Source organism: Noviluteimonas lactosilytica, assembly GCF_020866925.1.
Lineage (GTDB): Bacteria > Pseudomonadota > Gammaproteobacteria > Xanthomonadales > Xanthomonadaceae > Noviluteimonas > Noviluteimonas lactosilytica.
Genome location: NZ_JAJGAK010000005.1, coordinates 53,399 through 165,590, shown reverse-complemented (window position 1 = coordinate 165,590; position 112,192 = coordinate 53,399). Strand labels below are relative to the sequence as shown.

Genomic DNA, 112,192 nt, shown 5'->3' with positions numbered 1-112,192 from the left:
GAGCGCTTCGCGTGGCTTTTTGGGGCGCGCTCGCGCTGGCACTCACCGCCGGCGTCGGCCGTCTGTTCGGAACGGCAATCTGAAGGCCCGGTAGCGCCGCGTGTTACCAGAGCATGCGGCGGAGGGCGTCATCGCGACGACCAAAGTGATGCCACAGCGCTGCGATGATGTGCGCGCCGATCACCCAGTAGAACGCCTCTCCGATGGTGCCGTGCAGGGACTCCAGTTGGTGCGCCAACGCTTCGTTCTCGGGCAGCAATGCCGGCAGCGCGACATTGGTAAATGGCACGATCACTTGTTTGCCGTCGCTCCAAGCTGTGGCGAGCCCGAGCAGCGGCATCAAAACGAAAAATGCGTAGAGCGCGGCGTGCAAAACCTTCGATGTCGAGGTCTGCCAAGTGGGAAGCGCTGGGGCAATGGGTGGGGCGGCGTTCCGCATGCGTTCGATCATCCGCCAGAAGGCAAGCAGGAGGATCGACAGGCCCACCCAGTAGTGACCTTGCATCATTCCAGCGCGACCGGAGCTACCGCGCGGGAACAGCCCGCGCTGCTCGACCAGGAGATACACGGCCAAGACAAGAAGGGCCATTAGCCAGTGCAGCACGCGGATGGACTGCGGAAAGCGGACACTCGTAGTGGACACGACGGCGGCTCCGAACGTTACTTGGCTAATCTATAGCGTTGTCAGACTCTGCGCTTGGCCTCGATCAAGAGCGATGGTTTGCGCGCCGATTGATTGCAAGGAGGATGGCGCCAGCTACCGTTGCGGAAGCGCCGACAACCGCTAGTAATGCATCGGTCCACACGTTGACCTCCACTCTCACTAGGACCATCGCAGTCGCAAGTGCCGCACCGATCAGGCACAACCCGCCGAAGATCACTAACATCCACCCGACGGCGGCCATGCTCCCACTCGACGTTTGATGTTGCATGTTGTTCCGGCCCACGACTATGCCAAGGCGAGTCTAGCGCTCGAAGAAGCGCGCTCTTTGAGTGACGAAGCGGATCAGACTTGTTCCTATTTCGCTTTGCCAGCAGCCGGCTTCTGTTCCTCGATCGTGCGTTCTCGCGCAGACACGAACACGATCGCGCTCAGGACGTTTCGGGCCTAATGCCCGCTTTCGGCCAGAAGCGGACATTCGCAACCGCGCATCCTCCCGTTGATGAACTACGGCGAGGTGCTCTGCCGGTTGACCACCTTCATCCAGGCGATTGCTGCCTGTTCCGTGGTAACGATGCAGGCGGTCAGACCGTGGATTGCCGCAATCTTCAAGCCGATCAAGTCCCGATCGATGTATTCCTCCGGAGCGACGATCGCAAGCCGCAAGCGTGCGTCCCGCGCAGCGCGTCCGATTTGTTCAAACGCGTCTCCATGTGCGCTTTCCGCCCACGCTATGACCATGTCTTTTCGCGCCATAACGTCCGGTGGGGGAAAGCCCTTCACTTCGGGGATCTCGACGATTAATCCCGCGAGCGCTAACCGACTCGCCCTGCGGATTTCCCACCGCACGACGCTGACGAAGAACTTGAGCGGCATGTAAGGATCGAGGCAGAGGAAGCCGATACTCAGCGCGTTATCAACGACCAAGCCAGGGCTTTCTTCGAAGCGCATAAAGACTGCTTCCGTACCCGCCAGGCACCAGGTGACCGAAAGTCACCTACTCTCGCAGATGTCAAGTCGCGGTGAGGCACAAGGAACAGCTCGACAGTAGCGTCTGCTATTGGCCAAAAGCCGACGGCTGAAAAGGCGAGGCCCCGCCAGCGGATGGGGCCTCCAAGGATCGGCGCGAGTGGAAGCTGGGGGAACTCGCGCGGGGCTGGCAGTCCCCGATGTCGCGGGGCGCGTAGCGCCCAATGCCAGAATGATCCTGCCGGAATTTTCGCCCAGTCTTTCGCACGTCACAAGGCGAAAAGTTGCAACGCCGTCACCACTGGCACTTCATGCGGCAAGATCTACCCTTGCTTTTGCCGAAAGCCGAGCGGTATCGCTCTTCGTCGCGTTGCTGCGGTAAGAGTTCTGGAATCTCTGCTTTGGGTCGGAAGCAATCACTTGGCCACTGCCCGCTACGGCCAAAATCGGACATTCAAGATCCCCTTTCTGATCTAGCGCTACGGTGACTACCCTCATCTGCCCGAACCAACCGGCTTCACTCGCGCAAGCTTGGCTGCATGCGAAAAGGCCGTCATGGCTACGAATGGCGGCCCGCTCATAGGCTACGTTGAGGTTGTGTTCGTGGGAGGGCCTTTCCATGCCGAACGCATTGGGATGGGCAATCCAGCGTTTCACATTGACCTCGAACTCGACGGCGAACGCACGACCTATTGCCGAAGATTGGTCGAGGCAGAAGGCCGCGATGGGGGCTACGTAAACGTTGCGACGTATGCCCCCGTCGGGATCTGCGACGAAGAGTTTACGAGGTTAGTCGTGGACGCGGTCAGCAGATTCGGGGGCTCGCCCAAACCTCGGCCTTCCCGCAGGTTACGACGCGTATAGCGTGACCTTCTGTGGGTGGACCTTTGGGCAGTTCACGTCAGCTCTCGGCGCGCCCAGACTGCTCGTATGGAAGCCTCAGAGTTCGCCTGGCACCGAGGGCGTGGAGGCACTGACCTCCACCTCAAGCGCAGCGGCCAGCGAGGCCGCACGTATGCGTCCGTCGGATGTCGAGCGGGCGAGTGGGCCGCCATTCTGGATATGCAAAAGGGTCCTTCTCTGTTCCGGACTGTTTACTGCACATGCGAACAAGAAGCGGTCCAAGTCGTCAATTTGTGGTTGGAAGACTTGGTCGCAGGTAGCGTCGACCGTGATTGATAGGCAGCGTCCTAGCGGAACCTCTAGTCATCTCCGGGAGATTTCTCGATGAGCGATCACGCACATGCGATTCTTGCGTGCCTTTCACACCCGTCCATCTGCGAAGATTTTCGACGTCAGATTCGTTCGCTCGCTTCGGCGAACGCTGCTGAAAATCCGTCCAAGGCCGCCGCCTTTGTCCTGATGCTCAAGCGAGTCGAAACCATCACAACATACTCTCCGCCAGCCACGTTCTGACGAAGTGGCGCAGCATTACCGCTTTGGGTCGAAAGCAGACATCGATACAGCAAGCCATCGAAGACGCAGCACACGCATGTCGCATCGAGCCGCGCGTGACTTACCCTTGCACGAAAGACAACTACTCGAGTGGGTGTAGCGCAGCGAATTATCAGAACCTACTCTGCCCCGTTTTTTTACGACTGCGTCGTCGAAACTTGCACCAAGTTCAGCGCAGCAGCCGACGTGATGAACGGCGTCGGCAGCAAGATCGATTGACCCTGCACGGCCCGCAAGAGCGGCGTAACTTTGGCGTCCGACCTTTCTCCCGAGGAGATCGCGATGGACAGAACCATGAAGGCCGCGGTAGTCCGTGCATTCGGCCAACCGCTGGTGATTGATGAGGTCCCCGTGCCGCGGCCCGGTCCCGGCGACGTGCTGGTGAAGATCGAAGCCTGCGGCGTGTGCCACACCGACCTGCACGCGGCCGAGGGCGACTGGCCGGTGAAGCCGCGGCCACCGTTCATCCCCGGCCACGAGGGCGTGGGCGCCGTGGTTGCGGTCGGCGCCGGCATCAGCCACGTCAAGGAAGGCGACCGCGTCGGCATTCCGTGGCTACATTCGGCGTGCGGCTACTGCGAACACTGCCTCGGTGGTTGGGAAACGCTGTGCGAGCGGCAGCAGAACACGGGCTATTCGGTCAACGGCAGCTTCGCCCAGTACGCGCTGGGAAACGCGGGGTACGTCGGACACCTGCCAAAGGGCATTGGTTTTGTCGAGATTGCGCCGGTGTTGTGCGCGGGCGTCACTGTCTACAAAGGCCTGAAGATGACCGATACCCGGCCCGGCGATTGGGTCGTGATCTCCGGCATCGGCGGCCTGGGTCACATGGCTGTGCAGTATGCGAAGGCGATGGGCCTGGACGTGGCCGCGGTGGACGTGGACGACGACAAGCTCGAACTCGCGCGGCGCTTGGGCGCCACCGTCACTGTCAACGCGAGCAGTACCGATCCGGCCGCGTTCTTGAAGAAGGAAATCGGCGGCGCGCATGGCGCGCTGGTCACCGCGGTGTCGCCGAAGGCGTTCGAGCAGGTACTGGGAATGATGCGGCGCCGCGGCACGGTGTCGCTGGTGGGCCTGCCGCCAGGCAGCTTCCCGCTGGACATCTTCGGCATGGTGCTCAACGGCATCACCGTGCGTGGTTCGATCGTCGGCACGCGACTGGATCTGCAGGAGTCCCTGGAGTTCGCCGCGCAGGGCAAGGTCACCGCGACCGTTGCTGCCGAAAAACTGGAGAACATCAACGACATCTTCGCCCGCATGCACAGGGGTGAGATCGAGGGTCGCATCGTCCTCGACATGGCGGCATAACCCCGGCGTTGTTCATCCCTCCAAGGCCGAGAGAGTGTGCCGCGCAATCATCCGCTCTTCGTCGGTGGGCACGGTCCACACCCGCGCGCGCGAACCGGCGGCCGAGATGCACGGGCCACCGGCGTCGTTGGCTTCGGGATCGAGATCCACGCCCAGCCATCCCGCGTTGCGGCAAACGCGTTCGCGAATCACGGCCGAGTTCTCGCCGATGCCTCCGGTGAAGACGATCGCGTCGAGCCCTCCAAGCGCGGCCGTGAGAGAGCCCAGCTCGCGACCAATGCGGTAGACATACAAGTCGACCGCGCGCTTCGCGCCCGGCTCGGCGGAGGCGAGCAACGTGCGCATGTCGCTCGACACGCCGGAAACACCGAGCAGCCCCGACTCGTTGTAGATCATTTTCTCGATGGCGCGCGCGTCCATGCCCCGCTCGTCCATGAGGTAGAGAATCACGCCCGGATCGATGGAGCCACAGCGCGTGCCCATCGGCAGGCCGTCGACCGCGGTGAACCCCATCGTGCTCGCCACGCTGCGCCCCGCGTGCATCGCGCACATGCTCGCGCCGTTGCCCAGGTGCAGCACAACGGTGCGGCCTGCCGCGGCGACCGGATCGAATAGCGGCAATCGCGAGGCGATGTACTCGTAAGACAGGCCGTGGAAGCCGAAACGGCGAACGCCCTCGACGTGCAGCGCGTGCGGCAGCGCGAACATCTGTGCGATCTCGGGAATGGAGCGATGGAAGGCCGTGTCGAAGCATGCGACCTGCGGAAGGTCGGGTCGCGCCGCAAGCAGCGAACGAATGGCCGCCAGGTTATGCGGCTGGTGCAGCGGAGCGAGGGGGATGAACGCTTCCAGGCGGGCAAGGACGTTGGCGTCGATGCGCACGGGCGCGGCGAACTCCATCCCGCCGTGCACCACGCGATGGCCCACCGCGAGCAGTGGTTCGTCGGGGAGCTGGGCGCGCACGAAATCGACGACGTGGTGCAGCGCCCCTTCGTGGCTTAGCGCCGTGCCTTCGGGCCATGTCTTGCCGTGCTCCGCGCCCGCCGCATCACGCGCCTTGAAACGGGGCTCGGTGTGGATCGACTCGATTTGTCCCCGCAGCGCGGGCTCAAGGCCCCGCGCACGATGGAAGTAGACGCAGAACTTGAGGCTCGAGGAGCCCGCGTTGATCACCGCGATCACGCCGACCATCAGCTCACGGCCCGCCCGGCGTCGAGGCGTCGTGCATGTGCGAGCCGTACCGCCACGGCGCATGAGGCAAGGCGCGCGGTGACCGTGTCCGCGCGGCTGGTGAGGATGATCGGCACGCGCGCGCCCAGCACGATGCCGGCGGCGTCGGCGCCGGCGAGGAAGGTTAGGCTCTTGGCGAGCATGTTGCCTGCTTCGAGATCCGGCACCACCAGCACATTCGCGCGGCCGGCCACGGGGGAATCGAGATTCTTAATCCTCGCCGCCTCGAGGTCGATCGCATTGTCGAGCGCGAGCGGCCCGTCGAGGATCGCGCCGGTGATCTGGCGGCGATCAGCCATCTTGCACAGCGCCGCTGCTTCCAATGTCGAAGGCACGTTGGGATTCACGGTCTCCATTGCCGAGAGGATCGCCACCCGCACCTCGACCACGCCGAGTGACTGGGCGAGGTCGATCGCGTTTTGCACGATGTCCACCTTCTCCGCTAGTGTCGGCGCGATGTTCACCGCCGCATCGGTCACGATGAGCGTGTCCTCGTGCCCCGGTACGTCCATAACGAAGCAGTGGCTGATGCGCCGGGCGGTGCGAAGACCGGTTTCGCGCTTGACCACCGCGCCCAGGAGCTCGTCGGAGTGGAGGCTCCCCTTCATCAGCGCCTCGGCGCGTCCCTCGCGCACCAATGCGACGGCGCGCGCTGCCGATTCCACGCTGTGCGGGCTGTCGACGATTTCGATGTTGCCCAGGTCGAGACCGGCCGTCTTCGCGGCGCCGTAGATGCGCGCCTGCGGACCTACGAGGATCGGCGTGATGAGGCCGAGGCGGGTCGCATCGATCGCGGCCGAGAGCGAGGACGCGTCGCAGGGATGCGCGACTGCCGTGCACATGGGAGGCAGCGCCCTGCAGCTCTCGATGAGTTGATCGTATTTCCTGAGCTTGGGGGTCTCGTTCATGGCGTTCTCCTTGTTCGGAGTTGACACATCCACTCACTGGAAATCGGCCAGAACTGAACGTCTCCCACCGCTGACAGGCCACTGCCGCGCAATGGCATCAACGCATGTCCGCTATCGGCCAGAAGCGGATACCTCCATCACCTGCCGTGATTTTTGTCGATTGCCGCTTGATCCAGCCTCAGGAAGGTCGCGGCGTTGTTGTAGAAGATGTCGCGCTTCTGCTCCGGCGACAGGAAATCCGCTCCATCAATCCCTTCGATCGCAAGCGCAATCGCGTCGGGCCATACCATTTGATCTGACCCGAACATGATTCGTTTGCCAAATCCCGCATCGACCAGTGCCTTGAGATAGGCGTGGAACTCCGCTCGTGGCAACGTCCAGTTGATACCGGCAACATCGACGTAGACTTGCGGATACGAAGAGAGAATGGCCTTTGTCTCGGCAAGATACGGATAGCCCGCATGCATCAGATAGATGCGGAGCTTCGGGTGCCGAGCCAGCATGTCCTCGATGGTCGCCGGGCTGCCTAGCGAGGCCCGGAACTTCGGGCAGCAGGTATAGGTAGTGCCTGAGCCACCAAGTCCGGAGTGCAGTGCGACCGGAATGTCCAGCTCCTCTGCCAAGGCGAAGTAGTCCGCTATTTTTGGATCTGACGCACTCAGGCCGTGATACTGCAACCCGAGTTCTCCAAGGACCGCGATCGGCTCGTCCTTTACCAGACGGCGTAAAGACTCAGCTTCGGGCAAGGAATCCATGGGGCCGAGACCCGCGCCGCCGATGATTGTTCCTTGCGCGACGGATGCCCACCTTAGGACGTCGGGAACTGGACCGCTTGTGACAGCCAGCACCACGTCGTGCTTCCGCATTGCATCCAAGGTTGCATGCATTGCCGCCTCGTCCGTCCGAGCAAACGGCACGACGCCTGTGACTTCATTGGGCGGAGGCGTGGCCCCGAACTCATCGAAGCCAAACGCATGCAGGTGCATGTCGATGATCGGGCCGCGATCTTGAGCAACTGCCGATCCGGAAAGTAGTCCTGCGAGTAGTAGTGCGCGGCATATCACTCCCCCGCAAGCAATCACCTGGGTGAACATTGCGACTGTCTCCAAACCGATGGTCGATATGTCGAGCGGGGCACGTCCCCCGCACCTTCGCGCGCACAACTCCGCGGGCAAACGGATTTGTTCGCGGCAGCAGGACAACGAACTGTTAGGTCCAGCCCCGCGCCGTTGCCGGGTTGGGCCTGACGTCCCGTTACGGCCAGAAGCGGACACTACTGATGCGACCTCACGCAACCCGGCGGCGTCGCATAGACGGCTGGTGCCACGAACGGGCGAAGGATTGAAGTTTTGTCGCGTCACGAATTTCGATGCGGCGATGATCGACCGAGATCACCCCCATTGTCTGCAATCGCTTGAAGCCTCGACTCACTGTCTCCGGCGCAAGGCTCAGGAAGCACGCAATATCCTCTCTCGTCATGGGTAACGTAATGCAAGCGCCCGCCTCGACGCGGTGCTGAGATCGCAGCATTAACTCATGCAGGAACAACGCGATTCGCGCAGCAGGTTGTCGCCGCCCGAGCATTTCCAGGTGTTCGATTTCGTTCCTTGTGCAATTGCCGATGATGCGACGAGTCCATTCCCGCATTCCTTTCTGCCCTAACACGGTCCACATGAACTGATCGATCGAAAGTTGACACACGCACGCATCGGCTAGCGCGATCGCCATGCATCGATGTCGAAGTTCGCTCCACCCATCTAATCCGATTATTTCCCCCGGCAGGTGGAACCCCACGATTCGTTCCACGCCGTCGAAGCCAGTCGACGCGGTTTTAAAGGCACCATCCAGAACCAAGTAAATCGCGCGAAGTGCGTCACCCGGGCGATACAAGAACTCTCCCTTTGCAAGGATACGGCTGCGACGCGCAAAGCCCCCACCTGCATCGCGAGGAAACCCATCCGAAGTAGCGCGGACCGCGATGACGTCGCTCATCAATTTCCGCTCCCTCTTGGGTTCCCCACTTTGGCTCTATCATTCGGGCGGCACATCGGAAAAAATTCGCCCGATGTCTCCGTAAAACTACCGAAACCGATTCCTGCGTGGCCGCGGTAGGGAGGGCCGCGTTGGGCCGCTAGCAGTCTTCCTGACGGCAGCTTTCGGCCAGAAGCGGACACTCAGCAGCCGGGATTCGCGCGGTCTAGCCAACCGCGATCCTTCGTAGAAACCTATCGGGATGAAGCGTCAGTGGCTTGGTTGTAAAGGGTCCACCAGTTCCGCAGATCCTGCTTTTCGGCTTCCGTGTATCGCTTGGAGTGCAGTCTTGGCGGGTATAGACGAGTGCGGAAGCCGTCGATAAGAAATGCGGCCTCGTCGCCAATTGTTGAGCGGCCTGGAACGTAGCCACTAGCTTCGTTCATGACTCCGGCGCACTCGTCTGTCGATTCGAGCCGGCCCAGAAGCGCAGGCACGTCGGCTTCGGTAATCCAATTTTTGACGCTTCCAGAAATGATGAACGAGTGGAGTCGATTGTCGAGGTGCTTCAATCTTTCAAGGAAGACGAGCGGCGTGTCGCTATAGAACGGAGTCTCGGCACCGGCGGAGGCGCATCCGACTGCCGATAGTGCCAAGAAGCAAACCAGAAGGCACCGACGCATGATCTTCCCCTTAGTTCGCGGATCGCGAACACGGCCTGAGCCCGAATAGAAGCCACAGAATAACTGGACCATGCCCAGCCGCGGTGCAGATTCTGAGTGTCCGCTTTGGGTCGGAAGCTGCCACTCGGCTCGCCTCCCACAGCTGAGGTGACAGTCGGTCACGGAGTGACCGCTCCCGACCCAAAGCGGACACTTTTGGCTTGCAGCGAACACGCTCCGCGTTCGTCGGTAAGAGTTGCTGAACTCAATCGAGTGCTAGTCACGCAGAGCGTTTGGGTGTTGGTCACACCAGCGTCATTCCTAAGTGTTGCAGCATCCTTCTGCACCGGAAATTCCGACGGCACTCATCGAATCTGCGACCTCGCCTTTGAGCCTCATTTCTGCCAAGCGCAGCTCGGCCTAAGGCCATACGAATCCCTGCTGCACGGGATTCCATCGCAAGGATTCACCATGAACAACAGCAACGACCAGAAGACGGCCTCCAACGACTCCGTCGACAAGACGGCATTTGACGAAAAGAAGGTCGCATCGCCGGAAACCGAAACTACGACAGCAAAGGAACCTGGCGAGAAACAGGAACCTGCGAAGAACGCTCAGCCACCGGCGCAATCGTCGCGCTAGTCCTAGCGACTCGCGGACGCGAGTGACCAATTGGCGGGGCGCAAGCTCCGCCAATTTGCTTTGAGGCCGTCGTTAGACGGCCATCCATCCCTGCGAGCACGCGGACTCGAGAGCACTGAGATTTGGGGACGCTCCCGCAAGCAACGAAGGCGCACGTCCGGACGGCGCAACAAGATCGCATCGGTGCGGCAATCAGGGGGCGCGATGATCCTTGCGCATCTGATCGGCAACCCATCTCAGCATGTCGCGACGACCACGTTGGGTCGGCACGGTCGTGCTGTGGAGTTCGTCCATGTCGGACGCCAGGTCTTCGCGTTCCCCCGCGTCGAGGCTGCTAAGCACTCGGAGAAAGTCGTTCCATTCATGTTCGCCGTGAGTCACTGCACTTCCACCCGCAGGAGGGTTTCCACAGTCTACTCAGGGCGTGTGGAGACTGCGGCATGGCCGACTGCAGGATCGCCCGAGAACATCGACATGAACGACCTCTTTCGACCCAAGAACACACACTTTGACTTGCAAAGAAAGCAGCAGGTCAATATCCCGTGTCAGGCTTCCCAATAAACGGGTCGTGACCGTAGTGCTCCTGCATGTAACGTCGCGCACTCTCTTCGCAGTCATACCCATCAAAGATTTCGTGCCATCGCTTCTGTTCGCCCAGCTTATTGGTGTGGACCGGACCTTCCGCATCAACACGGAATCGCTTCCATATCCCGTTGACCACGCGCAGGTGACCTTCCAAGCGCCAACCCGGCTTGGCGCCAGGTAACGCAATACGCTTGTTTTCCATGTCAACTCCGTCAGTTAGGTGTCGAGCGCGCCTTGCTGCGCATGCGAACCTGAGTCGGATGTGTAGTCTCCGCATGAGGAATGCGCTTAAACGTATACGTCGTGCCCAGCTTTTCGACGACGCCGCCCGCTCGCTCAAAAGCCAGCATGTCAGCGGCAAGAAGGTCCCGGGCAGGACCGCGATTCAGACTTGCGGTTGCCCCTTTCCGCGCGAAGAGTTGGTCAGTCGAACCTTGTTTCTTTGCTGTCATGTGGCCTCCGTTATTCGCGAATCACTAAGGAATAGCGCGTCGGCAGCCACCGAGTCAGGCGGCGCCTGACTTGTCGAATTGGCGTGCGGGCGATGAGCCGCAGAGCCGTGGCTTCCGGCACGAGGGCGAAGGACCGCGCGCCAATCTCAAGCAAGATGAGCCGACGCTCGGTGGCCGTGAGGCGATCGATCTGGAAGCTTCCTTCCAGCCGAAGTGTGCCGTGGCGATCAAGTGCTGCGCGCGAGGGTTGGCCCTCGACGATGAGCCATGGAGTGCGGACGGGCGCGTAAACATGTAGGAGCACGAGGTGCTTTCCGTGTCAGGAGCTGCACGGAGGCCCAGGGCACGACCACGCAACCGCGCAATCGAGTGCAGGACTAATATACACGCCTATCGTGAACGGCGACGTCGATTCCCGGTCGCCGCTAACCCACCGAGGAGAAGGACATGAGCAAAGGACTAGATAAGAAGAAGGAGCAAAAGAAGAAGCCTGCCAAGACGATGAAGGAAAAGCGGGCCGCGAAGAACGAAAAGAAGGTCACAGGGAAAGGTTTTGCCCCTACCTGATAAGTGTTCGATGTCGGCGACTGCGCGCGCCGGGTGTACTGAGTCCGTCACTAGATGGCACTAATTTTCGTCACTCGACCAATGTCCGCTTTTGGCCGAGAGCGGACATGCGGTTGCATCTCCAGATTTCGGTTCACGGGTGGCGGCGCGGCGGACCAACTGCTGATGCGGCGACGATCCCCATGAGTGCGCCCACGATCTGCGCTAGCCAGAAAGCGGGTACGTCAACCAAACGGATCCCCGCGAACGTCTGCGTCAGCGCCCTCGCCAACGTCACGGCGGGATTCGCGAACGACGTGCTCGCCGTGAACCAATAGGCGGCGAAAATCCACGCGGCGATGAGCGCGGGCAGTGCGGCTGGCCTATGACGCGCGCCGAGCAGGATGGTGAGCAGTAACCCGAAGGTGGCGACGCCTTCGCTCAACCACTGCGACCCGCCGGTCCGAGCGTGCGTGCCGGGTTGCAGCAGCGCTTGTCCGAACATCGCGTGCGCGATGGTCACGCCGGCGATGGCGGCGAGCACCTGCACCGCCACGTAGGCAGCCGCCGTGCGCGTGTCGATCTCGCCGCGGATTCGCATCGCCAACGTCACCGCGGGGTTGAAATGCGCCCCCGAGACGGGACCGAATATCACGATCAGCACGTACAGCACGCCGGCGGTAGCGGCGGCGTTCGCGAGCAACGCGATGCCGTCGTTCCCCTGCGAAAGCGCGACACCCATGATGCCGGAGCCGACCACCGTCGCGAGCAGCAGCATCGTGCCGAGGAACTCGGCCAGCAGGCGGCCCAAATTCATGCCAGTTCCGCCAGCAGGCGCTTGACGCGCATCTCGATGTTGTCGCGAAGGGCGCGGTATTCGTCATCGCCCATGTGCTTCGGATCAGGAAGTGCCCAGTCTTCGCGCCGCTTCGCCGGCACCCACGGGCAGTTGTCACCGCATCCCATGGTTACGACCGCATCGAACTCGCCGTCGATCTCGTCGAGGGACTTGGAGGTATGGCGCCTCAGGTCATAGCCCAGCTCGGACATGAAGCGAATCGCCTTGGGGTTGATGACCCCGGACGGCGCAGAACCCGCGCTCAATGCTTCGACGTCATCGCCACCTTGGATGTGGGCGAATGCCTCCGCCATCTGGCTCCGGTTCGAGTTCTCTACGCAGACGAACAGGATGCGCTTCATCAGCAGCACGCCGCCGACGTCGAGCAGCAAGGCGTGCCCTTGTTGACCTTCGGCTTCATCGCGGCCACGTTCGGCGTGCACGCCGCGCCGTCGGTCGCGCAGGCCGCGTCCGCTGCGTAGTACGTCGTCGCGTCGCCAAAGGTATGGAACGTCTCCCAGCGCGTGCCCTGCGGGTCTTCGGTCCAGTTCTTGTCGGACTGCGCGTAGCAGCAGATCGTCGCTTCCTCGGGAACGACGGTGCCGCCCGCGGCGTCGAGGCGCTTGCCGAGCGCGACGAGTTCTTCGCCACAGTCGACTTGCAGGCCCAGGTGATCGACACCCGGCGCGCGGCCGGTGTTGGAAATGGCGAAGTTCACGCGCGGATCGTCGAGCATCCACTTCGCGTAATCGTCCTTGACGACGGCGGGCGGCGCGGCGAAGAGCTGCGTGTAAAAGCGGATGCTCGCGGCGAGGTCGGCGACGTTGAGGTGTACGTGGAAGCGGTTCACTTGGAAGCTCCTTTCTTGCGTGGCTTGCAGGCGGTGGGGGTGGGGCCGCAGTCCGCGGTCCCGACGCAGCAGTTCTCGGTGAGGTACGCGAGCAGCGCGTTCATCTGCTCGTAGTTCGCGCGCACGCGGATTACGCGGCCCTCGCGTTGGTCGACGACGAGGCCGGACCCACGCAGCACGTTGAGGTGCGCGGTCAATGTCGCTGCGGGTAGGTCTAGGAAGTCGCGCAGCTCACCGACTGGCATGCCGTCGGGGCCGGCTTCGACCAGGCGGCGGAAAGCGCGCAGGCGGGACTCATGGCCGAGCGCGGAGAGGCTGGCTAGGGCAGATGGCATTTCCATATTTCCAATAATATCGAAGTGACGCAGATGGTCAACTCTCGATGCTTGCCCCGCTGACAGCCGCTCACAGAACATGGCGGCCATGAACATCCGACCCGCCGAGCAGCGCGACGCCGCCGCGATCGCTGCGATCTACAACCACTACGTCGCCACCACCTGCATCACGTTCGAGACCGAGTCGGTGTCGAACGAAGAGATGCGCGCGCGCATCGACGAAACGCATTCGTCCAACCTGCCCTGGCTGATCGCCGAAGAGGATGGCGCGGTGGTGGGCTACGCCTATGCCTCGAAATGGAAGGGCCGCTGCGCGTACCGCTATTCGGTCGAGTCGACCGTGTACCTCGACCCGGCCAGCAAGGGAAAGGGCTTAGGTAGGGCGCTGTATGTCGCCCTGATCGAAGCGTTGCGTACGCGCTCGATGCAGACCGTCATCGGCGGGATCGCGCTTCCGAACGATGCCAGCATCGCGCTGCACGAGCGCATGGGCTTCGAGAAGGTGGCGCATTTCAAGCGTGTTGGGTTCAAACTAGACCGATGGATCGACGTGGGGTATTGGCAGTTGTTGCTCGACGCCATGCGGTAGAGCTGATGCGCGAATGTCCGCTTCTGGCCGAAAGCGGGATTCGGTCCGATCTGCTCGGCCAGTACACGCCATCCTGAAAACCTCTCGGGCTCCCCAGCTTGACTGACGTAGCTCCGCGTTCTTGCGGTCGAGTCCGTCGTCTCAGAACTAGGCATCCACTAGGCAAGAAATCGGACAGCCCCTGAGGCCAAGATGGCGTGCGTGCCCCAGGGACTGCCTTAAAGCCCTGAAGTGGTTCCCACTTGGTATATCTAAGAAGGAGTACACCATTGGACTAGCGAACTTCGCTTCAATTGTCGGACCAATACATCAGTGGACCAAGATTGGGCCTGCTTTGTGCCTTGTACTGCCTACTAGGTACGCTCAGGAACTACGTCCGTACACATCTGGACTACTGATTTCGTTTTCTTCCATTTGTTTGATGGAACATGGCCAGGTCGCTCGTCGTGCTTGCCACCGCATTCGTCAATGGCCCACCACGTAATCGCATAGAGAGAGCACTTGTTGCGCCCGCCTTGCCGGCACATCAAGGCAAACCCGCTTACGATTAGCTCAGCTTTAGCTCGGGCAAGGGTGGCAGGACTTTTCCATCCGCGCCTTTTCAGTTGACTCCAAGCCGCAGAAAAATCCCCATTGTTGTTTCCGCGATAGTGTCTGGCGAGCTCGAGTAGCAGCTTCGTCGCCTGTGGGCTCAACGATCCAAATTCTTCGGAGTCAACGACCTCCCGGGGAATGCCAATAAAGGGCTTCGCGGCCCTGCCCTTTATCTTGCGTCGCTTCCTTTCAGGAATGGCCTTTCGCCATTCACCCGTCATGGCCCTCCCCCTCGGTGATCAGGCAATCCGCCAGGAAGCCCAACACCTTGCTCAACGACGCCACCGCGAGTTGCGCGCTGAGCATCCGCTCCACCGTCGGCCGCTTGCAGAGGTCGGCCAGCCGCCCCTCCAAGTGCGCGGCCCAGATCGACAATTCCTCGGTATAGGTCGTGACGCTTTCTCTTTCCTGGGCCATCCGCATCATTGCGCCCTCCGGTCAGCGTTGCGATCGGCAATGCGCTCTTCGATCCATTCCTCGACCTCGGCAAGGACATAGCCGGTGGCGTGTGCCCCGATCTTGATGCGGGAAGGGAACCGCCCCTGAGCCTCGAGCCGATACAGCGTGGCCCGAGAGAAGCCGGCCATCGCGCAGACTTCCTCGGGTCGGATGATTCGTTTGATGGTCATAGTTGGGTCTCGCTGGGTCGTCTGGGCGAGATGCCTTAGACGGCTGTGAGTCACAGCGATACGCAAACTATGCTCCAACCTTCACGTTGCACGGCTGAGCTAGAAGATGCAGGCATGAGCTAGCTCATGCCTTCTATTTTTTTGCTTCGGAATCCAGATAGCCAAAAATCCGGTATACCGCTGGAATACGCTGGTTGAGTATTTGCTGCGGTGAAGGGCTAGCAGGTGAGTCCAATCGGTATTCTCTTTCCCACTGTCGAAACCACTTCTTTACGGATTCCGCCTGGAATTTCCCGTATTTCTTCACCATTTTTAGAGCGAAGGCCCCCGCGATAAATCTTCTTTGACTCGTACGCGCGACCAGCCATTCCTCTTTGATTGCCTGTTTCGCTTGCTTCTGGTCTGCCCGCCGCAGTTGACCTCCCTTGGAACGCGCCTGCCTATGCTTGCTTACTTCAGAAGACAGTCTGCCGATGGTTGATTCCAGACCCTTAACTTTCCAGCATCCGGCGATAGCAATCTCGATTAGCTTTTCTCGAGACAACAGCTCAAGTTCGCGACGCCAAATTAGGGAGCGACTGGAATTGATTTTCTGCTCGAGAGATTCGGGCGCTTTAAGGACAAAGAGCGGCCTCGTTAGATCGAATTTCGGTGCATCAGCCATTCTTTAGCTCGTCCAAATAGTTGGCCCAGTGCTGCATGGCGTCTCTCCGAGCAGCATTAAAAGTCGTACGGTCATAAGCTTTTTGGACGTCGCCTCGCTTGGCGTGGGCCAACTGCGATTCGAGCACGTCCGCATCGATAGCTAGCCGTTCCCTTGCTACCGTACGGAGCATTCCGCGGAAGCCATGGGTGGCATGCTGGCCCTGAAATCCCATGCGCCGAAGTGCCGCGCTCATGGCGTCGCGATGAAGATGTGGCGTGGTCTGTCTGGCCAGCGGCGGAAAGACAAATTCGCGGCCTTCCGTGTAAGCCCGCATGGACTGCAGCGTCTCAACCGCCTGGGTCGGCAGGGGGACGATGTGGTCGTGTCGGGTCTTCATCCGGCGGCCAGGCACATGCCATTCGGCTGCGTCGAGATCGATCTCCTCCCATCGCGCGGAGGCAACCACGCCAGGTCGCATCGCCGTCAGCATCGCGAGCTTTAGCGCTGCCCGGGTGACCGGGGTCGGGTAACCCTCAATGGCCTGGACCAAGGCCGTCACTGACTTCAGGCTGGTTGCGGCGGGGATGTGGCCTTTCTCATGGGCGGGCAAGATGCCCCGGAGCGACAGCGGACGGCCGTCCTCTCGGAGTCCCTGCTGCTCGGCGAATTGGACGATGCCTTGGAGGTACTGACGCGCCTTCGCCGCCAGCGCAGGAGCGACCTTTGCGACTTCGGCTAGGGCGGCCGCCGCATCCTTGGTCGACAAGCTAGCCACCGAAGCCTTTCGCAGTTTGGGAGCCAAGTAGGTCTCAACGACATACTTCGCCTTTCGGTGGGTCTCGAGCGCCCAGCCCACCTGCTTGTGCTTCAGCCATTGGTTGGCGACAAGAGGAAAGCCGGCCAGCTCGACGCGCCGCGCAGCCGCTTTGACCTCAGCACGAATCGCTCCCGGATCTCGTCCATCCCGAAGCAACCGACGCGCTTGATCGCGACGATCCCGCGCTTCAGCCAATGTGACGTCGGGAAACACACCGAAGGCGAGCCGTTTCTCTTTGCCCCCGATGCGGTACTTCATCCGCCAATATCGACCGCCTGAAGCAGTCACTTCGAGGTAAAGACCAAGCCCGTCGGCGTGCTTGCCGGGCCGTGCGGCTTTGATCGCAGGAATCGTCAACTTGTTGGTTGCTGTGGCCATCGGGCGCTCCGGCCCGGGAGAGGGCCCAAGATGCCCCCACGCCCGGATGCCCCCAACTATGCCCCCGGGGAGGCTAAGACGCAATGAGACGCCATGCAGCGCCATGAAACAAAAAACCCGCCATTTCGGCGGGTTTTTGGCTGTTTCCGGAGATCCCTCGAGATGTCCTGAAACGATGTAGTGGTGCCCAGGAGAGGACTCGAACCTCCACGGTTTTACCCGCTAGTACCTGAAACTAGTGCGTCTACCAATTCCGCCACCTGGGCAGGTGGGCGCGTATGGTGCGGTGCGGCGTCGGGGATGTCAACGGATTTTGCTGAGTTCGGGCGGCGCTCGCGGCGGCGGTTAAACTTCGGCCGACGTCCCCAAGCCAAGCCGATGAACGACTCCGTCCGCCCCGTTTTCCACGGTTTCGAACAGATCCCCCTGCGCGAGTACGCTGAGCGCGCCTACCTCGATTACTCCATGTACGTGGTGCTGGATCGCGCCCTGCCGTTCCTCGGCGACGGGCTCAAGCCGGTGCAGCGCCGCATCATCTATTCGATGAGCGAGCTCGGGCTCAATGCCGGGGCGAAGCCGAAGAAATCCGCCCGCACCGTCGGCGACGTGATCGGCAAGTACCACCCGCACGGCGATTCGGCGTGCTACGAGGCGCTGGTGCTGATGGCGCAGCCGTTCTCGTACCGCTATCCGCTGATCGAGGGCCAGGGCAACTTCGGCTCGAGCGACGATCCGAAGTCGTTCGCGGCGATGCGCTACACCGAATCCAAGCTCACGCCCATCGCCGAAGTGCTGCTGGGCGAGCTGGGCCAGGGCACGGTCGACTGGGTGCCGAATTTCGACGGCACGCTCGACGAGCCGTCCTGGATGCCCGCCCGCCTGCCGCACCTGCTGCTCAACGGCACCACCGGCATCGCGGTCGGCATGGCCACCGACGTGCCGCCGCACAACCTCAACGAAGTCGTCGCCGCGTGCGTGCGCCTGCTCGACGATCCGGAAGCGACCACGCGCGATCTGTGCGAGCACCTGCGCGGCCCCGATTACCCGACCACCGCGGAAATCATCACGCCCGCCGCGGACCTGCTGCAGATGTACGAAACGGGCCTCGGCAGCGTGCGCGCGCGCGGCACGTACGCGAAGGAAGCGCAGAACATCGTCATCACGGCCCTGCCCTACCAGGTCTCGCCGTCGAAGGTGATCGAACAGATCGCCACGCAGATGCGCGCGAAGAAGCTGCCGTGGCTGGAAGACATCCGCGACGAATCCGATCACGAGAACCCGGTGCGCGTCGTGCTCGTGCCGCGCAGCAACCGCGTCGACGTCGACCAGTTGATGGGGCATCTGTTCGCGACGACCGATCTCGAACGCTCGTATCGCGTCAACATGAACGTGATCGGCCAGGATGGCCGCCCGCAGGTGAAGCCGCTCAAGCAGCTGCTCACCGAATGGCTGGCCTTCCGTACCGAAACGATCACGCGTCGCCTGAAGCATCGCCTCGAACGCGTCGAACGCCGCCTGCACCTGCTGGAAGGTTTGTTGATTGCCTTCCTGAACCTGGATGAGGTCATCCGCATCATCCGCACGGAAGACGAACCGCGCGATGCGTTGATCGCGCGCTTCCAGCTGAGCGAGGACCAGGCGGACTACATCCTCGAGACGAAGCTGAAGCAGCTCGCGCGCCTCGAGGAAATGAAGATCCGCGGCGAGCAGGACGAACTCGACGCCGAGCGCGATCGCCTGATCTCGATCCTCGGCGATCGCAAGAAGCTGAAGAAGCTGCTGAAGGACGAGCTGCTCGCCGATGCGAAGAAGTTCGGCGACGCACGTCGTTCGCCGCTCGTCTCGCGCGACGCCGCGCAGGCGCTCGACGAAACCGAGCTCGTGCCGAGCGAACCGATGACGGTCGTGCTCAGCGAGAAGGGCTGGATCCGCGCGGCGAAGGGGTTCGATGTCGATGCGGCGGCGCTGTCGTATCGCGAAGGCGACGGTCTGCTGGCGTCGGTGCGTGCGCGCAGCACGCAGCAGGTCGCGTTCCTCGATTCGACCGGCCGCAGTTATTCGACCGTCGTGCACACGCTGCCGAGTGCGCGCGGCAACGGCGAACCGTTGACCGGGCGCTTCGCGCCGGCGCCGGGTGCGTCGTTCCAGGCGATGGCGAGCGGCGACGATGAAACGCGATTCGTGCTCGCGTCGACGCACGGCTACGGTTTCGTCACCAAGTTCGTGAACCTCACCGGTCGCCAGAAGGCCGGCAAGGCGATGTTGTCGCTGACGCCGCAGGCGAAGGTCGTGCAGCCGGCGCAGGTCGGCGCGCTCGAATCCGATCGCGTCGTCGCGGTCACGAGCGTCGGCCACCTGCTCGCCTTCCCGGTGAGCGAGTTGCCGGAACTCGACAAGGGCAAGGGCAACAAGATCATCGAGATTCCGAAGAACAAGCTCGGCACCGAGCGCGTCGTCGCGGTCGCGGTCGTGCCGCAGGGCGGCAAGCTCGTCGTGAAGTCGGGTGCGCGCACGATGACGCTGTCGTTCAAGGAACTCGACGAGTACGTCGGCGCGCGCGCGACGCGCGGCGGCCTGCTGCCGCGCGGTTGGCAGAAGGTCGACGGGCTGGCGGTGGAATCATGAGTCGCGAACTCGAGGCGGATCGCGAGAACTGGCTGCAGCGCTGGCGCGCGGGCCAGATCGGCTTCCACCAGGCCACGCCGTCGCCGCTGCTGGTCGAATGCTGGGATCGCGTGGGCGCGCGGGACGGCACGACGGTGTTCGTGCCGCTTGCGGGCAAGAGCGTCGACATGCCCTGGCTCGCCGAACAAGGCTACGACGTGTTCGGCGTGGAGTTGGCGTCGCTCGCGGTCGAGCAGTTCTTCGCCGAGCAAGGCCTGGAACCGCGCGTGTCGCACACGCCGAAGGGCGTGCTGTCGGAATCGGGGCCGATCGCGTTGCTGTGCGGCGATGTGTTCGCGCTCGATGCGCCGGATCTCGCGAAGTGCGGAGCGTTCTTCGATCGCGCCGCGGTCATCGCGTTGCCGCCGGGCCTGCGCCAGCGTTACGCGCGCGAGGTGTATTCGAAGCTGCCGCGCGGCTGCGTCGGCCTGATGATCACGCTCGAGTATCCGCGGCACGAGAAGCAGGGCCCGCCCTTCAGCGTGCCCGAAGCGGAAGTGCGCGAACTGTTCGAAAGCGACTGGGACATCGAGTTGCTCGTGCGCCGCGACATCCTGGCGTACCAGCAGAGTTTCCGCGACGAAGGCGTGACTGCGCTGCACGCGGCCGCCTATCGGATGCAGAAGCGCTGATTCACTGACACGAAAGGGGGCGGGATGCGGCGCTGGATCTTGCGGATCGGAGCGGGCCTCTTGCTCCTCGTGGTGCTTGCGATCCTCGCCGCCTGGCTCGCGATGCGCGCGAGCCTGCCGCAACTCGACGGCACGCATGCCCTGCCCGGCCTGTCGGCGCCGGTGAAGATCGAACGCGACTCGCTCGGCGTCGTGACGATCGATGCGGCGAGCGAAGCCGATGCGATGCGTGCGCTGGGCTTCGTGCACGCGCAGGAACGCTTCTTCGAAATGGACCTGATGCGCCGGACCGCGGCGGGCGAGTTGTCGGGCCTGTTCGGCGCGGCGGCGGTGGACCTCGACAAGACGCGGCGCGTGCATCGCATGCGCGCGCGCGTCGTCGCCGACCTCGCCACCATCGCCGGCGAACATCGCGCGACGCTGCAGGCCTACACCGACGGCGTGAACGCAGGCCTGGCCGCGCTCTCTTCGCGCCCCTGGCCGTATCTGCTGCTGCGCCAGCAACCGCAACCGTGGCGACCGGAAGACACGCCGCTCGTTGGCTACGCGATGTACTTCGACCTGCAGGATGCGTCGAACGCGCGCGAGCTCGCGCTGTGGAAGTTGCAGCCGCACCTGCCGCCGGCGTTGTACGCGTTGCTCGCGCATCCGGGCAGCAGCTGGGATGCGCCGCTCGAAGGCGCGGCGTTAGGCGATGCGCTCCTTCCCGGCCCGCAGGATGTCGATCTGCAACAGCTGCCGATGCCGGCGCTCGCGTCGATTCCGGCAGTCCCCGATCCGCCCGCGATCGGCAGCAACAACTTCGCCGTCAGCGGCGATGCCACGCGCGATGGCCGCGCGATCGTGGCCAACGACATGCACCTGGCGTTGCGCGCGCCGAACATCTGGTTCCGTGCGCAGTTGCGCTGGTTCGATGCGCGCGCCGAAGGCGGCCGCGTCGACATCGGCGGCGTGACCCTGCCCGGCCTGCCGATGGTCGTCGTCGGCAGCAACACGCACGTCGCCTGGGGCTTCACCAACAGTTACATCGATTCGGCCGACTGGGGCCGCTACGTGAAGTGCGGCGAACACCGTTATCGCGTCGGTGCGCAATGCGTGCCGCTGCGCGTGCATCGCGAACGCATCGAGGTCGCGGGCGGCGCGGCGGTCGACTTCCACGTCGAGGAAGCGCCGTGGGGTCCGATCCTTGCGCACGACGATGACGGCAATGCGCTCGCGTTGCGCTGGGCCGCGCACCTGCCGGGCTCGATCCGCCTGGACTTCATCGACATGGCGTATGCGCGCAACCTCGACGACGCGCTGAAGCGCGCGAATCGCATCGCCATCCCCGCGCAGAACCTGCTGCTGGCCGACGGGCACGACATCGCGTGGCGCGTGCTCGGGCCGATCCTGCAGCGTGCGCCGGGGTGCCACGTGCTCGTGGCCGAAGCGGCCACCTGCGCGCCGCCGACGATGCGACTCGACGCCTCGCCCGTCGTCGCGCGCCCGCGGTCGGCGCGCCTGTGGACCGCGAACACGCGCGTGGTCGGCGGCGACGCGTACGCGTTGCTCGGCGACGGCGGCTACATCTCCGGTGCGCGAGGAAAGCAGATCCGCAACGACCTGTTCGGGCGGGCGCAATTCGACGAACGCGCATTGCTTGAGATCCAGCTCGACGATCGCGCGGTGTTCCTCGAACGCTGGTGGCGCCTGCTGCAGGAACGCGCGAAGGCGAACGACACGCCGGCGATGCACGCGCTCGCCGACGCCGCGAAGCAATGGGAAGGTCGCGCGTCCACCGATTCGGTGAGCTACCGCATCGTGCGCGAATGGCGCCGCGCGGTGAACGAACGCCTCATCGACGGATTCACCGCGCCCGCGCAGGCGCAACTCGGCGAAGCCTTCTCGACGCCCGCGTTGCCGCAGTTCGAAGGCGCCGCGTGGCCGATGGTGACGCAACGCCCGATGCACTTGTTGTCGCGCCGCTACAAAGATTGGCCGGCGTTGTTCGAAGACGCGGCGAAGCAAGTCCGCGACACGCTCGCCGAACAAGGCCCACTAGATCAGCGCACCTGGGGCGAAGCGAACACCGCCCACATCTGCCACCCGCTCGTGCGCGCGTTGCCGTTCGCGAAACCGATGCTGTGCATGCCGGCCGACCAGCTCCCGGGCGATGGCTCGATGCCGCGCGTGCAGGCGCCCGACAACGGCGCGTCGGAACGCATGGTCGTCGCGCCCGGCCATGAGCGCGATGGCTTCCTCCACATGCCCGGCGGACAGAGCGGACACCCGTTGTCGCCCTACTGGGGCGCGGGGCACGACGATTGGGTGCAGGGTCGTGCGACGCCGTTCCTCCCAGGGCCGGCGCGCCACACGATGACGTTGCAGCCCTGACCTTGATGCGCGAAGGGAGCATTCCTTCGCGCGCCACAGCCGATTCCACCGAAAGCGCGCACGCGGCGCTCCTACGATGCCGCCCGCGTTTTCCCCTCCTCCAATTGGAATCGAGCATGACCTTGATGCGTTACCTCCCGCTCGCGCTGGCCCTCGCCATCGCGCCCGCCACCGCGTTCGCCACCCAGGAAACGGGCGGCACGGGCCTGGCCGTCACCGCCGGGTACGGCGCCATCGACGGCGGCGCCTCGCCGATCTCGCAGGTCGCGATCGACGTGCCGACGCCGGCGTCGCACCTGGAGTCGGACAACGACGACAACGTGTGGGCCGCGTCGCTGTCGTTCTTCTTCAACGACCACTGGGCGATCGATGCGTGGATCGCGCAGGGCGCGCAGCACTCGACCGAGATCGATGTCGAAGCGGGCAACGACGTGCCCGTCGCGCACTTCACCACCGCGCCGCTCGCGTTCACCGCGCAGTACCACTTCGCGCCGCTCGGTCGCTTCAAGCCCTTCATCGGCGCGGGCTGGCACTGGACGCGCGTCAACGATCTCGGCACCAACGCGGCGGTCACCGAGATCGCGGGCGTCGACCTGCGCAGCGACAACGGCATGACGGCCGTTGCCGGGTTCGACGTCGCGATCTCCGAAGGCTGGTTCGCGCGCGGTGAAGCGCGCTGGATGGACTGGTCGACCGAAGCCACCGTCGACGGCGCGCAGGCCGCGTCCACCAACATGGACACGACGTACTACGGCGTGAGCCTCGGCTACCGCTTCTGATGTCGCTCGCCTGACGTCATGCCGCCGTCGCCGTGCCCTCCACGGGTGCGGCGGCGGCGTGCACTTCGCGCATCGCACGGCCGCTGGGATCGGCGCGCGAGGCGAAGCTCGCGTCCCACGCGATCGCCGCGGACGAGGAACACGCGATCGACTTGCCGCCCGGCACCGTCAGCGCCGCCGCATCGCCGGGGAAGCATTCCTCGAACAGGCGCCGATACAGGAAGGCTTCCTTCGTCTCCGGCGTGTTGATGGCGAAACGTTCCGTCGCCGTCGCGAACTCCGCGTCGCCGACCAAGCGCGACGCATGCGCCTTCAGCCCGTCGATCCACGCATAACCGACGCCGTCGCTGAACTGCTCCTTCTGCCGCCACAGGATCGCGTCGGGCAGCGCGCCCTCGAATGCTTCGCGCAGCACGGCCTTTTCGATGCGTCGACCGCCGCGTTCGCGCACCAACTTGCCTTCCGCATCCATGGCCATCGCGACGTCGAGGAACGCGAGATCGAGGAACGGCACGCGCGCTTCCACGCCCCAGGCCATCATCGCCTTGTTCGCGCGTGCGCAGTCGAACTGGTGCAGCGCATCGAGCTTGCGCACGGTTTCCGCGTGGAATTCGCGTGAGTCCGGCGCCTTGTGGAAGTAGAGATAGCCACCGAAGATCTCGTCCGCGCCTTCGCCGGACAGCACCATCTTCACGCCCATCGCCTTGATGCGGCGCGCGAGCAGGAACATCGGCGTCGACGCGCGGATCGTGGTGACGTCGTAGGTTTCGACATGGCGGATCACGTCGGGCAACACGTCGATGCCCTCTTCAAGCGTGTAGGTGAAGCCGTGTTGCACCGTGCCGATCGCGTCCGCCGCGATCTGCGCCGCCGCGAGATCCGGCGAGCCCGGCAAGCCGATCGCGAACGAATGCAGGCGCGGCCACCAGGCTTCGCTGCGATCGTCGTCCTCGACGCGGCGGCGCGCATGCAGCGCCGCGCACGCGGCGACGATCGACGAATCGAGGCCGCCGGACAGCAACACGCCGTACGGGACGTCGCTCATCAACTGGCGATGCACGGCCGATTCGAGCGCGTCGCGCAACGCCGCCGGCGTCACCGACACGCCGCGGGTGGCTTCGTAGTCGCGCCACTCGCGCTCGTGGAAACGCATCAGCGCTCCCGTCGCACTGTCGTACCAATGCCCCGGCGGAAACAGCGCGACATCCGGACACACGCGCACGATGGCTTTCATCTCGGAGGCGACCCACAACCGCCCATCCGCATCGTGCCCCCAATACAACGGACACACGCCGAGCGGATCGCGCGCGATCACGACGCGCTGCGCCTGCGCATCCCACAACGCGAACGCGAAGATGCCGTTGAGCTTCGCGAAGGCCGCAGGCCCGTCCTCGCGATACAGCGCGCTCACGATCTCGCAGTCGCTTCCGGTGGTGAACGCATACGGCGTCGCGAGCGCATCCTGCAACGCGCGATGGTTGTAGATCTCGCCGTTCACCGCGAGCACCAGCGTGCCGTCGGCCGACACGATCGGCTGCGCGCCGCCGGCCGGATCGACGATCGCCAGGCGCTCGTGCACCAGCAGCGCATGTTTCGATGCATGCACGCCGGACCAATCGGGGCCGCGATGCCGTTGCAGCGCGGAGAGCGAGAGTGCGAGGGGACGCAGCGGCCGCAGGTCGGCGTGCGGGCGCGGGTCGAAGACGCCGAGGATGGAACACATGGGACGGACTCCTGTTTGGCTTTCGGAGGCCGCAAACGCAAGAAGCCCGCGCTTGCGGCGCGGGCTTCGGGACGAATCGTGTGGATGACGTTGCTATCGCATGCACGAATCGCCGGCCCGCGGGAGGCTGGCGTTATTCGAATTGCGATTGTTCGTGGCGAACGTCATGGCACCGACCCTAACACGCGGGGGGCGGTGCCTTGCAAGACCGTTCGTCAGGCCATCATGCGGCGCATGAGGGCGAGGTACAGCGCCGGCAGCGCTTCCAGGTCGGCGACACGGACGTGTTCGTCGACCTTGTGGATGCTCGCGTTCACCGGCCCGATCTCCACGCATTGCGCGCCGAGCGGCGCGATGAAGCGCGCGTCGGACGTGCCGCCGCCGGTGCTTTCCTCCGGCGCTTCGCCGGCGATGCTCGCCAGCACGTCGCGTGCGGCTTCGCGCAGCGGGCCTTCTGGCGTGAAGAACGGTTCGCCGCCGCGATGCCAGTGGATCGTGTATTCGAGCTGGTGTGCGTCGAGCACCATCTCGCATTCGCGCTCGAGTTCCGCCGCGGTCCAGTGCGGGTTGAAGCGCAGGTTGAACAACACCTGCAACTCGCCGGGGATCACGTTGTTCGCGCCGGTGCCCGCATGCACGTTGCTGATCTGCAGGCTCGTCGGCGGGAACGTCTCGTACCCTTCGTCCCACTTGCGTGCGACGAGCTCGGCGAGCGCGGGCAACGCCTGGTGGATCGGATTGCGCGCCTTGTCCGGATACGCGACGTGGCCCTGGATGCCGCGCACGGTCATCGTCGCCGACAACGTGCCGCGACGACCGACGCGCAGCAGGTCGCCGAGTTTCGCCTTCGACGACGGCTCGCCGGTGACGCACCAGTCGATGCGCTGCCCGCGTTCGCGGAACACGTCGGCGACGCGGCGCACGCCATCGATCGCGTCGCCCTCTTCGTCCGACGTCACCAGCATCGCGACCGTGCCGCGATGATCGGGATGCGCGGCGACGAACTGTTCGAGTGCGACGACGAAGGCCGCGACGCTGCCCTTCATGTCCGCCGCGCCGCGCCCGTACAACATCCCGTCGCGTTCGATCGGCACGAACGGATGCGTGGTCCACGCTTCGACCGGGCCGGACGGCACGACGTCGGTGTGGCCCAGGAACACGAGCACCGGACCTTCGTCATTGCCGCCGTGCGTCGCCCACAGATTGTCGACCTCGCCGAAGCGCAGCGCTTCGCACGCGAAGCCCGCCTTCTCCAGGCGACTGGCGAGCAACGCCTGGCAGCCGGCGTCTTCGGGCGTGACCGACGTGCATTCGATCAGCGCCTTGGTCAGCGCGAGCACGTCGCTCACTTGCCCTGCTCCGACAGGGCGCGCGCGAAGCGCGCCTTGAATCCGTTGTCGCTGAACCCCTGCGTGACCACGCCATCGTCGGTGACGACGACCGGACGGCGGATCAACTGCGGATACTCCTTCAGCAGCAACTGCCATTCCGCATCGCTGCCGGGCGTCTTGCGCGTCGGCGGCAACTGCCGCCACGTGGTCGACGACTTGTTGATCAACGCATCCCAGCCGCCGGCCTGCTTCGCCCAATCGGCGAGCGTCGCGGCGGGCTGGCGGTTGTCGCGGTAGTCGACGAACGCGTGTTCGACGCCGAAACGCTGCAACCAGTTGCGCGCTTTCTTGCAGGTATCGCAGTTAGACAGGCCGAAGAGCGTCGTCATCGCTTACCCGCGCAGCAGATCGTTGATGGACGTCTTCGAACGCGTCTTCGCATCCACCTGCTTGACGATCACCGCGCAGTACAGCGAATGGGTGCCGTCGGCCGCGGGCAGCGAACCGGAGACGACGACCGAACCCGGCGGCACGTAGCCGTAGCTGATCTCCTTCGTCGCGCGGTTGTAGATGCGCGTGCTCTGGCCGAGGAACACGCCCATGCCGATCACGCTGTGGTGGCCGACGACGACGCCTTCCACGACTTCCGAGCGCGCACCGATGAAGCAATGGTCCTCGATGATCGTCGGCGATGCCTGCAGCGGTTCGAGCACGCCGCCGATGCCAGCGCCGCCGGAGATATGGCAATGCTTGCCGACCTGCGCGCACGACCCGACCGTCGCCCACGTATCGACCATCGTGCCCGCGCCGACGTGCGCGCCGATGTTCACGAAGCTCGGCATCAGCACGACGTCCTTGCCCAGGTACGTGCCGCGACGCACGACGGTGCCCGGCACCACGCGCACGCCGAGCTTGCGGAACTGCGCTTCGCCGAAGCCCTCGAAACGCAGCGGCACCTTGTCCCAGAACGGGCCCGGCTCACCTTCCATCAACTGCATGTCGCGAATGCGGAAGTACAGCAGCACCGCTTTCTTCAGCCACTCGTTGACCTGCCAGCCGCCCTTCCCGTCCGGTTCGGCGACGCGGAACTCGCCGCTCTCCATGCCTTCGATCACGCGGTCGACCGACGGGCGCGTCGCCCATTCGATCTCTTCCGGCGTGAGCATCGTGCGGCGTTCCCATGCGCTGTCGATATGGAACTTCAGCTCTTCCACGCTCAGGCCCGGTGCGGGCTGCGGCGTGGTCGCGGTGGTCTTCTTCCTTGCGGTCTTGCGGGCGGTCATCGTGCATCTCCATCGAATTGGGCGAGCAGCGCCGCGCGCAATGCATCGCGGCGTGCTTCGTCGAGCGCGTTGTCGCGCTCGTCGGTGAGTTGGAACACGTCCTCGGCGCGCGCGCCGAAGGTCGCGATGCGGGCGTCGTGCACGCGCAGGCGCTGCGCGCGGAACACCTGGGTGACGTCGGCGAGCAGGCCCGGGCGGTCGGTGCAGACCAGGCTCACGAGCGTGCGACGTCCATCGGCCGTGTCGGAGAATCCGATCTGCGGCGCGATGCGGAAATGGCGCAGGTGACGCGGCTGGTTGCGCTTCACCGGCTTGATCGTGTCGAGGTCGTGGGTGGCGAGCGCGGCGCTCAGGCGGCGTTCGACTTCTTCCGCCGCGATCATGCGCTGGCCTTCGGCCGGCAACACCTCGAACGTATCGAACACGCGACCATCCGGTCCGTCGAACAGGCGCGCCTGCATGATCGCAAGGCCTGCGCGATCGAGCGTGGCGACGATCGCGGCGAACAGGCCATCGCGATCGGGCGAGAGCACGAACACTTCCAGCGCACCGACGCGCGCCGCGCCCGGCGCGTTGAGCGTGCGCGCGCTGACGCGCATGCCGCCCGGCTGCGAACCGCGCACGACGGTCGCCTGCCACGCGATCTGGTCGGGGCGCGCGCGGAGGAAGGTTTCGTCGGGCATCTGCGCGAACAGGCGCGACGCTTCGTCCGCGTCGATGGCGAACGAATGCAGCATGTCCTGCACGGTCGCGCGCGATTCGGCGATGCGGTCGGCCGCGGCGACCGGATGTTCGAGGCCGCGACGCAACGCAAGGCGCGTGGCCGTGTGCAGGTCCGCCATCAGGCGGTCCTTCCACGCGTTCCACAACTTCGGCGACGTGCCCGCGATGTCGGCGCAGGTCAGGAGGAACAGCAGGTCGAGGCGCTCGCGATCGGCGACTTCGCGCGCGAACGCCTGGATCACGTCGGGATCGGAGATGTCCTGCTTCTGCGCGGTCACCGACATCAGCAGGTGCTTGCGCACGAGCCAGGCGACGAGTTCGGTGTCGGCCTCGCTCAACCCGTGCGCGACGCCGAATTCGTGCGCGTCGACCGCGCCGAGTTCGGCGTGGTCGCCGCCGCGGCCCTTCGCGATGTCGTGGAAGAGGCCGGCAAGCAGCAACAATTCCGGCTTGCGCAGGCGCGGATACACCTCGTGCGCGATCGAGAACCGCTCGTCCGGCGTGCCGCTCGCGAAACCCGCGATGTTGCGCAGCACCGCGAGCGTGTGCTGGTCGACGGTGAAGACATGGAACAAGTCGAACTGCATGCGCCCCGACACCTGCGCGAACGCCGGCAGCCAGCGCGCGAGCACGCCGAGTCGCGCCATGCGCGCGACCGTTTCGACGGCCTGCGGGCCGCGCAGCAACGCAATGAACTGTTTGCGCAACGCGGGCGACGCGTCGGTGTAGGCGCAGATCGTCGGCAACGCTTCGGCCAGCGCGCGCGCGGTCTGCGAATGCAGGCCACGGATGCGCGGGTTCGCGGCCCACGTGGCGAACAGCGCGAACACCGCGCCGGTGTCGCCGTCGGGCCACTCGTGCGCGCGCGCGGCGAGATAACCGCGGCGCAGTTCGAACGTGTCGTCGATCGACTCCGGTGCAACCTCGCCTTCCAGCTGTTCCTCGAAGCGCTGCAGCAGGCGATCGTTGATGCGCAGCACGATCGCGGCGCTGCGGTAGAAGCCCTGCATCATCTGTTCGACCGCGAGGTTGCCGTCGGCGTCGACATGACCCAGGCGCGCGGCGAGTGCTTTCTGGTGATCGAAGCGCAGGCGTTCTTCGCGGCGATTGGCGACCAGGTGCAGGCCGTAACGCAGGCGCGCGAGGGCGCGGCGTTCGCGCTCCAGCGTCGCGTATTCGTCGGCGCCCAGCTGGCCGAGCGCGATCATGCCCTGCGCATCGCGCTGGCCCAGCACGCGCAGCGCCATCCAGCGCAGCGTCTGGATATCGCGCAGGCCGCCGGGGCCTTCCTTGAGATTGGGTTCCAGGTTGTCCGCGGTGTTGCCGAAGCGCGCGTGGCGCACGCGTTGTTCTTCTCGCTTGGCGATGAAGTACTCGCGCGCCGGCCACGCGTGGCGCGTGTCGATCGCGTGCAGCAGCGCGCGCAGGTCGTGTTCGTCGGCCACCAGTGGTCGCGCTTCCATCACCGCGGTGAGCACGGTGATGTCGTCGCGCGCGGCGCCGGTGCATTCGTCGGCAGAGCGCACCGCGTGCCCGGTCTGCAGGCCCGCGTCCCACAGCAGCGCGAAGAAGCGCGCGAGCGCGTCGTGCTGCGCCGCTTGTGCGTCGGGCTCGGCCAGGACCAGCAGGTCGATGTCGGATTGCGGATACAACTCGCCGCGGCCGTATCCGCCGACGGCGAACAGCGCGAGCTTCGCGTCGTCGGCGATGCACTGCGACCAGGCTTCGCGCACGATCGCGTCCACGGCGCGCGCGCGGTCGCGCAGCAGCGTGTCGATGTCCTCGTTGCGGTCGAAGCGCGCGGCGAGTTCGGCTCCGTTGCCCGCGAGCTTCGCGCGCGCCGCGGCGGCCCAGTCAGCGGATGTTGCAGCCGGCGTGTTCGCCGCCGGCACCGAGGCGGCGGCGTGATCGGTCATAGGTCGTTGTCGTCGCCCGGTACGCGCGTGAGGATCTCGACGCCGTCCTCGGTCACCGCCACCGTGTGTTCCCACTGCGCGGACAACTTGCGGTCCTTGGTGACCACGGTCCAGCCGTCGGGGAGCAGCTTCGTGTGGCGTGCGCCTTCGTTGATCATCGGTTCGATCGTGAAGACCATGCCCGGCTTGAGCACGAGGCCCTCGCCCTTGCGGCCGTAATGCAGGACCTGCGGATCTTCGTGGTAGACCTTGCCGATGCCGTGGCCGCAGTACTCGCGGACCACGCTGAAGCGTTCGCCTTCGGCCAATTCCTGGATCGCGTTGCCGATGTCGCCGAGGGTCGCCCCCGGCTTCACCGTGCGGATGCCGCGGAACATCGCCTCGCGAGTCGTCTCGACCAGCCGCTTGGCCATCACCGTCGGGGCGCCCACGTAGTACATGCGCGAGGTGTCGCCGTGCCAGCCGTCCTTGATGACGGTGACGTCGATGTTGAGGATGTCGCCGTCCTTCAGGATCTTCGCGTCGCTCGGGATCCCGTGGCAGATGACGTTGTTCACCGAGGTGCAGACGGTCGCCGGGAAGCCGCGGTAACCGACGTTGGCCGGGATCGCCTGCTGCACGTTGACGATGTGGTCGTGGCAGATGCGGTCCAGCTCGGCCGTGCTGACGCCCGGCTTCACGTGCGGAGCCACGACCTGGAGCACTTCGGCGGCCAGGCGGCCGGCGATGCGCATCTTCTCGATGTCCTGGGGGGTTTTGATGGTGATCGACATGCGGGGATTATCGCCCGGCCCGGCGGGTTGTCCGTAACCCATTGGTCCGGCTACAATTCCGCGGCTTCGCAGGGGACCACCCCCTTCGGACCCGCCCACGACGGGCGTCGCCGTCGAATCCACACCTGCCGCAACAGCCCGCTCCGGGGTGCCTCGCAAGAGGTTCGGAAGCGGAAGCGACAGGGAGGCCCAACCCCGGAGCTGTATGCGAGTCCCTTCGCAAAAGCCCGCACATCCATGTGCGGACTTTCCAACAAGCGGGACTCCAGAGGCTCCCTATCAGGAGTAATGCAATGCCCCAGATCACCATGCGCCAGATGCTGGAAGCCGGCGTCCACTTCGGCCACCAGACGCGCTACTGGAACCCGAAGATGGGTCCGTACATCTTCGGCGCCCGCGGCAAGATCCACATCATCAACCTCGAGAAGACGATGCCGCTCTTCTCGGACGCGATGAACTTCATCTCGGCGATCGCGCAGAAGCGCGGCACGATCCTGTTCGTCGGCACCAAGCGCTCGGCGCGCGAGGCGATCAAGGAAGAAGCGACCCGCGCCAGCATGCCGTACATGACCCAGCGCTGGCTCGGCGGCACGCTGACCAACTTCCGCACGGTCAAGCAGTCGGTGCAGCGCCTGAAGGAACTGGAAGCCGGCGAAACCGACGGCACGTTCCAGAAGATGGTCAAGCATGAAGTGCTCGGCCTGCGCCGTGAGCGCGACAAGCTCGAAGCCTCGCTCGGCGGCATCAAGGACATGAACCGCCTGCCCGACGCGCTGTTCGTGATCGACATCGGCCACGAAGACATCGCGGTCAAGGAAGCCAAGAAGCTCGGCATCCCGGTCATCGCCGTCGTCGACACCAACTACGACCCGGCCCTGGTCGACTACGCGATCCCGGGCAACGACGACGCCATCCGCGCCGTGCAGCTGTACGCCCGCGCCGCGGCCGACGCCGTGCTCGAAGGCAAGGCCGCCGCGCCGTCGGCCCCCAACGTCCGCGAAGAAGACTTCGCCGAAGCCGCTGCCGGCGAAGGCGAAGACAAGAAGGGCCCGCGCCGCGCCCCGGCCAAGAAGGCTGGCGCCCCGCGCGGCGGCAAGCCGGCCGCCAAGGCCGAGTAACCATCGGCTGTCACGCAGCCGCGCCAACATGCGCGGCTGCGTCGCTCCATTCGCTCGTCATCCCCGCCCACGCGGGGATCCAGCTTTATTTATTCAGAGGTCACCATGGCTGAAATCACCGCTTCCCTTGTCAAGGAACTCCGCGAGCGCACCGGCGCCGGCATGATGGAGTGCAAGAAGGCCCTCACCGAGAACAACGGCGACATCGACGCGGCCGCCGAATGGCTGCGCAAGTCGGGCCTGGCCAAGGCCGACAAGAAGGCCGGCCGCGTGGCCGCCGAAGGTCGCATCGGCGTGGCGCAGGACGGCGGCAAGGCCGTGCTCGTCGAAGTGAATTCGGAAACCGACTTCGTCGCGAAGGACGGCAACTTCATCGCGTTCGTCGACGCCGTCGCGCAGGCCGCCCTGGCCTCCGGCGCCGCCGATGCCGAAGCACTGAAGACCGCGAAGCTCGCCTCGGGCGAAACCGTGGAAGAAGCGCGCGCCGCCGCGATCGCCAAGCTCGGCGAAAACCTGCAGGTCCGTCGCCTCGCCCGCATCGACAGCGGCAACAACGTCGCTGCCTACGTGCACGGCGGCAAGATCGGCGTGCTGGTCGAAGTGAAGGGCGGCGACGCCGACTTCGCGCGCGGCATCGCGATGCACATCGCCGCGATGAACCCGCCGCACAACAAGGCGGCCGATGTGCCGGCCGAGTTCGTCGCGAAGGAAAAGGAAATCGAACTGGCCAAGATGTCCGACAAGGACAAGCAGAAGCCGGCCGAAATCCTCGAGAAGATCATCAGCGGCAAGATCGCGAAGATCGTCAACGAAGTGACGCTGTACGGCCAGCCGTACGTGCTGAACACCGACCAGACGGTCGAAGCCGCGGCGAAGGCTGCCGGCGCCGACGTCGTCGGCTTCCAGCGCCTCGCGGTCGGCGAAGGCATCGAGAAGGTGAAGGAAGACTACGCGGCTGAAGTCGCGAAGGCGATGCAGGTCTAAGGCCCAAGGCCTTTAGTCCGGCACGAGCACCTGCTCCACGAGAAACCCGCGGGCAACCGCGGGTTTTTTGTTGCCTGTCATTCCGGCGGCGCCGCGGGCGCATGCACCTGCACGGGAAGCGTGACGACCCGGATGTCCTGCGCATGGCGAGCGCCGGAGTGATAAGCCTCCAACACCGTGTCGAAGTGGCTGAGCATGCCTTGGTAGGCGGCGAAGCCGGTGCCCATCGTCGTGCCGATGCTGGCGACTCCCAACGCGAACAAACGTTTTACGTCGCGCTCGATATTTATGAAGCGACCTTCGATCCTGGCATCGAACGCCGAGAGCTTGGCATCGAGTTCTTCGCGAGTCATGGACATGGTGGAGCCTCCTTGTTGATGGATGCGAGCGCCCCTTGCCCTTGTCGCGATTTCGCGCCGATGCATGCGAGGCGTCAATGCCTTGCGCCTACAACGAGATGTTTCCGGCGTCGCATCGAGCCCTTCGCGCTCATCGGTGGCCTCAAGCGGCTGGCGGGGGTGCTGGTCGGCAACCGCACGATGGCCGAGCGCCTAGTTGCTGCGTTCGCACATCTCGCCACGGGCCGCCACGTCGGCAAGGTGGTCGTGCGGATCGCGTGAGCCTCCGGCCGTCGGTGCGCGCGGGGCATCGGATAGAATCCTCGCGCCCACGCCCCCCGGAGATCCCGATGACCCAGCTCGCCGTTCGCCGTGTCCTGCTCAAGCTGTCCGGCGAGGCGTTGATGGGGGACGAGGATTACGGCATCGACCCCAAGGTCATCGGGCGCCTGGCCGACGAAGTCATGGAGGCCCGCGAAGCCGGCGCCGAAATCGCGCTGGTGATCGGCGGCGGCAACATCTTCCGCGGCGCGGGCCTCGCGGCCGGCGGCATGGATCGCGTGACCGGCGACCAGATGGGCATGCTCGCCACCGTCATCAACGCGCTCGCGATGCAGGACGCGCTCGAAAAGCGCGGCGGCCGCTGCCGCGTGATGAGCGCGCTGAAGATCAACGACGTGTGCGAGGACTACATTCGCCGCCGCGCGGTCCGCCATCTCGAGAAAGGCCGCATCACGATCTTCGCCGCCGGCACCGGCAATCCCTTCTTCACCACCGACTCGGGCGCCGCGCTGCGCGCGATCGAGATCGGCGCCGACCTGTTGCTCAAGGCGACGAAGGTCGACGGCGTGTACGACAAGGATCCGAAAAAGCACAAGGACGCGGTGCGCTTCGATTCGCTGACCTACGACGAAGTGATCACGCGCGACCTGCAGGTGATGGATACCGCGGCCTTCGCGCTCGCGCGCGACAGCGACCTGCCCTTGCGCATCTTCGACATGTCGAGCCCGGGCGTGCTGCTGCGCATCCTGCGCGGCGAGAACATCGGCACGCTGGTCCGCGGCCGCGGCTGATCGCATGGGCGCCGGCCACGGGCATTCGCACGGCGACCACCACCACGGCGATGCCGGCGTCCGCGCGTTCGCGTGGGTGACGCTGCTCAACCTCGCGTACACGATCCTCGAAGCGGGCTACGGCTTCGCGACCAATTCGCTCGCGCTGCTCTCCGATGCGTTGCACAACCTCGGCGACGTGCTCGGCCTCGGGCTCGCGTGGGGCGCGGCCGCCATCGCGCGCCGCAGGCCGACGGAACGCCACACGTACGGGTGGCGTCGCGCGACGCTGCTCTCGCCGCTCGCCAACGCGATCGTGCTCGCCGGTTTCTCCGGCGCGCTCGCATGGGAAGCGGTGCGGCGTTTCTTCGCGCCGCCGGAAGTGCCCGGCGCGACGGTGATGGTGGTCGCCGCGATCGGCATCGTGGTGAACCTCGGCGCCGCCTGGTTCATGCGTGGCGGACACGACGACCTCAATCGGCGCGGCGCGTTCCTGCACCTGGTCGCCGACGCGGCGGTGTCGTTCGCCGCGGTGCTCGCGGGTGCGGGCATGTTGTGGCTCGGATGGAGCTGGCTCGATCCGCTCACCGCGTTGCTGGTCGGCGTCGTCGTTGCGTTCAGCGCGTTCCGGTTGCTGCGCGACAGCTTCAACGCGGCGATGGACGCGGTGCCGCGCCAGATCGACCAAGCCCAGGTCCGCGCGTTCCTCGCCGCCTGCCCCGGCGTCGTCGCGGTGCACCATCTCCACATCTGGTCGCTGGGTGCGGGCGAAATCGCGATGACCGCCCACCTCGTCCGCGCCGGCGCCGAAGATCACGACGTCTTCATCGACAGCCTCGCCCGCGATCTCGACGAGCGCTTCGGCATCAACCACCCGACCCTGCAGATCGAGTTCGGTACCGGCTGCCACGACGAGCACGACCGGGCACCGCATTACTGACTCGACGGTGCGCCGGGGCTCCTCCCCTTCGGCACGGGTAACTGCCGGCTTCCCCCGTATAATCCCGCGCTTGATTGGTAAGGACGACCGGAGCCCCCGATGCTCAGCGACATCAAGAAAGACGCCACCACCCGCATGCAGAAGAGCGTGGATGCGTTCCGGCAGGAGCTGACCAAGCTCCGCACCGGCCGCGCGACGTCTGCGCTGGTCGACCACCTGAAGGTCAACTATTACGGGTCGGAGATGCCGCTGAGCCAGGTGGCCACGGTCGCGGTCACCGACGCGCGCACGCTGACGATCACCCCGTGGGAGAAGCCCATGGTCGCGGTCGTCGAGAAGGCGATCTTCGCCTCCGACCTCGGCCTGACCCCCAACACCGCGGGCACCACCATCCGCATCAACCTGCCGCCGCTCACCGAAGAGCGCCGCAAGGAACTGACCAAGCACGTCCACGCCGGCGGCGAGGACGCGAAGGTCGCCATCCGCAACATCCGCCGCGACGCGAACCACCACATCAAGGAACTGCTGAAGGACAAGCAGATCACCGAAGACGAAGAGCGCGCGAGCGAGCAGGACATCCAGAAGCTGACCGACAAGGCGATCAAGGACGTCGACGACGTGGTCAAGGCCAAGGAGCAGGAGCTGATGGCGGTCTGACGCCACGGTTTCCTGCATGCCTTCCGACGCAACGCAGCCGGCGCGGGTCCCGCGCCACCTCGCCGTGATCATGGACGGCAACGGCCGCTGGGCCGAACGCCGTCGCCGCCCGCGCGTGATCGGACATCGCGCCGGCGCGCGCGCGGTGCAGAACTGCGTGGACTTCTGCATCGAACACGGGATCGGTGCGCTCACCCTGTTCGCGTTCTCGAGCGAAAACTGGGGCCGGCCCGAAGAAGAAGTCGGCGCGCTGATGAAGCTGTTCCTCAACGCGCTCGAACGCGAAGTCGACGAACTGCATCGCCGCGGCGTGCGCATCCGCTTCATCGGCCAGCGCGAACGTTTCGGCGATGCGATCCGCGCGCGCATGGACGCGGCCGAAGCGACGACGCGCGACAACACGGTCCTGCACCTGTCCGTCGCCGCGAGCTACGGCGGGCGCTGGGACATCGTCAACGCCGCGCGTTCGCTGGCCGAAGACGTCGCCGCGGGCCGCGTGAAGCCGGACGCGATCGACGAGCACGCCTTCGCCAGCCGCATCGCGCTGTCCGACCTTCCGCCGCCCGACCTGTTCATCCGCACCGGCGGCGACACGCGCGTGAGCAACTTCCTGCTCTGGCAGCTCGCCTATACCGAGCTGTGGTTCACCGAAACATTGTGGCCGGACGTGGATGCCGCCACACTCCGCCAGGCCCTGGACGACTACGCGATGCGAGAGCGGCGCTTCGGTCTCACCGGGGCCCAGGTATCCGCCTCCTTTCCTCCGCCCCCCGCCGGGACCGACGAATGACCCGCACGCGACTGCTGGCCGCGCTGTTCATGACCCCGCTCGCGATCGCGGCCGTGTTGTTCCTCGACACGCCGTGGCTGGTTGCCCTCGCCGCCGTGCTCTTCCTCGCCGGGCTGTGGGAATGGTTCCGCCTGGCCGAGATCGACGACACCCTGCATCGCAGCGTCCTGCTCGTGGCGAACCTCGCGATGATGGTCGCGATCACCTGGGCCTCGCGTTCGAGCAACGGCTTCAGCTTCGTGCTGTTCCAGATCGCGACCGTGATCGGCGTGGCGTGGTGGTTGCTGGCGATGGTGTGGCTGCGCAACTTCAACTTCGCCTCCGACCACGACACCAACGCGCGCATGTTCAAGCTCGCCGCGGGCACGCTCGCGGTGGTGCCGGCCTGGTGCGCGCTTGCGCTGATCCACGGCAGCACGAACAACGGACACCGCTGGCTGCTGATCGCGCTGCTGGTGATCTGGGCCGCCGACACCGGCGCGTACTTTGCCGGCCGACGCTTCGGCAAGCACAAGCTCAGCCCGCGCATCAGCCCGAACAAGACCATCGAAGGCCTCGTCGGCGGCATGCTCGCCTCGCTCGTCGTGGCACTGGCCGCGGCGCCGTTCGCGGGTGCGACGGTCGCGCAGATGCCGGCGATCGCTTTGGTCGTGGTGGTCACCGTCGGCTTCTCGGTCGTCGGCGATCTGTTCGAGAGCCTGCTCAAGCGCCACGTCGGCGCGAAGGACTCGGGCGACCTGATCCCGGGCCACGGCGGCATCCTCGACCGCATCGACAGCGTACTCGCCGCGCTGCCGGTGTTCGCGCTCGGCAAGGGCCTCCTGGGCTTCTGACCGGACCGCAAGGCTTTCTGACCATGCAGAACGTCGCAGTCCTCGGCGCAACCGGTTCGATCGGCAGCAGCACGCTGGACGTCATCGCACGCCACCCCGAACGCATGCGCGCGAGCGTGCTCGCCGCGGGTTCGCAGGTCGATGCGTTGCTCGCGTTGTGTCGCACGCATCGGCCCGACCACGCGGTGATCGCCGACGCACGCCACTTCGATGCGCTGCGCGACGGCCTGCGCGATGCCGGCCTGCCGACGCAGGCGCACGCGGACGAAGACGCACTCGATGCGCTGGTCGAAGGCGATGCGTGCACGACCGTCGTCGCCGCGATCGTCGGCGCCGCCGGCTTGCGTTCGACGCTCGCCGCCGCGCGCGCGGGCAAGCGCCTGCTGCTCGCGAACAAGGAATCGCTCGTGCTCGCCGGCGAACTGCTCACGCGCGCCGCGCGCGATGCGGGCGCGACCGTCGTGCCGATCGACAGCGAGCACAACGCGATCTTCCAGTGCCTCCCCGACGCGCATGCGCACGCGGGGCTGAAGCGCATCTGCCTCACCGCGTCCGGCGGTCCGTTCCGCGGCCGCACGCGCGCACAATTGGCGGACGTCACGCCCGCACAGGCGGTCGCGCATCCCAAGTGGTCGATGGGCCCGAAGATCTCGGTCGACTCGGCCACGCTGATGAACAAGGGCCTGGAAGTGATCGAGGCGCATCACCTGTTCGGGTTGGAGGCCGACCGCATCGACGTGCTCGTGCATCCGCAGAGCCTGGTGCATTCGCTGGTCGAGTTCGTCGACGGCAGCACGCTGGCGCAACTCGGCAATCCGGACATGCGCACCGCGCTCGCGGTGGGCCTGGCGTGGCCGGAACGGGTGTCCTCGGGGGTCGGCGGGCTCGACCTGCTGCAGCACGGGCGCCTGGATTTCGAGGCGCCGGACCTCGACGCCTTCCCCTGCCTGGGCCTCGCCTATGCCGCCCTGCGCGCCGGCGGCACTGCCCCGGCCCAGTTGAACGCGGCCAACGAAGTGGCGGTTTCAGCCTTTCTTCAGGGCCGCATCGCTTTCCTTGCCATACCCGCGCTGGTCGAGGACACCCTCGCCGCGCTGCCGCCGGTGCCGGCCGACACGCTCGAGGTGCTCCGCGACGCCGACCGCGCCGCGCGACACCACGCGCAGGCCGCACTCGCGGCGCATGCCAAAGGCTGAAGATGGACGCGATCGGTTCCCTGTTTTGGTTCATCGTCAGCATCGGCGTGCTGGTGACGTTCCATGAATTCGGCCACTACTGGGTCGCACGCAAGTGCGGCGTCAAGGTGCTGCGCTTCTCGGTCGGCTTCGGTCGCCCGCTGTGGATGCGCCGCGGGCGCGACGGCACCGAGTTCGTCGTCGCCGCGATTCCGCTCGGCGGCTACGTCAAGATGCTCGACGAACGCGAGGGCGAAGTCCCCGCGGCCGAACAGGCGCAGGCGTTCAACCGCCAATCGGTGTACGAGCGCATCGCGATCGCGGCCGCCGGCCCGGTCGCCAACATCCTGTTGTGCGTCCTGTTGCTGTGGGGCGCCTTCATCGTCGGCATCCAGGAATACGCGCCGGTCGTCGGTCGCGCGGGCGGCATCGCCGCCGAAGCGGGCCTGCACGCAGGCGACGAAGTGCTGAAGATCGGCGATCGCGAAACGCCGACGTGGACCGACGTGCAGTTCGCGCTCGCAGTCGCGGGCCTGGATCGCGCGCGCGTCCCGGTGCAAGTGCGCACGCGCGACGGCGAGATGCGCACGCGCGAGCTGGACATGGGCAAGCTCCCCGCCGATTTCGACGAACTGCGCGCCGCCGACACCGTCGGCCTGGTCGCACGCCATCGCCTGCAGGCGCCGATCATCGACAACATCGTGGAAGGCTCGCCGGCCTACGGCGTGCTCGCCGTGGGCGATCGCATCATCGCGGTCGACGGCCAGCCTGTCGCCGACTTCACCGACATCGCCCCTGCCGTGAAGGCGCTCGCGCAACGCGGCGAGCCCGGCATGATCGAAGTGGAACGCACGACCGACGGCAAGACCAACCGCCTCGCGTTGCCGCTGACGCCCGTGCTGCAGCGGCAGGAGGACGGCAGCGAGCGCGCGATCCTCGGCATCGCTTCGCGCGCCGGCGGCCAGCCGCCGCCGTTCGACGCGGTGCGCCGCTTCGGCCCGCTCGAGGCGGTCCCGATGGCCGTGCGCGAAACGTGGCAGAAGGCGCACGACACGGTCGGCTTCATCGGCCGCATGGTCACCGGCAACGCGTCGCTGAAGTACGTTTCGGGACCGATCACCACCGCGCGCGCCGCGAACGCGACCGCGCAACTCGGATTCGCCTGGTTCCTGAACTTCCTGGCCATCCTGTCGATCTCACTGGCGATCCTCAACCTGCTGCCCATCCCGCTCTTGGATGGGGGACACCTGCTGTATTACCTTATTGAGTTGGTCAAGGGCAGTCCGTTGAGCGAGCGTACGATGGCTGCCGGGCAATACGTGGGCCTGGCGCTGCTGGTCGGCCTGATGGGGCTGGCGTTGTTCAACGACGTCTTCCATTGGTAACCCGACGCGCAACGCCTGCCGGCGCCGCCCCAGACCTCGCCACCGCCGCACGGACGGTGGCCCGCAACCCCAACCGGACGTGACGATGACGCGACACCTTTCCCGCCGCCTGCTCGCCCTTGCCCTCGCTTCGGCGATCGCCGCGCCCGCCGCGGCGCAGACGGCCAATCCGTTCGCGCTTCCGCAGGCCGAGCCGGCGCCCGCGCCCACCGGCGTCGACCCGGCCGCCTTCGTCGTCAGCGACATCCGCATCGAAGGCCTGCAGCGCATTTCCGCCGGTACCGTGTTCACGTACCTGCCGGTCGAACGCGGCGATCGCCTCGACTCGGCGCTCGGCGCCGATGCGATCCGCGCGCTCTACAACACCGGCTTCTTCGAGGACGTGCGCCTGGACCGCCAGGGCGACATCCTCGTGGTGACCGTCGTCGAACGCCCCGCGATCAACAAGCTGACGATCACGGGCAACAAGGACATCAAGACCGAGGACCTGACGAAGGGCCTGAAGGACATCGGCCTGGCCGAAGGCGAGACCTTCGACCGCCTGAGCCTCGACCGCGTCACCCAGGAACTCAATCGCCAGTACAACAACCGCGGCAAGTACAACGTCGTGATCACGCCGACCGTGTCGCGCCTGGACCGCAACCGCGTCGACGTGCAGATCGCGATCAAGGAAGGCAAGGCGGCCAAGATCCGGCACATCAACCTGGTGGGCAACGACGCCTTCGCCGACGACCTGATCACCGAGGACTGGGAATCGCGCGAGAACAACTGGCTGTCGTGGTATCGCCGCGACGACCAGTATTCGCGCGAGAAGCTCTCCGGCGACATGGAGAAGCTGACCAGCTGGTACCTCGACCGCGGTTACGTCGACTTCAGCCTCGACTCCACCCAGGTGTCGATCAGCCCCGACAAGCGCGACATGTTCATCAGCGCGGGCCTGACCGAGGGCGAGCAGTACAAGATCGCGAAGGTGCAGGTCACCGGCGACACCGTGCTGCCGAAGGAAGACATCGAGAAGATGATCCCCGTCAAGGAGGGTCAGCTGTTCTCCCGTCGCGTCCTCGAGTTCACGTCCGACGGCATCGTCTCCGCGCTCGCCAACATCGGCTACGCGTTCGCGCAGGTGAACCCGCTCCCGGAAGTGCATGCGGACAACAACACGGTCGACATCAACTTCCAGGTCGTGCCGGGTCCGCGCGTCAACGTGCGCAAGATCGTGTTCAAGGGCAACACGCGTACCGCCGACGAAGTGCTGCGCCGCGAAATGCGCCAGTTCGAAGGCGCGTGGTACTCGCAGGCCGCGGTCGACCGCTCGAAGGTGCGCCTGCAGCGCCTGGGCTACTTCGAAACGGTCGAAGTGGAGAACGTGGCGGTCCCCGGTACCGACGACCAGGTCGACGTCACCTACACGGTCAAGGAAACCACCTCGGGCAGCTTCATGTTCGGCGTGGGCTATTCGCAGTTGTCGGGCGTCAACCTCTCGGTGCAGCTGCAGGAGAACAACTTCCTCGGCAGCGGCAACCGCGTGTCCGTCGCCGCGCAGCAGAGCAGTTACCAGAAGCGCTACGACTTCTCGTTCTCCAACCCCTACTTCACCGACGAAGGCCTGACCCTCGGCTACAACCTGTGGTGGCGCGAGTTCGACTACAGCGATTACGGCGTGGCGAACTACACCACCAACAGCGGCGCGGGCCAGGTGTTCCTCGGCCTGCCGATCACCGAGTACGACACCGTGTCGTCGATGATCGGCATCGACACCAACGAGATCCTGCTGTCGGCCTCCACGCCGATCTCGATCCAGGACTACATCGACGCCGTCGGCCAGAACACCTTCCACGCGTGGCGCTGGCAGCTCGGTTACTCGCGCGACACGCGCAACGACTACTTCATGCCGTCGCGCGGCAGCTACCACCGCTCCACGCTCGAAATCGCGATGCCGGGCTCGACGGTCGAGTACTGGAAGGCCGAGTACACCTACTCGCGCTACTTCCCGCTCAACCCGTCGCTGATCCTGCTCACCGCGGTCAACATCGGCTACGGCGACAGCTACGGCGACATCAAGTACCGCGACCTGTGCATCGACATGACGGTCACGTGCACGCCGGAGAACGACGACTTCCTGTACACGGCGAACAGCGACGGCCTGCCGTTCTTCGAACGCTTCTACGCGGGCGGCATCTCGTCCTCGGGTCGCGTGCGCGGCTTCGTCGACAACTCGCTGGGTCCGCACGAGTTCAACGGGTTCACGTCGCAGCCGATCGGTGGCGCGCTGAAGACCGTCGGCACGGTGGAACTGGTGTTCCCGAAGCTGTTCGACTCGCCGGCCGCGCGCGTTTCGGCGTTCTTCGACGTCGGCAACGTGTACGCCGACTGGGATACGTTCGATGCGGCGGAACTGCGCGCTTCGGCGGGTATCGCCCTGCTGTGGCGTTCGCCGATGGGTCCGCTGTCGATCAGCTACGCACTGCCGCTGCGCACGATGGACGCCGATCCGCTGACCCGCTTCCCGGGCGACGACACCGAGCGCCTGCAGTTCACCTTCGGCGGCTCGTTCTGATCGCGAGCGGATGAGACGACCCGCATGAGCGCCCCGGCGTATACCGCGAAGGAACTCGGGGCGCGCTTCGGGCTCGAGGTCGCGGGCGATCCGAATGCGATCGTGCGCGGCGTCGCGACGCTCGCCAACGCGCGCGCGGATTCGCTGGGCTTCCTGGCGAATCCGAAGTACCGCGCGCAACTCGCGCAGACGCAGGCGGGCGTGGTCACGATGCGCGCCGAAGACGCGGAAGGCTTCCACGGGACCGCGCTGATCGCGCGCGATCCCTACGCCGCGTTCGCACGCATCGCCGCGTTGTTCGAGCCGCGCAGCGACGCATCGTCGGGCATCCATGCGAGCGCCGTGGTCGATCCCACCGCGACGATCGATTCGACGGCGCACATCGGGCCGTACGTCGTGATCGGCGCGCGTTGCACCGTGGGTCCGGCCGCGATGGTCGGCCCGGGCTGCGTCGTCGGCGACGACTGTCATGTCGGCGAAGGCAGCGAGCTCATCGCGCGCGTCACGCTGGTGACGCGCGTGCGCCTCGGCCGACGCGTGCGCATCCATCCGGGCGCCGTGCTCGGCGCCGACGGCTTCGGCCTGGCGATGGACGCCGGCCGCTGGCTCAAGGTGCCGCAACTCGGCGGCGTTTCGATCGGCGACGATTGCGAGATCGGCGCCAACACCACCATTGATCGCGGCGCGCTGGAAGACACGATCCTCGAAGAGGACGTGCGCCTGGACAACCAGATCCAGGTCGGCCACAACGCCGTGATCGGCGCGCACACCGCGATGGCCGGCTGCGCCGCCGTGGCCGGCAGCGCGAAGATCGGCCGCTACTGCCTGATCGGCGGCGGCGCCGGCGTCCTCGGCCACCTCGAGTTGTGCGACCGCGTCGTCGTCACCGCCATGAGCCTGGTCACGCACTCGATCCGCGAGCCGGGCGAGTACTCGTCGGGCACGCCGATCATGGACAATCGCAGCTGGCGCAAGAACGCCGCGCGCTTCAAGCAACTCGATTCGCTGGCCCGGCGCTTGCCTGGCAAGGACAAGGAATGAAGATGGACGTGCAACTCCCGCTCGACGTGCTGAAGATCCAGCAGCTGCTGCCGCACCGGTACCCGTTCCTGCTGGTCGACCGGGTCGTCGAGTTCGAGGCGAACAAGCGCATCCTCGGCATCAAGAACGTCACCATCAACGAGCCGTTCTTCCAGGGCCATTTCCCCGGCCACCCGGTGATGCCGGGCGTGCTGGTGATCGAAGCGCTCGCGCAGGCCGGCGGCATCCTGACGCAGCTCTCGCACCAATCCGCGGCGACCGACAAGCTGTTCTACCTGGTGAAGATCGACAACGCGAAGTTCTCGCGCATGGTCGTGCCGGGCGATCGCCTCGAGCTGCACGTCGAGCTCAAGCGCACGATCCGCAACATGGCGCTTTACCAGGGCGTGGCGAAGGTCGACGGCGAACAGGTCGCCTGCGCCGAAATCCTCTGCGCCGAGGTCAAGGGCTGAGCCCGATGACCGCGCAGGTGCATCCCACCGCCGTCGTCGATCCGGGTGCGCGCCTGGGCGCGAACGTGCACGTGGGTGCATACACCGTCATCGGCCCCGACGTCGAGATCGGCGACGACACCGTCGTCGGTCCGCATTGCACCATCACCGGGCCGACCCGCATCGGGCGCGCCAATCGTTTCCACGGCCACGCCGCGATCGGCGGCGATCCGCAGGACAAGAAATTCGCCGGCGAACGCACCGAACTGGTGATCGGCGACGACAACGTCGTGCGCGAGTTCGTCACCATCAGCCGCGGCACGGGCCACGACAAGAGCGTCACGCGCATCGGCAACGGCAACTGGCTGCTCGCCTACGTGCACGTCGCGCACGACTGCCTCATCGGCGACGGTTGCGTGTTCTCCAACAACGCGACGCTCGCCGGGCATGTCGAAGTCGGCAACCAGGTGATCCTGAGCGGCTTCGTCGGCGTGCACCAGTTCTGCCGCATCGGCGACCACGCGTTCGTCGGCATGGGCGCGTTCGTCAACGGCGACGTGCCGCCGTTCCTGATGGTCGCGCAGGAAAGCTACGGCCGCCCGCGCGGCATCAATACCGAAGGCCTGAAGCGCCGCGGTTTCGACGCCGCCCGCGTCTCGGCGATCAAGCGCGCATACCGTGCGCTGTACCTCTCGGGCGCGAAGCTCGACGAAGCCATCGTGCAGTTGGGCGAGCTCGCGCAGGAAAGCGACGACGTGCGCGCGATGCTCGATTTCATCAGCAGCGGCGAACGCCACCTCCTGCGCTGACGCATGGACGCCCGGCCCCTCCGCATCGGCCTGGTCGCGGGGGAAACCTCCGGCGACCAACTCGGCGCCGGCCTCGTCGAGGCCCTGCGCGCGCGCTTCCCGAACGCATCGTTCGCCGGCATCGGTGGCGATCGCATGCGCGCGGCCGGGTTCGACGCATGGCACGACGCATCGGAACTCGCGGTGTTCGGCCTCGCCGAAGTCGTCGCGCACCTGCCGCGCCTGCTGCGCGTGCGCTGCGACCTGCGCGAACGCATGCTCGCGTGGAAGCCCGACGTGTTCGTCGGCATCGACGCGCCCGACTTCAACCTCGGCGTCGAGAAGTGGCTGAAGCAACGCGGCGTGCGCACCGTGCACGACGTCAGCCCGTCGTTGTGGGCCTGGCGGCAATCGCGCGCGGCGAAGATCGGTCGCAGCGCGGATCGCGTGCTGTGCCTGTTCCCGATGGAGCCTGCGATCTACGCGCAGCACGGGGTCGACGCGCGCTACATCGGCCATCCGCTCGCCGACGCACTGCCGCTCGAGCCCGACCGCAACGCCGAGCGCGCGGCGCTCGGCCTGCCGCAGGATGCGCTCGTGCTCGCAGTGCTGCCGGGTTCGCGCCTCGGCGAGATCCATCGCCTCGGCCGCATTTTCTTCGAGGCGGCCGCGCAGCTGGCCTCGTCGCTGCCCGACCTGCACATCGTCGTGCCCGCCGCCAACGCCGCGTGCCGCCGCGCGATCGATGCGGTGGCGCCGACGAGTCTTGCCAACATGCACGTCCTCGACGGCCAGGCGCAGCAGGCGATGATCGCGAGCGACGCGGTCCTCCTCGCCTCCGGCACCGCGGCGCTCGAAGCGATGCTGTGCAAGCGGCCGATGGTCGTCGGTTACACGCTGTCGGACCTGACCCACGCGATCGTGCGCACCTTCGGCCTGCTCAAGGTCGAACACGTCTCGCTGCCCAACGTGCTGGCCGGCGAACCGCTGGTGCCCGAACTGCTGCAGGACGACTGCACGCCCGAACGCATCGCCGGCGCGCTGCTCCCGTTGCTGAGCACGCCCGAGCCCGGCCTGCTGCTGCAGGCGCGCTTCCGCGACCTGCACCTGATGTTGCGGCGCGATGCCTCCGAGCGTGCCGCCGACGTCATCGCCGAACTGCTCGCACCCGCCGAACCTGTTGCGTGAATGCGTCGGCGACCCGCAAAGTCCACCGCGAAAGCAAAAGCAAAAACAGGGGTCAGAGCACCTTTTCCGGTGGAAAAGGCGGTCTGACCCCCGCGTCCACCCTCGAACCTCGTCGCGATTTGATTGCATGTCTTTTGAACCCGCCGCCGACGCGCCTTCCATCGCGACTTCGATCGCGCGCTTCGCCGGCGTCGATGAAGCGGGCCGCGGACCGCTCGCTGGGCCGGTCGTGGTCGCCGCGGTGGTGTTCGCCCCGGGCCGCACGCCGATCAACGGCCTGGCCGATTCGAAACAACTGCAGGCCGATCGCCGCGCGGAGTTGTACGAGCTCATCGTCCGGCGCGCGATCGCGTACAAGATCGTCAGCGTCGAAGTCGAGGACATCGACCGCCTCAACATCTTCCACGCCACCATGCTCGGCATGCGCATGGCGGTGGAAGGCGTGCTGCACGCGTGCGAGTTCGCGCGCATCGACGGCAACGCGATCCCGCGCGACCTGCCCTGCCGGGGCGAAGCGATCGTCGGCGGCGACGCCACCGAGCGCGCCATCATGGCCGCCTCGATCCTCGCGAAGGTCACCCGCGACCGCCACATGGTGCAACTGCACCAGCAGTGGCCGCAGTACGGCTTCGACGAGCACAAGGGCTACTCGACGCCGCAGCACCTCGCCGCGCTGCGCGCGCACGGGCCGTGCCCGCAGCATCGAAGGAGCTTCACGCGGGTTCGGGATGCGTTGCAGGGGAATCTGATTCCGCTCGCCGACGTCGAAACGCAGGACTAACGCGCGACCATCGCCGCACTGGTGCCCGCCTTCCCATCGCCCGCGATGATTCGGCGCTGCGCCAGCGCGATCGAAGCCAACCGTTCCTTGCGCTGCGCGAATGCGGGATCGCCGTCGAGCTCGCGCCACGGCAAGTCGTGCGAGAGAGAGAGGATGTCGGTGTAGCCTGCGTCGATCGCGCGGTCCAGCTCCAGGATCGCCGTCTTGCCGTCGCCGCGCATCGCCGCGATCTGCGCGGCTTGGTAGCGGACCCACGGGAATGCGAACCCGTTGCCGCGCATCGTCGCGAGGTGGCGTGCCGCCGCATCGACGACGGCATCGCGACGCTCGCCCACGGGCAACAACGCGGCGTAGTTCAGCAGCTGCGCGCTGTGGATGAAGAAGCCCTCGCGCATCACCGGATCCTCGTCTTCCCAACCGCTCTCGTACACGCGCGAGAATTCGGCAAGCGCCGCCTCGCGCTGTCCCGCCATGGCGAGGCTCTGCGCAATCAGCGCGTGCTGCAGCAACGACAACGAAGGTGACACTTTTGCGCTTCGCAACCACATGACTGCGCCCTGCGGGTCGCCGACGGCATGGAACCACCAGGTATGCGAGACGAGGTACTGCGGCGTGTCGAGGAAGCCTGCATCGGCGAGCGCCTGCTTCGACTGGGCGGTTTCGCCGAGCCACGAGAGCACCAGCGCGATGCTCAGCAGATAGCCTTTGTCCTCGGGATCGAAGCCGTAGATTTCTCGCCAGCGGGCGATGCCACGGGCAGGTTCCGCGTACAGCACATCGATCTCGGCGGAGATCCAGTTGACCCGTCGCAGTTCCGGATGATGCACATAGATGGCCGGCTCCATCGCGCGGGCGATGTCGGGCTGACCGTTGAACGAGTGCGCCTGCATCAGCATGCACTGCAACCAGCCCACTTCGGGGTGCTCGCGCGCGATACGCGCGAGTTCATCGCGCCACTTCGCGAAATGGCCGCGCATGGATTCCATCTCCGCAAGCGACGCGCGCGGACCCAGCAGCGTCGGCTCGATCGCCAGCGCGCGGCGATAGGCCGCCTCGGCTTCCGCCAGGTGGCCCTGGATGCGCATGAGGTCGCCCTGCTTCGCCTGGCAGTGCGCCGATGCGGGATCGAGCCGCAGGCCACGGGTGATCGCCTCGCGCGCGGGCGGGATCGCGTTGTCCTTGCTGTCCAGCGAGTTGAATGCCGGCGAGAGATACATGCCGCCGAGGAAGCACCATGCGTCCGCGTTGGAAGGATCCAGTTCGATCGCGCGACGGAATGCGGCGGCCGCGTCGCGCTGGTCCTGCAGCGTGAGTCCCTTCCGCGCACGCAAACCACTGCGCACCATCGCTTCGGAATCGAAGATGCCGCTGGATTGCAGGAGCGCTGCACTGTCGGGGCGCAATGCCTGCACGATGTCCTGCTGCACGGCCAGCACCGTGTGCAGCATGGTCGTAAGCTTGAGCGGATAGACACGATCGAAGGGCGCATCGGCGTTGCGCATGTGCACGCGCAGCTGTCGCTGGTTCACACCGCCCGCGACTTCCGCGGTCAGTACGATCGCGTCGCCGCGCGCCTGTCCGCGTTCGACGCGAAGGCCCGGCAGCATGCGCAGGCGTTGCAGCACGCCGCTTTCCAGCGCGCGCACCGGCGGTTCGAGATCGGCCGCATCGCGCGGGACTTCGAACGGCACCAGCACGACCTGGGTCGGTGCGCGCGCGACGAGTTCGCCCGGCGCCGAGGCCTTGTCGCGCGATTGCCACGCGAGTCCGCCGATGAGGACGAGCGCGACCAGGCATGCGGCGATCGCCAATGTGCGCCTGTTGAGCGACCGCGGCCGTGCTTGCGGCTGCGACGGCGGCTGCGACGGCGGTTCGTCGCCGACGACTTCGGCGGTCGAGGCTGCCTCGACAGGCGCCACGAACCGATAACCGAGCGTATGCACCGTCTGCACGAAGCGCGGCGATTCGGCGTGGTCGCCGAGCGCCTTGCGCACCTGGCCGATGCAACGATTGAGCACGGCGGGCGTGACGTGGCGATGGCCCCAGACCGCATCCAGCAGTTCATCGCGACTGCGCATCTGCCCCGCATGCGCGAGCAGGTCCTGCAGCACCGCGAACGCCTTCGGCTCGAGCTCGACCGGACGGCCGTCGACGACCAGCCGGTGGCGCGCACCGTCGAGTTCGCCCCCCTCGAAGCGATAGACGACCCCGTCGCTCATCGACCCTCCCGGTCGCGCACTCCCCGAGTAACGGCCACGCGCACGCGCGTCGGACATGCGCCCCAACGATTCCCTCGGCGTTTCCGAAGCGTTTCCTCAAGACCTCGCAGGCCCCGCGCGAACAGCATCGCCTCCCTGGCCGGTTCCCGCCGGCCATCACCGGAGGAGACACGGCAATGACCAGTACGCGAATCCGAACCCTTCCCCCGCTCGCAGCACTCGCGACCGCCCTGCTCGCAGGACTGCCGCTCGCCGCGCACGCGGACCCCGTGCTCGATTGGAGCCGCATCGTCAGCGAAACGCCAATCGGCCCGCCGCCGCTCGCTTCGCGCGTGATCGCGATGGCGAGCCTGTCGGTGCACGACGCGCTCAATGCCATCGACCCACGCTACGAGTCGTACGGCACGATCCCGGCCGCACCGGCCGGCGCGTCGCCCGACGCCGCGGTCGCCACCGCCACGCGCGACATCCTCGTCTCGCAAGTGCCGGCGCAGGCGGCGACGGTCAACGCGAAGTACGCCGCCTTCATGGCCACGCTCGGCCCGTGCCCGGCGCAGCATCCGAACTGCATCGCCGATGGCATGCAGGTCGGCGCCAACGCCGCGGCCGCGCTGATCCAGATGCGCCAGAACGACGGATCGACGACGCCGGACGTGCCGTACACGACGGCGCCGGGCATCGGTGTCTATCAACCGACGCCAGGCGTCGCGGCGCCGCGCTTCGAAGGCTGGCAGTACGTGCGCCCGTTCGGCATCAACAGCGCCAGTCAGTTCCGCGCCGACTGGAACGAAGTGATGAACGTGCGCAGCGACAGCTACACGCGCGACTACAACGAAGTGAAGTCGGTCGGCAACGCGCTCGTGCGCGGCAACGCGCCGAACTCCGAGCAGAGCGACATCGCGCGCTTCTGGCCGGGCGGCGGCTACGACTTCCACGCGATCGCGCGCACGATCGCGACCGGCAAGCCGATGGACAGCTGGGAGCGCGCGCGCCTGTTCGCGCTGGTCGACATGGGTCAGGCGGATACGCTGATCGGCGTGTTCGACACGAAGTACGTGTATCGCTTCTGGCGTCCGGTCACCGCGATCCGCTGGGCCAACGACGGTAATCCAGGTACGCCATCCGATGCTGCCTGGACGCCCTTCCTGGCAACCCCGCCCTACCCGGACTACACCTGCGGGTTGCCGAACGGCGCGGGCGCCGGCGCGGAAGTGTTGCGCCGCTTCTTCGGCACGGACGAAGTGCCGTACTCGGTGACGGTCAATGCAGCCGAAGTCCCGCTGCCTGCGCCATTCCCGGGTCCGTTGCCGGCGAAGCAGATCACCCGCAGCTTCGACACGCTCACGCAGGCGGCCAGCGAATCGGTCGATGCGCGCGTGTACGCGGGCATCCACTTCCGCGTCGGTTGCACGCAGGCGGTCAGGCAGGGCGCGAAGGTCGGCCGCTTCGTCTACCAGCATTGGCTGCGCCCGCTGTGACGCGGGCCTGCTCCGGTGCGGCCGGGCTACGACGGGCGTCCGTCGGATCCGTGTCCGTCGGCCATGTGGCCGTCGGACAGGAGTCCACCGGCGCCGTCGTGGCCCGCGTCGCGCTCGGGCTGGACCATGAAGCGGTAACCGCGGCCGTGCAGCGTCTGGATGTAGCGCGGGTTCGATGCATCGTCGCCGAGCGCGCGCCGCAGCTGGGCGACGATGCGATTGAGGACGCTCGGCGTGACGTGGCGATGGCCCCAGACCGTATCGAGCAGGCGTTCGCGTTCCATCGCCTCGCCCGCGTGCGACAGCAGTTGCAACAGGACCGCGTGGGCCTTGGGTTCCACGCCGATCATTCGATCCCCGCGACGCACGCCGATCGGGCGCGCACGCACCTCGACATCGTCGAAACGATAGATCGGTTCCTGCTGCTCGCGCATGGATGTCGGTTCCTGCATCACGTCTGGCCCAACGCGCAAACCCGGACATCCCGGCTACCGCCGGTCGGGACGTTGGGCACCCCGACTTCCGACCGGAGACATCCGAATTGCAACGGAGCAGACTGACCCTGCATCCAACATGGAACGGGAACCGCCGAAAACACGGCCCCCCGCTCTCACTTTCGGTCGCGCGCCGCGCCGGCCGGCGCACGACGACCTTCACGTCCGGCACGGGAGGTGCGCCATGCGACTATCCGCCCCCACCATCACCGACGATCCGTTGCCGCTGTCCTTCGGGACCGAAGCAGGCGCGCCGGGGCCGGCACTGCGCCCCGAAGCGGTCGCCCAGTTCGACGCGCTGCTGCACGAGCTCTACCCCGATGCCGTGCGCGTGGACGCCGACCGGGTGCGCAACCTGTGCGTCTGGCTGGCATCGATGCCCGCCCAGGCCGCGCAGGACGTGCTCGACCGCCGCCTGCGCCGCATCGAGGAACTGCGCCACATGCTCGACGACGACTGCTGGGATCCGCCCGACGCGGTCCGTGCGCGGTTGGCCAAGATGCTCGGCTACCTCGACCAGGCCGAAGACCTGATCCCCGACCACGAACCGTTGCTCGGCAAGCTCGACGACGTGCTGCTGCTCGAACTCGCGTGGCCGGCCTTCGCCTCGGAAGCGGAGGACTACCGCGACTTCTGCGCCTACCGCACCGAGCACGGCCCCGCCGGCACCGGCGACGAACAGCGCGCCGCCTGGATCCGCGACCGCCTGGCCGAAATCCAGCTGTGGCAGCACCACATGCGCGTCAACGCGAGCCACTACAGCTACAAGGGCCATGCGGAGGCGCCGTTCCGTATCGGAAGCTGAAGCGGGAAAAGGGAAACAAGGAGCGGGAAACGGGATGGACACCTTGACTTCGGCCGAAAGTCGATCGGCCGAAGCAAGCGTTCGAATCCCGTTTCCCGTTTCCCGTTTCCCGTTTCCCGCTCTTAAACTGACGAGGCATGCCTGCCCAAGCCTTCGCCCACCTCCATCTTCACAGCGAGTACTCGCTCGTCGACTCGACCATCCGGATCCCGGAGCTGGTCAAGCGTTGCGTGCAGCAAGGGCAGCCCGCGGTCGCGATCACCGACCAGAACAACCTGTTCGCGCTGGTGAAGTTCTACAAGGCGGCCGAAGGCGCCGGCATCAAGCCCATCGCCGGCGCCGACCTGTTGCTCGCCGACGGCGATGAAGCGCCGACGCGCCTGACCGTGCTGTGCCGCGATCGCGATGGTTACCTCTCGCTGTCGCGCCTGCTCACGCGCGCGTGGATGGAAGGTCATCGCAACGACGGCGTGGTCGTGCGTCCGCAGTGGTTGCAGGACGAGAACACGGGCCTGTTCGTGCTCGCCGGTCGCAACAGCGAAGCCGGGCGCCTGGCCGCGGCGGGCAAGCACGAACTCGCCGAACAATGGCTCGCGCAATTGCAGCAGTCCACCGGCGAACGCCTGTTCCTCGAACTCACGCGCACCGCGCGCGAAGGCGAGGACGCGTTCAACGCGTTCGCATTGCACGCGGCATCGCGTCGCGGCATGCCGGTGATCGCGACGAACGACGCGCGCTTCCTCGACCAGGACGGCTTCGACGCGCACGAAGCGCGCGTGTGCATCGCGACCGGTCGCGTGCTCGACGATCCCAAGCGCCCGAAGGACTACACGAACGAGCAGTACGTGAAGTCGTCGGAGCAGATGTCGGAGCTGTTCGCCGACGTGCCCGACGCGATCGACAACGCGATCGCGCTCGCCACGCGCTGCAACCTGGAACTGCGCCTGGGCACGTACTTCCTGCCCGCGTTCCCGGTGCCCGACGACGAAACGCTCGACAGCTGGATCCGCGTGCAGGCGCGCGAAGGTCTGACCAAAAGGCTCGAGAAGCAACCGATCGCCGCGGGCCACACGCGCGAGGGTTACTTCGAGCGCCTGGATCTCGAACTCGACGTCATCGTGAAGATGGGGTTCCCCGGCTACTTCCTGATCGTCGCGGACTTCATCAACTGGGCGAAGGACCATGGCATTCCCGTCGGGCCGGGTCGCGGTTCGGGTGCGGGTTCGCTGGTCGCGTGGGCGCTGGGCATCACCGACCTCGACCCGATCCCGTACGACCTGCTGTTCGAGCGCTTCCTCAATCCGGAACGCGTGTCGATGCCCGACTTCGACATCGACTTCTGCATGGACCGGCGCGACGAGGTCATCGACTACGTCGCCGCGAAGTACGGCCGCGACCGCGTCAGCCAGATCATCACCTACGGCACCATGGCCGCGAAGGCCGTGGTGCGCGACTCCGGCCGCGTGCTCGGGCATCCGTACGGCTTCGTCGACGGCATCGCGAAGCTGATCCCGAACACGCTCGGCATCTGCCTCGACGATGCGCTCGGCGAATCGGACGCATCGAAGAAGAACCCCGAGCTGTCGTCGGTCGAACTCATGCAGCGCATGCAGTCCGAGGACGACGTGCGCGACTTGCTCACGCTCGCGCGCGACCTCGAGGACCTGACGCGCAACGCGGGCAAGCATGCCGGCGGCGTGGTGATCGCGCCGAGCCCGCTGTCCGACTTCTGCCCGCTGTTCGCCGAACACGACATCGAAGGCCGCGGCAAGAATCCGGTCACGCAGTTCGACAAGGACGACGTCGAATCGATCGGCCTGGTGAAGTTCGACTTCCTCGGCCTGCGCACGCTCACGATCATCGACTGGGCGGTGAAGGCGATCAACGCGCGCCGTTCCGTGCTGCGCGAATCGCCGCTCGACATCACCGCGCTCGAACTGAACGACAAGAAGACGTACGAACTGTTCGCGCGCGGCGACACGGTCGCGGTGTTCCAGTTCGAATCGCGCGGCATGCGCGAGTTGCTCAAGCGCGCCAAGCCCGACACCTTCGAGGACATCATCGCGCTCGCCGCGTTGTTCCGCCCCGGCCCGCTCGGCTCGGGGATGGACCGCGACTGGGTCGATCGCAAGCACGGCAACGCCGAAGTCACCTATCCGCACCCGCTGCTGGAACCCGTGCTCTCGCCGACCTACGGCGTGATCGTGTACCAGGAACAGGTGATGCAGATCGCGCAGGTGCTCGCGGGCTATTCGCTCGGCGGCGCCGACCTGCTGCGCCGCGCCATGGGCAAGAAGAAGCCCGAGGAGATGGCGAAGGAGCGCGTCAAGTTCGAAACCGGCGCGGCGGAGAATGGCGTCGACGCGAAGATCGCATCGCCGATCTTCGACCTGATGGAGAAGTTCGCCGAGTACGGCTTCAACAAGTCGCACTCGGCCGCGTACGCGCTCGTCGCCTACCAGACCGCGTGGCTGAAGGTGCACTACCCCGCCGAGTTCATGGCGGCGGTGTTGTCCTCGGACATGGACAACACGGACAAGGTCGTCGGGTTCCTCGACGAAGCGCGCGCGCTGGACCTGCTCGTGCTGCCGCCCGACGTCAACGCGTCGGTGTACATGTTCGAAGCGAAGGATCCGAAGACGATCCGTTACGGCCTCGGCGCGGTGAAGGGCGTGGGCCGCGGCGCGTGCGAAGCGATCGCGGAGGAACGCGCGCGCGGCGGGCCGTTCGCCGACCTGCTCGACTTCCTCAAGCGCGTGGATTCGTCGAAGCTCAATCGGCGCGCGCTCGAAGCGCTCGTCAACGCGGGCGCACTCGATGCGCTGGGCCGCAATCGCGCGTCGCTGATGCTGCAATTGCCGGAAGTGCTGAAGGCGACCGAGCAGCTCGCGCGCGAACGCGAAGCGGGCCAAGTGTCGTTGTTCGGCGCGATGCCGGAAGCGCCGACGCTGCACCTGTCGCTGCCCGAAGCCGACGAGTGGCCGCTGCTGCAGAAGCTGCAGGGCGAACGCGAAACGCTCGGCCACTACCTCAGCGGCCATCCCCTCGACCCGTATCGCGACGAACTGCGCGGCCTGGTCGGCCACGACCTCAGCGACCTCGATCGCCTGTGGAGCGAGCGACCCGACTCCGAACGCAAGGGCTGGCGCCCGGAAATGGCGGTGGTAATCGCGGGGCAAGTCATCGGCATGCGCAAGCGCGGCGACAGCCAGGCGTTCGTGCAACTCGAGGACGGACGCGGCCGCATCGAATGCGCGTTCTTCGCCGAGGCGTACTACAGCTTCGCGCAACTGCTGACGCGCGATCGCATCATCGTCGTCGAAGGCGGCCTGCGCGAAGACGAATTCAGCGGCGGCTTCTCGCTGCGCGCCAAGCGGTGCTGGGATTTCTCGCAGGTCTGCACGCAATTCGCGCAGCGCCTGTCGGTCATGCTGGACCTGCGGCAGAAGGATGCGCTGGCGCAGTTCGAAAAGGCGCTGCACGCGTATCTCCCGGGCGCGACGCCGCTGCTGCTCGAAGCGATCACCGCGACCGCCGTCGGACGTTTGAGCATCAACGGCGGCCAGGGCGTGCGCACGGATGCCGCGTTGCCCGGCGTGCTGCGCAGCCTGCCGGGCGTCAGGACGGTGCGGCTTGCGTTGGCGAAGCCGTGGGCGGTGCGCTCCGCAGAGTGAGTCGCACCGCCCTGTGTGCGGCCTCAGCTCCAGTACCACCGCCAGATCGACGTGGGCACGGCGTTCGTGCAGTGCTCCGTCACCAGCCACGTGCCCGCCGCGCTGGCGCCGTTCTGCGAATTCAGGCACTTGCCCGTGCGCGCGTTGATGAACTGCATGCCGCTCGACGATGCCTGCGTCCGCCACCGCTGGCTCGCATCGTTGGGATCGCAACTGACGAGCGCTGCGTACTGCTGACCGTCGTTCCAGTCGAGCGCGGTGACGCACAGGCTCTTGTCGCCATTGGGTTGGATGACGAACTGGCCGTTCCACTTGTCGCCGAAGCCGATCGTGTACGCCGGCGCGAAGGTGTAGCGCGAGTGGGGCGAGGTCGCGTCGCAGGGCCCGAGCACGCCCCAGAAACCGGTGTCCGTGATGCAGAAGCTGTCCTTGTTCCTGACCACGCCGCCGCTGGCGGGTTGCGCCTTCGCGCGCTCGGCGTCGGTGCGCAGGCGCCATGCCTTGGCGACGTCCGGACCGCCCCACGTGCAGTCGGCCATCACCGCAGGGCCGCCCGCAGGCTGGATATCCATGCAAAGCCACGTCGAACGATTCACGATCCACGTGTAGTGGGTGCGGCCGTCGACGCCCAGGAACTCCCATTCGCTCGCGTAAGAGCCGTCGCAGTTCCGCTCGATGACGCGTGCGCCCTTTCCCGAATGCTCCGGGAACAGGCACAGGTTATTGAGGTTGCGCAGATTGAAGACGCCGTTGAACTGCGTCTTCACCAGCCGCCACTGCTGCGACGCGCCCATCGGGACACAGCGACTACCGGACGTGCTGCGGGCCCATGTCACAGCATCGACGCGTGTCTCGAGGCATTCGACGTAATCGGGCACCGGGTCGAAATACTCGGTGCGCCTGACGAACTGGTACGGCTCGTCGGGAATGTCCAGGATCGAGCGCACGTTCGACGGCAGCACCGACGTCGACAGCTTCACCTGCGCAAACGCCCGCGCCGTGATGACCTCGATGAAGTACTTGCCCGGGGCCGGGTCCTTGAATTGGCACAACTCGTCGTTGCCGACGCCGAACTGCCCGCAGAGGAGCGTGCCGTTCGGCGCGTCCTTGCGCACGATCAGGTCCGCGTCGCCGTAGCCGTCGTGCAGGAGGATGCGGATATCGAGTGCACCGTTCGTTTCGAACCAGAAGCGGCTCTCTCCCGAGCCGCTCGTCAGGTTGTCCAACGTCACCGTGAACGATTCGCGCGTGTCGAAGACCAGTTGCGTGCCCCATTCGGGCGGTGTTTGCGCGATGGCGGGTCCCGCCACGCAGGCGAGGAGGAGGCCAGCGAATCTTGCTTGCAACATCCGGAACATGGCGAAGACTCCTTGGGGAGGAGTCCTGAGTGTTCTCGCTTTGCAAGCACGCACCTAGGCGACGCGGACGCGACTTCCCGCGCGACGATTCCCGGCGCATCGCACGACAGATGCGTCGGCACACATCGAACACCGCCTGCTTAGCGAAGCGACACTTCCCAGTCGGTCTTCGCACCTTCGATGCGTTCCACCTGCGCCGCCCCATCCGCGCGATGCAACACAACCTCGACCGCCTTCCACCACGGCGCGAACGGCGCGTGCTCGCTCGTCGCGCGCACCGTCATCGCGCCATTGCGCACTTCGCACGCGAACCTGATGCGCAGGAACGCGCCGCGCTCGTGCGCGCGACTGCGCCCGTCGTCGTCGTACAGCGTGCCGTCGCACGCAGCCTTCGCATCGGGCCACCACACGTGCACCGACAGCGGACCCTTCGGCGTCTCGCCCGTGTGCTGCACGATCGCCTGCATCGGCACGATCGCACCCGCGCGCACGAAGACCGGCACGTCGCCCGGCGCGGGATCGAACGTCACTTTGTCCGTGTACGCCTTCCCGTCGCGCATCCCGTACCAGGTGCCGGGCGGAAGCTGCACCACGTGCGCATCGAGACGTTCGCTCACCACCGGCGCGACGAACAGATCGCGACCGAACAGGAACTCGCGATCGCTGCCGCCCGCCTTCGGATACTCGAACCACACCGGCCGCGTGATCGGCGCGCCCGTGCGCGTGTTCTCTTCGGCGAGCGTGTAGAGGTACGGCATCAGGCGATAGCGCTGCTCGATCGCCGCGCGACGCGATGCTTCGTGCTCGGGGCCGTCGACCCACGGCTCGTGATCGCGCGTGTCCGTCGCCGCGTGGCTGCGATACACGGGCTGCCATGCGCCGAGTTGATACCAGCGCGTGAGCAGGTCGGGCGCCGGCGAACCGATGAACCCACCGATGTCGTCGCCCGACAACGCCATGCCCGACACGCCGAGGCTCAGGATGTTCGGCACCGATTGGCCGAGGTGGTGCCAGCTCGCGGTGTTGTCGCCGGTCCACGTCGCCGCGTAACGCTGCGTGCCCGGATACGCCGCGCGCGTGAGCACGAACGGGCGTTCATCGGGGCGCAGCTTCGACAAACCGTCGTACGTCGCCTTCGCGTTGAGCATGCCGTACACGTTGTGCAACTGCGCGTGCGTGCGCGTCGTGCCGTCGTCGAGGCGATGCACGACGTCGTCCGGCATCGTGCCGCCGGGACCGTCGAACACCGACGGCTCGTTCATGTCGTTCCAGAAACCCGCCGCGCCCATGCGCACGAAGTCGGTGTACAGCCCGCCCCACCAATCGCGCACCCGCGTCAGCGAGAAATCGGGAAACACGCTGTCGCCGGGCCACACCTTGCCGACGTACACCTCGCCGTTGCGCTTCACGAACGCATCGGCCGCCATGCCGCTGTCGAACGGCGCGTAGCCCGGCTGCTTCGCGATGTGCAGGTCGGTGATCAGCACGGTGTGGAAGCCGTCGTCGCGCAGGTCGCCGATCATCCCTTCGAACGACGGGAACGCCTTGCGATCGACGGTGAACGGCTTGTTGTTGTCCTGGAAGCCGATGTCGAGCCAGATCGCATCGGCGGGGATCTTCTTCTCGCGCAACTTGTCCGCGACTTCGCGCACGCGCGCCTCGGGCAAGTAGGTGTAACGCGATTGCTGGAAGCCCAGCGCCCATTTCGGCGGCAGCGGCGTGCGGCCGGTGAGCGCGGTGTAGCGTTGCAGGACGTCGTGCGGCGTGGGGCCGTCGATGACGTACCAATCGACGGGACTGGCGGCGGTCACGCGAATCGCGTCGGGATCGGTTTTGCCGACATCGATCGTCATGCGCGCCGTGTTGTCGATCAGCACGCCGAATGCCATGCCATCGCGCACGACGATGAAGAACGGGATCGACTTGTAGAGCGGATCGCGCGCGGCATCCCACGCATACGCGTCGGTGTTCCACATCGTGAAGACGCGACCGCGGCGATCACTCGGGCCGGACTTGTCGCCGAGGCCGTAGACGCGATCGCCGGGGGCCAGCGACAAACGCAGCCCATTGTCATCACGCCGCGCCGTGAACAGCGCCGTGGTCGGCGGCTTTCCAGGCGTCGAGGCGATCGCGTCGCCACCGGTCGCGAAGGCGAGCGTGCATGCCGGATCGGCGACGCCCGCGCGCAGCCCCGACTTCGGCAGATCCTCGGCGATCGCTTGCGTTGCCCAGGACGCCGGCGCCTCCGCATCGGAAGGCGGCACGCGCAGCACGCCCGGCGCCACGAGGTCGACGCGCGGCATCTGGAAACAGGCCTGCGCCATCGGCGCCGCACACAACAGGCCCACCGCCGCCCACATCCGCCAACCGATCCCCATGCCCCACACCCTTTCCGTGACGAGCCGCAGAGCATACCCATCCGCACGCCTCGGTACGGTCCGGGCACGTGGGCTACACTCCCCCACCTTGCCTTCACGTGGCCGGCCCTACGTCGCCAATGAACCCGAACTACCTCGACTTCGAGCAGCCCATCGCCGACCTGGAAGCGAAGATCCAGGAACTCCGCCACGCGAGCAGCGGGCCCGCGGTGGATGTCGACGCCGAAGTCCATGCCTTGCAGGACAAGCTGCGCGTGCGCACCGCGCAGATCTTCCGCGACCTCTCGCCGTGGCAGGTCTCGCAGCTCGCGCGCCATCCGGCGCGGCCGTACACGCTCGACTACCTGCGCGTGATCTGCGACGAGTTCCAGGAACTCGCCGGCGACCGCGCGTTCGCCAACGACCAGGCGATCGTCGGCGGTCTCGCCCGCATCGACGGCCGCAGCGTCGTGGTGATCGGCCACGAGAAGGGCCGCGACACCAAGGCCAAGATCCGCCGCAACTTCGGCATGCCCAAGCCCGAGGGGTATCGCAAGGCGTTGCGCCTGATGAAGCTCGCCGAACGTTTCGGCCTGCCGATCCTCACCTTCATCGACACCGCCGGCGCATGGCCGGGCATCGACGCGGAAGAGCGCGGCCAGTCCGAGGCCATCGCGCGCAACCTGCTCGAGATGTCGGAACTCAAGGTGCCGATCATCTGCACGGTGATCGGCGAAGGCGGTTCCGGCGGCGCGCTCGCGATCGGCGTCGGCGACCGCACGCTGATGCTCGAATACAGCACCTACTCGGTGATCACGCCGGAAGGTTGCGCGTCGATCCTGTGGAAGACCGCGGAGAAGGCGAAGGACGCCGCCGAACAACTCGGCATGACCGCCCCGCGCCTGAAGAGCCTCGGCCTGATCGACAAGATCGTGCGCGAGCCCATCGGCGGCGCGCACCGCAAGCCGAAACAGATGGCCACGCGCCTGAAGGCCGTGCTGGTCAACGAGATCGATGCGCTGTCGCAGGTACCGGTGAACGAACTGCTCGAACGCCGCTACAAGCGCCTGCGTTCCTACGGGGCGTACGAAGCCGCCTGACCACGACGCCGGGAGGGGAGCCCGAAGTCATGCCGATCATCGCGCTTTCCATCCTGCTGCAGCTCGCCTGTGCGGTGCACGCCGTCCGCACGGGGCGGAACCTGTTCTGGATCATCATCATCGTCATCGGGTCGTTCTTCGGCGTCGCGGTGTACCTGCTCGCCGAAGTGTTGCCCGACCACCTCGGCGGCCCGACCGCACGCCGCGCGTCGCGGGCCGCACGCGGCTTGCGCGACAAGGTCGATCCCGAGCGCCACAAGCGCCACGCCGCACGCGAACTCGACATCTCCGACACGATCGACAACCGTCGTCGCCTGGCCGAGCACAGCATGGCCAGCGGCGACCACCAGCAGGCGCTGGAGCTGTATCGCAAGTCGCTCAACGGCATGTATGCGACCGACCCGGTGCTGATGCTCGGCATGGCGCAGGCGCAATTCGCGCTCGAGATGCCCGGCGAGGCGCGTGCCACGCTCGACGCACTGATCGCGGCGAACCCGACGTTCCGCTCGAGCGAAGGCCACCTGCTGTACGCGCGCGCCGTCGACGCCTGCGGCGATGTCGACCGGGCGATCTCGGAATACGAAGCGCTGGTCCCGTCGTTCACGGGCGAGGAAGGCCGCGTGCGCTTCGCGCAACTGCTGCAGCGCCGCGGCGACCATGCACGGGCGGCGGCCCTGTTCAACGAAACGATCAAGCGCGCCTCGCTCGCGCCGAAGCACTACCAGCGCGAACAGCGCGAGTGGATCGACATCGCGAAGCGCGCCGTGCAGGAACCGGCCTGACGGCGATCCGGCGATGTCGACCGCGCCCGCGCCGATGATCGATTTGCCGGACACGGATGTGACCGCGCCGCCCATCCTGATTGCGTACAGCGGCGGTCTCGATTCCACGGTCCTGCTGCACTTGCTTGCCGCGATGCCGGCAGCGCGCGAACGCGGCCTGCGCGCCGTCCACGTCCACCATGGCTTGAGCGATCGCGCGGACACATGGACCGCGCATTGCGAACGCGTGTGCACAGCGCTGAAGGTGCCGTTGCACGTGGCGCGCGTCGTCGTCGACCGGCGATCGAAGCGCGGGCTCGAAGGGGCGGCGCGCGAAGCACGGCACGCGGCGCTGGCCGACGTGCTCGAACCCGGCGGCCTGCTCGCGCTCGCGCATCATCGCGACGACCAGGCCGAGACGTTCCTGTTGCGTGCGTTGCGTGCGAGCGGACCCGATGGCCTCGCGGCGATGCGTCCGTTGCGCCCGTTCGCACGAGGCTGGCTGTGGCGTCCGTTGCTCGACGTGCCGCGCGATGCGTTGCACGCGTACGCGCAAGCGCATGCGCTCGCATGGATCGAAGACCCGGCGAACTCCGATCTCGCGCACGACCGCAACTTCGTGCGCCACAAGATCCTGCCCGCGCTGCGCGAACGCTGGCCGCACGCCGACGCCGCGCTCGCGCGTTCGGCCGCGCTGAACCTCGAAGCCGCCGGACTGCTCGCCGACGACGATGCGCTCGCGCTCGCCGGCGCACGCACCGACGATGCGAACGTCCTCGCGATCGAGCCCCTGCGCGCGCTGCCGCCCGCGCGACGCGCACGCGCACTGCGTCGCTGGATCGCCGAACTCGACCTTCCGCCGATCCCCGCCATCGGCATCGCACAGATCGAAGCCGACCTCGCCGACGGCGTCCCCGATGCCGACTTCCGCTTCGCCTGGTCGGGCGCCGAACTGCGCCGCTGGCGCGACCGCTGGCGCGCGACCCGCGAGCGCACGCCGCTCGCGTCCGACTGGAGCGATCAATGGGACGGTCGCCTCCCGTTGATCCTCCCCGACGGCGGCACGCTCGAACTGATCGGCGCCTCCGCCTTCGACGCGCCCCTGCGCGTCCGCCTGCGCACGGGCGGCGAACGCATCGCCCTCCCCGGCCGCACGCATTCGCACAGCCTCAAGCACGCGTTGCAGGACCTGTCGATGCCGACGTGGGAGCGCGAATGCCTGCCGCTCTTGGTCAATGCGGACGATGACGTGCTGGCCGCGGGCGATCGCCTGTGCTCCGCCGCCTTCGATGCCTGGCTGCGCGCCCGCGATGCGCGCTTGCGCTGGACCCCCGCCTCGCATTGACCCTGCCCCGCCGTCGCCGCACACTGCGCGCCATGCCGCGCATGCCCGACGCCCCGCCTTCCCCGGTCGCCGATTTCGAGACCTCGCTCGACCAGCTCGAACAGCTGGTGGAGAAGATGGAACACGGCGAAATGAGCCTGGAGGAATCGCTCGCCGCGTACGAACGCGGCGTCGGCCTCTATCGCAAATGCCAGACCGCGCTCGAACAGGCGGAGCTGCGCGTGCGCCTGCTCAGCGATCCCGAGCAGCCCGACAACGCCGAGCCCTTCGGCGCCCCGTCCGCGGATGCCTGACATCGATTTCGGCACGTGGCGCGCGCGCGTCGACGCGGCGCTCGCGGCCGCGCTTCCCGACTCTTCGCACGCCCCGCAGCGCCTGCACGCGGCGATGCACCATGCCGCGACCAATGGCGGCAAGCGCATGCGCCCCTTGCTCGTGTATGCCGCCGGCACCGCGTTCGGCGCAGACATCGCGAAGCTCGATGCGCCCGCGGTCGCGGTCGAACTCATCCACGCCTACTCGCTGGTGCACGACGACCTGCCCGCGATGGACGACGACGCGTTGCGTCGCGGCAAGCCCACGGTGCACATCGCGTTCGATGAAGCGACCGCGATCCTCGCCGGCGACGCGCTGCAATCGCTCGCCTTCGATGTGCTCGCGCATGCGCCGCTCGATGCGGACGCGCGCGTCGCGATGCTCGCCGAACTCGCGACCGCCTCCGGCATGCGCGGCATGTGCGGCGGCCAGGCGCTCGACATCGACGCGACCGGCGGCGCCGCGATCAGCGTCGCCGAACTCGAACGCCTGCACGCGATGAAGACCGGTGCGCTGTTGCGCGCATCGGTGCGCCTGGGCGCGATCGCCGCGGGCGTCGACTTCCCGACGCAAGCGCGCCTGGATGTGTTCGCCGACGCGCTCGGCCTCGCCTTCCAGGTGCGCGACGACTTGCTCGACGTCGAAGGCGACAGTGCGTCGCTCGGCAAGACCGCCGGCAAGGACGCTGCGCAACGCAAGGCCACGTTCCCCGCGTTGCTCGGCCTCGATGCGACGCGCGCGCGCCTGGCCGCGTTGTCGGATGCGATGCGCGACGCCCTCGCGCCCTTCGGCTCGCAAACCGATGCGCTCGCCGCGCTCGGGCGCGCCGCGGTCGAACGGAAACACTGAGCCATGGCGCGGCGCAAACGACGCTCGCGCACGTTCCTCGGCATCGTCGACGCCGCCATGGCCGGGCTGGCGCAGTGGTTCATCGATTACTGGGGCCGGCTCGAGCGCGGCTACAAGCGTCCGCTCGCATGGATCGCGCTGCGCGTGCGCTTCGTGTTCTATCCGCTGCTCGCACTCGGCGCGGTCGCGTGGCTCGTGTACGACTGGACCGGCGCACGTTCGCTGGACGCCGCGGAAAACGCGGTGTTCGACAAGGTGATCAAGAGCCGGCCGATCGAACCGGCAGCGTCGAAACGCGTGGTGGTCGTGGAGATCGACGATTGTTCGATCGACCACTTCGCACGCAAGGGCGAAGGCGGCTGGCCGTGGAGTCGGCAACGCCATGCGGATCTGCTGCTGGCACTCGATGGCGAAGGCGTCAAGGCCGTGGGGTACGACGTGATGTTCACCGATGCGTCGGTGAAGGATCCGGGCGGCGACAAGGTGCTCGACGAGGTCGCCGAGGGCGGCGCGGGTCGCTTCGTGTTCGGCGCATCGCGCGCGCACTCGGACTTCGACGCGTCCGTGGGCGCGATTCCCGCTTCGAAGGCGCCGGGCGCATTCCCGTTGCGGCCCGACGCGCAGCGGCCCGGTCCGAAGATCGCACTCGTGTTGCCCGTCGAGGAACACATCCGGCGGAACGCGGCGCTCGTCGACGTCACGCGCGGCGTCGACGGCATGTTGCGCGACATGCCGCTGCGCGAGACCGCGGGCGACTGGGGCATCCCTTCGCTTGCGCTGCGCCTGGCGGCGTTCGACAGCGGACAACCGATGGCGTCGTATCCCGCGTCGGTGCGCATCAACTGGCGCTCGGATTCGCGCCTGCAGTACATCAGCGCAGCGAACCTCCTCGAAGGCGCACAAATCTGTCGCGGCGACAACGACACCAAGCCGGCACTGCAGGACACGATCGCCGTCGTCGGTTACACCGCATCGGGCCTCAACGACACCAAGCCGACGCCGGTCAATCTCGAAATGGCCGGCGTGGAAGTCCACGCAGAAGCCGTCGCGGCACTCGTCGACCACAGCGCGATCTGGCTCCCGCCCGCGTGGTTGAAGTACGTGCTCGCCGCGGTGCTCGTCATGCTGACCGCGTTCGCCTTCTGGCGCGGCGAACCGGCGACCGACATCGACTCGATCTTCGTCGCCACCAACCTGTTGCTGCTCGTGCTCGCATACGCGGGCCTGACGTTCTTCGGCGCGTTCTTCGACATCTACGCGAGCATCGGTTTCGTGAGCCTGTGCTTCGGCCTGTGCCGAACTTATGCGGCGATCCAGCGCGGGCGCGCCGTCGGCAATTCGGACTTCCTGCCGGAACTCGATCCGCAGACCGATCGCTGGCTCGTGTTCGCGCGCTTGCGCTTCGCGCCGTATCCCTCGCTCGACGATCGCGCCGCCGCGCGCCGCCGACGCGAATATCGCCGTCGCCTGCGTCGTTACCTCTACGCCGGCAGCGACGCGGTGATGCTCGAAGGCGTGGTCGAACGCAAGAGCTGGCTGCACGAAACGCTCGACGACCTGATGGTGCTGGTGTGGCGTGGTGCGACGCGCGACGAAGCGATGCAACGCGCGCGCCACGATCTCGACGACCTGCATGCGCACCTGAACGCGCACGACGATCGACTCGACGACGACGGCACCGTGAAGGCATGCATCGTCGCGTCGGAGATCGACGACGACGCCGACGACAGCGACCGCGGCGAACGCCTGCGCCTGCGTGAAGCACTCGGTCACGCGCTCGATTCGCAGCCGGAGTGGCCGCTTTCGGCCGAAAATACGTTCATGCAATCAGACGAGCCACGTGCCGGGGCGCCTGAATGCAACACCGCTTCCACCAACTGATCGTTTCCTTCGCGTTCGCGGTGTGCTGTGCCGCCGCGATCGCCGCAGGCCAGACCGCCACCGTGCACAAGGCGAGCGTCGACGTGCATGCCGCCGCGGATCTGAAGTCGCCGACGGTCGCCACGCTCAAGCAGAATGAACAAGTCAGCGTCGCGGGCCAGCAGGGCCTGTGGTTCCAGGTCACGCTGCCTGCCGGTGGCAACGGCTTCGTGCGCGTCAACGACGTGCGCATGCAGTACGCGAAGACCGGCAGCGGCAGCGGCAACGCGGTGTTCACCGGCAAGGCCGGCAAGGGTCGCGTCTCCGAAACCGCGGGCGTGCGCGGCATCGACGAAAGCGACCTGAAGACCGCGGGCTACGACGGCGCGCAATTCGCGCAACTCGAAGCCGACCGTGTGTCGCCCGACGCCGCCGCCTCCGATGCGCAGTCCAACGGCTTGCAGGCGAAGCAAGTGCCCTACCCGACCGAGTTCAAGCCCGTCGCCGACGCGGCGCCGAAAGCGACGCAGGCGGAAAAGCGCGGCGGCATGTCGCTTGCGCGTGGCTTGTTGTCGTCGATCGGCATCGGCGCACCCGCGCCGGCGAACTCGGCGATGGATGTCGCCGAAGCCGCGCAGGGCAAGTCGGAAACCGAGCAGGCCGCCGAAGAAGCCGCGCTCGGCCCCGAGATCGCGGGCCGCGTTCTCGGCGCTGCGCCGTTGTGGGCGGATGCCGAAGCGCAGGCGCGCGTGAATCGCGTCGGCCGCTGGATGGCGTCGCAGACCTCGCGCCCCGATCTGCCGTGGAGTTTCGGCGTGATCGACACGCCGGAAATCAACGCGTTCGCTGCACCGGGCGGCTACATCCTGATCACGCGCGGCATGTACGAACTACTCGCCGACGACGAGGAAGTCGCCGCGGTGATCGGCCACGAACTCACGCACATCGTGCAGCGCGATCACTACAACGTGATCAAGAAGCAGGAAACGCAGGGCGCGCTCACCGATGCCGCGTCGTCGAACGTCGCCGTCGGCGGCGGTGTCGCCGGCAGCATGGCGAAGGAATACGTGGCCAAGCACGGCGCGACGATCATGGCGACCAGCCTCGATCGCGGCGCCGAATACAACGCCGACCAGGCCGCGCAGATCTATCTCGCGCGCGCCGGGTACGATCCGCTCGCGCTGTACGCCGTGTTGCAGAAGATGATGGCGGTGGGCAGCAGCTCGGGGAATCTCGCGCAGCTCTACAAGACGCACCCGCCACTGGACGAACGCCTCGACCGGCTCGACCAGGGGCGCTTCGCAGGGCAGTGATACAGTGAGCCACCGGCCGCCAGTGCGGGGCGCGATCCATCCATTCGGGGGAATTACGCAATGAACGACATCGATCCGAACACCACCGTCAACGACGACACCGCGATCCCGCAGGAAGAACGCCAGTGGGCGATGTTCGCCCATCTCTCCGCGCTCCTCGGCGGCCTGGTCACTTCCGCGATCGGCGGCTGGGGCTGGTTCCTCGGCCCGCTGATCATCTGGCTGCTGAAGAAGGACACGATGCCCTTCGTCGCCGACCAGGCCAAGGAATCGCTGAACTTCAACATCACCGTCACCGCGATCTTCCTCGCGCTGATGATCCTCGGCTTCATCACGCTCGGCATCGGTTTCGTGATCGCGCTGCCGCTGATGTTCGTCGTGGGCATCGCCGCCCTCGTGCTGATCATCATGGCCGCGGTGAAGGCGAACGACGGCGTGCGTTACCGCTATCCGTTCACGATTCGCCTGATCAAGTAAGCGACGCAAACGACAGGCAACAAAAAAGGCGGCCCTCGTGGCCGCCTTTTTCATGTGCGCGAACGCTGCAACGCTACGCGTCGTTCACCGCGTGCCCCATGCCGCGGAAGCAGATCGGATACGCCGCGGCGGGAATGCTGGCGCCGCACCGCAAGTCGCGGACTTCATCGCCGACGGCTTCGACCAATCGAAGGAATTGCGTCAACGGGAGGTCGTAGATCGGTTTGACGAAGCCCGCGGGGAAGTCGACTTCGAGCAGGCCATCCGCACGCTCGCATCGGACCCGGCAGAACACCTGCCCTTCGAACCGTATCTCGCCGGCGAGGAAATCCGATTCCCCGGGGAACATCCAGTCGACGCGAAATCCTTTCATCAGTCGCCTCCGTCCACATTGTCGTGTGGATTCAGGAAACACAACTTCGGTTTGCCGCGAAAGCGCAATGGTTCTTCCGCGCGCACGTGACGTCACCGGCGGAGTCGGCAGATGTGTCCCCGTAGCGGGGGCGATCGCTCGCGTTGGGGTGTGCGGCCTTGCGCCGACGTCAGGATTCGCCCGCCACCGTCATCTTCCCGACCAGGATCGACCCCACGCGGATATGCGATCGCGGATCGACGTCGGTGCCCACCGCTTCGATCGCGCGGAACATCGACCTGAGGTTGCCGGCGATGGTGATGCCGTCGACGGGGAACTGCACGCGGCCGTCTTCGATCCAGAAGCCCGCGGCGCCGCGCGAGTAGTCGCCGGTCACGGAGTTGACGCCCTGCCCCATCAGTTCGGTGACGAGCAGGCCGCGTTGCATGCCGCCGAGCAGCGATGCGAAGTCGCCGGCGTTGGCGCGCACGCGGAGGTTGTGCACGCCGCCGGCGTTCGCGGTCGTCGTCAGTCCGAGTTTGCGCGCCGAGTAGCTGCCGAGGATGTAGCGTTGCAGCACGCCGTCTTCGATCAGTTTCGATGCGCGCGTCGCGACGCCTTCCGAATCGAACGATGCCGAGCGGAAGCCGCGCGGCAGGAACGGGTCTTCTTCGATCGAGAACCAATCGGGGAACAGTTGCGTGTTCACCGAGTCGATGAGGAAGCTCGCGCGCCGGTACAGCGATCCGCCCGACACCGCGCCGAGCAGGTGACCGATCAGCGAACGCGCGACTTCGGCCTGGAACAGCACCGGCACTTCGCCCGTCGGAAGCGAACGCGGTTGCAGGCGCGCGGCCGCGCGTTCGGCGGCATGGCGGCCGATCGATGCGGCTTGCTCGAGGTCGTCGGCCGCGATCGCGGTGCTGTACCAGCCGTCGCGCTGCATGCCGTCGCCGCGACCGGCGATCAACGCGCAACCGATCGTGTGTTGCGTGCTGCGCTCGGCGCCCAGGAAGCCGTGCGAGTTCGCGTACACGCTGATCGATGCGCTGCTGCCGACCGAGGCGCCGTCGCTGTTCTCGATGCGCGCATCCGCGTCGCGGCCCGCTTGTTCGCACGCGAGTGCGATGTCGAGCGCGCGGTCGGCGTCGACGTCCCACGGGTGCCAGCCGTCGAACTCGCGCACTTCGCGCGCCATCAGGTCGGCGTCGGCGAGGCCCGCCGCTTCGTCGTCCTCGGTGTGGCGCGCGATCGCGCAGGCCTGCTCGACGGTCGCCGCCAGGCTTTCTTCGCGCAGGTCCGCCGTGCTGGCGCTGCCCTTGCGCTTGCCGAAGTAGACGGTCACCGCGATGCCGCGGTCGCGCGTGGATTCGACGGTTTCCACCGCGCCCATGCGCACGTTGACGTTGAGGCCGTGCTCCTGCGAGCACGACACCTCGGCCTGGGTCGCGCCGGCGGTGCGGCAGCGGTCGAGCAACTCGCTCGCGATGTCCGACAACGCCGCCATCCGGGCGGGGCTGTCGTCGCCCGCGAGGGGGCCTGGGGGGTTCGTCGACAGGGGGGCGGTGTTCAATGGTCTATCCTTCCGTGATTCCCGAATACAGGTGACAGGCGATGCGCGGCAAGGACCCGGAAACCGGCGAATTCCTGAGCCCGAGCCGCAGCGAGCAGCGGCGCGCCGCGCTCGACGTGCTCGAACTCGGCGCGAAGCTCGCCGAGCTCAGCGACGCGCAGTTGGCGAAGCTGCCGATTCCCGAAAACCTGATGCCGCACATCCTGGAAACGCGCCGCATCACCTCGCACATCGCGCACAAGCGCCAGTTGCAGTTCCTGGCCAAGCAGATGCGGCGCGAGGACGAAGAAACGCTCGATGCGATCCGCGACGCCCTCGACGAGAAGGGCGAAGCGGCGCGCAAGGAAGTCGCGCAGATGCACCGCGTCGAAGCGTGGCGCGACCGCCTGCTCGACGACGGCGACGACGCGCTCGCCGCGTTCATCGACGAATTCCCGTCGGCGGATCGCCAGCACCTGCGCCAACTGGTGCGCAACGCCGGCGAGGAGAAGAAGCGGAACAAGCCGCCGAGGGCGTATCGCGAGATTTTCCAGGTGGTGAAAGAAGCGATGGAAGCGGGAAACGGGAAACGGGAAACGGGAGAACTGGCGATCGACGAGGACGGAGAATAGCGTCAGCCGAAGTTCGGCTTTCGGCTGTTCGGAAGCGGTTGCGACGCGATCTTCGGCCGACGTGACTCGTGGCCGCGACGCACGTACACCCTCCCGTTTCCCGTTTCCCGTTTCCCGCTTTTGCTCCACCCCAATCACGCCTGCGTCCCGCCCACCGTCAACTGATCGATCAGCAGACTCGGCTGCCCGACGCCGACCGGCACGCTCTGCCCGTCCTTGCCGCACACGCCGACGCCTTCGTCGAGCGCGAGGTCGTTGCCGATCATCTTCACGCGCTGCATGGTTTCCGGGCCGTTGCCGATCAGCGTCGCGCCCTTCACCGGCGCGGTGATCTTCCCGTCTTCGATCAGGTAGGCCTCGGTCGCGGAGAACACGTACTTGCCGCTGGTGATGTCGACCTGGCCGCCGCCGAAGTTCACCGCGTACAGGCCCTTCTTCACCGAGCGGATCATCTCTTCCGGATCGTGGTTGCCGGCGAGCATGTAGGTGTTGGTCATGCGCGGCATCGGCAGGTGCGCGAACGACTCGCGGCGACCGTTGCCGGTGGGCTGCATGCCCATCAGGCGCGCGTTGAGCGTGTCCTGCATGTAGCCGACGAGCACGCCGTCTTCGATCAGCGTCGTGCACGAGGTCGGCGTGCCTTCGTCGTCGACGTTGAGCGAACCGCGACGGCCCGGCAGCGTGCCGTCGTCGACGATCGTCACGCCGGGCGATGCGACGCGCTGGCCCATGCGGCCGGCGTACGTCGACGTGCCCTTGCGGTTGAAGTCGCCTTCCAGGCCGTGGCCGACCGCTTCGTGCAGCAACACGCCAGGCCAACCGCTGCCGAGCACGACGGGCATCAGGCCCGCGGGCGCGTCGACCGCTTCGAGGTTGACCAGCGCCTGGCGCAGCGCTTCGCGCGCGAAGCGTTCGGGTCGGCCGTCGGCGAGCAGTTCGGCGTACGAATAACGCCCGCCGCCGCCCGCGTAGCCGCTCTCGCGACGTCCGTTCTGTTCGACGATCACCTGCACGTTGAGGCGCACGAGCGGTCGCACGTCGGCCGCGAGCACGCCGTCGCTGCGCGCGACGAGCACGGTGTCGACGCCGCCGGCGAGCGAGACCATCACCTGCTTCACGCGCGGATCGGCGGCGCGCAGCAGGCGGTCGACTTCGCGCAGCGCGGCGACCTTTGCTTCGTTGGGAAGGCCATCGATGGGATCGTCGGCGGAATACAACGCACGCCCGGTGCCGGGCACCAGTGCGCGCGGCGACGCGGACGAACCATCGCGCGCAATTGCACGCGCGGACTTCGCCGCTTCGATCAACGCGGGCGTGTCGATTTCATCCGAGTACGCGAAGCCGGTCTTCTCGCCGGAAATCGCGCGCACGCCGACGCCCTGCTCGATCGCGTGCGCACCGTCCTTCACGATGCCGTCCTCCATCGACCAGCTCTCGCGCCGCGCGTGCTGGAAATACAGGTCGCCGAAATCGATGCCCGGTCCCAGCAGCGCGCCGAAGGCCGTGTCGAGTTGCGCGGTGGCGAGGCCGGAAGGAACCAGCAAACGGGATTCGGCGAGTTTCAGCGGGAGGGTCATGGGCGATCCGTTTGCGAAAGCGTCGGGTATCGAAGCTACATGGTGCTCGTGATGGCCGGATGCAACCGCCAGCGACGCCTCATCCGTTCGGCGATCCGTCGGCGGTCGCCGGCTTCTTCGTCACTTCGACCTTCGGGTCCTTCCACGGGCCGGTGACGCGATAGGTTTTCGCGGTGAGCTGGCCGATGGGCTTGTTCAGCACCGCGTTGGCCGCCGCGCCGATGGCCGCGCCGACCGGACCGCCCGCGATGGCGCCCGCGACGGTGAGCAGGTTGCCTGCGCGCGGGATGACCTCGACCGTCTGGTCGAAGGTCTGCGCCGTGAGGTTGGCCGCACCGCGGATCTCGATCTGCGCCGCGGGGCTGTCGATCGTGAGGTCGTCGGTGCGCGCCATGCCCTGCACGAGGCGCACGTGGCCGTCGATGCGGTTGAAGGCCAGGCCCTTGGAATAGAAATCGCGGAAGTCGAGCAGCATGCGTCGGGGCAACTGCGCGATGCTCAACAGGCCAAGCACGCGGCCGGCGCCCGGTTCGATCTCCAGCAGCGTGCCCTGCTTCACGTCGAGCGCCAGCGTGCCTTCCACGCCGCGCGCGCCGAACTCGCGCGGCGAACCGGGCCACGTCGCGTCGAACTTCGCCATGCCCTTGCCGCTCGACAGCTGCCCGCCGAAGCCGAGCCCTTCCATCAGCGCGCCGAAGTCTTCACTGTCGATCTGCAGGCCCAGGCGCGTGCGCGCGGCGGCGCCCATGCCGTTCCATTCGCCGGTCACGCCCAGGCGATGCTGCGGCGACTGCGTCTGCAATGTTTCGAAGCGCATGCCCGCGGTGGTCGGACGCGTGCGCACCGTCGCCTTGCCGAGCGACAGTGCGTTGACGCGCAGGTCCGCGATGTCGAAGCTCAACGGCGGGATCGACGCGGGGTCGATCGGGTGCGCGTCGGGCACCGGCGGTGTCGCGACGGCGGCGGTTGCATTCGCCGGTTTCGGCGGCGCGCGCCAATGCGCTTTTTCCATGCGGCCGCTGATGGTGCCGCCTTCGGCATCGGGGATGACCGCCGTGCCCGCAAGCGCGGGGCCGGAGACGACGACGTTCGCCGCGTTCGTGCCCGGCGTGACTTGAACGCGCGCATCGGGGAACACGCCGCCGAGCAACATCAGGCGATCGGTGCGCAGGTCGATGCGGCGCAGCGGCATGCCGCCCGCGTTCGGATCGTTGCCCTTGCCGCTTTGCGCGAGGCCGATCCAGTCGACGAGTTCGAGCGACGCCGCATGGCCGGTCGCGATGAGGCCCGACGCGGGCGGCGCTTCATCGACGCGATCGCTGCCGAGCACGACGCGCAAGCCCGTCTGGTTGCCGCGCGTGCGCGTGCGCAATGCCGCCAGGTTCGCGAACGACACGCGCACTTCGCCCTCGCCCATCGGCAGGTCGGCTTCGATCGTCGTGGGCAGCGAGACGGGCGCGTTCTTGCGCAGCGGCGCGGGCAGGTCGAGCGACGTGCCGACGAGGTTGGAACGCAGCGTGAGTTTCGACGGCGGCACGGTCTTGCCGCTCGCCTTCGGAATCGCGACCGCGACGGTCCACGTCGAACGCCCGTCGATGTACGACCGCAACCACTCGAGGTTGCCCGCGCGATCGACCAACGCCTTCGCGTCCATCGACGTCGCCATGTCGGCTTCGAATGCCTGCGCCTTGTCGCGCACGAATTGCGTGCCCGCCCGCAAACCGAGCGTGCCCGGCTGGCCTTCGTGGCGCACCGCGAGATTGTTGGCGGCGAATCCGCCGTCGCCGAACTCCGCCTTGCCGCGCACGTCGTCGAACGCGAGGTTCCAGCGCTTCTCGCGCAGGCGCGCGCCGGAGAGTTCGACCGTGCCCTTCGAATGACCGGCGATCTTGTCGTGGAACGGCAACAACATGTCGAAGGTGACGTTCGCCGGGCCGTTCGCGTCGATGTTCGCGAGCGTCTCGCCGTGTTCCTTGTTCAACGGACTGTGGCGCAACAGGTCGACGAGCTTCGACGCATCGCTCGCGCCTTCGGCCACCACCGTGAGTTCGGCCTCGCGGAACGAGGCGATGCCGGCGCGGATGTGCGGCACGTTGACGCCTGCGAGCGATGCACTGCCATCGACCGTGAAGCCGTTGCCGACGAAGCTGATCGCACCGTTCAAGTGTTCCGCCGCGGGCCATTCCTGCGAGAACTCGAGCGTCGCGTCGACGAGCTGCGCATCGGCACGGAACAGGCCGTTCTCGTGCAGGAAGGGCCAGTCGTCGAGATCGCCCGACACGATCGCGCGACCGGCGTGCAAGGTGCCCGCCTGCAGCGCGGCATCGAGCCAGCGTTCGGTGCCGTCGGGCATGAGATGGCGCACGAGGAAGCCCTTGCCCGCGGGCACGGGGGCGTCGTCGAGTTCGGCCGCGATGTCGATCCACGGGCGCGTGCCGTCGTTCTGGAACCACATGCCGCCGCGCGCGAGCACGCCGAAGTTGGCGCCGCGCACCTTCAGCGAATCGGTGCCGAAGCGCCAGCCCGCGCCTTCGCGCCAACCCGCGATGCGGCCGGTGAGCGTCAGCGGATGCACCATCGCGAATCCCGCGGGCCAATCGAAATCGACCGTCGCTTTCGGATCGGCGACGAACGCGAAGCCGTTCGCGTCCGCGGTGATCCGGCCGGTGAGGTTGCGCAAGCCCGGCGCATTGCCGACCGGCGTGAAGCCCACGCCCGACAACGTGCCGTGCGCCTGCATCGCACCGCCTTGCGCGCCGACGACCTGCACGCCCTGCAGCACGGCTTGCGGTTTGGCCAGCAACAACCAGCGACGCAGGCCCGCGTCCATGCTGTCGCTCAACGCGGCCGCGGCGAGCAACGGACCCGCGTCGACGCGATCCGCGCGCAGGCCCCAACGCTTGCCGGCAACCAGCAGCAAGCCATCGAGCGTCTGCTTGCTGCCGCCGGCGTCGATGCGCAGCAGCGGTGCGTCGAAGCGGTACTCACCGTTCTTCTGCTGCAGGCGCGCGCGCATTTCGACGTGGCCGAAGCGCGCCTGCGGCGTGTGCACGCCGCTCGCATCGCGTAGCGGTGCGCCGCGCAGCGCGACGTCGTCGAGCAGCGCATCGGCGGTGACCGAGGCGACGCGATGGTCGCGCAGTTCCGCCCACGCCTGCGCGCGGCCATGGCCCGCGTCGATGGCGACGCCCATCACGTGCAGCAACGGCGCCCACGCGGCGAGATCGGCTTGCTTCGCGCCGGCGTACGCATGGCCGTCGCCGGCCTTGCGATCGAAGTCGAGCGCGGCGTCGAGCGGCGACACACCCGGCCGCATCCACGCGCGCATGCCGCTGCGGATGCGATCGCCTTCCACGCGCAGGCGCAGGTCGATGCGCGGCACGCGCGCGTCGATGCCGAACGTCGGCGCGACGACGCGCAATCGGCCGCCGATGATCTGCAGTTCGCCCAGGCGCTCGAGCGCGGCGAACGGATCGCCGCCCGGTTGCTGTTGCCCAGGCAATCCGCGCACCGACCATTGCCCATCGTTCGCGCGCTCGACGGTGAGGTCGAGGCCGCGCAGGCGCAGTTCGGAGAACGTGCCGCCGGGCAACAGGCCGCCGTAGAGCGAAACCAGCATTTCGGTGTCGCCGATCGCGATCGACTGCGCACCGTCGCCGAGGCGCAGGTCATCCAGGCGCAGCAACGGGCCGCGTCGCGTCCACGCCGATTCCACCTTCGCGAAATGCACGGGGCGTCCCGCGCGTTCGCTCAGCCACGCAGCAATCTTGTCCGGATGCTGCTCCACGATCGGCAGGAGCTGCTTCGCCACACCGACCAGCAGCGCAACGAAGATGAGCACCACCATCGCGCCGTACCCGAGGATACGCCGCGTGATCCGCATCCGTCGGCGAAAAGGCGTATGCACCTACCCGTTCCCCGTTCCCTGTTCCCCGTTCCCGCTTGTCCTGTCAGAGCAGCACGACATCGAACTGCTCCTGCAGGTATTGCTCGTCGGACTGGAAGCGGATCGACTTGCCGAGGAATTCCTCGAGCTCGGCCACCGCCGAGCTTTCCTCGTCGGTGATGCGCGCGACGACCTTCGGCGAGGCGATCACCAGCAGGCGCGCCGCTTCGAACTGGCGCACCGCGCGGGTGATCTCGCGGAAGATCTCGTAGGTGACGGTTTCGGCCGTCTTCAGCGTGCCGCGGCCGCCGCATTCGTGGCACGGCTCGCACAGCTGGCGTTCGAGCGATTCGACCGTGCGCTTGCGCGTCATCTCGACCAGGCCGAGCGGCGAGAAGTCGTACACCGTGGTCTTCGCGTGGTCCTTGGCGAGCGACTTCTCGAGCGTGCGCAGCACCTGGCGGCGATGCTCGGCGTCGGTCATGTCGATGAAGTCGATGATGATGATGCCGCCGAGGTTGCGCAGTCGCAGCTGGCGCGCGACCGCCTGCGCCGCTTCGAGGTTGGTGCGGTAAACGGTCTCTTCGAGGTTGCGTTGACCGAGGAACGAACCGGTGTTCACGTCGACGGTGGTCATCGCCTCGGTCTGGTCGATGACCAGGTAACCACCCGACTTGAGCGGCACTTCCTTTTCGAGCGCGTGCTGGATTTCGTCCTCGACGCCGTACAGGTCGAAGATCGGGCGCGCGCCGACGTAGTGTTCGATCTTCTCCGCAAGGCCGGGCATGTACTGCGCGGCGAAGGTCTTGAGGCGATCGCAGGTTTCGCGCGAATCGACCTTGACCTTCTCGACGTCGCGGCGGATCAGGTCGCGCACGGCGCGCAGCGGGAGGTTGAGGTCTTCGTACACGCACGCGCCGAGCGGTGTCGACTTCTGCTGGCCTTCGACCAGCGCCCACACGCGGCTGAGATACGCGATGTCTTCGGCGAGCGCCTCGGCCGGCTGGCCTTCGGCATTGGTGCGCACGATGTAGCCCTGCCCGCCCGCGCCGGCGAATTCCTGCACGAGACCCTTCAGGCGCGCGCGTTCGGTTTCGTCTTCGATGCGCGAGGACACGCCGATCACGCGCGACTGCGGCAGCAGCACGAGGTAACGCGACGGAATGCTGAGCTGCGTGGTGAGGCGCGCGCCCTTGCTGCCGATCGGATCCTTCACGACCTGGACGATGATGTCCTGGCCTTCGCGCACGAGCTCGAGGATCGGACGCGGCGCGGCGGCGGGAACGGGAATGGACTCTTCGCCTTCGGCCGTCGCGGTCAGCGCTGCCGGACGCACGATGTCGTTGGCGTGCAGGAACGCCGCGCGGTCGAGGCCGATGTCGACGAACGCCGCCTGCATTCCCGGCATCACGCGCTGCACGCGGCCCTTGTAGATGTTGCCGACCACGCCGCGCCGCCAGCCGCGTTCGATGTGCAACTCCTGCAGCATGCCGTTCTCGACGACGGCCACGCGCGTTTCGCGCGGGGTGACGTTGACCAGGATCTCTTCGCTCATGCGCGCATGCTCCCGGTCGACTGCATTCCAATCGAAGGCTGGATTCCGAATTCGCGCAGCAACTTTGCGGTCTCGTACATCGGCAGGCCCATCACGCCGGAGAAGCTGCCGGACAGGTGCGCGATCAACACCTGCGCGCGCCCCTGGATGCCGTAGGCGCCGGCCTTGCCTTCCCACTCGCCCGAGGCGAGATAGTGCGCGATGTCGTCCTCGTGCAGCGGCGCGACGGTGACCAGCGATTCGGACACCACCTGCGCTTCGCGCGCCGCGCTCACCACGCTGACCGCGGAGATCACCTGGTGCGTGCGGCCGGAGAGGCGGCGCAGCATCGCGGCCGCGTCCTCGGCATCGCGTGGCTTTCCGAACACTTCGTCGTCGAGCACCACTTCGGTGTCGGCGCCGAGCACGACCGCGCCGGGCGCGGCGACGACCTGCAGCAGGCCGGCGCCGGCTTTTTCGCGCGCGACACGGCGCACGTATTCGCCCGCGCTTTCGCTCGGTTGGCGGTGTTCGGGAATGTCGAGCTCGAGGGTGCCGAACGTGTACCCGAGTCGGGCCAGCAGTTCGGAGCGTCGAGGGGAACGCGAGGCAAGATGCAGCATCGGCGCGAGTCTAACCCGCGGCTGTACCGCGACATTCGCGCGCTTTCGGCTTGACCCCGTTCGGGCTCACAGTTCGTTCACTCCGCGGCATCACCCCTGTCGCGGACAGGAAGACCCCTCACCCAATGGAGTACCGCATGACCCTGCGCCCCGCCGCCTTCACCCGCATGTCGCTCGCCGCCGCCCTCGGCCTCGCCCTTGCCTTCGGAACCACCATGACCGACGCCCGCGCCCAGAGCGCCACGCAAACCGCCCCGCTCCCCGCCGACGCCACCCTGTTGTCGGTTTCCGCGCAGGCCGAAGCCCGCCGCGTCCCCGACGTGGCGACCATCTCCGCCGGCGTCGTCACCCAGGCTGCCGACCCGAACGCCGCGATGCGCGACAACGCGACGCAGATGGACAAGGTGATGGCTGCCGTGCGCGCCGCCGGCATTGGCGAGCGCGACGTGCAGACCTCGGGCATCTCGGTGCAGCCGCAATACAAGTACGCGGAGAACTCGCCGCCGACGATCACCGGTTACCAAGCCAGCAACACCGTGAACATCAAGGTTCGCGACATCGGCAAGCTCGGCAAGGTGCTCGACGCGCTGGTGGCCAGCGGCGCGAACCAGGTCAACGGCCCGTCCTTCGAGATCGACCAGCCGGAACCGGCCTACGACGAAGCGCGCCTGGCCGCGCTGAAGAAGGCACAGGCCCGCGCCGAGACCTACGCGAAGGCGATGAACCTGCGCGTGCGCCGCATCGTGAGCATCAGCGAAGGCGGCGGCGGCTTCCACCCGCCGATCCCGATGATGCGCGCGCAGGCGATGGACATGGCGGCCAAGGAGACCTCGGTGTCGCCGGGCGAAACCACGCTGTCGGTCAGCCTTGACGTGGTTTTCGAACTCGGCCAGTAACACTCGCGGCCATCGCGCACAGCGCAACACGCGAGGACCGCGCCATGGCCGACAAGCAGAAGACCACCCCGCCCGCGGCCGATCCGCGGGCGGGCAAGAACCCGGGATACGCCGAGAACCACCCGCGCGATCGCGAAGACGCGCAGCTGCGCCCCAGGCAGACGCCGAAGCCGAGCCCCGACGAGCCGGGCATCGATCGCGATACCGACGACCAGCCGGATGCGACGCGCGACAAGGAAGACAAGTCGCGCCACTAAGTCGCTCAACCCCATTGCGCGCATCCGCGCGTTGAAGAGATCACATCGATCACTTCAACCCGGAGGCTCGCCATGTCGCAGACGCTCGCAGCACCGCTCCACCGCAACGCGCAGTTCGGGCATCTCCTGGTCGAACGGCCGAGCGCGGCACGCATCACCGCGTACGCCGGCGTCATCGCGCTGCACGTCGGTGCGCTGATGTTGCTGCTGATGCCGATGGCGCCGCCGGAAGCATTGCCGGCGGAAGAACAGGTCATCCAGCCATTCTGGCTGCCGCCGAAGATCGAAGTGCCGCCACCGCCTCCGCCGCCGACGGACCGCATTCCGCCGCGCACGACCACGACGCCGCGCACGACGGCGCCGATCGAACAACCGCCGATCCTCGTCGAGGAAAGCGTCGACATCGCACCGCCGCCGGATCCGAACCCCGACACCGCCACGGTGATCGAATCGATCCAGCCGCCCGGCCCGCTCGCCGGCGCGAGCCTCGAATACGTCCGCGCGTCGCCGCCGCCGTATCCGAAGGACGCGGAGCGCCGCCGCATCGAAGGCACCGTCGTGCTCGAAGTGCTGGTCGACGTCGACGGGCGCCCGATCGACGTGCGCGTGCAGACGAGCAGCGGCAGTCGTTCGCTCGACGAAGCGGCGCGCAAGCACGTGCTGAAGCGCTGGTTGTTCCGGCCGGCGATGCAGGGCGGCCGCGCGGTGCAGGCGGTCGGGCTGGTGCCGGTGCAGTTCACGATGCGCTGACGCGCGACAGCGCGGAGCCAACATCAGGCGAACCGGCGCGCGGCGGTTTCTGCTTCGACCAGCCGCGCGCCGGGAATCGCCTTGAACACCGCCGCAAGCGCGCCGAGCACCGCCTCCTCCGGCGTGCTCGCGATGCGCAGGAACTTCAAGGCGATGCAGCCCTTCTTCGCGACGCCGATGGTTGCGTCGTCGCAACCGCCGGCCCTGAGGCGATCGAGACAATCCGCAGCGTCATCGCTGTTGCGCGGCAGCGCAAATCGCAAAGTGAAGTCGTACTCGCTCATGGGTCGAGTCTGTCGCATCGCAGTGCTTGCATGTGGCGGATGCGGACTTGTCGCGAAGGCGATCGAGCGTTGGCGTGTCGCGAATTGCGGACGACTTGCAGCGAGAAAAACAGGGGTCAGAAAAACAGGGGTCAGAGCACTATTTCGGCGAAATAGTGCTCTGACCCCTGTTTTTCTGAACCCTGTTTTTACGCGCGGTGATACGGGTGGTTCGCGAGCATCGCATTCGCGCGATACAGCTGCTCGGCGAGCACCAGGCGCACCAGCATGTGCGGCAACGTCAGCGGTCCGAACGACCATTGCTCGTCGGCGCGCGCGAGCACCTCGGGCGCATGCCCTTCGGGGCCGCCGATCAGGAAACACAGATCGCGTCCGGCGCTGCGCCAGGTTTCCATGCGCTGCGCGAGCTGCTCGGAACTCCACACTTTTCCGCGCACTTCGAGCGCGACGACGAGCGCGCCCTTCGGAATCGCAGCCATCACGCGCGCGCCTTCATCGGCTGTCGCGCGCGCGGCATCGCGGCCCTTGCCGCGCAGGCCGGGTTCGATTTCGATGAGTTCGAGCGGCAGCCAGTGCGACAGCCGCTTGCGGTATTCGGCGAAACCGTCGGCGACCCACGCGGGCGCGCGTTCGCCGACGGCGATGAGGCGGGCCTTCATCGCCTCGCGGGGATCACTCGCCGGCGCGGCCGGCGGCGACTTCCTCGAATTCTTCAGGCGGCTGGTCGCCAACCGTCCACAGGCGCTCGAGCGCGTAGAACTCGCGCACGCGCGGCAGCATCACGTGGACGACGACGTCGCCGAGGTCGACGAGCACCCATTCGGCTTCGCGCTCGCCTTCCACGCCGAGCGGCATGCAGTCGAGTTTCTTGGCGTGCTTCACCACTTCGTCGGCGATCGACTTGACGTGGCGGGTGGAGGTGCCCGACGCAATGACCAGGTGGTCGGTGACGCTGGTCTTGCCGCGGACATCGATCTCGACGACATCCTTCGCTTTCAGTTCCTCGACGGCGTTGCGCACGTGCTGGAGGAGGACTTCGGCCGGGGGCGGCGGGTTGGGAAGGCGGGTCTTGATGACTTGCGCGGCGGTGGTCAAGGGCAGCTGGGCTCGGTGGAGACGGCGGGGATTATACGAGGCCGTCGGGACGGCCTGATGTGAATGCGTCGGCGGTGTAAAGCCGGTGGTCGGCGATCCATGCGGCCACGGCGGGCGACACCCATTCACGCCAGCGCGGATCGCCCGCGGCGATGCGGCGGCGCAGCTCGGTCGACGACTCCGGCCGCTCGGCCCCGAGCCTGAATTCGGCGAAGCCCCCCGCCGGTAGCGCATGCAATTGCGCGGGCAGGCACCAGCGGTGCTCGAGCTCGGCGTGCACGGCCGGTGCGCGTGCGGCCAGCGCGGCCGGATCGATCGGCGCGCCCGGGCGGTCGATCGCGAGCACATGGGCCAGCTCGAACAACTGCCGCCAGCGATTCCACGTGTCGAGTTCGAACACCGAGTCGCCGCCGACCATCCACACGATCGGCGCATGAGGGCCGAGTTCGGCGCGCAGCTCGCGCAGCGTGTCGACGGTGTACGACGGACCGGCGCGACGCAGTTCGCGCGTGTCGACGATCAACCCCGGTTCGCCGTCGACCGCGAGTTCGAGCATGCGCGCGCGTTGTTCGGCGTCGGCGTGCGTCGGGCCCTTGTGCGGCGGATCCGCGGCGGGGATCAGGTGCACGTCGGCGTGCAGCGCGTCGCGCACCGCGCGCGCGATCGCGAGGTGGCCGGTGTGCACGGGATCGAAGGTGCCGCCGTAGCAGAGGACGAGCGGCGTCATCGGTCAGCCCAGCAGGCGCACCGCGCCGGGATCGGCGACGGCGAGCAGCGCGCGTTCGAGCGCGATCCACGCATCGTCGGGATCCACGCCCACGCGGCCGCGGCCCTTCGCGATGCGATCGACGCGGCCGATTTCCGCGGCGATGCGTTCCCAGCGCGCCGCGCCGTGGCGCTTCAGCGCGCGCACGTACGCGGCCTGCTTCGCATCCCAGATGCGTTGCGACTTCATTTCCGCCTGCAGGTTGCCGCCGCGTTCGGACACGCGCGCGAACTGCGCGAGCAACTGCACTTCGCGCGCGACCATGCCGAGCAACGCGGGCACCGCTTCGCCTTCGGCGCGCAGGCCATGCAGCATGCGGGAGACCTGCGCGGGCTGGCCGTTCATCGCCGCGTCGATCAGGCGGAACACGTCGAAGCGCGCCGAGTCGGACACCAGCGCTTCCATCATCGCGGCATCGATCGTGCGACCTTCGGCAAGCAGTGCGAGCTTGTCGATTTCCTGCGCGGCGGCGAGCAGGTTGCCTTCGACGCGATCGGCGAGCGCCTGCACGGCGTCGCGTTGCGCCTTCAGGCCGCGCGCGCGCATGCGGGATTCGATCCAGCCCGGCAACTCGTGCGGCTTCACCTGCCACGCGGTGACCTGGTGGCCGATGCGCCCGATCGCTTCGCTCCACTTCCCCGCGTACGCCTTGCCCCACTCCGCGCACGTCACGAGCAGCACGACGTCGGGTGGCGGATCTGCGCAGAACGACGAGAGGATCTCCGCGCCTTCCTTGCCTGGCTTGCCGCCCGGCATGCGCACTTCGACGACGCGCCGCGTCGCGAACAGGCCCGGCGCCTGGAACGCGGCCGCGACCGAATCCCAATCGGGATCGCGGCCTTCGATGTCGTACACCTCGCGATCGCCGATGCCCTGCGTGCGCGCGGCGGCGCGTACCGCATCGGCGGCTTCGAGCACGACCAGGGTTTCCGGGCCCGCGATCAGGTACGCGGGCTTCAACGGCTCCGCCGCGAGGCGGGAAACGAGTTCGCCGGGCTTGAGTTCGGCCATGCCGCGCCTGCGGTCAGGGCTCGATGACGCTGTCGCGGCCGCGCCGCTCGGGGTGCGTCACGTTCAACGCGGCGCCGACGCGGCGCAGGATCGCGGTGCTCATGTCGCGACGCAGTTCCCTGGCGAGCAGCTCGCGTTCGCTGGTCGCGCCGACCGAGTCGGCCGGCGGTGCGACGTAATCGCGCGAGAGTTCGACGGCCTGGCGCGGCACGACGACGTTCCCCTGCGGATCGACCAGCGCGAAGATCACCGCGTAGCGCAGGCTGAACTCCTGCGCGCGACCGAGCTGGTCGATGCTGATCGGCGTGTCGCCCCAGCGCTCGGTGAAGATCTGCAGCGTCGTCGCCGGTTGCGTGGGATCGGTCGCCGCCTGCGCGCCGGCGTTGGTCATCGCATCGGCCAGCGTTTCGGCGAGCGGGCTGTACGGATCGGGCGCGACCACGCGCACCGGGTTGAGTTCCGGCGGGATCGAGATCGCATTGCGCAGGTGGAAGCCGCAGGCGCTCGTGACGCCGGCCAGCGCCAGCAGGCCGGCGAGCCGGAAGGTCAAGGACATCGTTCGCATGCGGGGCAGTCTGGACGAGCCGGCGAGCGCGGGCAACATCAACCCGCGGCCGCCACGATGTTCACGATCTTGCCCGGGACGACGATGACCTTGCGCACGACTTGCCCTTCGAGGAAGCGCGCGACCGCAGGCTCCGCGAGCGCGGCGGCCTCGACCGCTTCGCGCGCCGTATCGGGCGCGACTTCGATCGTGCCACGCAGCTTGCCGTTGACCTGCACCGCGAGCGTGAGCGCGTCGCGCTTGAGCGCTTCGGGTTCCGCCTTCGGGAAAGGCACGTCCTCGAGCAGCGTCTCCGGGTGGCCGAGCACCTGCCACAACGCGTGCGACACGTGCGGCGTCACCGGGTTGAGCAGCAGCACCATCGCCTGCAGCGCTTCGTGGCGCACCGCGCGGCCCTGGTCGGACATGTCGTCGAACTTCGCGACGTGGTTGAGCAACTCCATCAGCGCAGCGATCGCGGTGTTGAAGCTGTGGCGGCGACCGTAGTCGTCGCCGACCTTCTGGATCGTTTCGTGCAGCTGGCGGCGCAGCGTCTTCTGCGCGGCGTTCAATTCCGACGGCGCGACGACCGGATGATCCGGCTGCGACGCATGCGTCGTGACTTCGCGCCAGAAGCGGCGCAGGAAGCGCGCCATGCCTTCCACACCCGCCTCGTGCCATTCCAGCGACTGCTCCGGCGGCGCCGCGAACATCGAGAACAGGCGCACCGTGTCGGCGCCGAACTTGTCGACCATCGCCTGCGGGTCGACGCCGTTGTTCTTCGACTTCGACATCTTCTCGATGCCGCCGATGTGCACCGGCTGGCCGTCGGCCCGGAGGTGCGCGCCGGTGATGCGGCCGCGTTCGTCGCGCTCGGCATCCACGTCGGCGGGATTGATCCACTCCTTCGAGCCGTCGGCGTTGTCGCGCCAGTACGTCTCGGCGATCACCATGCCCTGGCACAGCAGGTTGGTCGCCGGCTCGTCGCTGTTCACGAGGCCCGCGTCGCGCAGGAGCTTGTGATAGAAGCGGAAGTACAGCAGGTGCAGGATCGCGTGTTCGATGCCGCCGATGTACTGGTCGACCGGCGTCCAGTAGTTCGCGCGCGCATCGACCATGTCGGCCGCGCCCGGCGAGGTGTAGCGCGCGTAGTACCAGCTCGACTCCATGAAGGTGTCGAACGTGTCGGTCTCGCGCTCGGCCGGGCCGCCGCACTGCGGGCACGTGGTCTTGCGCCACTCGGGGTCGGCCTTGATGGGCGACTGGACGCCCGAGAACGCCACGTCTTCGGGCAGCACAACCGGCAACTGGTCTTCGGGCACCGGCACCGCTTCGCACTTCGCGCAGTAGATGACCGGGATCGGACAACCCCAGTAACGCTGGCGGCTCACGCCCCAGTCGCGCAGGCGGAAGTTCACGCGGCGCGTGCCGTGGCCTTCGGCCTGGAAACGCGCGGCGATCGCTTCGAACGCGCCGTCGTAATCCAGGCCGTCGAAATCGCCGGAATTGATCAGGATGCCGCGCTCGGTGTACGCGCCGACCTCCTGGATGCCGCGCTCGAAATCCTGCACGACTTCGACGGCCGCGCGCGTTTCGTACACGTCGGTCGTGCCGCCGTGCAGCGCCGCGTCCATCGGGTCTTCGCGCTTGGCGAGGTCGTCCGTCATTTCCTGCAGCGCATCGAGCACTTCCGGCGACGCGATCACCATGCGGATCGGCAGCGCGTACTGCTTCGCGAATTCCCAGTCGCGCTGGTCGTGGCCCGGCACCGCCATCACCGCGCCGGTGCCGTAGCCCATCAACACGAAGTTGGCGACGTACACGGGCAACGCTTCGCCTGTGATCGGATGGCGCGCGCGCAATTGCGTGTCCATGCCGCGCTTGGCCTGGGTTTCGAGCTCGGCTTCCGACACGCCGCCGTGGCGCAGCTCTTCGATGAAGGTCGCGAGCGCGGGATTGGTTTCGGCCGCGCGCTTCGCCAGCGGGTGTTCGGCGGCGATGCTCACGAACGTCACGCCCATCAGCGTGTCGGGGCGCGTGGTGAACACGTGCAGCTTCTCGTCGGTGCCGTCGACCTCGAACGCGAACTCCAGGCCTTCGCTGCGGCCGATCCAGTTGCGCTGCATCGTGCGCACGGCGTCGGGCCAGCCAGGCAGCGTGTCGAGGCCGTCGAGCAGTTCCTGCGCGTAATCGGTGATGCGCAGGAACCACTGCGGGATCTCGCGCTTTTCCACGATCGCGCCGGAACGCCAGCCGCGTCCGTCGATCACCTGTTCGTTCGCGAGCACGGTCTGGTCGACCGGATCCCAGTTGACGACCGAGTTCCTGCGGTACGCCATGCCCTTCTTCAGCAGGCGCACGAACATGCGCTGCTCGTGCACGTAGTAATCCGGACGGCACGTGGCGAACTCGCGCGACCAGTCGATGGCGTAGCCCATCGTCTTGAGCTGGTCGCGCATGTGTTCGATGTTCGCGTAGGTCCACTTCGCCGGCGCGGTGCGGTTCTTGATCGCGGCGTTCTCGGCGGGCAGGCCGAACGCGTCCCAGCCCATCGGCTGCAGCACGTTGCGGCCGTTCATGCGCTGGAAGCGGCTGATCACGTCGCCGATCGTGTAGTTGCGCACGTGGCCCATGTGCAGCGCACCCGACGGATACGGCAGCATCGAGAGGCAGAAGAACTTCGGGCGCGGGTCGTTCTCGCGCACTTCGAAGGCTCGGGTGTCGCCCCAGAAACGCTGGGCGGCGGATTCGAGGGCGCGGGGTTCGTAAGCGTGCGCTTCGGCGGACGTAACGGCGGACATTCTGGCCGGTGGGGGAATGCGTCGAATGGGCCGGCAAGACTAACAGACCGACCCTGTCGAAGGTCCCGGTGTCCATCGCCACGCGAGCGGCCGCAAGGGCCATGCCTACCCTGCGCACGCCCAACCTCCCCCATTTCCCTTCGATGTCCCTCGCCATCCAGACCCGCGGCCTGACCCGGCGCTTTCCCGGAGGCCACGGCGTCGCCGACCTCGATCTGTCCGTGCCGGCCGGCGCCGTCTTCGGTTTCCTCGGTCCCAACGGGGCCGGCAAGACCACCACGATCCGCCTGCTCCTCGGCCTGCTGAAACCGCAGGCGGGCGAGATCTTCCTGCAGGGATATCCGCTCGGCGCGCGGTCGCGGCCCGCGCTGGCGCGCGTGGGCGCGCTGGTCGAATCGCCCGCGCTCTATCCGCACCTCACCGGCCGGCAGAACCTCGAGGTCACGCGACGCCTGCTCGGCACGTCGCGCACGCGCATCGACGAAGTCCTCGCGATCGTCGGCATGCGCGATGCGGCGGAACGTCGCGTGCGCGATTACTCGCTGGGCATGCGCCAACGCCTGGCGATCGCGCTCGCCATGCTCGACGACCCACGCCTGCTGATCCTCGACGAACCCGCCAACGGCCTCGACCCCGCCGGCATCCTCGACATGCGCCTGTTGCTGCGCAGCCTCGCGAACGACCACGGCATGACCGTGTTCGTGTCCAGCCACCAACTGGGGGAAGTGGAACTCGTCGCCTCGCACGTCGGCGTGCTGCGCGAAGGCACGCTGCGTTTCCAGGGCACGATCGCCGAACTGCGCGCACGCAACGCACCGCGCGTGCTGCTGCGCGCAGACGACCCGGCGCGCGCCACGCACCTGCTGGCGACCGCCGGCGAAGCGGTCGCCGCCATCGATGCCGAAACACTCGCGGTCGCAATCGGCGGCCGCGACGAAGCGCAGCTCAACCGCCTGCTCGTCGAAGGCGGCCTGCAGGTCTCGCACCTCGCGCGCGAACAACCGTCCCTCGAATCGCTGTTCTTCCGGATCGCGCACGCATGAACGTCCTCCTGCGCACCCTCTCCGCCGAAGCGCTGAAGCTGCGCGGCACGCTCGCCGCGTGGATGTGCCTGATCGCGCCGAGCCTCGTCGTCGCGCTGTACGTGCTGCAGATGGCGACTTCCGATTATTCGAAGCGCGCGCCGGCGGCGGGTGCAGATGCCTGGTCGTTGTTCGCGCAGAGCACGATGGTGCTGTGGGCGCTGCTGATGCTGCCGTTGTTCGTGACGTTGCAGGCGGCGTTGCTCGCGGGCCTCGACCACGGGCCGCAGCGTTGGAAGCACCTGCTCGCGTTGCCGTTGCCGCGCAGTTCGCATTACTTCGCGAAGGCGCTGGCGCTCGCCGCGATGGTGGCGGCGGCGACGATGTCGATGGTCGTCCTGGTCCCCGTCGGCGGCTGGGTCTTGTCGATCCTGCAACCGAAGTTCGGCATCGCCGGCCCCGCGCCGTGGGCGATGCTCGTCGAACGCAGCCTGGCCGCCACCGCCGCCGCGATGCTCATCGTCGCTCTGCACACCTGGGCCGCGTTGCGCTGGCGCAGCTTCACGGTCGCGGTGTCGATCGGCATGACCGCGACGGTGGCGGGGTTCCTGGTCGGGCAGTCGGCGCGCTTCGGGCGCTTCTATCCATGGTCGCTCCCGCTGCAGGTGCATGCGGCGGACGGCCGCTTCACCACGTGGGCGGTCGCGGCCGGCCTGGCCGGCGGCGTGGCGCTGACCGTGCTCGGCGCCATCGCGTTCGCACGGCGCGAGGTGGATTGACGCGCGACTGGGCGATACTGCCGGCCATGGACCTGACCTGGGCCGGCTACGTCGCCGCAACGCTGACCACCCTCGCCTTCGTGCCGCAGGCGGTGAAGACGTTGCGCACGCGCGATACGCGCAGCATCTCGCTGTACATGTACGTGGTGTTCACCGCCGGCGTCGCGTTCTGGCTGGTGTACGGCATCTACCTGCATTCGTGGCCGATGATCATCGCGAACATCGTGACGCTCGGGCTCGCGGCGATGATCCTTTACATGAAGTTGCGCTGGCGCTGAGCGCGCAAGTGGTGCGTTCCGGGGTTTTCCGACACCGCATCGCGGCATCCACCGACTGCGCGCGACCGGCGCGACGCCGAGCATGGACACACCCCAACAAGGAGTGTCCGCAATGCGCATCAAGCCCCTGTTCCTCGCCGCCCCGCTGTTCGCCGCCGCCTGCCTCGCCGCACCGCAGGCCTCTGCCGACAACGGCACCATCACCTTCAATGGCCAGCTGACCGATTCCACGTGCGAAGTGCGCGGCGGAATGACGGGCTCGCCCTCGTTCTCCGTGCAACTGCCGACCATCAGCGCCGCTTCGCTCGCGCCCGGCGAAACGCTGGGCCACACGTTCTTCCGCATGGAACTGCAGAACTGCGCGGCGGTGGCCAACGGCGTCAAGGCGTACTTCGAAAGCGGCAGCACCGTCGACCCGAACCTCGGCACGCTCCCGACCAACCTGACCGGCGTGCACCTCGCGCTCTTCGACGCAGACTCCACGCCGATCGACATCGGGTCGGAGGCGCAACGCACGGACAACACGCTCTACCAGCCGGGCGACGCGATGCACTACCAGGTCGCGTATCGCAACGTCGGCGCCGTGCCCGCGACACCGGGGCTGCTCGCCGCCAACGCGACATACTCGTTGCACTATCCGTGATCGGCGGGAGAACGCGCGCATGCGCCCCGTCGGCATCGTCGCGGCCCTGTGCATGACGCACGCGCTCGCATGCGCTTCGCCGGCGCATGCGGGCGTGGTGCTCGCCAACACGCGCGTCGTCTTTCCCGGCGACGCGCGCGAAGTCACGGTGCGGCTGGACAATCGGCACGCGCATCCGGTGCTCGTCGAAGCGTGGGTCGAACGCGGCGGGCAGCCGTCGCGCGACGGGCCGACGATCGTGCCGTTCGCGCCCCATCCGCCATTGGTGCGCATCGACCCGGGCAAGGGCCAGGCGCTGCGCGTGCATCGTCTGCCCGGCCCGCTCCCGAGCGATCGCGAAACGCTGTTCTGGCTCAACGTGCTCGACGTGCCGCCCGATCTACCGGTGTCGATGCACGCATCGGCGATGAAGATCGCGTTGCACACGCGCGTGAAGCTGTTCCATCGTCCCGTGGGCTTGGCGGGCATCGCGTCGAAGGCCCCGGCGGCGTTGCGCTGGTCTCTGCGCGATGGTGCGCTGCACATCGAAAACCCAACCCCCTTCCACGTGAGCATCGCCCGCGTGGTCGTCGGCGACGGCCTCGACCTGCATGGCGACATGGTGGCGCCGTTCGGCGCGCTCGCGTTGCGGCTCGATGCTGCGGCACCCGGCAAGGCTGCGATCGACGTGACAATGCAGCAGCTCGCGGCGCGACGGACGACGTGGTTGCAGGCCTCGCGGCGTGTCTCGTTCGACGCGATCAACGATGTCGGTGGGAAGGATCGCTTCGACGCCGCGCTGCAGGCGTTCGTCGAGCGCGCGCCATGACATCGCGCGCGTCGCTGTTCGCGACGTTCGCGGTCGCGGCGTGTGTCGCGCGCGCCGGGGATGCGCCGCAGCGGGTCACGTTCGATGCGTCGCTGTTGCGCGGTGCGCGGTCCGGTGCGGTCGACCTGTCGGCGTTCGAGCACGGCGCGTCGATCGTGCCCGGCGAGTTCGACGTCGAGATCGTGCGCAACGGCGTGCCGATGGGGCGCCGCCGCGTGCGATTCGACGATGCGGAAGGCGTGGAGGGCGCGGCGCCGATCGCGTGCGTCGACCGCGCGTTGGCGGCGTGGCTCGAAGTGGCGACCGCACGCCTCGCGCACGTTGCACCCGATGCATCGGACGCGGACGCATGCACACCGATCGAACGCCTGCACCCGGCCGCGCGCGCCGAATTCGATGTCGCAAACCTCACGCTACACGTTTCGATGCCGCAAGCCTTGCTGCGCCGACGCGACGACGCGATCGACCCCGCGACGCTCGACGCGGGAATCCCCGCCCTTCGCGTCAACTACGCCGCGAGCGTCATCCGGCAACCGGGCGATCCCGATGCGCAGCACGCCGGCCTGCACGTCGACGCGGGCGCGAACGCCGGCGCATGGCGATGGCGGCACCGCGGGTCGCACACGTGGTCGACGTCGCGGGAACGTCGAAGCCAGGTCCTCGCCTCCACGCTGGAGCGAGACGTGTCGCGATTCGATGCGCGCCTCACGTTCGGGGACCTGTTCGTGTCGGGCGCGGGCTTCGATGCGATCGGGCTGCGCGGCGTGCACTTCCGCTCCGACGACCGCATGGTGCCGCCCGATGCGACGCGGCCCGCGCCGGTGATCCGTGGCACGGCGGACACGCATGCGCGCGTGCAGGTGCGGCAAGCAGGCTTGTTGTTGCTCGACGTTCCCGTGCCGCCGGGGCCGTTCGCATTGGAGCAGGTGCGTCCAATGGCACGCGACGGCGCGTTGCAGGTCCACATCGAGGAAGCCGACGGACGCACGCGGAGTTTCGAAATGCCGTGGGCCACGCTGCCCGGGTTGCTGCCCGAGGGCCGCGCACGCTTCGATCTCGTCGCGGGTCTGCGGCGCGCAGAGGACGGCGGCCGCGGCGATGCGCCCGTATTCCAGGGCGGTATCCAACGCGGCCTGCGCGATCGGCTGACCTTGCGTGCTGGTGCGCAGCTCGCGTCCGATTACGCGCAGTCGCTGACCGGTGCGGTCTTCGCGTCGCGCTTCGGCGCGATGTCGCTCGACCGGGCGCACGCGCGCAGCACGTCGCGAGGTGTGCGAACGGTGGGCGCAAGCACGCGCCTGCACTGGTCGACGCGATTCGCGCCGACGCGCACGCACTTCGACCTCGGCGCCTGGTTCCGTGCGGATGCCGGCCACCGCTCCCTGCACGAGGCGATGCGCGCACGTCGGTCCACCGACCATCGCGACCCGCCGCTCGCGCTCGCGCGCATCGAAGCCTCCGTCCACCAGGCGTTCGGCGCGCAGCGGCATGGCGTGCGCCTGGCACTCGTCGAACGACGCTTCGAGCTTCACGACAACGCACGCAGCCTGCAATTGGCCTGGGCCGTGCCCATGCGGCCCCGCGGCATGCAATTGCACGCATTGCTCGAACACACGCGCGGCAACGGCCCGGACGCATCGACGCAGGCGACGCTCTCGTTCTCCGTCCCGCTGCAGGTGCGTGCGGAGGGTCCGCCGACCTTCCTGCAGGCGCATGCGCGCGCGGGTCCCGATGACGCCGCCTTGCAAGCCGACGTCAGCGGCGCTTTCGGCGAGCACGCGCACACCGCGTGGCGCGCAGGGCTTGCGAAGGCGCGTCGTGGCGATGCGATCGCGAGCGCGTCGCTCTCGCGCAGCGGCAGTGCCGGGCACGTCGCGTCAGGCTGGAGCACATCCGCGGGTCGTCATCGGTGGTCGGCGTCGGGACATGGCAGCGTCGTGGCGCATCCGCATGGCGTCACGTTCGGACCGCCGCTCGGCGAAACCGCCGCGCTGGTGCGCGCCCAGCACGGCGCGGGCGCACGCCTGCTGCACGCGCCGCAGTTGCGGCTGGATCGCCACGGCCGCGCATTGGCGCCGCACCTGTCGCCCTATCGCCGCAACCGCGTCGGCATCGATCCGCTGGGTGCGGCCGCGGGTGTCGCGTTCGACTGGACCGAGCGCGACGTCGTGCCCCGCGCCGGTGCGCTCGTCGACGTCGTGCTGCCGAGCACGCTGGCCGCGACGCGCTTCGTTCGCGTCGTCGTCGATGCGTCGGGCACGCCTGCTTCGTTCGGCGCACGCATCGTCGATGCGACGCAGGCGACGCGCGGCCTCGTCGGGCGCGACGGACTCACCTGGCTCGATGCCGACGACGACCTGCCGCTCGCGCTGCATCGGCGCGAAGGCGAAGACGTCCTGCAATGCACGCTGGCCGCGTCGCCCGACGCGAAATCATCGAACCCCGACGCCCTCGCAACACTCGCCTGCGTCGACTAATCGCGTTCGCGCGGCAACCACAGGCCCCATCCCATGCACGCCACCCAGGCCAGCCACGCGACGAATGCAATACGCTGCCCCATCGCCGGCGCGCCCGGCATGGCGACGAACGAAAACACCAGCACGAGCGCCGCCACGAACGCGGTCGCGAAGCGCAACGCGATGCGCCCGCGCCACCCGATCGCGAGCAGCACGCCACCCGCGGCGAACGCGATCCACCACACCGTCCACGCAGCGGTGTGCAATCGCGCGACGCCGTAACCGAAGCCCTGCCGCGCATCGATCGGCAACATCCCCTGCGCCGCGAACGCCAGCGCGGCGAGCGCGCACAACGTCCAGCCGACACCGAGCAACCGCCCGCCGCCGTCGACGCGCGCGTTGTCGGCGATCGACGTGCGCACGATCGCGGCCCACGCGAGCAAGCCCGGCAGCACGAAGCCGAACAGGTCGAACGCCCACCATCGCGGCACGCCGCGCGCGCCGAGCAGCGCGACCGGATGCGTCGCATGCGAGAACCCGTCGAGCATCGCGCCGAAGCCCAGCAGCGCGCCGACGAAGCCCAGCAGCGCGAGCGCCGACAGCAAGCGCGTGGAAGGCAGGCGCGTGGAAGGCAGTCGTGGAGGCGAAGTCGAGGGCTCGGTCATCGCCCCATGCTAGCGTGCGGGCTTGCCGCGCCGCACGAACGTCCCCATCTCCGGCGCATCCACCTCCGCGCAGAGTCCCCATGGCCGCCACCGCATCCCCGCACGTCTTCGAAGCCACCGCCGACACGTTCGAAGCGCAAGTCCTGCAAGGCTCGCTGCAGACGCCCGTGCTCGTCGACTTCTGGGCCGAATGGTGCGGCCCGTGCAAGACGCTCGGGCCGATCCTCGAAAAGCTCGCCGACGAATACAACGGCGCGTTCCGCCTGGCGAAGATCGACGTCGACAAGGAGCAGCAACTCGCCGCCGCGTTCCAGGTCCGGTCGATCCCGACCGTCTACCTCGTCAAGGACGGCCAGCTCGTCGACGGTTTCCCCGGCGCGTTGCCCGAAGGCCAGTTGCGCGAATTCCTGACCCACCACGGCATCCAGCCCGCCGCACCCGGTGCGAACGACGCGGGCGCCGAGACCGAAGCCGTGCCGGCGCCGTCCGTCGATCCGCACGAACTCGTGATGCGCCTGCGCAAGCAGGTCGAAGCCGAACCCGACAAGGCCGAGCACCGCCTCGACCTCGCGCTCGCGCTGCTGCAGAGCGGCAACGCGCGCGAAGCCGAACAGCTGCTCGACGGCCTCCCCGCCAACCTCGCGCACGACGATCGCGCGGTGCGCGCCCGCGCGCGCCTCGGGTTCGCCGCGCTGCTCACGGATGCACCGGCGCCGCAGGTGCTCGAAGCGGCGATCGCCAGCGATCCGAAGGACCTGCGCGCGCGCCACCTGCTCGGCGTGCACCGCATCGTCGCCGGCGACGCGGAAGCCGGCCTCGAACAATTCCTGGAAATGCTCCGCCTCGACCGCGCGTTCGAGGACGGGCTTCCGCGCAAGGCCCTGATCGACGCCTTCCAGGTGGTCGACGATGAAGAACTGGTCGGTCGCTTCCGCCGTCGCATGGCGTCGCTGCTGCTGGTGTGACGCAAGTCGCCGTTGCGGCGCAGCATCGCGCGTGAAGACCGCCTTCACGCGCCATCGCGCATGAACCGGCAAGGAATGCGCGCCGGGCCGCCTCCATGCGGCTGGTCCCGCGTGCGCATGCCAGCGTATTCTTCCTCCACGGAATCAGGGGACCGTAAGGAATGATCGTGGACACGTCGCCAAACGACGCTGCCAGTGCATTGCCGCGCATCGCCGGCTTTCGCCTCCTGCGCGAAATCGGCCAGGGCGGCATGTCGACGGTCTATCTCGCCGAGCAGGAATCGCTCGACCGCAAGGTCGCGCTGAAGGTCATGCTGCCCGAGGCGCTGACCGACGAAGTCAGCCGCCGCCGGTTCGAGAACGAAGCGCGCACCATCGCCCGCCTCGACCATCCGAACATCGTCGGCATCCACGAAGTCGGCCGCACCGCCGACGACCTCCCCTATTACGCGATGCCGTACCTCGCCCGCGGCCACCTCGGCCAGCGCATCGTGCGGCAGGACGGCCGCACGAAGGACGAAGCGCGCGTCATCCACACCTTGCGTTCGCTGCTCGAAGCACTCGACTACGCGCACGTGCGCGGCGTCGTGCATCGCGACGTCAAGGCCGAGAACGTGTTGTTCGACGACGCCGAGCGTCCGCTGCTCGCCGACTTCGGCATCGCGCTGCGCAAGGGCGTGAATCCGCGCCTGACGATGACGGGCCTGGCGGTCGGCAGCACCGCGTACATGCCGCCGGAACAGGCGCGCGGCGAAGAAGTCGACAGCCGCGCCGACCTCTACAGCATCGGCGTGCTCGCGTGGGAAATGCTCACCGGCCAGTTGCCGTTCAACGCGGCCGATGCGTTGTCGATGGCGGTGATGCACGCCAAGGATCCGATCCCGCGCCTGCCCGCGGAACTGCTGCATTGGCAGCGCTTCATCGATCGCGCGATGGCGAAGTCGCCGGCGAATCGTTTCCGCAGCGCGCAGCAGATGCTCGAAGCGCTCGATCGCATCGAACGCGGCGGGTTTTCGTTCGACGCCATCGCCGCCAACGGCGCGCGCCTGTGGCGCCGCACGCGCAAGTTGCCGAAGCCGTTGCTGATCGGCGGCGGCCTGTTGTGCGCGGCCATGATCGGCGTCGCTTCGCAGCACGAAACCCCGATGGAAGATTTCTTCCGCGTCGAGAACCTGCCCGAACTGCGCAAGCCGATCCAGCCCGAGCCGGTCGACCGCATGCTGCGCCCGCTGCCGGAATCGCCGGCGCAACAATGGGTCGCCTCTGCCGAAACGCAACTCGCCTCGCGCAAGCTCACCACGCCGCAGGGCGACAACGCCTACGACAGCGTGCTGCGCGCATGGGACGCCGATCCGGCGCATGTCGGCCTGCCGCCGCTCGTGGGCGGCGTGCTCGGCGCACTCGGCGACGAAATGGCCACGCGCCTGCGCCGCGGCGACGAAGACAAGGCGCGCGACTACCTGCAGCGCGCGACGACGTTCGCCGACCGCACGGCGCCGATGGGCACGCAAGCCTTGCGCGGCATCCACGAGAAGGCCGCCGATGCGCTGACGCGCCGCGTCGCCAGCGCGGAGAAGAAGAAGGACCGTACGGACGCGCTCGCCGCGGCCTCGCTCGCCAACGAATTCGCCGGCGACCAGGCGCTCGCCGATGCCTTGCGCACGCGCGCCGACAAGATCAAGTCGCCGTCCGACGAACTCGCCGAGGCGGTCGCCGCGACCGGTGATGCGCCGGCTGCATCGCAACCCGCGATGCGTCCGCTCACCCGCGCCGAGTACGCGCGCTTCGTCGCAGCGACCGGCCGCGAGTCGTCGCTGTGCCGCGAACGCATGTCGCTGCTGCGCATCGTCAAGCCGCGCGATTGGAAGGAGCCGGGCTTCGAACAGACCGACTCGCAACCGGTGGTCTGCGTCTCCTATGAAGATGCGGTCGCGTATGCGCACTGGGCGAGCCGCAACGGCCAGCGCGTGCGCCTGCCGACCAGCAACGAGCTCGGCGCGGCGCCTTCGCAGGGCGGTCCGCGCACCCTCGCGACCTGGTTGCGCGACGGCTCGGTCGCCGGCACCGGCTGGCGCGGCCCGCGCCCGCGCGGAGACGAACGCACGCGCGGCTACGACGACGTCGGCGTGCGATTGGTCCACGACTGACGCCGCGCAAGCCGTAACATGGCGGGCATGCGCAAACCTGCCCGCCCCAGCCTGCAACGCCTCTTCATCACCGGCGTCCTGACCCTGCTGCCGATCTGGCTGACATGGGTCGTGGTGAAGTTCGTCTTCGTGTTGTTGTCGGGCATCAGCCGCCCGCTGATCGGCCCCGCGCTCGTATCGCTCGTCGAATCCAGGCCGCAGGCGCTCGGCTGGTTGCTGGAACCGTGGGTGCAAACGACCTTCGCGCTGGTGGCGACGCTCGCGGTGATCCTGATGTCCGGCGTGATGGCGCGCGTCGTGGTCGGGCAGACGCTGCTGCGGTGGTTCGAAGGCGTGATCAAGCGCATCCCGCTGGCGAACACGATCTACGGCAGCGCGCGCCAGTTGCTCGACATCCTGCAGACCAAGCCCGACGGCACGCAGCGCGTGGTCTTGATCGACTTTCCGCACACCGAGATGAAGAGCGTCGGCTTCGTCACGCGTGTCATGCGCGAGGTCGGCACCGGCCGCGAGCTCGCCGCGGTTTACGTGCCGACCACGCCGAATCCGACGTCCGGTTACCTGGAAATCGTGCCGGTGGAAAAGATGACGCCGACGGACTGGACCGTCGACCAGGCGATGAGCTTCATCATCTCCGGCGGCGCGGTGTCGCCCGAGTCGATCCCGTTCGCGCCGCCGCCGGTCGGTGCGCCACGCACCGACGCGCCGCGCACCGACGCGCCGCGCACCGACGCGCCGCACGCATGAGCGCGGCCGCCGGGTTTTCCGCCGGGCATCCCCTCGCCGACCGCGCGACGCGGTTGTTCATCGCGCTCGCGGCGTTCTTCTGCGTCAACGCGGTGCTCGCCGAGTTCATCGGCGTCAAGATCTTCGCGCTCGAAGACACGCTCGGCATCACGCCGTTCCAGTGGAACCTGTTCGGCCAGAGCGGTTCGCTGAGCTTCACCGCGGGCACGCTGCTGTGGCCGATGGTGTTCGTCTTCACCGACGTCATCAACGAGTTCTTCGGCAAGCGCGGCGTCAAGATGATCTCGTGGATCGCGGTCGTGCTGATCGTCTACGGGTTCCTGTTCGCGTTCGCGGCGATCTCGCTTGCACCGGCGGGCTGGTGGGTCGACGCGGCGCAGTCGCAGGGCGTGCCCGATTACCAGAAGGCGTTCGCGGCGGTGTTCGGCCAGGGGTTGTGGACGATCGCGGGATCGGTGGTCGCGTTCCTGCTCGGGCAGTTGATCGACGTCGCGGTGTTCCATCGCATCCGCCAGCGCACGGGCGAGAAGCACGTGTGGTTGCGCGCGACCGGATCGACGGCGGTGTCGCAGCTCGTCGACAGTTTCGTCGTGTTGTACATCGCGTTCGTGATCGGCCCGCAGCATTGGCCGATGTCGTTGTTCCTCGCGGTGAGCACGGTGAACTACGCGTACAAGATGCTCGCGGCCATCGCGCTGATTCCGCTGATCTATGCGTTGCGGCGCGGGATCACGGGGTACCTCGGAGAGGCGCGGGCGCGCGAGTTGCGCGAAGCCGCGAGCGCCTGAGGGAAAGCAGGAAAAACAGGGGTCAGAGCACAATTTCCAGCGGAAATTGTGCTCTGACCCCTGTTTTTCTTACGCAGGGTCGGGCAGGCCCAGCGCGCGGCGCAGGTCAGCGCGATAGCTGCGTCCCGACGTGACGCGCAGCCCGCTGCGCATCTTCACCACGTATTGGCCCGACGCGTGCGGCTCGACCTGGTCGATCTCGTCGATGCGCACGATGCGCGAGCGATGGATGCGAACGAATACGCGCGGGTCGAGGCGCGCGAGCACGTGCGCCATGGTTTCGCGCACCAGCAGGCCGCGGCCGCCGATGCGCAGTTCGACGTAGTTGCCCTGTGCGAGCACGCATTCGAGTTCGTTGACCGCGACCATGCGCAGGCGCTGGCCGTCGGAGACCGCGATGCGATCCGGGTAGTGGGCCAGCGGCGCCGCCTGCGAGGCGAGCGCGGCGCGCACGCGTTCGACCGAGCGGCCGAGGCGATCGGGCGCGACCGGCTTGACGAGGTAATCGACCGCGCGCGCATCGAAGGCCTTCACCGCATGCTCGGAATACGCGGTGACGAACACGACCTGCGGTCGCTGCGTCGGCGGCAGGCGTTCGAGCATCTCGAAGCCATCGACCTGCGGCATGCGCACATCGAGGAACAACACGTCGACCGGCAGCGCGCGCAGGCCCGCGGCAGCGGACGCGCCGTCACCGTATTCGGCGACGACCTCGACTTCGGCTTCGGCGGCGAGCAGGCGTCCGAGCCGCGCGCGCGCGAGCGGTTCGTCGTCGACGATCGCGGCGCGCAGCGGCAGCGGCGTTGCCTGCATCGAGTTCACGCGGCCTCCCGCATGCGCACGCCACGCGTGAGCGGCAGGCGCACACGCGCCTCGGTGCCGCCGTCCTCGCGCGGTTGCAGTTCGAGTACGTGATCGTCGCCGTACAGCAGGCGCAATCGTGCGCGGATGTTCTGCAGGCCCACGCCGTTGCGGTCCTTCACCGGGCCAGCGCCGCCGTCGTCGCGGATCGCGAGCCACAACTGCCCGTCTTCGCGCCACGCCAGCACCGAGAGATGGCCGGGCGCGATCTTCGCGGCGATCGCATGGCGGATCGCATTCTCCGCTAGCGGTTGCAGCAGCAACGGCGGCACGAGTGCGTCGTCGAGATCGGGCGCGATCTCCCAATGCACCGACAGGCGATCGCCGAGGCGCGCCTGTTCGATCTGCAGGTAGTGGCGCAACAGGCGCAGTTCTTCGTCGAGCGTGACCACGCGCGTTTCGCGGCGCTCCAGGCTGCTGCGCAACAGTTCGCCCAGGCCGACGAGCATGCGGTCGGCGGCGACCGGGTCGCGGTGGATCGTTTCGGCGATCGAGTTGAGCGCGTTGAACAGGAAGTGTGGATCCAGTTGCGCGCGCAGTGCGTCGAGTTGCGTTTCGGCCAGGCGCGCCTGCAGTTGTTCGGCCTGGCGCTGGCGATCGTACGCGCGGTGCGCATACAGCACCGCGTGGAAGGCGCCGATGTTCAGCCACGACAGCAGGAAGTTGTTGAGCACGCTGGTGACGAGCACGTCGGAGAACGCAGGCGTGGTCGCGTACCACTCGAGGATCGGATTCGCCCAGTAGATCGAGACCGCGCGGAAGAGGATCACCGCGAACGTGCCGAGCATCAGCACGCCGACGGCACGCGCGATGCGCGGACGTTCGATCGGGAATCGCTCGACGAGCCACAACAGGCCGAGCGAGCACGGGATCCACAGCCACGCCGACAACAGGCCGCGCCGCAGCGCGGCGCCGAACGTCAGCGTCTCGTCGGAGAACTGCATGGTCAGCAGCGAGCCGGCCGTCATCAGGCCTTCCAGCGTCCACCAGACGCAGATCGCAGCCAGCAGCAGGAATCGGCGCCGTTGCATGGGGCGAACGCTACCACCGGGGGCTGGCGTTGCAACCATGATCCGGTGCGTTCGTCACGGCGCGCGGTGCGTTGGTCACATCGGCCTTGCGAGGGCGGGTCCGCGGGCGCTCCATGCGCCCCGCATCCCCACCAAGGAGCACCACCATGCAGCGCCGCCGTTCCCTTCGCCTCGCCCTCGCCTGCTCCGTCGCCGCCGCCCTCGCCGGGCTCGCCGCGCCGGCGATCGCGGGCAGCAAGAACAAGAAGTGCCCCGAACCGCAGGTCTTCGCACCGAACGTCATCTCGCGACCCGGCAACAACTGGGAATCGCGCATCACCCTCTCGCCCGATCGCAGCGTCGCGCTGTGGGGCGTCGGCAACTTCTTCGCCGGCGAACCACTCGTCATCCTCATGTCGCAGGCGACGAAGAAAGGCTGGAGCGAGCCGGTCGTCGCGTCGTTCTCCGGCACGTACGACGATGTCGACACGATCTTCGCGCCCGACGGCAAGACCGTGTACTTCTCGTCGAAGCGGCCGGTCAACGCGGGCGATCCGCCACGCGCGGACTTCGACCTGTGGCGCGTGAGCGTCACGCGCAACGGCTTCGGCACACCCGTGCACCTCGCCGGCCCGAGCACCGCCGCCGACGAGCTGTATCCGAGCATCGACCGCAACGGCACCCTCTACTTCGGCAGCAACCGCGACAACGAACAGTGGGACGTGTGGCGCAGCACGCGCCAGGCGAACGGCACGTTTTCGGCGGCCTCCAAGTTGTCGACCGCGGTGAACACCGACGACTACTGGGAGTTCAACCCGGAGATCTCGCCCAACGGCAAGACGTTGTTGTTCGTGTCGCTGCTGCGACCGGAAGGTTATGGCTGGGGCGACATCTACAAGACCAACCTGCGCCAGGGCGCCTTCACCCCGGCCGCGAACCTCGGCCCGTGCGTGAACTCCAACGCCGACGACTACCACCCGACGATGCTGTGGGACGAAGGCGAACTCATCTACCTCCGCAACTTCATCGAAGACCCCGATTGGTATCCGGACTTCTTCATCATCCCGGTCGATCTCGACGACTGACCTCCCCCGGTCGTCCGGCGCCACGGTCGTTCCCGCGACCGTGGCGCTTTCTTTGGGGGGCGGCCAGCGGAGCAAAAACAGGGGGCAGAGCAAAAACAGGGGTCAGAGCACCATTTCCGGGGGAAATGGTGCTCTGACCCCTGTTTTTGCTTCCCACCCATCCGCCGTGACCTTCGACACCCTGTTGCGGCCGCTGCCAGACGGTAGAGTCGGCTGTCGCCCCCGGTCCGGGGGTTCCGTTTCGTGTGCCTACCTCTGGAGTCCTTCGTGAGCCGCAAACCCCAGGTCCTGCTGCTGTCCCTTTCCATCGTCGCCGCGCTCGCCGCGTGCAACAAGGCCGACAAGGCCGCCGACGCCAACACCGCCGCCCCGGCCGCCGAGACGAAGAAGCTGACGCTCGACGAGAGCAAGCTGCCGCCGGTCAACTTCTTCCAGGCCGCCGACCTCGACGCTTCGAAGAGCGCGTGCACCGACTTCGACGGTTACGTCAACAGCAAGTGGCTCGCCGCCAACCCGATCCCGGGCGACCGCACCTCATGGGGCGCGTTCGAGATGCTCGACGAGCGTTCGACCGCCGTGCAGCGCCAGCTCGCCGAGCAGGCCGCGGCCGATCCGAACGCGAAGGGCGTGGAGAAGATCGTCGGCGACATCTGGTCGACCGGCATGGACGAAGCGAAGGTCAACGCGCAGGGCCTGAAGCCGCTCGAAAGCCGCCTGGCCAACATCGACAAGCTGACCGACACCGCGTCGATCGCGCAGTTCCTGCGCGACCAGGCCGCGAAGGGTGAAGGCGGCCTGATCGGCTTCGGCGCCGAGGCCGACTTCAAGAACTCGTCGATGACGATGGCGTACGCGACGCAGGGCGGCCTGGGCCTGCCCGACACCGAGTACTACACGAACGCCAAGCACGCCGACAAGCTGAAGGCGTACGAAGCGCACGTCGCGAAGGTGCTCGAACTCTCCGGCACGCCGGCCGCCGATGCGGCGAAGCAGGCGAAGGACGTCGTCGCGTTCGAAACGCGCATCGCCAAGCACAGCCTCTCGCGCGAACAGATGCAGCGCGACGTCTCGCTGTACTACAACCCCGTCACCGTCGCCGACGCCGACAAGATGACGCCGAACTTCCCGTGGTCGACGTTCATCGAAGCGCAGGGCATCGCCCAGCCGAAGACGTTCTCGCTCGCGATGCCCGACTTCCACAAGGAAGTCGACAAGATGCTGGTCGACGTGCCGGTCGAACAGTGGAAGTCGTACCTGCGCTTCCATGAAGTCGACGGCGCATCGCCGTACCTGAGCGACGCGTTCGTGCAGGAGCACTTCAACTTCTACAACAAGACCATGCGCGGCCAGAAGGAAATGAAGGAGCGCTGGAAGCGCGTGCTCGACACCGTCGAGGGCCAGGCCGGCGAAGCGCTGGGCCAGATGTACGTGCAGGTCGCGTTCCCGCCGGAATCCAAGGCGCGCATGGAAGAGCTCGTGCAGAACCTGCGCGACGCGCTCAAGGTGCGCCTGGAAAACCTCGCGTGGATGAGCCCGGAGACCAAGAAGAAGGCGATGGACAAGTGGGCCGCCTTCACGCCGAAGATCGGCTACCCCGACAAGTGGCGTCCGTGGGACGGCCTCGACACGTCGCGCGATTCCTACATCGGCAACGTGCTCGCCGCCAACGAGTTCAACTACAAGTGGCAGATGGGCAAGATCGGCAAGCCGGTCGACAAGACCGAGTGGGGCATGCCGCCGCAGATGGTCAATGCCTACTACAACCCGCTGCAGAACGAGATCGTCTTCCCGGCCGCGATCCTGCAGCCGCCGTTCTTCGACGCGAAGGCCGACGACGCCACCAACTACGGCGGCATCGGCGCGGTCATCGGCCATGAAATGATCCATGGCTACGACGACCAGGGCAGCCGCTTCGGACCGGGCGGCAACTTCGAGAACTGGTGGACCGACAAGGATGCGTCGGGCTTCAGCGCGCTCACCGGCCAGCTCGTCGACCAGTTCAACGGTTACGAAGCCGCGCCCGGCAAGCACGTCAACGGCAAGCTGACGCTCGGCGAGAACATCGCCGACCTCGGCGGCCTCAACGTCGCGTACGCCGCGATGCAGAAGGCGACCGAAGGCAAGGCCGACCCGAAGACCGACGGCCTGACGCGCGACCAGCGCTTCTTCCTCAACTTCGGCACCGTGTGGCGCCGCAGCTTCACCCCGGAAGAACTCGACGTGCGCATCGCGACCGACGAACACGCACCCGCCAACTTCCGCGCGATCGGCGCGCCGTCCAACATGCCCGAGTTCGCCGCCGCGTTCTCGTGCAAGCCCGGCGACTCGATGGTGCGCGGCGACGGCAAGCGCATCGTGATCTGGTAACGGGTCGCTTAGGATGCGAGCGAAAGGCCTGGGGAAACCCGGGCCTTTTGTTTGGCGCAGGATGGGGAAACGGGAAACAAAGCGCGGGAAACGGGAGGGGAGCGCTCGACGCATTTCGTTGTCGGTGCGCCGAAGGCCGACCTTCGGCTCATCGAAAGCAAATCGTTGCGTGTCCGTCCTCCCGTTTCCCGCTCCTTGTTTCCCGTTTCCCGCTTTTGTGCACGCCACCCCACCCCGTTCATCCAAGCGCGCATCGCCCCCTTGCTACACTCGCCGAGCCTTTCCATTCGGACCTCGCGCGATGACGCAAAAGCTGGCCCCCCTCGCCCTGACCATTGGCCTCGTGCTCGTCGCGGGACTGGCGTCCCCCGATGCGATCGCGCAGAAAAAGAAGAAGAGCGCGGCGAAGCCGAAGGCGCCGCCCGCGCCGACCGTTTGCTCGGACTTCTTCAGCGTCGCGACCGCCGACTGGATGAAGGCGAATCCGCAGCCGGCGACCGGCAGCGTCACCGCGATGGGCCAGCTCACCGAGCGCTCGCTCCAGCAGCAGCGCGAACTCCTCGACGCCGCGATGCAGGGGCCGCAGGGCAACGTGCAGAAGCTGCTCGGCGACTTCTGGGCGAGCGGCCTGGATGAAGCCGCGGTCGAACGCGACGGCGCCAATCCGGTCGCGCCGCTGCTCGCGCGCATCGACGGCATCCGCAAGGCGAAGGACATCGCGCCGTCGATCGCCGCGCTGCACCAGGTCGGCATCCCGGTCGCGTTCAACTTCGGCGCCGACATCGACCTGCGCGATCTGTCGCGCCACATCGGCTACTTCAGCCAGGGCGGCCTCGGCATGCCCGATCCCGAGTTCTACACGCGCGGCGACGCCGACACGAAGGCGGTGATGCAGCGCTACGAGGAATACGTACAGCGCATCCTCGTGCTCGCCGGCACGCCGGCCGATCGCGCCGCCGCCGACGCGAAGCTCGTCGTCGACCTCGAGACGCGGATCGCGCAGTCGAGCAAGCCGATCGTGTCCCTGCGCGACATCGCATCCAACTTCGCGCCGGTCGAAACCAAGGACATCGGCAAGACCTACAAGCGCCTGCAGCTCGCCGATTTCCTCAAGGCGCAGGGCGTCACCGACGACGTCGTGTCGATCGCCAACCCGCAGCTGTTCGCGCAGCTCGACGCGCTCGCCGGCAGCCTGCCGCCCGCGCAGTGGCAGGCTTACCTGCGCTTCCACGTCGGCAATGCGATGGCGCCGTACCTGTCGAAGTCGTGGCGCGACACCGAGTTCGAATTCCGCGGTCGCGTGCTGCGCGGCCAGGCGACGCCGCCGGAACGCTGGCGCGCGGTGCTCGACGCGATCAACACCGCGGCGGGCCCGATGGTCGGCCACGAGTACGCCGCGCGTTTCGTGCCCGCTGGAACGAAGCAGCGTGCCGAAGAGATCGCGACCAACGTGCGCGGTGCACTCGTGCGCGCGGTCGACCGCAGCCCGTGGATGGGTGCGACCGCGAAAACCGAAGCAAAGGCCAAGCTCGAGAAGCTCAAGATCGAAATCGGCACGCCGCGTCGCGACCTCGACTACACCGTGCAGCCGATGGGCCGCGGCAGCTTCGGCGGCAACATGCTGATCGCGTCGACCTGGCGCCATCGCGAAGAGATGAAGCGCATCGGTCGCGGCAACGCCGACCGTCGCTGGGACGTGCTGCCGCAGCAGCCCACCCTCGCGTACGACATCGCACAGAACCGACTCATCGTCACCGCCGCGATGCTGCAGGCGCCGGTGCTCGACATGAGCGCGGACACCGCGACGCAGTACGGTGCGTTCGGCGCGCTCGTCGGCCGCGAACTGACCCACGCCGTCGACTACAAGGGCCGCCTCGTCGATGCGAAGGACACGATCCGCGACTGGTGGACGCCGGCCGAGAACGACGCGTGGAATGCGCTCGGCCAGCGCATGGTCACGCAGTTCTCGCAGTTCGAGGATCCCGCGCTCAAGGGCGTGAAGGTCAGCGGCACGCAGACGCGCGACACCAACCTCGCCGACCTCGCGGGCGTCGAACTCGCGTGGGACGCGTGGCGCAGCAACAACGCCGCCGCCGACGCGACCGCGCAGAAGCCCTTCTTCCAGGGCTGGGCGAACCTGTGGGCCACTTCGAGCAGCATGCAGGCCGCGACCGAACGTGCCGCGACGAGCGTGCATTCGCCGGGCAAGTGGCGAGTCAACGGACCGCTGATGAATTTGCCGGCGTTCGCCGAGGCGAATACGTGCAAGGCGGATAGCGCGATGGTGTCGAAGGACCCGATTCGGGTCTGGCCGTAAGGGCAAAAACAGGGGCAAAAACAGGGGTCAGAGCACTATTTCGTTCGAAATAGTGATCCGACCCCTTCCACCCGACGCTTTCGCCGTTTAGCGGACGATGCGCGGGCGCGGCGGGCCGCGCTTGCCGAACGGCGGCTGCCCGCGCCAGTAGCGGATCAGCAGCCAGCCGAACAGCATGCCGCCGAGGTGCGCGAAGTGCGCGACGCCCGGTTGCGCGCCGGAGACGCCGAGCAGCAGTTCGATCACGCCGTACGCGATGACCAGCGTGCGTGCCTTCATCGGGATCGGCGGGAACAGCAGCATCACGCGCTGGTTCGGGAACAGCATGCCGTACGCGAGCAGCAGGCCGAACACGCCGCCCGACGCACCCACCGTCGGGCCCGCCGGGTTCCCCTGGCTCATCGCCCACCAGCCGACCGCGAGCTGGCACAACGCCGCGCCGATCACGCACGTGAAGTAGTACGCGGCGAAGCGCTTGCTGCCCCACGTGTATTCGAGCGGCGAACCGAACATCACCAGCGCGAGCATGTTGAACAACAGGTGGAACAGGTTGGACGGATCGTGCAGGAACGCGTAGGTCACCAACTGCCACGGCATGAAAGGCGTGGCGGCGGGGTTGTATTGGTCCAGGCCGATCGGCCACAACTCGAACGGCGACAACGCACCGCCCAACATCAGCTGCAACAGGAACGCGATGCCGTTCGCGATCAACAGCGCCTTGGCGACCGGCGGCAATCTGGAAAACATGCGGGGGAAGCTCTCAGCGACAGGGGCCCGGGGGGAGCGCGACTATCATAGCGGCATGATCCCGCACGCCGCCGTGGAGGACGCCGACGCCATCTGCGACGCATTGCGCGATCGCGGTGCGTGCCGGCTGCCGGCCTTCCCGGACGCGGCGGCGACGCAGGCGCTGCGTGAAGACCTGGTGCGGCTGCGCGACGCGGGTGCGCTCGCGCCGGCGGCCGTCGGGCGGGGCACGGGGCGCGACCTGCGCGCGGAGATTCGCGGCGATGCGACCCTATGGCTCGACGACCCGCGCGCGGGCGCGGCGGCCGCGGCGTACCTCGCATCGCTCGACGCGCTGCGCATCGCGATCAACCGCCGCCTGTTCCTCGGCGCCGACGAGGTCGAAGCGCACTACGCCGAATATCCCGCGGGCGCGCGTTATGCGCGGCATCGCGATCGCTTCCGCGACGACGATGCGCGCGTGGTGTCGTGCGTCACCTACCTCAATCCGGAGTGGCGCGACACCGACGGCGGTGCGTTGCGCCTTGCGCTCGAAGGCGGCGACATCGACATCGTGCCGCGCACCGGCAGCATCGTCTTCCTCAGCGAACTCGAACACGAAGTGCTGCCCGCCACGCGCGAGCGCCGCAGCATCGCGGCGTGGATGCGGCGCAGGCCGCGCTAGCGCGGGCGCCAGAGGGCCGCGTCGAGATCGCCGTCGAGGTCCGGCACCGACTCGGCAATACGGACGCGCCCGGCGCGCACGTCGACGCCCTCGGCGCGCAGGCGCTGGCTCTGTTCGCGAAACCCCTTCGACCCCGGCGGGAACGCGATGCGCCCGTCGCTGCGCAGCACGCGGTGCCAGGGCAGGTTCGCGTCGCTGTTCTCGCGCAGTACGCGCGCCACCATGCGGGCGCGCCCGGGCAGGCCCGCGCGGCGCGCGACGTGGCCGTAGCCCGCCACCTGTCCGGGGGGAATGGCCCGGATGGCGGCGAGGATGCGCTCGACAGGAGCCGGATCAGTGGGAGACAGGTCGGCCATTCGGGACTAGCATAACGGTCCCCCCGACCCCGCCTGCCCTCCCCTGATGCAGAACTTCGAGCAGATCCGCACGCACATCGCCGGCAACGGCTACCGCATCCTCATGCAGGAGCCGTATGTCATGTGCGTCGAACTCTCGCTCGAACAGGGCACGCGCCACCAGGCGATCTTCCTGTCGGAGATGCAGGACGACGACGGCCGCGACTACCTGCGCGTGAGCACGGCGGTCGCGCCGACCACCGGCCTCGACGCGCGCCGCGCCCTCGCCTTCAACTGGGAAAGCCGCGTCGGCTACTTCGCCATCGGCGAACTCGATGGCGTGCCGTACCTGCAACTGTGCGAGAACCGCCCCTACGACTGCGTGTCGCCGGCGGAAGTCGATCGCCTGATCCTGGAGATCGGCGGCATGGGCGATCGGATGGAGCGTGCGCTCTCCGCGGGCGGCGACTTGCTGTAAGCAAAAAAGGGGGTCAGAGCAACATTTCGCGCGCGAAATGTTGCTCTGACCCCCTTTTTTTGCTCCTGCTCTTTGCTTACGACCAGCCCAGCATCTCGACGAGCTTGAAGAACGCGTAGGCCAACCCACCGGCCGCGGGAATCGTCAGGATCCACGCCCACACGATGCGTTCGATCACGGTGATCTTCAGCGCGCGCGGGTTCTTCGCGAAGCCCACGCCCATGATCGCGGTGGAGATCGAATGCGTCGTCGACACCGGCATGCCAAAGTGCGCGGCGGTGACGAGGATCGTGGCGCTCGCGGTTTCCGCGGCGAAACCGTCGATCGGATGCAGCTTCACCATCTTGTGGCCGAGCGTCTTGATGATGCGCCAGCCGCCCGCCGCCGTGCCCGCCGCCATGACGAGTGCGCAGGTCACGATGATCCAGGTGTCGATGTCCTGTTCGCCGCCATCCGGATGCAGGAACGCGAGCCAGCCCGGCAGGTTGTCCAGCTGGCCCGTGGCCTGCGCGCCGAAGATCGCGAGCGCGATGATGCCCATCGTCTTCTGCGCGTCGTTGGTGCCGTGCGCCATGCCCATGTAGGCCGCCGACACGATCTGCGCCTTGCCGAAGAACGCATTGACCCAGCGCGGGCGCGCCGCGCGCGCGAGCGGTCCGCCGGCGCGGAACATCAGGGCGATGATCGCGTACAGCAGCGTGAGGATCAGCACGCCGAGCATGAAGCCCGCGAACGGCGAGCTCACCATCGGCAGGAACACCTTCCACAACAGGCCCTTGTTGGTCGTCCAGTCGCCGCTGCCGGCCTTCGACCAGATCAACGCGGCCCAGTCGTTGTGCGCCGCCGACAGCGCGGCGCCGCACAAACCGCCGATCAACGCGTGCGAGGACGACGACGGCAGGCCGCGCCACCAGGTGATGAGGTTCCAGGCGATCGCGCCGAGCAGCGCGCAGATCAGCACCTGCGAGGTGACGACCACCACGTCGGTGTCGATCAGGCCCGAGGAGATCGTCTTCGCCACCGCGGTGCCGAGGAAGGCGCCGATCAGGTTCATCGACGCGGCGAGGATCACCGCCTGTCCCGGCGACAGCACCTTGGTCGCCACGACCGTGGCGATCGAATTGGCGGTGTCGTGGAAGCCGTTGATGAACTCGAAGACGAGCGCGAACAGCACCACGAGCAGCACGAGCGTGAGCAACATGCGGGCGCGTCCGTCAGTTGTTCTTCAGCGCGATCGAATAGGCGATGACGCCCGCTTCGCGGCAGCGGTCGATCGCCTTCTCGAGGATCTCGAAGAATTCCTTGAGCAGGAACATCTCGCTCGCATCGAGGCGGCCGGAATAGATGTCGCGGTGCAGTTCGAGGATCAGGCGGTCGGCCTCGGCCTCGAGCACGCGCAGCTGGTCGTTGAGCTTCTTCATCGGCTCCAGGCGCAGGTGTTCGAGTTCGCCGACCATCTTCACCACCACCGCGGCAGCCTGTTCGAGCATCGCCGCGCGAGGAGCGAAATCGATGTCCTCGAGACGATGGCGGGCCAGCGCGAAGCGATCGGCGAAGCGCTCGACCTGCTTCGGGATCTTGTACAGCGCCGAGGCGAGCGACTCGATGTCCTCGCGTTCGATCGGGGTGATGAAGCTGTCGACCAGCGCCTGGCTGATCTTGTCGGAGGCCACGCGCTCGCGCTGGCGCGCCAGCTTGAAGGCTTCCAGCGCCGGCGTGCGCTCGGGCGACTTGAGCATCTGGTGCAGCGCCACCGTGCTGTCGTGCGCAGCGACCGCCGCATCGTTGAGCAGGGAATAGAACTGCTTGCCCTGACCGAAGATCGTCTGCAGGGAGAACATGCGGGGGAGGCCTCGTGTCAGGGTGATGGCAAAAAAGAGGCGCAATTATGACAGCGAGTCATATGACAGGCGTATGACAACGCGGCCTTCACCTGCCGCCGGGGCCGCCTGCCCCGTCATCGGGCCCCCATGAACGCGGCTGCTATGATGCCGCCGCGCGCCTGCGCACGCCCATGGACGACCCGTACCCCGCCACCGCCGACGTTCGACCCGTGGCCTTCCCCAGGATGGAACCCGCGTGCTCGAGCTGCTAGTCGTCGCCTTCCTGATCGTCCTCAACGCTTTCTTCGCGATGTCGGAGATGGCGCTGATGACCTCGCGCAAGCTCAAGCTCAAGCAGATGGCCGAGGACAGCCGCGGCGCCCGCAAGGCGCTGGCGCTGGCCGAACACCCGGACAACCTGCTGTCGACGGTGCAGGTCGGCATCACGCTGATCACGATCATGACCGGCTTCTATGGCGGCGAGTCGCTGGGCGTGATGATCGCGACCCACCTGCCCGAGGTGGAGTGGATCCACAAGTACGCCACCCCGATCGGCAAGGGCGTCGCGATCACCCTGATCACCGCCGCCTCGGTCATCTTCGGCGAACTGATTCCCAAGCGGCTGGCGCTGACGAACCCTGAGCGCATCGCGTGCGCGGTCGCGGTTCCGCTCGACGCGATCGCCCGCGGCGCCCGGCCCGTGGTCGCGACCCTGGCTGCGATCAACCGGACGTTCCTGCGCGTCATCGGCATCAAGGACGACGCGCGCGGCGCGATCACCGAGGAAGAAATCCAGCTGCTGGTGACCGAGAGCCACGAGCAGGGCGTCATCGACGCCGACGAACGCAACATGATGACGCGCGTCATGCGCCTGGGCGATCGCACCGCGGAAAGCCTGATGACGCCGCGCATGCGCATCGCCTGGCTCGACGCGGCGGCCGATCGCGAAGAGAACATGCAGACGATGCGCGAGACGCCCTACTCGCGTTATCCCGTGTATCGCGGCAGCGACGCCGACGTCATCGGCGTGCTCGAAGTGAAGACGCTGCTCGACGAACTCGGCAAGACCGAACCGGAGTTGTTCCGCGACATCCGCCCCGCGGTGTTCGTCTCCGAGTCCACGCACGCGCTGAAGCTGCTGGAAATCTTCCGCGAAGAACAACAGTCGATCGCGCTGGTCGTCGACGAATACGGCGACATCCAGGGCATGGTCACGACCAGCGACGTGATGGGCGCGATCCTCGGGCGCCTGCAGTCGGCGGAGACGACCGAGTTCGCCGATGCGATGGTCGCGCTGCGCGAGGATGGCTCGCTGCTCGTCGACGGCGCGCTGCCGATCGAAGACGTGCGCGAATTGCTCGGCGGCATCGCCCTGCCCGACCTCGACGAGATGGACTACCACACCGCCGCGGGCATGGCGATCGCGCACTTCGGGCGCATCCCCAACGTCGGCGAATACTTCGACTGGGGGAACTGGCGCATCGAAGTCGTCGACCTCGATGGCCCGCGCGTCGACAAGCTGCTGTTGCAGCGCCTGCCGCAGGATGCGCGCGATGCATGACGACGGCGAGCACGACGATCGTCCGCGACACGCCCGCGAAGCCGGCACGCGCGCGATCCTCGATGCACTCGCGCAAGGCGATCCCGACGAACTGCTGACGCTACGTTCGCTGCTCGCGGGCCTCGGCCGGCGCGCATTCGGCATGCTCGCCTTCGTGTGCGTGCTGCCCGCCTTCATCCCGATCCCCATCGGCGGTGCGATCAGCGGGCCGCTGCTGATCATGATCGGCCTGCAGTTGAGCGTCGGCCTGCGCGAACCGTGGCTGCCGGAGTTCCTCGCCAGCCGCGGCATCCATCGCCATGCGCTCGCGAAGTTCGACAAGCGCATCTCGCCGGTGCTGAAGTGGCTCGAACGCCTCGTGCGCCCGCGCATGACGTGGATGCTCGACAGCCGCATCGCGGGCGTCGTCACCGGCTTGATGCTGGTCGTGCTGGGCTTCCTGCTGTCGCTGCCGATTCCGCTGACCAACTATCTCTTCGGCGGCGCGCTGTTGTTGTTCGCGCTCGCGCTGCTCGAACGCGACGGCGTGCTGATGCTCGTCGCGTGGGTCGTCGGCCTGGTCGCGGCCGCGCTGAGCTGGAACTTGACGATCCAGGCCGCGCACGGCCTGGATGTCCTGATCTGACGAAGATCGTCCGCGCGATCAGTTGGCGACGTGGCGCCAGCGCGTCGTCGTTTCCGTCTTGCCGCAATCGTCGAGCACGATCGGCGTCCCGGCGGTGATGCCGCCGTTCTTCGACACCAGGCACTTGTCCTGGCGTACGTGGCGGATCTTCCATTCGCTGCTCTTGGTGGAGAACAGGTCGACCTGCCAGCGCAAGTCGGCATCGCTCATCTCGCACTCCTGGCGGAACACGATGTTGTTGTTCGCATCGGCGCCCATGCACCAGTTCTTGTCGGGACCCGACTGCATGACGAAGTCCTTCTCGAAATGGTCCATGTTGTCGGACGACAGCAAAGCCGGATACATGTAGCGGCGCGTGGCGGTGCGATCGGCGCAGTCGACGAGGAAGGCCGTCGTGCGGTTGTCGCCGAGGCACAGCGTGCCCGCGATCAGCGAGAAGGTGGAGCCGTCGTTCGCCATCCCTTCGCTCATGCGCGCGCCTATGTCGCGCAGGTTCCAGGCCGGCATGTCCGCCTGGCCGAGGCGGCACGGCGCGAGCGCCGTCGCCTTGGTGCCCGGTTCGTAGTCCACGCAGGTCTTCGTGCGCGCGTTCTGCAGCACGACGTAATGCCAGGACTTGGCGCCGCCGAGCACGTTCCAGCCCTGCCCATCGTCGAGCTCGTTGCACTCGGCGACCACGACGAAGTCCCCGTCGCCAACGCCCAGGCAGCGCCCGCCCTGCATGTTCTGGATG

104 protein-coding genes and 1 tRNA gene (2 of these 105 cut by a window edge) are annotated in these 112,192 nt (G+C 67.2%); 57 read left to right on the top strand and 48 right to left on the bottom strand.

Annotation, left to right across the window (positions count from 1 at the left end; translation table 11 throughout):
* On the top strand, window positions 1-83 hold the final stretch of the coding sequence (locus LK996_RS16270) for a VIT1/CCC1 transporter family protein (protein WP_230528427.1). The gene continues 610 nt to the left of window position 1, outside the view; only the last 83 of its 693 coding nucleotides appear in the window; its start codon lies off the left edge, out of view; the stop codon is at window positions 81-83.
* Window positions 84-103: 20 nt separating this feature from the next.
* Here LK996_RS16270 and LK996_RS16265 read toward each other — a convergent pair whose 3' ends face one another.
* Both LK996_RS16265 and LK996_RS16260 read right to left on the bottom strand, forming a co-directional pair.
* Window positions 104-643 carry a cytochrome b gene (locus LK996_RS16265; protein WP_343225890.1) on the bottom strand — a complete coding sequence of 180 codons (540 nt, stop codon included), beginning with the start codon at window positions 641-643 and terminating at the stop codon, window positions 104-106.
* 525 nt (window positions 644-1,168) lie between these two features.
* Window positions 1,169-1,612, bottom strand: a complete 444-nt coding sequence (locus tag LK996_RS16260) for a hypothetical protein (RefSeq protein WP_230528425.1) — start codon at window positions 1,610-1,612, stop codon at window positions 1,169-1,171.
* Between the two features lie 1,245 nt (window positions 1,613-2,857).
* Here LK996_RS16260 and LK996_RS16255 point away from each other — a divergent pair.
* Both LK996_RS16255 and adhP read left to right on the top strand, forming a co-directional pair.
* Window positions 2,858-3,046 carry a hypothetical protein gene (locus LK996_RS16255; RefSeq protein WP_230528424.1) on the top strand — a complete coding sequence of 63 codons (189 nt, stop codon included), beginning with the start codon at window positions 2,858-2,860 and terminating at the stop codon, window positions 3,044-3,046.
* 321 nt (window positions 3,047-3,367) lie between these two features.
* A complete protein-coding gene (adhP, locus tag LK996_RS16250) occupies window positions 3,368-4,396 on the top strand; it encodes an alcohol dehydrogenase AdhP (protein ID WP_230528423.1) in 1,029 nt (342 codons plus the stop codon).
* Between the two features lie 12 nt (window positions 4,397-4,408).
* Here the strand turns inward: adhP and LK996_RS16245 are convergent, their stop codons facing one another.
* The 4 genes from LK996_RS16245 to LK996_RS16230 form a co-directional block, all read right to left on the bottom strand.
* Window positions 4,409-5,587, bottom strand: coding sequence for an acetate/propionate family kinase (locus LK996_RS16245; RefSeq protein ID WP_230528422.1), 1,179 nt, complete (start codon window positions 5,585-5,587; stop codon window positions 4,409-4,411).
* On the bottom strand, window positions 5,587-6,534 hold the full coding sequence (locus LK996_RS16240; RefSeq protein ID WP_230528421.1) for a phosphate acetyltransferase: 948 nt from the start codon (window positions 6,532-6,534) through the stop codon (window positions 5,587-5,589). The genes LK996_RS16245 and LK996_RS16240 overlap by 1 nt, the downstream gene beginning before the upstream one ends.
* A gap of 137 nt (window positions 6,535-6,671) precedes the next feature.
* A complete protein-coding gene (locus LK996_RS16235; RefSeq protein ID WP_230528420.1) occupies window positions 6,672-7,628 on the bottom strand; it encodes an amidohydrolase family protein in 957 nt (318 codons plus the stop codon).
* Between the two features lie 193 nt (window positions 7,629-7,821).
* Complete coding sequence (locus tag LK996_RS16230) at window positions 7,822-8,526, bottom strand: Crp/Fnr family transcriptional regulator (RefSeq protein WP_230528419.1); 705 nt, start codon at window positions 8,524-8,526, stop codon at window positions 7,822-7,824.
* 1,112 nt (window positions 8,527-9,638) lie between these two features.
* On the opposite strand from LK996_RS16230, the gene LK996_RS16225 reads away from it, so the two are divergent.
* Window positions 9,639-9,809 (top strand): hypothetical protein, encoded by a 171-nt coding sequence (locus tag LK996_RS16225; RefSeq protein WP_230528418.1) that lies wholly within the window; start codon window positions 9,639-9,641, stop codon window positions 9,807-9,809.
* A gap of 532 nt (window positions 9,810-10,341) precedes the next feature.
* On the opposite strand, the gene LK996_RS16220 is transcribed toward LK996_RS16225, so the two are convergent.
* From LK996_RS16220 to LK996_RS16200, 5 genes are all read right to left on the bottom strand, one after another.
* Window positions 10,342-10,596, bottom strand: a complete 255-nt coding sequence (locus LK996_RS16220; protein WP_230528417.1) for a hypothetical protein — start codon at window positions 10,594-10,596, stop codon at window positions 10,342-10,344.
* A 950-nt stretch (window positions 10,597-11,546) separates the two neighbouring features.
* Window positions 11,547-12,209: an aquaporin gene (locus tag LK996_RS16215; protein ID WP_230528416.1), complete on the bottom strand. Its 663-nt coding sequence runs from the start codon at window positions 12,207-12,209 to the stop codon at window positions 11,547-11,549.
* Window positions 12,206-12,622 (bottom strand): arsenate reductase ArsC, encoded by a 417-nt coding sequence (locus LK996_RS16210; protein ID WP_230528415.1) that lies wholly within the window; start codon window positions 12,620-12,622, stop codon window positions 12,206-12,208. Before LK996_RS16210 ends, LK996_RS16215 begins: the two co-directional genes overlap by 4 nt.
* Window positions 12,592-13,080: an ArsI/CadI family heavy metal resistance metalloenzyme gene (locus tag LK996_RS16205; protein ID WP_230528414.1), complete on the bottom strand. Its 489-nt coding sequence runs from the start codon at window positions 13,078-13,080 to the stop codon at window positions 12,592-12,594. Before LK996_RS16205 ends, LK996_RS16210 begins: the two co-directional genes overlap by 31 nt.
* Window positions 13,077-13,505: an ArsR/SmtB family transcription factor gene (locus tag LK996_RS16200; protein ID WP_230528413.1), complete on the bottom strand. Its 429-nt coding sequence runs from the start codon at window positions 13,503-13,505 to the stop codon at window positions 13,077-13,079. The genes LK996_RS16205 and LK996_RS16200 overlap by 4 nt, the downstream gene beginning before the upstream one ends.
* Between LK996_RS16200 and LK996_RS16195 the strand changes: the two genes are divergently transcribed.
* Window positions 13,504-14,004, top strand: a complete 501-nt coding sequence (locus LK996_RS16195; protein ID WP_230528412.1) for an arsinothricin resistance N-acetyltransferase ArsN1 family B — start codon at window positions 13,504-13,506, stop codon at window positions 14,002-14,004. The two genes, LK996_RS16200 and LK996_RS16195, sit on opposite strands and share 2 nt — an antisense overlap.
* Before the next feature lie 804 nt (window positions 14,005-14,808).
* Here the strand turns inward: LK996_RS16195 and LK996_RS16190 are convergent.
* The 5 genes from LK996_RS16190 to LK996_RS16170 form a co-directional block, all read right to left on the bottom strand.
* A complete protein-coding gene (locus LK996_RS16190; protein ID WP_230528411.1) occupies window positions 14,809-15,024 on the bottom strand; it encodes a hypothetical protein in 216 nt (71 codons plus the stop codon).
* Window positions 15,021-15,227 (bottom strand): helix-turn-helix transcriptional regulator, encoded by a 207-nt coding sequence (locus tag LK996_RS16185; protein WP_230528410.1) that lies wholly within the window; start codon window positions 15,225-15,227, stop codon window positions 15,021-15,023. The genes LK996_RS16190 and LK996_RS16185 overlap by 4 nt, the downstream gene beginning before the upstream one ends.
* 133 nt (window positions 15,228-15,360) lie before the next feature.
* Window positions 15,361-15,891 carry a hypothetical protein gene (locus tag LK996_RS16180; RefSeq protein WP_230528409.1) on the bottom strand — a complete coding sequence of 177 codons (531 nt, stop codon included), beginning with the start codon at window positions 15,889-15,891 and terminating at the stop codon, window positions 15,361-15,363.
* Window positions 15,884-17,068, bottom strand: coding sequence for a tyrosine-type recombinase/integrase (locus LK996_RS16175; RefSeq protein ID WP_230528408.1), 1,185 nt, complete (start codon window positions 17,066-17,068; stop codon window positions 15,884-15,886). The genes LK996_RS16180 and LK996_RS16175 overlap by 8 nt, the downstream gene beginning before the upstream one ends.
* Before the next feature lie 181 nt (window positions 17,069-17,249).
* Window positions 17,250-17,334 (bottom strand) — tRNA-Leu (locus LK996_RS16170).
* Between the two features lie 112 nt (window positions 17,335-17,446).
* Here LK996_RS16170 and parC point away from each other — a divergent pair.
* The 4 genes from parC to LK996_RS16150 all read left to right on the top strand — a co-directional run bounded on the left by parC (window position 17,447) and on the right by LK996_RS16150 (window position 23,516).
* The gene (gene parC / locus LK996_RS16165; protein WP_230528407.1) at window positions 17,447-19,693 is read left to right on the top strand and encodes a DNA topoisomerase IV subunit A; all 2,247 of its coding nucleotides are present in this window, start codon (window positions 17,447-17,449) and stop codon (window positions 19,691-19,693) included.
* Window positions 19,690-20,364 (top strand): thiopurine S-methyltransferase, encoded by a 675-nt coding sequence (locus tag LK996_RS16160; RefSeq protein WP_230528406.1) that lies wholly within the window; start codon window positions 19,690-19,692, stop codon window positions 20,362-20,364. The genes parC and LK996_RS16160 overlap by 4 nt, the downstream gene beginning before the upstream one ends.
* A 24-nt stretch (window positions 20,365-20,388) precedes the next feature.
* Window positions 20,389-22,737, top strand: coding sequence for a penicillin acylase family protein (locus LK996_RS16155; protein ID WP_230528405.1), 2,349 nt, complete (start codon window positions 20,389-20,391; stop codon window positions 22,735-22,737).
* 116 nt (window positions 22,738-22,853) lie between these two features.
* Window positions 22,854-23,516 (top strand): OmpW/AlkL family protein, encoded by a 663-nt coding sequence (locus tag LK996_RS16150; RefSeq protein ID WP_230528404.1) that lies wholly within the window; start codon window positions 22,854-22,856, stop codon window positions 23,514-23,516.
* Window positions 23,517-23,532: 16 nt separating this feature from the next.
* On the opposite strand, the gene asnB is transcribed toward LK996_RS16150, so the two are convergent.
* From asnB to map, 6 genes are all read right to left on the bottom strand, one after another.
* A complete protein-coding gene (gene asnB, locus LK996_RS16145; RefSeq protein WP_230528403.1) occupies window positions 23,533-25,239 on the bottom strand; it encodes an asparagine synthase B in 1,707 nt (568 codons plus the stop codon).
* Window positions 25,240-25,454: 215 nt separating this feature from the next.
* The gene (gene dapE, locus LK996_RS16140; RefSeq protein WP_230528402.1) at window positions 25,455-26,588 is read right to left on the bottom strand and encodes a succinyl-diaminopimelate desuccinylase; all 1,134 of its coding nucleotides are present in this window, start codon (window positions 26,586-26,588) and stop codon (window positions 25,455-25,457) included.
* A complete protein-coding gene (locus LK996_RS16135) occupies window positions 26,585-26,959 on the bottom strand; it encodes a Spx/MgsR family RNA polymerase-binding regulatory protein (protein ID WP_230528401.1) in 375 nt (124 codons plus the stop codon). The genes dapE and LK996_RS16135 overlap by 4 nt, the downstream gene beginning before the upstream one ends.
* A 3-nt stretch (window positions 26,960-26,962) precedes the next feature.
* The gene (gene dapD, locus LK996_RS16130) at window positions 26,963-27,853 is read right to left on the bottom strand and encodes a 2,3,4,5-tetrahydropyridine-2,6-dicarboxylate N-succinyltransferase (protein ID WP_230528400.1); all 891 of its coding nucleotides are present in this window, start codon (window positions 27,851-27,853) and stop codon (window positions 26,963-26,965) included.
* On the bottom strand, window positions 27,850-30,492 hold the full coding sequence (gene glnD, locus LK996_RS16125; RefSeq protein WP_230528399.1) for a [protein-PII] uridylyltransferase: 2,643 nt from the start codon (window positions 30,490-30,492) through the stop codon (window positions 27,850-27,852). Before glnD ends, dapD begins: the two co-directional genes overlap by 4 nt.
* The gene (gene map / locus LK996_RS16120; protein ID WP_230528398.1) at window positions 30,489-31,265 is read right to left on the bottom strand and encodes a type I methionyl aminopeptidase; all 777 of its coding nucleotides are present in this window, start codon (window positions 31,263-31,265) and stop codon (window positions 30,489-30,491) included. Before map ends, glnD begins: the two co-directional genes overlap by 4 nt.
* Before the next feature lie 293 nt (window positions 31,266-31,558).
* Here map and rpsB point away from each other — a divergent pair, with 293 nt between their 5' ends.
* Both rpsB and tsf read left to right on the top strand, forming a co-directional pair.
* Window positions 31,559-32,383, top strand: coding sequence for a 30S ribosomal protein S2 (rpsB, locus tag LK996_RS16115; RefSeq protein ID WP_230528397.1), 825 nt, complete (start codon window positions 31,559-31,561; stop codon window positions 32,381-32,383).
* A 105-nt stretch (window positions 32,384-32,488) separates the two neighbouring features.
* A complete protein-coding gene (gene tsf / locus LK996_RS16110; RefSeq protein WP_230528396.1) occupies window positions 32,489-33,367 on the top strand; it encodes a translation elongation factor Ts in 879 nt (292 codons plus the stop codon).
* A 77-nt stretch (window positions 33,368-33,444) separates the two neighbouring features.
* On the opposite strand, the gene LK996_RS16105 is transcribed toward tsf, so the two are convergent.
* On the bottom strand, window positions 33,445-33,726 hold the full coding sequence (locus LK996_RS16105; RefSeq protein ID WP_230528395.1) for a hypothetical protein: 282 nt from the start codon (window positions 33,724-33,726) through the stop codon (window positions 33,445-33,447).
* Between the two features lie 60 nt (window positions 33,727-33,786).
* Here LK996_RS16105 and LK996_RS16100 point away from each other — a divergent pair, with 60 nt between their 5' ends.
* The 14 genes from LK996_RS16100 to LK996_RS16035 all read left to right on the top strand — a co-directional run bounded on the left by LK996_RS16100 (window position 33,787) and on the right by LK996_RS16035 (window position 47,323).
* The gene (locus tag LK996_RS16100) at window positions 33,787-33,987 is read left to right on the top strand and encodes a hypothetical protein (RefSeq protein ID WP_230528394.1); all 201 of its coding nucleotides are present in this window, start codon (window positions 33,787-33,789) and stop codon (window positions 33,985-33,987) included.
* 68 nt (window positions 33,988-34,055) lie between these two features.
* Window positions 34,056-34,778 carry a UMP kinase gene (gene pyrH, locus LK996_RS16095; RefSeq protein ID WP_230528393.1) on the top strand — a complete coding sequence of 241 codons (723 nt, stop codon included), beginning with the start codon at window positions 34,056-34,058 and terminating at the stop codon, window positions 34,776-34,778.
* Between the two features lie 4 nt (window positions 34,779-34,782).
* On the top strand, window positions 34,783-35,697 hold the full coding sequence (locus LK996_RS16090; RefSeq protein ID WP_230528392.1) for a cation diffusion facilitator family transporter: 915 nt from the start codon (window positions 34,783-34,785) through the stop codon (window positions 35,695-35,697).
* 99 nt (window positions 35,698-35,796) lie between these two features.
* On the top strand, window positions 35,797-36,354 hold the full coding sequence (gene frr / locus LK996_RS16085) for a ribosome recycling factor (protein WP_230528391.1): 558 nt from the start codon (window positions 35,797-35,799) through the stop codon (window positions 36,352-36,354).
* A 16-nt stretch (window positions 36,355-36,370) separates the two neighbouring features.
* The gene (gene uppS / locus LK996_RS16080) at window positions 36,371-37,144 is read left to right on the top strand and encodes a polyprenyl diphosphate synthase (RefSeq protein ID WP_230528390.1); all 774 of its coding nucleotides are present in this window, start codon (window positions 36,371-36,373) and stop codon (window positions 37,142-37,144) included.
* Window positions 37,141-37,977, top strand: a complete 837-nt coding sequence (locus LK996_RS16075; protein ID WP_230528389.1) for a phosphatidate cytidylyltransferase — start codon at window positions 37,141-37,143, stop codon at window positions 37,975-37,977. The genes uppS and LK996_RS16075 overlap by 4 nt, the downstream gene beginning before the upstream one ends.
* A gap of 23 nt (window positions 37,978-38,000) precedes the next feature.
* On the top strand, window positions 38,001-39,173 hold the full coding sequence (locus tag LK996_RS16070; protein WP_230528388.1) for a 1-deoxy-D-xylulose-5-phosphate reductoisomerase: 1,173 nt from the start codon (window positions 38,001-38,003) through the stop codon (window positions 39,171-39,173).
* A 2-nt stretch (window positions 39,174-39,175) separates the two neighbouring features.
* On the top strand, window positions 39,176-40,537 hold the full coding sequence (gene rseP, locus LK996_RS16065) for an RIP metalloprotease RseP (protein ID WP_230528387.1): 1,362 nt from the start codon (window positions 39,176-39,178) through the stop codon (window positions 40,535-40,537).
* 85 nt (window positions 40,538-40,622) lie between these two features.
* The gene (gene bamA / locus LK996_RS16060; RefSeq protein WP_230528386.1) at window positions 40,623-43,094 is read left to right on the top strand and encodes an outer membrane protein assembly factor BamA; all 2,472 of its coding nucleotides are present in this window, start codon (window positions 40,623-40,625) and stop codon (window positions 43,092-43,094) included.
* Between the two features lie 24 nt (window positions 43,095-43,118).
* Window positions 43,119-44,135 (top strand): UDP-3-O-(3-hydroxymyristoyl)glucosamine N-acyltransferase, encoded by a 1,017-nt coding sequence (lpxD, locus tag LK996_RS16055; RefSeq protein ID WP_230528385.1) that lies wholly within the window; start codon window positions 43,119-43,121, stop codon window positions 44,133-44,135.
* Window positions 44,132-44,587 carry a 3-hydroxyacyl-ACP dehydratase FabZ gene (gene fabZ, locus LK996_RS16050; protein WP_230528384.1) on the top strand — a complete coding sequence of 152 codons (456 nt, stop codon included), beginning with the start codon at window positions 44,132-44,134 and terminating at the stop codon, window positions 44,585-44,587. Before lpxD ends, fabZ begins: the two co-directional genes overlap by 4 nt.
* Window positions 44,588-44,592: 5 nt before the next feature.
* The gene (gene lpxA, locus LK996_RS16045) at window positions 44,593-45,375 is read left to right on the top strand and encodes an acyl-ACP--UDP-N-acetylglucosamine O-acyltransferase (RefSeq protein WP_230528383.1); all 783 of its coding nucleotides are present in this window, start codon (window positions 44,593-44,595) and stop codon (window positions 45,373-45,375) included.
* Between the two features lie 3 nt (window positions 45,376-45,378).
* The gene (gene lpxB / locus LK996_RS16040) at window positions 45,379-46,542 is read left to right on the top strand and encodes a lipid-A-disaccharide synthase (RefSeq protein ID WP_230528382.1); all 1,164 of its coding nucleotides are present in this window, start codon (window positions 45,379-45,381) and stop codon (window positions 46,540-46,542) included.
* Between the two features lie 127 nt (window positions 46,543-46,669).
* A complete protein-coding gene (locus tag LK996_RS16035) occupies window positions 46,670-47,323 on the top strand; it encodes a ribonuclease HII (protein WP_343225889.1) in 654 nt (217 codons plus the stop codon).
* Here LK996_RS16035 and LK996_RS16030 read toward each other — a convergent pair.
* On the bottom strand, window positions 47,320-49,542 hold the full coding sequence (locus LK996_RS16030; protein ID WP_230528381.1) for a winged helix-turn-helix domain-containing protein: 2,223 nt from the start codon (window positions 49,540-49,542) through the stop codon (window positions 47,320-47,322). The genes LK996_RS16035 and LK996_RS16030 overlap by 4 nt on opposite strands.
* 176 nt (window positions 49,543-49,718) lie before the next feature.
* Here LK996_RS16030 and LK996_RS16025 point away from each other — a divergent pair, with 176 nt between their 5' ends.
* Window positions 49,719-51,020 (top strand): vanadium-dependent haloperoxidase, encoded by a 1,302-nt coding sequence (locus LK996_RS16025; RefSeq protein WP_230528380.1) that lies wholly within the window; start codon window positions 49,719-49,721, stop codon window positions 51,018-51,020.
* A 26-nt stretch (window positions 51,021-51,046) separates the two neighbouring features.
* On the opposite strand, the gene LK996_RS16020 is transcribed toward LK996_RS16025, so the two are convergent.
* Window positions 51,047-51,454 carry a winged helix-turn-helix domain-containing protein gene (locus LK996_RS16020; RefSeq protein WP_230528379.1) on the bottom strand — a complete coding sequence of 136 codons (408 nt, stop codon included), beginning with the start codon at window positions 51,452-51,454 and terminating at the stop codon, window positions 51,047-51,049.
* 244 nt (window positions 51,455-51,698) lie between these two features.
* On the opposite strand from LK996_RS16020, the gene LK996_RS16015 reads away from it, so the two are divergent.
* The gene (locus LK996_RS16015) at window positions 51,699-52,319 is read left to right on the top strand and encodes a YkvA family protein (RefSeq protein ID WP_230528378.1); all 621 of its coding nucleotides are present in this window, start codon (window positions 51,699-51,701) and stop codon (window positions 52,317-52,319) included.
* Between the two features lie 137 nt (window positions 52,320-52,456).
* Window positions 52,457-55,993, top strand: a complete 3,537-nt coding sequence (gene dnaE, locus LK996_RS16010) for a DNA polymerase III subunit alpha (RefSeq protein ID WP_230528377.1) — start codon at window positions 52,457-52,459, stop codon at window positions 55,991-55,993.
* Between the two features lie 23 nt (window positions 55,994-56,016).
* Here the strand turns inward: dnaE and LK996_RS16005 are convergent, their stop codons facing one another.
* A complete protein-coding gene (locus tag LK996_RS16005; protein WP_230528376.1) occupies window positions 56,017-57,351 on the bottom strand; it encodes an RICIN domain-containing protein in 1,335 nt (444 codons plus the stop codon).
* Window positions 57,352-57,491: 140 nt separating this feature from the next.
* Window positions 57,492-59,729: a glycoside hydrolase family 31 protein gene (locus LK996_RS16000; protein ID WP_230528375.1), complete on the bottom strand. Its 2,238-nt coding sequence runs from the start codon at window positions 59,727-59,729 to the stop codon at window positions 57,492-57,494.
* 119 nt (window positions 59,730-59,848) lie between these two features.
* Between LK996_RS16000 and LK996_RS15995 the strand changes: the two genes are divergently transcribed.
* The 8 genes from LK996_RS15995 to LK996_RS15960 are packed head-to-tail and all read left to right on the top strand — an operon-like array spanning window position 59,849 to window position 67,728.
* Window positions 59,849-60,808, top strand: a complete 960-nt coding sequence (locus LK996_RS15995) for an acetyl-CoA carboxylase carboxyltransferase subunit alpha (RefSeq protein ID WP_230528374.1) — start codon at window positions 59,849-59,851, stop codon at window positions 60,806-60,808.
* A 29-nt stretch (window positions 60,809-60,837) separates the two neighbouring features.
* Complete coding sequence (locus tag LK996_RS15990; protein WP_230528373.1) at window positions 60,838-61,590, top strand: tetratricopeptide repeat protein; 753 nt, start codon at window positions 60,838-60,840, stop codon at window positions 61,588-61,590.
* 34 nt (window positions 61,591-61,624) lie between these two features.
* Window positions 61,625-62,914 (top strand): tRNA lysidine(34) synthetase TilS, encoded by a 1,290-nt coding sequence (gene tilS / locus LK996_RS15985; protein ID WP_425493811.1) that lies wholly within the window; start codon window positions 61,625-61,627, stop codon window positions 62,912-62,914.
* A gap of 41 nt (window positions 62,915-62,955) precedes the next feature.
* Complete coding sequence (locus LK996_RS15980; RefSeq protein ID WP_230528371.1) at window positions 62,956-63,207, top strand: exodeoxyribonuclease VII small subunit; 252 nt, start codon at window positions 62,956-62,958, stop codon at window positions 63,205-63,207.
* Window positions 63,200-64,078: a polyprenyl synthetase family protein gene (locus LK996_RS15975; protein WP_230528370.1), complete on the top strand. Its 879-nt coding sequence runs from the start codon at window positions 63,200-63,202 to the stop codon at window positions 64,076-64,078. The genes LK996_RS15980 and LK996_RS15975 overlap by 8 nt, the downstream gene beginning before the upstream one ends.
* A gap of 3 nt (window positions 64,079-64,081) precedes the next feature.
* On the top strand, window positions 64,082-65,959 hold the full coding sequence (locus LK996_RS15970) for a CHASE2 domain-containing protein (RefSeq protein WP_230528369.1): 1,878 nt from the start codon (window positions 64,082-64,084) through the stop codon (window positions 65,957-65,959).
* On the top strand, window positions 65,935-67,251 hold the full coding sequence (locus tag LK996_RS15965) for a M48 family metalloprotease (RefSeq protein WP_230528368.1): 1,317 nt from the start codon (window positions 65,935-65,937) through the stop codon (window positions 67,249-67,251). Before LK996_RS15970 ends, LK996_RS15965 begins: the two co-directional genes overlap by 25 nt.
* Before the next feature lie 60 nt (window positions 67,252-67,311).
* A complete protein-coding gene (locus tag LK996_RS15960; protein WP_255657256.1) occupies window positions 67,312-67,728 on the top strand; it encodes a DUF4870 domain-containing protein in 417 nt (138 codons plus the stop codon).
* Between the two features lie 73 nt (window positions 67,729-67,801).
* On the opposite strand, the gene LK996_RS15955 is transcribed toward LK996_RS15960, so the two are convergent.
* Both LK996_RS15955 and pmbA read right to left on the bottom strand, forming a co-directional pair.
* Window positions 67,802-68,101 (bottom strand): hypothetical protein, encoded by a 300-nt coding sequence (locus LK996_RS15955; RefSeq protein ID WP_230528367.1) that lies wholly within the window; start codon window positions 68,099-68,101, stop codon window positions 67,802-67,804.
* A 169-nt stretch (window positions 68,102-68,270) separates the two neighbouring features.
* Window positions 68,271-69,587, bottom strand: coding sequence for a metalloprotease PmbA (pmbA, locus tag LK996_RS15950; RefSeq protein WP_230528448.1), 1,317 nt, complete (start codon window positions 69,585-69,587; stop codon window positions 68,271-68,273).
* Window positions 69,588-69,694: 107 nt separating this feature from the next.
* Between pmbA and yjgA the strand changes: the two genes are divergently transcribed.
* The gene (gene yjgA, locus LK996_RS15945; protein WP_230528366.1) at window positions 69,695-70,264 is read left to right on the top strand and encodes a ribosome biogenesis factor YjgA; all 570 of its coding nucleotides are present in this window, start codon (window positions 69,695-69,697) and stop codon (window positions 70,262-70,264) included.
* A 134-nt stretch (window positions 70,265-70,398) separates the two neighbouring features.
* Here yjgA and tldD read toward each other — a convergent pair whose 3' ends face one another.
* The 4 genes from tldD to LK996_RS15925 form a co-directional block, all read right to left on the bottom strand.
* Window positions 70,399-71,841: a metalloprotease TldD gene (gene tldD, locus LK996_RS15940; protein ID WP_230528365.1), complete on the bottom strand. Its 1,443-nt coding sequence runs from the start codon at window positions 71,839-71,841 to the stop codon at window positions 70,399-70,401.
* A gap of 79 nt (window positions 71,842-71,920) precedes the next feature.
* Window positions 71,921-75,724: a YhdP family protein gene (locus tag LK996_RS15935; protein WP_484549427.1), complete on the bottom strand. Its 3,804-nt coding sequence runs from the start codon at window positions 75,722-75,724 to the stop codon at window positions 71,921-71,923.
* Window positions 75,725-75,791: 67 nt separating this feature from the next.
* Window positions 75,792-77,282 (bottom strand): ribonuclease G, encoded by a 1,491-nt coding sequence (rng, locus tag LK996_RS15930; protein WP_230528363.1) that lies wholly within the window; start codon window positions 77,280-77,282, stop codon window positions 75,792-75,794.
* Window positions 77,279-77,884 (bottom strand): Maf family protein, encoded by a 606-nt coding sequence (locus tag LK996_RS15925; protein ID WP_230528362.1) that lies wholly within the window; start codon window positions 77,882-77,884, stop codon window positions 77,279-77,281. Before LK996_RS15925 ends, rng begins: the two co-directional genes overlap by 4 nt.
* A 167-nt stretch (window positions 77,885-78,051) precedes the next feature.
* Between LK996_RS15925 and LK996_RS15920 the strand changes: the two genes are divergently transcribed.
* The 3 genes from LK996_RS15920 to LK996_RS15910 all read left to right on the top strand — a co-directional run bounded on the left by LK996_RS15920 (window position 78,052) and on the right by LK996_RS15910 (window position 79,787).
* The gene (locus LK996_RS15920; RefSeq protein WP_230528447.1) at window positions 78,052-78,780 is read left to right on the top strand and encodes an SIMPL domain-containing protein; all 729 of its coding nucleotides are present in this window, start codon (window positions 78,052-78,054) and stop codon (window positions 78,778-78,780) included.
* A 44-nt stretch (window positions 78,781-78,824) separates the two neighbouring features.
* The gene (locus LK996_RS15915; RefSeq protein ID WP_230528361.1) at window positions 78,825-79,037 is read left to right on the top strand and encodes a hypothetical protein; all 213 of its coding nucleotides are present in this window, start codon (window positions 78,825-78,827) and stop codon (window positions 79,035-79,037) included.
* A 72-nt stretch (window positions 79,038-79,109) separates the two neighbouring features.
* Window positions 79,110-79,787, top strand: a complete 678-nt coding sequence (locus LK996_RS15910; protein ID WP_230528360.1) for an energy transducer TonB — start codon at window positions 79,110-79,112, stop codon at window positions 79,785-79,787.
* A 23-nt stretch (window positions 79,788-79,810) separates the two neighbouring features.
* On the opposite strand, the gene LK996_RS15905 is transcribed toward LK996_RS15910, so the two are convergent.
* The 7 genes from LK996_RS15905 to leuS form a co-directional block, all read right to left on the bottom strand.
* Window positions 79,811-80,071, bottom strand: coding sequence for a hypothetical protein (locus LK996_RS15905; protein ID WP_230528359.1), 261 nt, complete (start codon window positions 80,069-80,071; stop codon window positions 79,811-79,813).
* A 188-nt stretch (window positions 80,072-80,259) separates the two neighbouring features.
* Window positions 80,260-80,730 (bottom strand): 23S rRNA (pseudouridine(1915)-N(3))-methyltransferase RlmH, encoded by a 471-nt coding sequence (rlmH, locus tag LK996_RS15900; RefSeq protein ID WP_230528358.1) that lies wholly within the window; start codon window positions 80,728-80,730, stop codon window positions 80,260-80,262.
* A gap of 13 nt (window positions 80,731-80,743) precedes the next feature.
* Window positions 80,744-81,166 (bottom strand): ribosome silencing factor, encoded by a 423-nt coding sequence (rsfS, locus tag LK996_RS15895; protein ID WP_230528357.1) that lies wholly within the window; start codon window positions 81,164-81,166, stop codon window positions 80,744-80,746.
* Window positions 81,167-81,197: 31 nt separating this feature from the next.
* Window positions 81,198-81,893 (bottom strand): nicotinate-nucleotide adenylyltransferase, encoded by a 696-nt coding sequence (gene nadD, locus LK996_RS15890; RefSeq protein WP_230528356.1) that lies wholly within the window; start codon window positions 81,891-81,893, stop codon window positions 81,198-81,200.
* 3 nt (window positions 81,894-81,896) lie between these two features.
* A complete protein-coding gene (holA, locus tag LK996_RS15885; protein ID WP_230528355.1) occupies window positions 81,897-82,943 on the bottom strand; it encodes a DNA polymerase III subunit delta in 1,047 nt (348 codons plus the stop codon).
* Window positions 82,944-82,956: 13 nt separating this feature from the next.
* Window positions 82,957-83,499: an LPS-assembly lipoprotein LptE gene (locus LK996_RS15880; protein WP_230528354.1), complete on the bottom strand. Its 543-nt coding sequence runs from the start codon at window positions 83,497-83,499 to the stop codon at window positions 82,957-82,959.
* Window positions 83,500-83,546: 47 nt separating this feature from the next.
* Complete coding sequence (gene leuS, locus LK996_RS15875) at window positions 83,547-86,288, bottom strand: leucine--tRNA ligase (RefSeq protein WP_230528353.1); 2,742 nt, start codon at window positions 86,286-86,288, stop codon at window positions 83,547-83,549.
* Between the two features lie 143 nt (window positions 86,289-86,431).
* Between leuS and LK996_RS15870 the strand changes: the two genes are divergently transcribed.
* The 6 genes from LK996_RS15870 (at window position 86,432) to LK996_RS15845 (ending at window position 92,295) form a co-directional block, all read left to right on the top strand.
* Window positions 86,432-87,331 (top strand): ABC transporter ATP-binding protein, encoded by a 900-nt coding sequence (locus tag LK996_RS15870; protein ID WP_230528352.1) that lies wholly within the window; start codon window positions 86,432-86,434, stop codon window positions 87,329-87,331.
* Window positions 87,328-88,089 carry an ABC transporter permease gene (locus LK996_RS15865; RefSeq protein ID WP_230528351.1) on the top strand — a complete coding sequence of 254 codons (762 nt, stop codon included), beginning with the start codon at window positions 87,328-87,330 and terminating at the stop codon, window positions 88,087-88,089. Before LK996_RS15870 ends, LK996_RS15865 begins: the two co-directional genes overlap by 4 nt.
* Before the next feature lie 26 nt (window positions 88,090-88,115).
* Window positions 88,116-88,367 (top strand): SemiSWEET transporter, encoded by a 252-nt coding sequence (locus LK996_RS15860; RefSeq protein WP_230528350.1) that lies wholly within the window; start codon window positions 88,116-88,118, stop codon window positions 88,365-88,367.
* A gap of 112 nt (window positions 88,368-88,479) precedes the next feature.
* A complete protein-coding gene (locus tag LK996_RS15855; RefSeq protein WP_230528349.1) occupies window positions 88,480-89,010 on the top strand; it encodes a fimbrial protein in 531 nt (176 codons plus the stop codon).
* 19 nt (window positions 89,011-89,029) lie between these two features.
* Window positions 89,030-89,818, top strand: coding sequence for a fimbrial biogenesis chaperone (locus LK996_RS15850; RefSeq protein WP_230528348.1), 789 nt, complete (start codon window positions 89,030-89,032; stop codon window positions 89,816-89,818).
* A complete protein-coding gene (locus tag LK996_RS15845) occupies window positions 89,815-92,295 on the top strand; it encodes a fimbria/pilus outer membrane usher protein (protein WP_230528347.1) in 2,481 nt (826 codons plus the stop codon). Before LK996_RS15850 ends, LK996_RS15845 begins: the two co-directional genes overlap by 4 nt.
* On the opposite strand, the gene LK996_RS15840 is transcribed toward LK996_RS15845, so the two are convergent.
* The gene (locus LK996_RS15840; RefSeq protein ID WP_230528346.1) at window positions 92,292-92,939 is read right to left on the bottom strand and encodes a DUF998 domain-containing protein; all 648 of its coding nucleotides are present in this window, start codon (window positions 92,937-92,939) and stop codon (window positions 92,292-92,294) included. The genes LK996_RS15845 and LK996_RS15840 overlap by 4 nt on opposite strands.
* A gap of 80 nt (window positions 92,940-93,019) precedes the next feature.
* On the opposite strand from LK996_RS15840, the gene trxA reads away from it, so the two are divergent.
* The 4 genes from trxA (at window position 93,020) to LK996_RS15820 (ending at window position 97,586) form a co-directional block, all read left to right on the top strand.
* Window positions 93,020-93,904 carry a thioredoxin gene (gene trxA / locus LK996_RS15835; protein WP_230528345.1) on the top strand — a complete coding sequence of 295 codons (885 nt, stop codon included), beginning with the start codon at window positions 93,020-93,022 and terminating at the stop codon, window positions 93,902-93,904.
* A 167-nt stretch (window positions 93,905-94,071) separates the two neighbouring features.
* Entirely contained in the window at window positions 94,072-96,051 is a 1,980-nt protein-coding gene (locus tag LK996_RS15830; RefSeq protein WP_230528344.1) for a bifunctional serine/threonine-protein kinase/formylglycine-generating enzyme family protein, read from the top strand.
* Between the two features lie 27 nt (window positions 96,052-96,078).
* Complete coding sequence (locus LK996_RS15825) at window positions 96,079-96,798, top strand: DUF502 domain-containing protein (RefSeq protein WP_230528343.1); 720 nt, start codon at window positions 96,079-96,081, stop codon at window positions 96,796-96,798.
* A complete protein-coding gene (locus LK996_RS15820) occupies window positions 96,795-97,586 on the top strand; it encodes a queuosine precursor transporter (RefSeq protein ID WP_230528342.1) in 792 nt (263 codons plus the stop codon). Before LK996_RS15825 ends, LK996_RS15820 begins: the two co-directional genes overlap by 4 nt.
* A gap of 69 nt (window positions 97,587-97,655) precedes the next feature.
* On the opposite strand, the gene LK996_RS15815 is transcribed toward LK996_RS15820, so the two are convergent.
* Complete coding sequence (locus LK996_RS15815; RefSeq protein WP_230528446.1) at window positions 97,656-98,399, bottom strand: LytR/AlgR family response regulator transcription factor; 744 nt, start codon at window positions 98,397-98,399, stop codon at window positions 97,656-97,658.
* Window positions 98,400-98,404: 5 nt separating this feature from the next.
* Window positions 98,405-99,478: a sensor histidine kinase gene (locus tag LK996_RS15810; protein ID WP_230528341.1), complete on the bottom strand. Its 1,074-nt coding sequence runs from the start codon at window positions 99,476-99,478 to the stop codon at window positions 98,405-98,407.
* A gap of 146 nt (window positions 99,479-99,624) precedes the next feature.
* Here LK996_RS15810 and LK996_RS15805 point away from each other — a divergent pair, with 146 nt between their 5' ends.
* From LK996_RS15805 to LK996_RS15795, 3 genes are all read left to right on the top strand, one after another.
* On the top strand, window positions 99,625-100,542 hold the full coding sequence (locus LK996_RS15805) for a TolB family protein (RefSeq protein ID WP_230528340.1): 918 nt from the start codon (window positions 99,625-99,627) through the stop codon (window positions 100,540-100,542).
* 288 nt (window positions 100,543-100,830) lie between these two features.
* Complete coding sequence (locus LK996_RS15800; protein ID WP_230528445.1) at window positions 100,831-102,909, top strand: M13 family metallopeptidase; 2,079 nt, start codon at window positions 100,831-100,833, stop codon at window positions 102,907-102,909.
* A 301-nt stretch (window positions 102,910-103,210) separates the two neighbouring features.
* Window positions 103,211-105,226 (top strand): M13 family metallopeptidase, encoded by a 2,016-nt coding sequence (locus LK996_RS15795; protein ID WP_230528339.1) that lies wholly within the window; start codon window positions 103,211-103,213, stop codon window positions 105,224-105,226.
* Between the two features lie 87 nt (window positions 105,227-105,313).
* On the opposite strand, the gene LK996_RS15790 is transcribed toward LK996_RS15795, so the two are convergent.
* Window positions 105,314-105,973: a rhomboid family intramembrane serine protease gene (locus LK996_RS15790; RefSeq protein ID WP_230528338.1), complete on the bottom strand. Its 660-nt coding sequence runs from the start codon at window positions 105,971-105,973 to the stop codon at window positions 105,314-105,316.
* A gap of 55 nt (window positions 105,974-106,028) precedes the next feature.
* On the opposite strand from LK996_RS15790, the gene LK996_RS15785 reads away from it, so the two are divergent.
* Window positions 106,029-106,637, top strand: coding sequence for a 2OG-Fe(II) oxygenase (locus LK996_RS15785; RefSeq protein ID WP_230528337.1), 609 nt, complete (start codon window positions 106,029-106,031; stop codon window positions 106,635-106,637).
* Here LK996_RS15785 and LK996_RS15780 read toward each other — a convergent pair.
* Window positions 106,634-106,993 carry an MGMT family protein gene (locus LK996_RS15780; protein WP_230528336.1) on the bottom strand — a complete coding sequence of 120 codons (360 nt, stop codon included), beginning with the start codon at window positions 106,991-106,993 and terminating at the stop codon, window positions 106,634-106,636. The two genes, LK996_RS15785 and LK996_RS15780, sit on opposite strands and share 4 nt — an antisense overlap.
* A gap of 46 nt (window positions 106,994-107,039) precedes the next feature.
* On the opposite strand from LK996_RS15780, the gene LK996_RS15775 reads away from it, so the two are divergent.
* Window positions 107,040-107,450, top strand: a complete 411-nt coding sequence (locus LK996_RS15775) for a hypothetical protein (RefSeq protein ID WP_230528335.1) — start codon at window positions 107,040-107,042, stop codon at window positions 107,448-107,450.
* Window positions 107,451-107,526: 76 nt separating this feature from the next.
* On the opposite strand, the gene LK996_RS15770 is transcribed toward LK996_RS15775, so the two are convergent.
* Together LK996_RS15770 and LK996_RS15765 are read right to left on the bottom strand one after the other, a co-directional pair.
* Entirely contained in the window at window positions 107,527-108,648 is a 1,122-nt protein-coding gene (locus LK996_RS15770) for an inorganic phosphate transporter (protein WP_230528444.1), read from the bottom strand.
* A gap of 16 nt (window positions 108,649-108,664) precedes the next feature.
* Window positions 108,665-109,291: a DUF47 domain-containing protein gene (locus LK996_RS15765; protein WP_230528334.1), complete on the bottom strand. Its 627-nt coding sequence runs from the start codon at window positions 109,289-109,291 to the stop codon at window positions 108,665-108,667.
* Window positions 109,292-109,529: 238 nt separating this feature from the next.
* Between LK996_RS15765 and LK996_RS15760 the strand changes: the two genes are divergently transcribed.
* Both LK996_RS15760 and LK996_RS15755 read left to right on the top strand, forming a co-directional pair.
* Window positions 109,530-110,834, top strand: coding sequence for a hemolysin family protein (locus tag LK996_RS15760; protein WP_230528333.1), 1,305 nt, complete (start codon window positions 109,530-109,532; stop codon window positions 110,832-110,834).
* On the top strand, window positions 110,827-111,459 hold the full coding sequence (locus LK996_RS15755; protein WP_230528332.1) for an exopolysaccharide biosynthesis protein: 633 nt from the start codon (window positions 110,827-110,829) through the stop codon (window positions 111,457-111,459). The genes LK996_RS15760 and LK996_RS15755 overlap by 8 nt, the downstream gene beginning before the upstream one ends.
* Before the next feature lie 18 nt (window positions 111,460-111,477).
* Here LK996_RS15755 and LK996_RS15750 read toward each other — a convergent pair whose 3' ends face one another.
* Window positions 111,478-112,192, bottom strand: partial view of a ricin-type beta-trefoil lectin domain protein gene (locus LK996_RS15750; RefSeq protein WP_230528331.1) — the 3' portion only. The gene runs 635 nt beyond the window's last position; only the last 715 of its 1,350 coding nucleotides appear in the window; its start codon lies beyond the right edge, outside the window; it ends in the stop codon at window positions 111,478-111,480.

What these genes read in the sequence shown, in the direction of transcription:
- LK996_RS16260 (WP_230528425.1), bottom strand. Translation starts at nt 1,612, where the DNA reads ATGCGCTTCGAAGAAAGCCCTGGCTTGGTCGTTGATAACGCGCTGAGT.
- LK996_RS16255 (WP_230528424.1), top strand. Translation starts at nt 2,858, where the DNA reads ATGAGCGATCACGCACATGCGATTCTTGCGTGCCTTTCACACCCGTCC.
- adhP (WP_230528423.1), top strand. Translation starts at nt 3,368, where the DNA reads ATGGACAGAACCATGAAGGCCGCGGTAGTCCGTGCATTCGGCCAACCG.
- LK996_RS16245 (WP_230528422.1), bottom strand. Translation starts at nt 5,587, where the DNA reads ATGGTCGGCGTGATCGCGGTGATCAACGCGGGCTCCTCGAGCCTCAAG.
- LK996_RS16240 (WP_230528421.1), bottom strand. Translation starts at nt 6,534, where the DNA reads ATGAACGAGACCCCCAAGCTCAGGAAATACGATCAACTCATCGAGAGC.
- LK996_RS16235 (WP_230528420.1), bottom strand. Translation starts at nt 7,628, where the DNA reads ATGTTCACCCAGGTGATTGCTTGCGGGGGAGTGATATGCCGCGCACTA.
- LK996_RS16230 (WP_230528419.1), bottom strand. Translation starts at nt 8,526, where the DNA reads ATGAGCGACGTCATCGCGGTCCGCGCTACTTCGGATGGGTTTCCTCGC.
- LK996_RS16225 (WP_230528418.1), top strand. Translation starts at nt 9,639, where the DNA reads ATGAACAACAGCAACGACCAGAAGACGGCCTCCAACGACTCCGTCGAC.
- LK996_RS16220 (WP_230528417.1), bottom strand. Translation starts at nt 10,596, where the DNA reads ATGGAAAACAAGCGTATTGCGTTACCTGGCGCCAAGCCGGGTTGGCGC.
- LK996_RS16215 (WP_230528416.1), bottom strand. Translation starts at nt 12,209, where the DNA reads ATGAATTTGGGCCGCCTGCTGGCCGAGTTCCTCGGCACGATGCTGCTG.
- LK996_RS16195 (WP_230528412.1), top strand. Translation starts at nt 13,504, where the DNA reads ATGAACATCCGACCCGCCGAGCAGCGCGACGCCGCCGCGATCGCTGCG.
- LK996_RS16200 (WP_230528413.1), bottom strand. Translation starts at nt 13,505, where the DNA reads ATGGCCGCCATGTTCTGTGAGCGGCTGTCAGCGGGGCAAGCATCGAGA.
- LK996_RS16190 (WP_230528411.1), bottom strand. Translation starts at nt 15,024, where the DNA reads ATGATGCGGATGGCCCAGGAAAGAGAAAGCGTCACGACCTATACCGAG.
- LK996_RS16185 (WP_230528410.1), bottom strand. Translation starts at nt 15,227, where the DNA reads ATGACCATCAAACGAATCATCCGACCCGAGGAAGTCTGCGCGATGGCC.
- LK996_RS16180 (WP_230528409.1), bottom strand. Translation starts at nt 15,891, where the DNA reads ATGGCTGATGCACCGAAATTCGATCTAACGAGGCCGCTCTTTGTCCTT.
- LK996_RS16175 (WP_230528408.1), bottom strand. Translation starts at nt 17,068, where the DNA reads ATGGCCACAGCAACCAACAAGTTGACGATTCCTGCGATCAAAGCCGCA.
- parC (WP_230528407.1), top strand. Translation starts at nt 17,447, where the DNA reads ATGAACGACTCCGTCCGCCCCGTTTTCCACGGTTTCGAACAGATCCCC.
- LK996_RS16160 (WP_230528406.1), top strand. Translation starts at nt 19,690, where the DNA reads ATGAGTCGCGAACTCGAGGCGGATCGCGAGAACTGGCTGCAGCGCTGG.
- LK996_RS16155 (WP_230528405.1), top strand. Translation starts at nt 20,389, where the DNA reads ATGCGGCGCTGGATCTTGCGGATCGGAGCGGGCCTCTTGCTCCTCGTG.
- LK996_RS16150 (WP_230528404.1), top strand. Translation starts at nt 22,854, where the DNA reads ATGACCTTGATGCGTTACCTCCCGCTCGCGCTGGCCCTCGCCATCGCG.
- asnB (WP_230528403.1), bottom strand. Translation starts at nt 25,239, where the DNA reads ATGTGTTCCATCCTCGGCGTCTTCGACCCGCGCCCGCACGCCGACCTG.
- LK996_RS16135 (WP_230528401.1), bottom strand. Translation starts at nt 26,959, where the DNA reads ATGACGACGCTCTTCGGCCTGTCTAACTGCGATACCTGCAAGAAAGCG.
- dapD (WP_230528400.1), bottom strand. Translation starts at nt 27,853, where the DNA reads ATGACCGCCCGCAAGACCGCAAGGAAGAAGACCACCGCGACCACGCCG.
- glnD (WP_230528399.1), bottom strand. Translation starts at nt 30,492, where the DNA reads ATGACCGATCACGCCGCCGCCTCGGTGCCGGCGGCGAACACGCCGGCT.
- map (WP_230528398.1), bottom strand. Translation starts at nt 31,265, where the DNA reads ATGTCGATCACCATCAAAACCCCCCAGGACATCGAGAAGATGCGCATC.
- rpsB (WP_230528397.1), top strand. Translation starts at nt 31,559, where the DNA reads ATGCCCCAGATCACCATGCGCCAGATGCTGGAAGCCGGCGTCCACTTC.
- tsf (WP_230528396.1), top strand. Translation starts at nt 32,489, where the DNA reads ATGGCTGAAATCACCGCTTCCCTTGTCAAGGAACTCCGCGAGCGCACC.
- LK996_RS16105 (WP_230528395.1), bottom strand. Translation starts at nt 33,726, where the DNA reads ATGTCCATGACTCGCGAAGAACTCGATGCCAAGCTCTCGGCGTTCGAT.
- LK996_RS16100 (WP_230528394.1), top strand. Translation starts at nt 33,787, where the DNA reads ATGCATGCGAGGCGTCAATGCCTTGCGCCTACAACGAGATGTTTCCGG.
- pyrH (WP_230528393.1), top strand. Translation starts at nt 34,056, where the DNA reads ATGACCCAGCTCGCCGTTCGCCGTGTCCTGCTCAAGCTGTCCGGCGAG.
- LK996_RS16090 (WP_230528392.1), top strand. Translation starts at nt 34,783, where the DNA reads ATGGGCGCCGGCCACGGGCATTCGCACGGCGACCACCACCACGGCGAT.
- frr (WP_230528391.1), top strand. Translation starts at nt 35,797, where the DNA reads ATGCTCAGCGACATCAAGAAAGACGCCACCACCCGCATGCAGAAGAGC.
- uppS (WP_230528390.1), top strand. Translation starts at nt 36,371, where the DNA reads ATGCCTTCCGACGCAACGCAGCCGGCGCGGGTCCCGCGCCACCTCGCC.
- LK996_RS16075 (WP_230528389.1), top strand. Translation starts at nt 37,141, where the DNA reads ATGACCCGCACGCGACTGCTGGCCGCGCTGTTCATGACCCCGCTCGCG.
- LK996_RS16070 (WP_230528388.1), top strand. Translation starts at nt 38,001, where the DNA reads ATGCAGAACGTCGCAGTCCTCGGCGCAACCGGTTCGATCGGCAGCAGC.
- rseP (WP_230528387.1), top strand. Translation starts at nt 39,176, where the DNA reads ATGGACGCGATCGGTTCCCTGTTTTGGTTCATCGTCAGCATCGGCGTG.
- bamA (WP_230528386.1), top strand. Translation starts at nt 40,623, where the DNA reads ATGACGCGACACCTTTCCCGCCGCCTGCTCGCCCTTGCCCTCGCTTCG.
- lpxD (WP_230528385.1), top strand. Translation starts at nt 43,119, where the DNA reads ATGAGCGCCCCGGCGTATACCGCGAAGGAACTCGGGGCGCGCTTCGGG.
- fabZ (WP_230528384.1), top strand. Translation starts at nt 44,132, where the DNA reads ATGAAGATGGACGTGCAACTCCCGCTCGACGTGCTGAAGATCCAGCAG.
- lpxA (WP_230528383.1), top strand. Translation starts at nt 44,593, where the DNA reads ATGACCGCGCAGGTGCATCCCACCGCCGTCGTCGATCCGGGTGCGCGC.
- lpxB (WP_230528382.1), top strand. Translation starts at nt 45,379, where the DNA reads ATGGACGCCCGGCCCCTCCGCATCGGCCTGGTCGCGGGGGAAACCTCC.
- LK996_RS16035 (WP_343225889.1), top strand. Translation starts at nt 46,670, where the DNA reads ATGTCTTTTGAACCCGCCGCCGACGCGCCTTCCATCGCGACTTCGATC.
- LK996_RS16030 (WP_230528381.1), bottom strand. Translation starts at nt 49,542, where the DNA reads ATGAGCGACGGGGTCGTCTATCGCTTCGAGGGGGGCGAACTCGACGGT.
- LK996_RS16025 (WP_230528380.1), top strand. Translation starts at nt 49,719, where the DNA reads ATGACCAGTACGCGAATCCGAACCCTTCCCCCGCTCGCAGCACTCGCG.
- LK996_RS16020 (WP_230528379.1), bottom strand. Translation starts at nt 51,454, where the DNA reads ATGCGCGAGCAGCAGGAACCGATCTATCGTTTCGACGATGTCGAGGTG.
- LK996_RS16015 (WP_230528378.1), top strand. Translation starts at nt 51,699, where the DNA reads ATGCGACTATCCGCCCCCACCATCACCGACGATCCGTTGCCGCTGTCC.
- dnaE (WP_230528377.1), top strand. Translation starts at nt 52,457, where the DNA reads ATGCCTGCCCAAGCCTTCGCCCACCTCCATCTTCACAGCGAGTACTCG.
- LK996_RS16005 (WP_230528376.1), bottom strand. Translation starts at nt 57,351, where the DNA reads ATGTTCCGGATGTTGCAAGCAAGATTCGCTGGCCTCCTCCTCGCCTGC.
- LK996_RS16000 (WP_230528375.1), bottom strand. Translation starts at nt 59,729, where the DNA reads ATGGGGATCGGTTGGCGGATGTGGGCGGCGGTGGGCCTGTTGTGTGCG.
- LK996_RS15995 (WP_230528374.1), top strand. Translation starts at nt 59,849, where the DNA reads ATGAACCCGAACTACCTCGACTTCGAGCAGCCCATCGCCGACCTGGAA.
- LK996_RS15990 (WP_230528373.1), top strand. Translation starts at nt 60,838, where the DNA reads ATGCCGATCATCGCGCTTTCCATCCTGCTGCAGCTCGCCTGTGCGGTG.
- tilS (WP_425493811.1), top strand. Translation starts at nt 61,625, where the DNA reads ATGATCGATTTGCCGGACACGGATGTGACCGCGCCGCCCATCCTGATT.
- LK996_RS15980 (WP_230528371.1), top strand. Translation starts at nt 62,956, where the DNA reads ATGCCCGACGCCCCGCCTTCCCCGGTCGCCGATTTCGAGACCTCGCTC.
- LK996_RS15975 (WP_230528370.1), top strand. Translation starts at nt 63,200, where the DNA reads ATGCCTGACATCGATTTCGGCACGTGGCGCGCGCGCGTCGACGCGGCG.
- LK996_RS15970 (WP_230528369.1), top strand. Translation starts at nt 64,082, where the DNA reads ATGGCGCGGCGCAAACGACGCTCGCGCACGTTCCTCGGCATCGTCGAC.
- LK996_RS15965 (WP_230528368.1), top strand. Translation starts at nt 65,935, where the DNA reads ATGCAACACCGCTTCCACCAACTGATCGTTTCCTTCGCGTTCGCGGTG.
- LK996_RS15960 (WP_255657256.1), top strand. Translation starts at nt 67,312, where the DNA reads ATGAACGACATCGATCCGAACACCACCGTCAACGACGACACCGCGATC.
- LK996_RS15955 (WP_230528367.1), bottom strand. Translation starts at nt 68,101, where the DNA reads ATGAAAGGATTTCGCGTCGACTGGATGTTCCCCGGGGAATCGGATTTC.
- pmbA (WP_230528448.1), bottom strand. Translation starts at nt 69,587, where the DNA reads ATGGCGGCGTTGTCGGACATCGCGAGCGAGTTGCTCGACCGCTGCCGC.
- yjgA (WP_230528366.1), top strand. Translation starts at nt 69,695, where the DNA reads ATGCGCGGCAAGGACCCGGAAACCGGCGAATTCCTGAGCCCGAGCCGC.
- tldD (WP_230528365.1), bottom strand. Translation starts at nt 71,841, where the DNA reads ATGACCCTCCCGCTGAAACTCGCCGAATCCCGTTTGCTGGTTCCTTCC.
- LK996_RS15935 (WP_484549427.1), bottom strand. Translation starts at nt 75,724, where the DNA reads ATGCGGATCACGCGGCGTATCCTCGGGTACGGCGCGATGGTGGTGCTC.
- rng (WP_230528363.1), bottom strand. Translation starts at nt 77,282, where the DNA reads ATGAGCGAAGAGATCCTGGTCAACGTCACCCCGCGCGAAACGCGCGTG.
- LK996_RS15925 (WP_230528362.1), bottom strand. Translation starts at nt 77,884, where the DNA reads ATGCTGCATCTTGCCTCGCGTTCCCCTCGACGCTCCGAACTGCTGGCC.
- LK996_RS15920 (WP_230528447.1), top strand. Translation starts at nt 78,052, where the DNA reads ATGTCGCTCGCCGCCGCCCTCGGCCTCGCCCTTGCCTTCGGAACCACC.
- LK996_RS15915 (WP_230528361.1), top strand. Translation starts at nt 78,825, where the DNA reads ATGGCCGACAAGCAGAAGACCACCCCGCCCGCGGCCGATCCGCGGGCG.
- LK996_RS15910 (WP_230528360.1), top strand. Translation starts at nt 79,110, where the DNA reads ATGTCGCAGACGCTCGCAGCACCGCTCCACCGCAACGCGCAGTTCGGG.
- LK996_RS15905 (WP_230528359.1), bottom strand. Translation starts at nt 80,071, where the DNA reads ATGAGCGAGTACGACTTCACTTTGCGATTTGCGCTGCCGCGCAACAGC.
- rlmH (WP_230528358.1), bottom strand. Translation starts at nt 80,730, where the DNA reads ATGAAGGCCCGCCTCATCGCCGTCGGCGAACGCGCGCCCGCGTGGGTC.
- nadD (WP_230528356.1), bottom strand. Translation starts at nt 81,893, where the DNA reads ATGACGCCGCTCGTCCTCTGCTACGGCGGCACCTTCGATCCCGTGCAC.
- holA (WP_230528355.1), bottom strand. Translation starts at nt 82,943, where the DNA reads ATGGCCGAACTCAAGCCCGGCGAACTCGTTTCCCGCCTCGCGGCGGAG.
- LK996_RS15880 (WP_230528354.1), bottom strand. Translation starts at nt 83,499, where the DNA reads ATGTCCTTGACCTTCCGGCTCGCCGGCCTGCTGGCGCTGGCCGGCGTC.
- leuS (WP_230528353.1), bottom strand. Translation starts at nt 86,288, where the DNA reads ATGTCCGCCGTTACGTCCGCCGAAGCGCACGCTTACGAACCCCGCGCC.
- LK996_RS15870 (WP_230528352.1), top strand. Translation starts at nt 86,432, where the DNA reads ATGTCCCTCGCCATCCAGACCCGCGGCCTGACCCGGCGCTTTCCCGGA.
- LK996_RS15865 (WP_230528351.1), top strand. Translation starts at nt 87,328, where the DNA reads ATGAACGTCCTCCTGCGCACCCTCTCCGCCGAAGCGCTGAAGCTGCGC.
- LK996_RS15860 (WP_230528350.1), top strand. Translation starts at nt 88,116, where the DNA reads ATGGACCTGACCTGGGCCGGCTACGTCGCCGCAACGCTGACCACCCTC.
- LK996_RS15855 (WP_230528349.1), top strand. Translation starts at nt 88,480, where the DNA reads ATGCGCATCAAGCCCCTGTTCCTCGCCGCCCCGCTGTTCGCCGCCGCC.
- LK996_RS15850 (WP_230528348.1), top strand. Translation starts at nt 89,030, where the DNA reads ATGCGCCCCGTCGGCATCGTCGCGGCCCTGTGCATGACGCACGCGCTC.
- LK996_RS15845 (WP_230528347.1), top strand. Translation starts at nt 89,815, where the DNA reads ATGACATCGCGCGCGTCGCTGTTCGCGACGTTCGCGGTCGCGGCGTGT.
- LK996_RS15840 (WP_230528346.1), bottom strand. Translation starts at nt 92,939, where the DNA reads ATGACCGAGCCCTCGACTTCGCCTCCACGACTGCCTTCCACGCGCCTG.
- trxA (WP_230528345.1), top strand. Translation starts at nt 93,020, where the DNA reads ATGGCCGCCACCGCATCCCCGCACGTCTTCGAAGCCACCGCCGACACG.
- LK996_RS15825 (WP_230528343.1), top strand. Translation starts at nt 96,079, where the DNA reads ATGCGCAAACCTGCCCGCCCCAGCCTGCAACGCCTCTTCATCACCGGC.
- LK996_RS15820 (WP_230528342.1), top strand. Translation starts at nt 96,795, where the DNA reads ATGAGCGCGGCCGCCGGGTTTTCCGCCGGGCATCCCCTCGCCGACCGC.
- LK996_RS15815 (WP_230528446.1), bottom strand. Translation starts at nt 98,399, where the DNA reads ATGCAGGCAACGCCGCTGCCGCTGCGCGCCGCGATCGTCGACGACGAA.
- LK996_RS15810 (WP_230528341.1), bottom strand. Translation starts at nt 99,478, where the DNA reads ATGCAACGGCGCCGATTCCTGCTGCTGGCTGCGATCTGCGTCTGGTGG.
- LK996_RS15805 (WP_230528340.1), top strand. Translation starts at nt 99,625, where the DNA reads ATGCAGCGCCGCCGTTCCCTTCGCCTCGCCCTCGCCTGCTCCGTCGCC.
- LK996_RS15795 (WP_230528339.1), top strand. Translation starts at nt 103,211, where the DNA reads ATGACGCAAAAGCTGGCCCCCCTCGCCCTGACCATTGGCCTCGTGCTC.
- LK996_RS15790 (WP_230528338.1), bottom strand. Translation starts at nt 105,973, where the DNA reads ATGTTTTCCAGATTGCCGCCGGTCGCCAAGGCGCTGTTGATCGCGAAC.
- LK996_RS15785 (WP_230528337.1), top strand. Translation starts at nt 106,029, where the DNA reads ATGATCCCGCACGCCGCCGTGGAGGACGCCGACGCCATCTGCGACGCA.
- LK996_RS15780 (WP_230528336.1), bottom strand. Translation starts at nt 106,993, where the DNA reads ATGGCCGACCTGTCTCCCACTGATCCGGCTCCTGTCGAGCGCATCCTC.
- LK996_RS15775 (WP_230528335.1), top strand. Translation starts at nt 107,040, where the DNA reads ATGCAGAACTTCGAGCAGATCCGCACGCACATCGCCGGCAACGGCTAC.
- LK996_RS15765 (WP_230528334.1), bottom strand. Translation starts at nt 109,291, where the DNA reads ATGTTCTCCCTGCAGACGATCTTCGGTCAGGGCAAGCAGTTCTATTCC.
- LK996_RS15755 (WP_230528332.1), top strand. Translation starts at nt 110,827, where the DNA reads ATGCATGACGACGGCGAGCACGACGATCGTCCGCGACACGCCCGCGAA.